General features: G+C 64.2%; 113 protein-coding genes, 2 tRNA genes and 1 other RNA gene (2 of these 116 cut by a window edge). 61 read left to right on the top strand and 55 right to left on the bottom strand.

The genetic code is table 11. The annotated features are described in order from the left end of the window. The 5 genes from V6N07_RS15835 to V6N07_RS15815 form a co-directional block, all read right to left on the bottom strand. A protein-coding gene (locus tag V6N07_RS15835) for a hypothetical protein (protein ID WP_371157535.1) crosses the window boundary here: on the bottom strand, positions 1-655 show its 5' portion. Its footprint begins 185 nt before the window's first position; only the first 655 of its 840 coding nucleotides appear in the window; the start codon lies at positions 653-655; the stop codon falls past the left edge of the window. Positions 656-823: 168 nt separating this feature from the next. After that, a complete protein-coding gene (locus V6N07_RS15830) occupies positions 824-958 on the bottom strand; it encodes a hypothetical protein (protein WP_371157533.1) in 135 nt (44 codons plus the stop codon). Positions 959-1032: 74 nt separating this feature from the next. Continuing rightward, complete coding sequence (locus V6N07_RS15825) at positions 1033-1329, bottom strand: helix-turn-helix transcriptional regulator (protein WP_371157532.1); 297 nt, start codon at positions 1327-1329, stop codon at positions 1033-1035. A 115-nt stretch (positions 1330-1444) separates the two neighbouring features. Continuing rightward, positions 1445-2173, bottom strand: a complete 729-nt coding sequence (locus V6N07_RS15820) for a hypothetical protein (protein ID WP_371157530.1) — start codon at positions 2171-2173, stop codon at positions 1445-1447. 16 nt (positions 2174-2189) lie between these two features. Further along, positions 2190-3371, bottom strand: coding sequence for a tyrosine-type recombinase/integrase (locus tag V6N07_RS15815; protein WP_371157528.1), 1182 nt, complete (start codon positions 3369-3371; stop codon positions 2190-2192). Between the two features lie 324 nt (positions 3372-3695). Between V6N07_RS15815 and V6N07_RS15810 the strand changes: the two genes are divergently transcribed. From V6N07_RS15810 to V6N07_RS15785, 6 genes are all read left to right on the top strand, one after another. Beyond that, positions 3696-5048, top strand: a complete 1353-nt coding sequence (locus V6N07_RS15810) for a tyrosine-type recombinase/integrase (protein ID WP_371157526.1) — start codon at positions 3696-3698, stop codon at positions 5046-5048. 1 nt (position 5049) lies between these two features. Next, positions 5050-5736: a hypothetical protein gene (locus V6N07_RS15805; RefSeq protein WP_371157524.1), complete on the top strand. Its 687-nt coding sequence runs from the start codon at positions 5050-5052 to the stop codon at positions 5734-5736. A gap of 49 nt (positions 5737-5785) precedes the next feature. After that, complete coding sequence (locus tag V6N07_RS15800; protein WP_371157522.1) at positions 5786-5959, top strand: hypothetical protein; 174 nt, start codon at positions 5786-5788, stop codon at positions 5957-5959. Positions 5960-6243: 284 nt separating this feature from the next. Beyond that, entirely contained in the window at positions 6244-6924 is a 681-nt protein-coding gene (locus tag V6N07_RS15795) for a recombinase family protein (protein WP_371157520.1), read from the top strand. 187 nt (positions 6925-7111) lie between these two features. After that, complete coding sequence (locus V6N07_RS15790) at positions 7112-8059, top strand: hypothetical protein (protein WP_371157518.1); 948 nt, start codon at positions 7112-7114, stop codon at positions 8057-8059. A 163-nt stretch (positions 8060-8222) separates the two neighbouring features. After that, on the top strand, positions 8223-8426 hold the full coding sequence (locus V6N07_RS15785) for a hypothetical protein (RefSeq protein ID WP_371157516.1): 204 nt from the start codon (positions 8223-8225) through the stop codon (positions 8424-8426). A 75-nt stretch (positions 8427-8501) separates the two neighbouring features. Here the strand turns inward: V6N07_RS15785 and V6N07_RS15780 are convergent, their stop codons facing one another. Further along, positions 8502-10082, bottom strand: a complete 1581-nt coding sequence (locus tag V6N07_RS15780) for a DUF5677 domain-containing protein (protein WP_371157514.1) — start codon at positions 10080-10082, stop codon at positions 8502-8504. A gap of 437 nt (positions 10083-10519) precedes the next feature. Here V6N07_RS15780 and V6N07_RS15775 point away from each other — a divergent pair, with 437 nt between their 5' ends. The 8 genes from V6N07_RS15775 (at position 10520) to V6N07_RS15740 (ending at position 16738) form a co-directional block, all read left to right on the top strand. Continuing rightward, entirely contained in the window at positions 10520-11143 is a 624-nt protein-coding gene (locus V6N07_RS15775) for a hypothetical protein (protein ID WP_371157512.1), read from the top strand. Further along, positions 11140-11799 carry an ABC transporter ATP-binding protein gene (locus tag V6N07_RS15770; protein WP_371157510.1) on the top strand — a complete coding sequence of 220 codons (660 nt, stop codon included), beginning with the start codon at positions 11140-11142 and terminating at the stop codon, positions 11797-11799. The genes V6N07_RS15775 and V6N07_RS15770 overlap by 4 nt, the downstream gene beginning before the upstream one ends. Beyond that, positions 11796-12953, top strand: a complete 1158-nt coding sequence (locus V6N07_RS15765; protein WP_371157508.1) for an ABC transporter permease — start codon at positions 11796-11798, stop codon at positions 12951-12953. Before V6N07_RS15770 ends, V6N07_RS15765 begins: the two co-directional genes overlap by 4 nt. 10 nt (positions 12954-12963) lie before the next feature. Beyond that, on the top strand, positions 12964-13722 hold the full coding sequence (locus tag V6N07_RS15760) for a DUF4198 domain-containing protein (RefSeq protein WP_371157506.1): 759 nt from the start codon (positions 12964-12966) through the stop codon (positions 13720-13722). Continuing rightward, the gene (locus V6N07_RS15755; protein ID WP_371157504.1) at positions 13719-14063 is read left to right on the top strand and encodes a hypothetical protein; all 345 of its coding nucleotides are present in this window, start codon (positions 13719-13721) and stop codon (positions 14061-14063) included. The genes V6N07_RS15760 and V6N07_RS15755 overlap by 4 nt, the downstream gene beginning before the upstream one ends. After that, positions 14063-14941 carry a metal ABC transporter substrate-binding protein gene (locus V6N07_RS15750; protein ID WP_371157502.1) on the top strand — a complete coding sequence of 293 codons (879 nt, stop codon included), beginning with the start codon at positions 14063-14065 and terminating at the stop codon, positions 14939-14941. Before V6N07_RS15755 ends, V6N07_RS15750 begins: the two co-directional genes overlap by 1 nt. A gap of 198 nt (positions 14942-15139) precedes the next feature. Further along, the gene (locus V6N07_RS15745; protein ID WP_371157500.1) at positions 15140-15514 is read left to right on the top strand and encodes a response regulator; all 375 of its coding nucleotides are present in this window, start codon (positions 15140-15142) and stop codon (positions 15512-15514) included. Positions 15515-15688: 174 nt separating this feature from the next. Then, on the top strand, positions 15689-16738 hold the full coding sequence (locus V6N07_RS15740; protein ID WP_371157498.1) for an NAD(P)-dependent alcohol dehydrogenase: 1050 nt from the start codon (positions 15689-15691) through the stop codon (positions 16736-16738). A 100-nt stretch (positions 16739-16838) separates the two neighbouring features. On the opposite strand, the gene V6N07_RS15735 is transcribed toward V6N07_RS15740, so the two are convergent. From V6N07_RS15735 to V6N07_RS15725, 3 genes are all read right to left on the bottom strand, one after another. Beyond that, on the bottom strand, positions 16839-17408 hold the full coding sequence (locus V6N07_RS15735) for a L,D-transpeptidase (protein WP_371157496.1): 570 nt from the start codon (positions 17406-17408) through the stop codon (positions 16839-16841). A gap of 204 nt (positions 17409-17612) precedes the next feature. Continuing rightward, entirely contained in the window at positions 17613-18710 is a 1098-nt protein-coding gene (gene ychF / locus V6N07_RS15730) for a redox-regulated ATPase YchF (RefSeq protein WP_371157494.1), read from the bottom strand. A gap of 83 nt (positions 18711-18793) precedes the next feature. After that, positions 18794-18979, bottom strand: a complete 186-nt coding sequence (locus tag V6N07_RS15725; protein WP_371157493.1) for a hypothetical protein — start codon at positions 18977-18979, stop codon at positions 18794-18796. Positions 18980-19203: 224 nt separating this feature from the next. On the opposite strand from V6N07_RS15725, the gene trpA reads away from it, so the two are divergent. After that, positions 19204-19995 carry a tryptophan synthase subunit alpha gene (gene trpA / locus V6N07_RS15720; protein WP_371157491.1) on the top strand — a complete coding sequence of 264 codons (792 nt, stop codon included), beginning with the start codon at positions 19204-19206 and terminating at the stop codon, positions 19993-19995. 8 nt (positions 19996-20003) lie between these two features. Then, a complete protein-coding gene (locus V6N07_RS15715; RefSeq protein WP_371157489.1) occupies positions 20004-20558 on the top strand; it encodes a hypothetical protein in 555 nt (184 codons plus the stop codon). A 12-nt stretch (positions 20559-20570) separates the two neighbouring features. On the opposite strand, the gene V6N07_RS15710 is transcribed toward V6N07_RS15715, so the two are convergent. Both V6N07_RS15710 and V6N07_RS15705 read right to left on the bottom strand, forming a co-directional pair. Next, on the bottom strand, positions 20571-20927 hold the full coding sequence (locus V6N07_RS15710) for a hypothetical protein (protein WP_371157488.1): 357 nt from the start codon (positions 20925-20927) through the stop codon (positions 20571-20573). A gap of 3 nt (positions 20928-20930) precedes the next feature. Then, positions 20931-21620 (bottom strand): DUF599 domain-containing protein, encoded by a 690-nt coding sequence (locus V6N07_RS15705; RefSeq protein ID WP_371157486.1) that lies wholly within the window; start codon positions 21618-21620, stop codon positions 20931-20933. A 103-nt stretch (positions 21621-21723) separates the two neighbouring features. Between V6N07_RS15705 and V6N07_RS15700 the strand changes: the two genes are divergently transcribed. From V6N07_RS15700 to V6N07_RS15670, 7 genes are all read left to right on the top strand, one after another. Continuing rightward, entirely contained in the window at positions 21724-23157 is a 1434-nt protein-coding gene (locus V6N07_RS15700) for an FAD-linked oxidase C-terminal domain-containing protein (protein WP_371157484.1), read from the top strand. 51 nt (positions 23158-23208) lie between these two features. Then, a complete protein-coding gene (locus V6N07_RS15695; RefSeq protein ID WP_371157611.1) occupies positions 23209-24294 on the top strand; it encodes an FAD-binding protein in 1086 nt (361 codons plus the stop codon). Continuing rightward, the gene (locus tag V6N07_RS15690) at positions 24294-24647 is read left to right on the top strand and encodes a hypothetical protein (protein ID WP_371157482.1); all 354 of its coding nucleotides are present in this window, start codon (positions 24294-24296) and stop codon (positions 24645-24647) included. Before V6N07_RS15695 ends, V6N07_RS15690 begins: the two co-directional genes overlap by 1 nt. After that, complete coding sequence (gene glcF / locus V6N07_RS15685) at positions 24647-26053, top strand: glycolate oxidase subunit GlcF (RefSeq protein WP_371157480.1); 1407 nt, start codon at positions 24647-24649, stop codon at positions 26051-26053. The genes V6N07_RS15690 and glcF overlap by 1 nt, the downstream gene beginning before the upstream one ends. Before the next feature lie 179 nt (positions 26054-26232). Beyond that, positions 26233-27036, top strand: a complete 804-nt coding sequence (locus V6N07_RS15680) for a serine protease (protein WP_371157479.1) — start codon at positions 26233-26235, stop codon at positions 27034-27036. 80 nt (positions 27037-27116) lie between these two features. Continuing rightward, a complete protein-coding gene (locus V6N07_RS15675; protein ID WP_371157477.1) occupies positions 27117-27689 on the top strand; it encodes a hypothetical protein in 573 nt (190 codons plus the stop codon). 38 nt (positions 27690-27727) lie between these two features. Further along, positions 27728-27810 (top strand) — tRNA-Leu (locus V6N07_RS15670). 102 nt (positions 27811-27912) lie between these two features. Here the strand turns inward: V6N07_RS15670 and V6N07_RS15665 are convergent. The 5 genes from V6N07_RS15665 to V6N07_RS15645 form a co-directional block, all read right to left on the bottom strand. Then, entirely contained in the window at positions 27913-28725 is an 813-nt protein-coding gene (locus V6N07_RS15665) for a lytic transglycosylase domain-containing protein (RefSeq protein ID WP_371157475.1), read from the bottom strand. A gap of 66 nt (positions 28726-28791) precedes the next feature. Continuing rightward, the gene (locus tag V6N07_RS15660) at positions 28792-30249 is read right to left on the bottom strand and encodes a cobyric acid synthase (RefSeq protein WP_371157473.1); all 1458 of its coding nucleotides are present in this window, start codon (positions 30247-30249) and stop codon (positions 28792-28794) included. A gap of 4 nt (positions 30250-30253) precedes the next feature. After that, a complete protein-coding gene (locus V6N07_RS15655) occupies positions 30254-31027 on the bottom strand; it encodes a lysophospholipid acyltransferase family protein (protein WP_371157471.1) in 774 nt (257 codons plus the stop codon). Positions 31028-31036: 9 nt separating this feature from the next. Next, entirely contained in the window at positions 31037-31924 is an 888-nt protein-coding gene (locus V6N07_RS15650) for a cell division protein FtsX (protein ID WP_371157609.1), read from the bottom strand. A 17-nt stretch (positions 31925-31941) separates the two neighbouring features. Further along, positions 31942-32619 (bottom strand): cell division ATP-binding protein FtsE, encoded by a 678-nt coding sequence (locus tag V6N07_RS15645; protein WP_371157469.1) that lies wholly within the window; start codon positions 32617-32619, stop codon positions 31942-31944. A 195-nt stretch (positions 32620-32814) separates the two neighbouring features. On the opposite strand from V6N07_RS15645, the gene V6N07_RS15640 reads away from it, so the two are divergent. Continuing rightward, positions 32815-33864 (top strand): zinc-ribbon domain-containing protein, encoded by a 1050-nt coding sequence (locus V6N07_RS15640; protein ID WP_371157467.1) that lies wholly within the window; start codon positions 32815-32817, stop codon positions 33862-33864. Between the two features lie 33 nt (positions 33865-33897). On the opposite strand, the gene V6N07_RS15635 is transcribed toward V6N07_RS15640, so the two are convergent. Genes V6N07_RS15635 through V6N07_RS15625 form a run of 3 tightly spaced genes read right to left on the bottom strand, consistent with a single transcriptional unit; the run spans position 33898 to position 38117 of the window. Continuing rightward, positions 33898-36504 (bottom strand): DUF4175 domain-containing protein, encoded by a 2607-nt coding sequence (locus tag V6N07_RS15635; protein ID WP_371157465.1) that lies wholly within the window; start codon positions 36502-36504, stop codon positions 33898-33900. A 30-nt stretch (positions 36505-36534) separates the two neighbouring features. After that, on the bottom strand, positions 36535-37809 hold the full coding sequence (gene lysA / locus V6N07_RS15630; RefSeq protein ID WP_371157463.1) for a diaminopimelate decarboxylase: 1275 nt from the start codon (positions 37807-37809) through the stop codon (positions 36535-36537). Then, complete coding sequence (locus V6N07_RS15625) at positions 37809-38117, bottom strand: DUF2834 domain-containing protein (RefSeq protein ID WP_371157461.1); 309 nt, start codon at positions 38115-38117, stop codon at positions 37809-37811. The genes lysA and V6N07_RS15625 overlap by 1 nt, the downstream gene beginning before the upstream one ends. A gap of 252 nt (positions 38118-38369) precedes the next feature. Between V6N07_RS15625 and V6N07_RS15620 the strand changes: the two genes are divergently transcribed. The 3 genes from V6N07_RS15620 to V6N07_RS15610 all read left to right on the top strand — a co-directional run bounded on the left by V6N07_RS15620 (position 38370) and on the right by V6N07_RS15610 (position 42654). Beyond that, positions 38370-40016, top strand: coding sequence for an electron transfer flavoprotein-ubiquinone oxidoreductase (locus V6N07_RS15620; RefSeq protein ID WP_371157459.1), 1647 nt, complete (start codon positions 38370-38372; stop codon positions 40014-40016). A 156-nt stretch (positions 40017-40172) separates the two neighbouring features. Further along, positions 40173-41867: a tetratricopeptide repeat protein gene (locus V6N07_RS15615; protein ID WP_371157457.1), complete on the top strand. Its 1695-nt coding sequence runs from the start codon at positions 40173-40175 to the stop codon at positions 41865-41867. Continuing rightward, positions 41842-42654, top strand: coding sequence for a 4-(cytidine 5'-diphospho)-2-C-methyl-D-erythritol kinase (locus V6N07_RS15610; protein WP_371157455.1), 813 nt, complete (start codon positions 41842-41844; stop codon positions 42652-42654). The genes V6N07_RS15615 and V6N07_RS15610 overlap by 26 nt, the downstream gene beginning before the upstream one ends. A gap of 16 nt (positions 42655-42670) precedes the next feature. Here the strand turns inward: V6N07_RS15610 and V6N07_RS15605 are convergent, their stop codons facing one another. Further along, positions 42671-43699, bottom strand: coding sequence for a polyprenyl synthetase family protein (locus V6N07_RS15605; protein ID WP_371157453.1), 1029 nt, complete (start codon positions 43697-43699; stop codon positions 42671-42673). A gap of 21 nt (positions 43700-43720) precedes the next feature. Here V6N07_RS15605 and V6N07_RS15600 point away from each other — a divergent pair, with 21 nt between their 5' ends. The 3 genes from V6N07_RS15600 (at position 43721) to V6N07_RS15590 (ending at position 44942) form a co-directional block, all read left to right on the top strand. Next, a complete protein-coding gene (locus V6N07_RS15600) occupies positions 43721-43936 on the top strand; it encodes a DUF2007 domain-containing protein (protein WP_371157451.1) in 216 nt (71 codons plus the stop codon). After that, entirely contained in the window at positions 43933-44661 is a 729-nt protein-coding gene (locus tag V6N07_RS15595) for a tRNA1(Val) (adenine(37)-N6)-methyltransferase (protein ID WP_371157449.1), read from the top strand. Before V6N07_RS15600 ends, V6N07_RS15595 begins: the two co-directional genes overlap by 4 nt. A 104-nt stretch (positions 44662-44765) precedes the next feature. Further along, positions 44766-44942, top strand: a complete 177-nt coding sequence (locus V6N07_RS15590) for a YdcH family protein (protein WP_371157447.1) — start codon at positions 44766-44768, stop codon at positions 44940-44942. Between the two features lie 52 nt (positions 44943-44994). Here the strand turns inward: V6N07_RS15590 and gcvA are convergent, their stop codons facing one another. Next, positions 44995-45942: a transcriptional regulator GcvA gene (gcvA, locus tag V6N07_RS15585; protein WP_371157445.1), complete on the bottom strand. Its 948-nt coding sequence runs from the start codon at positions 45940-45942 to the stop codon at positions 44995-44997. Positions 45943-46054: 112 nt separating this feature from the next. Here gcvA and V6N07_RS15580 point away from each other — a divergent pair, with 112 nt between their 5' ends. Continuing rightward, the gene (locus V6N07_RS15580) at positions 46055-46192 is read left to right on the top strand and encodes a hypothetical protein (protein WP_371157443.1); all 138 of its coding nucleotides are present in this window, start codon (positions 46055-46057) and stop codon (positions 46190-46192) included. A gap of 96 nt (positions 46193-46288) precedes the next feature. Here the strand turns inward: V6N07_RS15580 and phbB are convergent, their stop codons facing one another. The 5 genes from phbB to V6N07_RS15555 all read right to left on the bottom strand — a co-directional run bounded on the left by phbB (position 46289) and on the right by V6N07_RS15555 (position 50770). After that, the gene (gene phbB, locus V6N07_RS15575) at positions 46289-47011 is read right to left on the bottom strand and encodes an acetoacetyl-CoA reductase (protein ID WP_371157441.1); all 723 of its coding nucleotides are present in this window, start codon (positions 47009-47011) and stop codon (positions 46289-46291) included. Between the two features lie 16 nt (positions 47012-47027). Beyond that, positions 47028-47912 carry a patatin-like phospholipase family protein gene (locus V6N07_RS15570; protein WP_371157439.1) on the bottom strand — a complete coding sequence of 295 codons (885 nt, stop codon included), beginning with the start codon at positions 47910-47912 and terminating at the stop codon, positions 47028-47030. A gap of 28 nt (positions 47913-47940) precedes the next feature. Continuing rightward, on the bottom strand, positions 47941-49116 hold the full coding sequence (locus tag V6N07_RS15565; protein WP_371157437.1) for an acetyl-CoA C-acetyltransferase: 1176 nt from the start codon (positions 49114-49116) through the stop codon (positions 47941-47943). Positions 49117-49303: 187 nt separating this feature from the next. Then, positions 49304-50152: an EAL domain-containing protein gene (locus V6N07_RS15560; RefSeq protein ID WP_371157435.1), complete on the bottom strand. Its 849-nt coding sequence runs from the start codon at positions 50150-50152 to the stop codon at positions 49304-49306. 57 nt (positions 50153-50209) lie between these two features. Continuing rightward, a complete protein-coding gene (locus V6N07_RS15555) occupies positions 50210-50770 on the bottom strand; it encodes a type 1 glutamine amidotransferase domain-containing protein (protein ID WP_371157433.1) in 561 nt (186 codons plus the stop codon). Positions 50771-50844: 74 nt separating this feature from the next. On the opposite strand from V6N07_RS15555, the gene V6N07_RS15550 reads away from it, so the two are divergent. Next, entirely contained in the window at positions 50845-51402 is a 558-nt protein-coding gene (locus tag V6N07_RS15550; RefSeq protein ID WP_371157607.1) for a DNA-3-methyladenine glycosylase I, read from the top strand. A gap of 61 nt (positions 51403-51463) precedes the next feature. On the opposite strand, the gene V6N07_RS15545 is transcribed toward V6N07_RS15550, so the two are convergent. Next, a complete protein-coding gene (locus V6N07_RS15545; protein ID WP_371157431.1) occupies positions 51464-51745 on the bottom strand; it encodes a DUF6476 family protein in 282 nt (93 codons plus the stop codon). Here V6N07_RS15545 and V6N07_RS15540 point away from each other — a divergent pair. The 4 genes from V6N07_RS15540 (at position 51744) to V6N07_RS15525 (ending at position 54596) form a co-directional block, all read left to right on the top strand. After that, on the top strand, positions 51744-52751 hold the full coding sequence (locus V6N07_RS15540) for an RluA family pseudouridine synthase (RefSeq protein WP_371157429.1): 1008 nt from the start codon (positions 51744-51746) through the stop codon (positions 52749-52751). The genes V6N07_RS15545 and V6N07_RS15540 overlap by 2 nt on opposite strands. A gap of 205 nt (positions 52752-52956) precedes the next feature. Then, complete coding sequence (rpoH, locus tag V6N07_RS15535; protein WP_371157427.1) at positions 52957-53850, top strand: RNA polymerase sigma factor RpoH; 894 nt, start codon at positions 52957-52959, stop codon at positions 53848-53850. An 86-nt stretch (positions 53851-53936) separates the two neighbouring features. Then, positions 53937-54311, top strand: a complete 375-nt coding sequence (locus tag V6N07_RS15530) for a DUF1428 domain-containing protein (RefSeq protein ID WP_371157425.1) — start codon at positions 53937-53939, stop codon at positions 54309-54311. A 15-nt stretch (positions 54312-54326) separates the two neighbouring features. Further along, positions 54327-54596, top strand: coding sequence for a DksA/TraR family C4-type zinc finger protein (locus tag V6N07_RS15525; RefSeq protein WP_371157423.1), 270 nt, complete (start codon positions 54327-54329; stop codon positions 54594-54596). Positions 54597-54642: 46 nt separating this feature from the next. Here the strand turns inward: V6N07_RS15525 and V6N07_RS15520 are convergent, their stop codons facing one another. Continuing rightward, positions 54643-56307 (bottom strand): NAD+ synthase, encoded by a 1665-nt coding sequence (locus V6N07_RS15520; RefSeq protein ID WP_371157421.1) that lies wholly within the window; start codon positions 56305-56307, stop codon positions 54643-54645. Positions 56308-56471: 164 nt separating this feature from the next. Here V6N07_RS15520 and V6N07_RS15515 point away from each other — a divergent pair, with 164 nt between their 5' ends. After that, positions 56472-57920, top strand: coding sequence for an MORN repeat-containing protein (locus V6N07_RS15515; RefSeq protein WP_371157419.1), 1449 nt, complete (start codon positions 56472-56474; stop codon positions 57918-57920). A 58-nt stretch (positions 57921-57978) separates the two neighbouring features. Here V6N07_RS15515 and V6N07_RS15510 read toward each other — a convergent pair whose 3' ends face one another. The 3 genes from V6N07_RS15510 to V6N07_RS15500 all read right to left on the bottom strand — a co-directional run bounded on the left by V6N07_RS15510 (position 57979) and on the right by V6N07_RS15500 (position 60857). Beyond that, on the bottom strand, positions 57979-58584 hold the full coding sequence (locus tag V6N07_RS15510) for a hypothetical protein (protein ID WP_371157417.1): 606 nt from the start codon (positions 58582-58584) through the stop codon (positions 57979-57981). Positions 58585-58683: 99 nt separating this feature from the next. Beyond that, positions 58684-60213, bottom strand: a complete 1530-nt coding sequence (locus tag V6N07_RS15505; RefSeq protein WP_371157415.1) for a cryptochrome/photolyase family protein — start codon at positions 60211-60213, stop codon at positions 58684-58686. Then, entirely contained in the window at positions 60207-60857 is a 651-nt protein-coding gene (locus V6N07_RS15500; RefSeq protein ID WP_371157414.1) for an SDR family NAD(P)-dependent oxidoreductase, read from the bottom strand. The genes V6N07_RS15505 and V6N07_RS15500 overlap by 7 nt, the downstream gene beginning before the upstream one ends. A 262-nt stretch (positions 60858-61119) precedes the next feature. On the opposite strand from V6N07_RS15500, the gene V6N07_RS15495 reads away from it, so the two are divergent. After that, positions 61120-62694, top strand: a complete 1575-nt coding sequence (locus V6N07_RS15495) for a 2-isopropylmalate synthase (RefSeq protein WP_371157412.1) — start codon at positions 61120-61122, stop codon at positions 62692-62694. A gap of 39 nt (positions 62695-62733) precedes the next feature. Here V6N07_RS15495 and V6N07_RS15490 read toward each other — a convergent pair whose 3' ends face one another. Beyond that, the gene (locus V6N07_RS15490) at positions 62734-63594 is read right to left on the bottom strand and encodes a metalloregulator ArsR/SmtB family transcription factor (protein WP_371157410.1); all 861 of its coding nucleotides are present in this window, start codon (positions 63592-63594) and stop codon (positions 62734-62736) included. 227 nt (positions 63595-63821) lie between these two features. Between V6N07_RS15490 and V6N07_RS15485 the strand changes: the two genes are divergently transcribed. The 7 genes from V6N07_RS15485 (at position 63822) to V6N07_RS15455 (ending at position 71132) form a co-directional block, all read left to right on the top strand. Further along, a complete protein-coding gene (locus tag V6N07_RS15485) occupies positions 63822-64859 on the top strand; it encodes a rod shape-determining protein (protein ID WP_371157408.1) in 1038 nt (345 codons plus the stop codon). Positions 64860-64895: 36 nt separating this feature from the next. Further along, complete coding sequence (gene mreC, locus V6N07_RS15480; protein WP_371157406.1) at positions 64896-65801, top strand: rod shape-determining protein MreC; 906 nt, start codon at positions 64896-64898, stop codon at positions 65799-65801. A gap of 3 nt (positions 65802-65804) precedes the next feature. Continuing rightward, the gene (locus tag V6N07_RS15475) at positions 65805-66332 is read left to right on the top strand and encodes a rod shape-determining protein MreD (RefSeq protein WP_371157404.1); all 528 of its coding nucleotides are present in this window, start codon (positions 65805-65807) and stop codon (positions 66330-66332) included. 60 nt (positions 66333-66392) lie between these two features. After that, on the top strand, positions 66393-68330 hold the full coding sequence (mrdA, locus tag V6N07_RS15470; protein ID WP_371157402.1) for a penicillin-binding protein 2: 1938 nt from the start codon (positions 66393-66395) through the stop codon (positions 68328-68330). Continuing rightward, positions 68330-69496, top strand: coding sequence for a rod shape-determining protein RodA (gene rodA, locus V6N07_RS15465; RefSeq protein WP_371157400.1), 1167 nt, complete (start codon positions 68330-68332; stop codon positions 69494-69496). Before mrdA ends, rodA begins: the two co-directional genes overlap by 1 nt. Positions 69497-69615: 119 nt before the next feature. Then, positions 69616-70530 carry a ring-cleaving dioxygenase gene (locus V6N07_RS15460; protein WP_371157398.1) on the top strand — a complete coding sequence of 305 codons (915 nt, stop codon included), beginning with the start codon at positions 69616-69618 and terminating at the stop codon, positions 70528-70530. Beyond that, the gene (locus tag V6N07_RS15455) at positions 70527-71132 is read left to right on the top strand and encodes an alpha/beta hydrolase (RefSeq protein WP_371157396.1); all 606 of its coding nucleotides are present in this window, start codon (positions 70527-70529) and stop codon (positions 71130-71132) included. Before V6N07_RS15460 ends, V6N07_RS15455 begins: the two co-directional genes overlap by 4 nt. Before the next feature lie 63 nt (positions 71133-71195). Here the strand turns inward: V6N07_RS15455 and V6N07_RS15450 are convergent, their stop codons facing one another. Continuing rightward, entirely contained in the window at positions 71196-71978 is a 783-nt protein-coding gene (locus V6N07_RS15450) for a Bax inhibitor-1 family protein (RefSeq protein WP_371157394.1), read from the bottom strand. A 249-nt stretch (positions 71979-72227) separates the two neighbouring features. Between V6N07_RS15450 and V6N07_RS15445 the strand changes: the two genes are divergently transcribed. Next, entirely contained in the window at positions 72228-73121 is an 894-nt protein-coding gene (locus V6N07_RS15445; protein ID WP_371157393.1) for a LysR family transcriptional regulator, read from the top strand. Here the strand turns inward: V6N07_RS15445 and V6N07_RS15440 are convergent. Then, complete coding sequence (locus V6N07_RS15440; protein WP_371157391.1) at positions 73078-74037, bottom strand: NADPH:quinone oxidoreductase family protein; 960 nt, start codon at positions 74035-74037, stop codon at positions 73078-73080. The two genes, V6N07_RS15445 and V6N07_RS15440, sit on opposite strands and share 44 nt — an antisense overlap. Before the next feature lie 300 nt (positions 74038-74337). On the opposite strand from V6N07_RS15440, the gene V6N07_RS15435 reads away from it, so the two are divergent. From V6N07_RS15435 to V6N07_RS15425, 3 genes are all read left to right on the top strand, one after another. After that, entirely contained in the window at positions 74338-74697 is a 360-nt protein-coding gene (locus V6N07_RS15435) for a helix-turn-helix domain-containing protein (protein WP_371157389.1), read from the top strand. A 69-nt stretch (positions 74698-74766) separates the two neighbouring features. Next, positions 74767-75552 (top strand): histidinol-phosphatase, encoded by a 786-nt coding sequence (gene hisN / locus V6N07_RS15430; protein ID WP_371157387.1) that lies wholly within the window; start codon positions 74767-74769, stop codon positions 75550-75552. Continuing rightward, the gene (locus V6N07_RS15425; RefSeq protein ID WP_371157385.1) at positions 75545-76867 is read left to right on the top strand and encodes an 8-oxoguanine deaminase; all 1323 of its coding nucleotides are present in this window, start codon (positions 75545-75547) and stop codon (positions 76865-76867) included. The genes hisN and V6N07_RS15425 overlap by 8 nt, the downstream gene beginning before the upstream one ends. Here V6N07_RS15425 and V6N07_RS15420 read toward each other — a convergent pair. Continuing rightward, positions 76864-77481, bottom strand: coding sequence for a thymidine kinase (locus V6N07_RS15420; RefSeq protein ID WP_371157384.1), 618 nt, complete (start codon positions 77479-77481; stop codon positions 76864-76866). The genes V6N07_RS15425 and V6N07_RS15420 overlap by 4 nt on opposite strands. Positions 77482-77793: 312 nt before the next feature. Here V6N07_RS15420 and V6N07_RS15415 point away from each other — a divergent pair, with 312 nt between their 5' ends. Then, entirely contained in the window at positions 77794-78255 is a 462-nt protein-coding gene (locus tag V6N07_RS15415; protein WP_371157382.1) for a hypothetical protein, read from the top strand. Here V6N07_RS15415 and V6N07_RS15410 read toward each other — a convergent pair. The 3 genes from V6N07_RS15410 to carB all read right to left on the bottom strand — a co-directional run bounded on the left by V6N07_RS15410 (position 78252) and on the right by carB (position 83629). After that, positions 78252-79385, bottom strand: a complete 1134-nt coding sequence (locus V6N07_RS15410) for a beta-ketoacyl-ACP synthase III (protein WP_371157380.1) — start codon at positions 79383-79385, stop codon at positions 78252-78254. The two genes, V6N07_RS15415 and V6N07_RS15410, sit on opposite strands and share 4 nt — an antisense overlap. A gap of 102 nt (positions 79386-79487) precedes the next feature. After that, positions 79488-80006 (bottom strand): DUF2726 domain-containing protein, encoded by a 519-nt coding sequence (locus tag V6N07_RS15405; RefSeq protein ID WP_371157378.1) that lies wholly within the window; start codon positions 80004-80006, stop codon positions 79488-79490. A 287-nt stretch (positions 80007-80293) separates the two neighbouring features. Beyond that, positions 80294-83629, bottom strand: coding sequence for a carbamoyl-phosphate synthase large subunit (gene carB / locus V6N07_RS15400; protein WP_371157377.1), 3336 nt, complete (start codon positions 83627-83629; stop codon positions 80294-80296). 240 nt (positions 83630-83869) lie between these two features. Here carB and V6N07_RS15395 point away from each other — a divergent pair, with 240 nt between their 5' ends. From V6N07_RS15395 to V6N07_RS15380, 4 genes are all read left to right on the top strand, one after another. After that, on the top strand, positions 83870-84550 hold the full coding sequence (locus tag V6N07_RS15395; protein ID WP_371157375.1) for an HAD family hydrolase: 681 nt from the start codon (positions 83870-83872) through the stop codon (positions 84548-84550). A gap of 99 nt (positions 84551-84649) precedes the next feature. Continuing rightward, positions 84650-86422, top strand: coding sequence for an aspartate--tRNA ligase (gene aspS / locus V6N07_RS15390; RefSeq protein ID WP_371157373.1), 1773 nt, complete (start codon positions 84650-84652; stop codon positions 86420-86422). A 102-nt stretch (positions 86423-86524) separates the two neighbouring features. Continuing rightward, positions 86525-87880, top strand: coding sequence for a DUF1800 family protein (locus tag V6N07_RS15385; protein ID WP_371157371.1), 1356 nt, complete (start codon positions 86525-86527; stop codon positions 87878-87880). A gap of 4 nt (positions 87881-87884) precedes the next feature. After that, on the top strand, positions 87885-89054 hold the full coding sequence (locus V6N07_RS15380) for a DUF1501 domain-containing protein (protein ID WP_371157369.1): 1170 nt from the start codon (positions 87885-87887) through the stop codon (positions 89052-89054). A gap of 6 nt (positions 89055-89060) precedes the next feature. On the opposite strand, the gene V6N07_RS15375 is transcribed toward V6N07_RS15380, so the two are convergent. The 8 genes from V6N07_RS15375 to gatC all read right to left on the bottom strand — a co-directional run bounded on the left by V6N07_RS15375 (position 89061) and on the right by gatC (position 94084). Continuing rightward, a complete protein-coding gene (locus V6N07_RS15375; protein ID WP_371157367.1) occupies positions 89061-89561 on the bottom strand; it encodes a GNAT family N-acetyltransferase in 501 nt (166 codons plus the stop codon). An 88-nt stretch (positions 89562-89649) separates the two neighbouring features. Next, on the bottom strand, positions 89650-89817 hold the full coding sequence (gene rpmG, locus V6N07_RS15370) for a 50S ribosomal protein L33 (RefSeq protein ID WP_055681578.1): 168 nt from the start codon (positions 89815-89817) through the stop codon (positions 89650-89652). Between the two features lie 94 nt (positions 89818-89911). After that, complete coding sequence (locus V6N07_RS15365; RefSeq protein ID WP_371157365.1) at positions 89912-90322, bottom strand: hypothetical protein; 411 nt, start codon at positions 90320-90322, stop codon at positions 89912-89914. Between the two features lie 95 nt (positions 90323-90417). Then, an RNA gene (gene rnpB / locus V6N07_RS15360) (RNase P RNA component class A) lies at positions 90418-90796 on the bottom strand. Positions 90797-90808: 12 nt separating this feature from the next. Further along, a complete protein-coding gene (locus V6N07_RS15355) occupies positions 90809-91435 on the bottom strand; it encodes an N-acetylmuramoyl-L-alanine amidase (RefSeq protein WP_371157605.1) in 627 nt (208 codons plus the stop codon). Between the two features lie 61 nt (positions 91436-91496). Beyond that, on the bottom strand, positions 91497-92285 hold the full coding sequence (locus V6N07_RS15350; protein ID WP_371157363.1) for a hypothetical protein: 789 nt from the start codon (positions 92283-92285) through the stop codon (positions 91497-91499). A 30-nt stretch (positions 92286-92315) separates the two neighbouring features. After that, positions 92316-93800, bottom strand: coding sequence for an Asp-tRNA(Asn)/Glu-tRNA(Gln) amidotransferase subunit GatA (gene gatA, locus V6N07_RS15345; protein ID WP_371157361.1), 1485 nt, complete (start codon positions 93798-93800; stop codon positions 92316-92318). Further along, positions 93797-94084 (bottom strand): Asp-tRNA(Asn)/Glu-tRNA(Gln) amidotransferase subunit GatC, encoded by a 288-nt coding sequence (gatC, locus tag V6N07_RS15340; RefSeq protein WP_371157359.1) that lies wholly within the window; start codon positions 94082-94084, stop codon positions 93797-93799. The genes gatA and gatC overlap by 4 nt, the downstream gene beginning before the upstream one ends. A 195-nt stretch (positions 94085-94279) precedes the next feature. Between gatC and V6N07_RS15335 the strand changes: the two genes are divergently transcribed. Continuing rightward, positions 94280-94353 (top strand) — tRNA-Gly (locus tag V6N07_RS15335). 15 nt (positions 94354-94368) lie between these two features. Here the strand turns inward: V6N07_RS15335 and V6N07_RS15330 are convergent. Next, complete coding sequence (locus V6N07_RS15330) at positions 94369-94533, bottom strand: hypothetical protein (RefSeq protein ID WP_371157357.1); 165 nt, start codon at positions 94531-94533, stop codon at positions 94369-94371. A gap of 148 nt (positions 94534-94681) precedes the next feature. On the opposite strand from V6N07_RS15330, the gene V6N07_RS15325 reads away from it, so the two are divergent. Then, complete coding sequence (locus tag V6N07_RS15325) at positions 94682-96463, top strand: ABC transporter transmembrane domain-containing protein (RefSeq protein WP_371157356.1); 1782 nt, start codon at positions 94682-94684, stop codon at positions 96461-96463. Between the two features lie 143 nt (positions 96464-96606). Then, positions 96607-98493, top strand: a complete 1887-nt coding sequence (locus tag V6N07_RS15320; RefSeq protein WP_371157354.1) for an acyl-CoA synthetase — start codon at positions 96607-96609, stop codon at positions 98491-98493. A 110-nt stretch (positions 98494-98603) separates the two neighbouring features. Here the strand turns inward: V6N07_RS15320 and V6N07_RS15315 are convergent, their stop codons facing one another. Continuing rightward, positions 98604-98813, bottom strand: a complete 210-nt coding sequence (locus V6N07_RS15315; protein WP_371157352.1) for a cold-shock protein — start codon at positions 98811-98813, stop codon at positions 98604-98606. Between the two features lie 167 nt (positions 98814-98980). Here V6N07_RS15315 and V6N07_RS15310 point away from each other — a divergent pair, with 167 nt between their 5' ends. Further along, entirely contained in the window at positions 98981-99310 is a 330-nt protein-coding gene (locus tag V6N07_RS15310; protein ID WP_371157350.1) for an ArsC/Spx/MgsR family protein, read from the top strand. A gap of 21 nt (positions 99311-99331) precedes the next feature. On the opposite strand, the gene V6N07_RS15305 is transcribed toward V6N07_RS15310, so the two are convergent. Next, entirely contained in the window at positions 99332-102352 is a 3021-nt protein-coding gene (locus V6N07_RS15305) for a hypothetical protein (protein WP_371157348.1), read from the bottom strand. A 159-nt stretch (positions 102353-102511) separates the two neighbouring features. Here V6N07_RS15305 and V6N07_RS15300 point away from each other — a divergent pair, with 159 nt between their 5' ends. Continuing rightward, positions 102512-104206, top strand: a complete 1695-nt coding sequence (locus V6N07_RS15300; RefSeq protein ID WP_371157346.1) for a VWA domain-containing protein — start codon at positions 102512-102514, stop codon at positions 104204-104206. A gap of 42 nt (positions 104207-104248) precedes the next feature. Here the strand turns inward: V6N07_RS15300 and V6N07_RS15295 are convergent, their stop codons facing one another. Further along, entirely contained in the window at positions 104249-105556 is a 1308-nt protein-coding gene (locus V6N07_RS15295) for an O-acetylhomoserine aminocarboxypropyltransferase/cysteine synthase family protein (RefSeq protein ID WP_371157344.1), read from the bottom strand. 199 nt (positions 105557-105755) lie between these two features. Here V6N07_RS15295 and V6N07_RS15290 point away from each other — a divergent pair, with 199 nt between their 5' ends. Next, positions 105756-106133 (top strand): NADH:ubiquinone oxidoreductase subunit NDUFA12, encoded by a 378-nt coding sequence (locus tag V6N07_RS15290; RefSeq protein ID WP_371157342.1) that lies wholly within the window; start codon positions 105756-105758, stop codon positions 106131-106133. Next, positions 106118-106513, top strand: a complete 396-nt coding sequence (locus V6N07_RS15285) for a DUF2155 domain-containing protein (protein WP_371157340.1) — start codon at positions 106118-106120, stop codon at positions 106511-106513. The genes V6N07_RS15290 and V6N07_RS15285 overlap by 16 nt, the downstream gene beginning before the upstream one ends. Before the next feature lie 22 nt (positions 106514-106535). Here V6N07_RS15285 and aat read toward each other — a convergent pair whose 3' ends face one another. The 5 genes from aat to acs all read right to left on the bottom strand — a co-directional run. After that, positions 106536-107195, bottom strand: coding sequence for a leucyl/phenylalanyl-tRNA--protein transferase (gene aat, locus V6N07_RS15280; protein WP_371157337.1), 660 nt, complete (start codon positions 107193-107195; stop codon positions 106536-106538). Between the two features lie 100 nt (positions 107196-107295). After that, positions 107296-108642 (bottom strand): acetyl-CoA carboxylase biotin carboxylase subunit, encoded by a 1347-nt coding sequence (gene accC / locus V6N07_RS15275; RefSeq protein WP_371157335.1) that lies wholly within the window; start codon positions 108640-108642, stop codon positions 107296-107298. 4 nt (positions 108643-108646) lie between these two features. Beyond that, positions 108647-109144 carry an acetyl-CoA carboxylase biotin carboxyl carrier protein gene (gene accB / locus V6N07_RS15270; protein ID WP_371157333.1) on the bottom strand — a complete coding sequence of 166 codons (498 nt, stop codon included), beginning with the start codon at positions 109142-109144 and terminating at the stop codon, positions 108647-108649. A gap of 193 nt (positions 109145-109337) precedes the next feature. Then, positions 109338-109805 (bottom strand): hypothetical protein, encoded by a 468-nt coding sequence (locus V6N07_RS15265; RefSeq protein WP_371157331.1) that lies wholly within the window; start codon positions 109803-109805, stop codon positions 109338-109340. Between the two features lie 114 nt (positions 109806-109919). Beyond that, positions 109920-111458, bottom strand: partial view of an acetate--CoA ligase gene (acs, locus tag V6N07_RS15260; RefSeq protein WP_371157329.1) — the 3' portion only. 420 nt of this gene lie beyond the right edge of the window; 1539 of the gene's 1959 nt are visible here — the last part of the coding sequence; its start codon lies beyond the right edge, outside the window; the stop codon is at positions 109920-109922.

The raw sequence follows: 111458 nt of genomic DNA, 5'->3' as shown, positions 1-111458 counted from the left end.
CCTCGCAGCGTCTGTCGCGCGTTATCAACCGATAGTCAGCCGAGGCCAGAACGGGAACGCTCTGCTCAACACAGCGAACCATCTCCGCCAACGCCCCGGACCACATCGGATGCGTCGGCCAACGCGCTCGGTTGCTGTCAGCGGTCGGAACGCAATAGCGGATATCTTCCATTGCGGCTTGCAGCATCAGCGGCAGCGCGTGGGACAGGTCCGCCCAAGTGCGTACATGCCAACGGTTCGACAAGTAATCCTTGCCCGCGCGGGCCTCTATCCGCCAGACGCGGGAGACGCTCGGGTCATCCATGTTCAGGGACGGAAGGCCGCGCCGCTCAAGAGTCTTGTTCCAGACGACCGGCCACTCTCGCTTGCCTCTCGCCAGGACCTCTTCGCGCTTGTCGTAAAGGATCACCTGCCGCCCTGGCATCTTGCCGATGGTCACGGATGTCAGACGGCCCGACACGCCGTTGGTTTCGATAAGCTCCGCTATGGCCTTCTTGCCGGTTCGGGAATGCATGACGAAGCAATTGTCGTGGGGCACGAAGTCAGGGTCGAGGATATCAACGGCGACATCGACGCGACTGATACTTACAATGATCGGACGACTGTCACCTGAGAATAAACGAGCAAGGCGTTCAACCCTTGTGCGCCAGCCCAACAATCCATGGCAAAGCAGGGCTGCGGACTTTGCGGAAAGCCGTGCGCCCCAGGGAACATGCTTGTTTGGTCGCTTGAGAAACCAAACTTCGCCGTCCGGCCCCGTGTCGAGCCGATAGGCGTATCCGCCGCGCGCGCCAGTCGGATGAACTGTGAAGCGGATGCCTTTCTAGTCTCCACCGACGGGCCCGTCAATATCAGCTGCTTTGCCCTTAAGTTCGGCGAGCAGCGCGTCGAATTCGTCCGCAATGTTGAGCTCGAGTGCGAGGTCGAGACCGTCAAATCCGGAATAAAGGATGATCATTTTCAGGGTCTTTCGTTGGTGTGTGTATATCTAGAGGGGGGTGCTACAAGGACCCCCCTCTCGGCTCCGGGGCGTCAGTCGGGCCGCGCGCCCGCGCAAGCGCGGGCATCACGTCCCGCCTGCCGCCCGTCGCCGCAAACGAGGCGCTGCGCCTCCGTCGTGTGCTTCACCCGCCTGCTAGCGATCCAGCTTTGCACTTCGGCGTAGCGGTAACGGACGGATTGCCCGAGCTTGTAGAAGGCCGGACCTTGGCCAGTGACGCGCCATTTCTGAAGGGTACGCACAGACTGGCACACGAGGTCAGCGACCTGCACCTCTGTCAGCATCTGGTTTGGGTCGATCTGGGGTTCTTGGCCGACGAGGCGCATCATCTCCACTCCGCTAGGTTGCGATGTGGGGACGCTAAGAAACTGCTGACGTCTGGTCTCGCCGAAACGCTGGGAGAGTTTTCGCTATATGAGGGCTACAACTCTCCCAGCTGCGCCGCTAGTCGCGCCATTCTCCGCCGTTGCGAATGCGGATCACGTCTTTCATCTCACGTTCGATATCGGACGGACGGATCGACGGATCGAGAACGCGGTAAGCGTAGAGAGATAGAACGGCAGCTTCCGAAATCGGTTCGCCGCCGTTGTGGAACTGGCGAGTAAAGCGACGGCCCACGTCCTCCTCCCAAACCCGCGCAATCTCACGGAGCCAAAGCGACAAGTCGCGGTTTGGTTTCGGCCCGCGAGGTTCCGACCATCGAACGGCCCCGAATTCTACAATTGTCGAGAGGTCGCGGAGGACTGTCTTCAATTCGTGCAAATCGTAGGAGCAGCGTCGATCGGGATCCGATGGGTCGTATTTCAGTGTCAGGAACACATCAGCTCGCCAGTCATCATCTAAGAAGCTTAGGTTCGCGCTATCTTCATGGCCTTCGTAGTAAGAGTAGCAGCTCTCAAGCCGTCGCCAGCTGTCCAAATCAATGTTCTTTAGCGAGCTGATTGTTGTCGCGAGTGCCGAGAAGAGCTTCCCGAACTCTTTTGTTTCAGCGGCTGATAAGCGGCCCAACGCTAGCCTTTGAAATTCCCAGTTCTTCGCCGCGCGCCGCAAACCGGTGTTCAGCGCGGCGCTTTCTGCGTCTGTCAGGGCCAGCGTCTCCCGAAGCCGCGCGAAATCCGCCTTATCATATGGCTCGAAGTTCTGTACCGCGATTTCCCGTGGGTCAAAGTTCATGACGTCGGTCCCTATTTCACCACGCGCAGGAACCTCTCTGTGCAGAAGCTGTCCCAAGCGTCGCGACGATTGCAGCGGCGTTGGCCTCGGCAGCATCCCGAACCGGATCGTCCGCTAGGTGCGCATAGCGCATCGTCGTCTGCATCTGTGTATGTCCCAGCAATCGGCCCACCATCTGTATCGGCATCCCACCTGATACTGCGATGGAGGCATAGGTATGACGGAGATCGTGAATCCGCACGTCGTCCAATCCAGCGTTCGCGCGGAGTCTCTGCCACGGGTGTTGAAGGTCCGTGACGTGGGTGTCGGTAAACTTGCCTTCGATCACGAAAGGGTTGCCTGCCGTGCGCGGCTTTGCGGCAAGCAGATCACGGGCCGCAGCGGGCAGGGGGATGCAGCGCCGTCCCGTCTTCGTATCTGGTAGCTCCATCCCGCGCTCCGTGATCCACTCCCAACGGAGCGTCTGGATTTCTGACAAGCGGCAGCCCGTCAGCAGGAGGAGCCGGAACGCGGCAACCGCATGGGGACTTTCCAAGCCATCCCGTTCGGCGTTTCGCAGGACGTCCCCGAGCCGCTGGATTTCGTCCTGGCTCAGATACCGCTCTCGCCGGTTCTCCTTATACTTGGGAATATGGCGGCACGGGTTGGTCCCATCATCCCGCAGCCCCCACATTTCGGCCAGGTTGAACATCTTCGACAGGACAGCCAGCATCCGGTTGGCTTGGATCGGCGTCCCGCGAAAACGGTAGTGGAGGTTTGCCACGTCCTTGCGGTGCACATCGCTGACACGGAATGTCCCAAGGACCGGCTTGATCATGCGGCGGATGGAGCTTCGATAGTCGCGGGCGGTCGCAGGCTTGCACCGTTCGGCGACGTGGACTTCAAGGAAACGGTCGCAGAGGTCCGCGACAGTCGGCGCCAGCCGAGACAGGGCGATCTCTTCAATCGGGTCGGCACCCATCGCCGCCTGTCCCAGCATCTCCCGCGCCTTAGCCCGCGCTTGATCCACCGTCAGGACACCGTGCTGCCCTAGCGCATTCCGACGGGTGCGCGCGCCGTGGCGATACTGGACCTGATACGTCCGCATCCCGGTCGGTGCCACTCGGACCCCAAACCCGATCACGACGCTATCCCAAACGAAGTAATCCTTAGCCTTGGGCTTGAGGCTATAAACGAAGCGTTTGGTCAGCTTTGGCATGGCGTGGCCCTCCCGGTTCAGAGCCTCCGGTTTGGAAGCGCATAGGAAGCTCCCGGAAGCAAATCGGGGAGAAACCGGTAGGAGGGAAGCGCAGCGGTCGTCAATATTTCCGAAGCAAATACAGTAATTTAGAGTAGGGCAGGGTAGCCTGGCGAATTGAACGGATCGCGGTTTGTAATCAGTAGGTCCGCGGTTCGAGTCCGTGTGGGGGCACCACAAAAACCACCCTAACGTATTGACCAACAAGGTATATTTGTTAGGGATGTGACCTATTGCATACACGCCTGCATACACAAAGCAGGTTCGAACATGTGGAATGTCACAGTGAAATACGTCACCGCAGACCCAAGAAACGGCAACCTGACCTACCGCAGACGCGTCCCCAAGGCGTTACGGCAACGGGTCGGCAGGTCCGAGTTCATTAAGGTTCTAGGCAAGACAGAGGTAGAAGCGTTGCTGACCTATGGCCCCTACCATCGCCACGTTGAACACCTGATTGCACTATCAAAGGGTGGCGTCACGGGGTTGTCTCCAGCGGAACAGCGCGACCGACTCACAGCGTTGCTTACAGAACGTGGTGCAGACCCTTACAGTGCTGGGCTGGACGATAACGAGCGGACGTGGCGAGGTGAGGCCGCAGAACAGCTTGTGAGCTGCTATCAAGATCACGACACAGGCGACTACCTAAATGTGCCAGAGGAGACCGAGAAGGTCGCTACAGCCCTTCTACAAGGCGTCCCCAACGGCCCGATTGAACCGACCATCACAGATGCTTTCAAATTCTACCTCGAAGAGAAGGGCAAGCACTTGCCCGAACAGCGTAGGGAACAAGAAGCCCGGCTGGCAAGGGCAGAGAAGCGGTTGATTGCAGCAGTTGGGTCCGACAAGCAAATATCACAGATCACCAGAGCGGACGCCCGCCGTTGGAGGGACACTCGTAAAGAAGGCAAAGTGAAGACCAGCACCATCAGGCGCGAGAAAAACGACATCAGCGCGGTCATATCCCTTGCCATCAGCGAACTGGACGCTGGGGGCGACAACCCCTTTCGTCACCTCAAACTGGACAAAGAGATTGGCAACCGTAGCCAGAAGCGCAGCTCACGACCAATAGAAGTTATCGAAGGCGTCTACGGCAGCTTTGAAAAGAAGCTGGACCTCTTGCAGATTTGGACGCTGTTGGACTTTACAGGTGCGCGACCCTCCGAGATCAGGATGCTCAAGGTATCCGAGGTCAAGCTGGACCATCCAGTGCCTCATATCGTCTTGCAGGAGCGCGTTGACCGTACCCTAAAGACTGGTTGGTCGGAACGTACCGTCCCCCTTGTGGGTGACGCCCTGAGGGTTGCCAAGGAAATGATCAGAGGTCGCAATGATCCAGACTCCTACGTCTTTACTCGGTTCATCGAAAGCCGTGGCCTTGATCGGCTATCACAGGCACTTACAAAACGGGTCCGCAAGTTCACCAAAGACCCCAAACATGTCCCCTACAGCCTGCGGCACAACATGAAAGACCGTATGCAGGCCGCAGAGGTGTTTAACGGCACCCAGAAGGCCATTGAAGGCCACGCGCCGGGGGCTGGGCAGGATGCCTCTTACGGTGGGCCTGTGTCCCTTGAACAGAAGCGAGACGGATTGTTGAAAGCACTTTCAGGATATGAGGCAAAGACCCGTGGTTAGAATGAACATTAAAGGATTGAGCAGAGCCGATGCCGCCATCCCCACAGAGTTTGATGGGGTAACATACAGGTCTAAAACGGAAGCTCGGTGGGCGGTATTCTTCAACAGGTTAGGGGTGAAGTTCGCCTATGAGGAAAGGGTTTTCGAGCTGCCGGACGGACGCATCTATACCCCCGACTTTTTTGTGAAGGACTTCAATGCAATCATTGAGGTTAAGCCCAATGACGAGGCGATAGTCCTGGACGAAGCCGACAAAATAGTTGCCGTCCATCACCAGCATAAAACGTTCAAAACTTGGCTGGCAATCGGACCACCGGACAAGACCGAAAGTAACATCATTGACCTTTCGATTGTGGATAGGTGGGAAGGAATGATGGGAGAAAAACTGATGACTTTGGGGCAACTAAAAATTGAAGACTTTTGGAAAGCAGCCGCGATACGTTCCCAAATTTCAGAAGACCGCCGCGACCCATTCGTTTACTGGCTCAGCGGACCTGAGCAAAACCCCTACGGCTACGCAATAGGTGGGCCGGGTAAATCAACTGACCATTTTCGTGCCCCCGTCGTTCATTGGAACGTGCAAGAGGCATACAGGATTGCACAGAAGGCGTTTAAAGGAAAAGCGGCTGGACCAAAGCCTTGGGACGGGGACATCGAAGAAACGACACGACAGTATCTCAGTCAGTGATTTGTGGGCGTCAGGGCGTAGAAAACAACAAACCAACGGGAAACCTCAAATGGAAAACAACATCTTTCAACTTGCCACTATGTTGCATGGGGCCTCTGGTCGATTTCTCAAGAGTTTCGTGGATGATAGCACGTCCGCAGAACAAACGGCAGCACTCTGGAATGACTTGGATACAGTCATGCTGGAACTGCGAAGAGAGGTCGCAAAAGTCGTTGGCGATTGACCTTATTTCTGAGAGTTATTTGGGGTCAGATTTCTGAGAGAGCATATCGCTATATTGCTGACAGCGATTTCCCCCATACGCCCCACTCAGGAGATATCCGCCAAAGGTGCGGAACAGTGAATTGCTAGAAGCGGGGGCATTTGAACGTTAGCAGTCACAAGCAGGCGGGTCGGATCGAACAGAAAGCCGTGGGTATCCGTGTAGGTATACCGTGACGGACACTCAAAAAGATACTCGAAAGGGCGTTCATGCGGGTTGAGCTGAGTCCACGGACATGCACGACGATGGACATTACATTGACGGACACAGGAATAATCATGAACCAAAGCGCAAACAGGACCGTACTGTATGCCCGCGTATCGACAGCCGAACAGAACATAGACCACCAGAAAACACAGGCAGAGGCCGCAGGGTTCACCATTGATGATGTGGTTGCAGACCTAGGAACATCAGGGATCAGCACCACCCTTGCGGAACGCCCAGAGGGGCGCAGGTTGGCCGACATGTTGCGCCGTGGGGATACTCTTGTGGTGCGGTGGGTGGACCGCTTGGGCCTCAACTATCAAGACGTGACGGACACAATCAGGATGTTCATGCGGCAAGGTGTTGTCGTGCGGACAGTTATCAACAACATGACATTTGACGGGGCCACCACAGACCCGATGCAGGAAGCTGTAAGGGACGCGCTGATTGCTTTCATGGTCGCAACGGCACAAGCACAAGCAGAGGCCACCAAAGAAGCCCAGAAGGCTGGCATAGACGCTGCCAAGAGTAACGGTGCCAAGTATCGGGGCGGCAAGCCTAGCTATGATCGCAAGACCTTCCAGCGGGTCGTGGATAGGTTAGCCACAGAAGGAAACGTGTCGGCCATTGCCAGAGGTGAAGGCCTGACCAGACAGACAGTGCTGCGGATACGGGACCGCCAAGCCGATTGTGAAGCCGCTCTAACAAAGTGGGGCATGTGATGCACCGAGGGACCGCAAGAGAGGCCGCTGGAAGGGCGGGAATGATTTGGGGCGTGTATTCCCCTATCTGTTTTAGTTGGCGTCCAATGGCGCTTACAGAGTCTCTCAGGGGCTACGTTTGAAGGTTGCCCTCTAGCCCCCCAGAAACGCCAGACCTACACCCGAACCGCTACTAGAAGGCCAGACCATGAATGAACCAAAGAAGACCTACGAAGAGGCGATGGCGGGGCTTTACCAAGAGTTCGAGAACGGCGCAGACCCCAAGCCCAAGACGCCCCGCAAACTAAAACTAGGCGTGCTTGAGGCGGTCCCAGAGGTGTTTCAGGTTCGCCATGGTTTAGTCAGCATGACCCGCTTTGGGCAACAGGTGGGCGAATTGTTTAAACGCATCCGGCAAGGCAAGGAGCTGGATTTCATGACTGTCTGGTGGTCAGGGGAACGGTGGATCGTGATTGAAGGCCACCACCGACTGACTGCTTACCGCGAACACGCACGCGAAACGAAAACCCCTCAAGGGCAATACAGGGTTGCCGTGGCGGTGTTCAAAGGAACCCCTAAAGAGGCCGAGAAGAAAGCCGGAGACGACAACACCAAAGCCCGCAATCAAATGACCAGTGCCGAGATACAGGAATGGACATGGCGATTGCTGGTGACGGGGACAGAAACAAGCCCCACTGCCCTTGTCGATCTTACATCGGTATCGCGGCAACAGGTCTATCGAATGGTGGATGCTATCAAGACCTTGAAGCAAGGCGGCATGGCCATCGAAGAGATGATGGAACTGGGCTGGTGGCGGTGTCGGACGCGAAGCCAAGAAGTGCCAGCAAACGAGGAAGACCCGAAAGACGGCCTGAGTGAAGCCTTCAAGGCCCGCCGAGAGAAAACCGCAAAGAGGTTCTTTGCTGCTCTCGAAGTGGAGTTTGGCCCAACATGGCTGAAACAGGTTGATGCCTTGGCATACGGACTTGCGACCCAGCACCCCCAGTTTGCAAAGATGCTTCTGGACAGCGAACATCTATGGCCCCTCACACAAGAACTGCAAAGGGAAGCCGCCGAAGAGGATACCGAGAGTGACGCACAGATGGCCGACATTGTGGAGCGCAACAGTAGGATCAAAGACAGCTCAGCGTTTTGACACAGTGTAACATCCATAGGAGTGTAACATGTTACACCCGCATCGACCCCTTGCAGCGGAATTCATTGCGTGATTTACCCTTTAAGCATAGGGCATTGCACACAGGTGCAAAGATTTCACTTATGCAAAGAATCTGTGGAAAAAGCATAGGAAGGAATGACCCATGCACTTTGACATTTACTACCGCAAAAACCTCAAGCGCGAACCTTGGGCATGGATCGACTACACCCGACCCCGCGACTTTTGGGTTAACATCTTTGGTCTTGTGATGCTCTTTGACTGGCGCAAGCGAATGCCATCGGAACCCAGCCCATTTGACGGGACTGTTTTCGGCAAAAACCGTCCGCTTGGAAAATCGGCAAAGTAATCAGCGAGGGCCAGCACTGGGTAGCTTGCTGGTCCGCTCATAAGACGCTTTTGTCACTCCACCGCTTTGACGGGATCACTCCCCAGTTCTTTCATCAGAGTAGAGAGAGTTCAAAGCATCAACGATGTGGTCCAAGGCTCTGTCAGACGTGACGCTGACACCTGAAAACTCATCAAACTTTCTGAAAGTCTTGTCTAAGTATTTAGTCGCCAGATAGAGCCAATGCGGATCGGGCTCAAATTCCGCTAGTGTTCCTATCCAATGCTGACGGTGGCTTGGGTTATTGCAAAATGTCGCGTTGAACTGACCAACGTGCGCCCAACTCGAATGAACCGCATTACTAAATGGCTGATAAACATAGTTGTAAAAATCTAAGCAGCCAGCCTCCTCAGCCATCCTTCGAGTATTCGACCCAGCCCAGTTACCCAAATTGACCTCTATGAACTGATCCATCCTCTGTGCATCAAGCCAAGCCTTTTGCATTTTGACCATTTCAGCCAACTCATCGGCGTCATGCTTATCCGGCTCTTCTTCGATAGCCTTTTCACGGTGTGCAATCTCAAGCTTAACAGCCCCAAGTCCGTGCTCAATAAACTGTTTCGAGCGGGTGGGGGCATCTCCAGAAATCCACGCGAGGGTAATGAAAACATCTCCCATACTACGCAGAATTGTGGGGGCTGTATTCGGCGTCCAAATGGCGGGAGCATTGGCTATTTCCAAGGTTATGACCACCTGCCTTGCAAGCAATGCGCCAATAACTTCGTGTGGTTCAATATCTGCCAAATCCGGCTTCCAAGCATCCAAACGGTCAGACAACTCCTTTTTGGCTTTATTCCTAAGGCCAGTCACCAACTGGTCAAACGGATCATCGGACACATCCTCATACTCGAACCCGTAGCGATTTACGCAACTTCCAATCATTCCGATTTCTCTCCAAAATATATTTAGCCATTCATCATGCGTCGATGGTGCTCCCTCATACCCAAATTGCCCAAAGTTTGCAGGTGCGCCTGCCCTAAAGCCCCCTGCCGCAGACTTAGACGCCTCAGTGTTAGGATAAGCGTCAATCGCTTCTAAATCGGCAATCGTTTTATCCAATAGCTCTCTGGGCATCATAAGCCTCCCTTGAGAGATCGCCGTATATGTCGCCACCGCTGCACTCAGGACAGACTCCCTGCTAAAGCGGTCATAAAGAGCCTTCAACTGACTATTGATATTCGGATGGACCTCCTTTTCTAAAAGAGCTTGATCACCTTCCTCGAACAAGAACGCCAGCGGATGACTTGGACAAACTCTATGAAGTGGATAAAGGGCTCTTTTTATTTTGCTGGCCTCGGAGAAGCTGAGCTGAGCGACAATTTTTTCCTTTTGATCAATGGTCAATTCAAGAAAGGCGGAAAATCGGCAGAAGGAAGGGGTCGCGTCGTCGGGTACAGTTCTCTCGGCAAGATTGCATAACGATGCGACCAGACTTGCGCCTCCCTTTAGCCCATACCTTTGAACCAGTAGGCTAATCCAAATTGCCTCAGGGCTTATGTCCCGCGCCCAACTGAATGGGCTGTAAGTATCACCCATTGCCGCAAGAAAAGGGGGTACGAGCTTTCTTCTTTTGCGGACATGGTTGCCAAGTACCGCCGAACTTTTCTTCTTTTTCATGAACATTCCGCCACGCTAACCTAAATTGAGTTTAGCGTGGGAGAGTGGCGAGTAACACCGTGATCACCGATTGTGTGGTCCCATTCGTTCAAACTGAACGTGCATACACAAATCCCTACACAAACCCGAAAGGACCGTGTAAGAAGCCTTTGAAAACAAGGCGATGTGTGCTGTGGGTAGCCCGTGTGGGGGCACCATTTTTGTTCATTGCCAAGATGAACTCCGGAAAAAGCATGGCGCTCGCCCGTGCGCCGCTTGATTTGTCACGCTCTTCCTTTTGCGCCCTCACCGATCGACAGCGCTGATTGGGGGCGTCTCTGTTTCCTTCCCATGGAGCCGTTCCATTGCGAGGAAGGCGATCAGGCTGGTTGGTGCTATTGTCCGGGGGCGACAAGTCGGCCGTTGTGGCTTCGGAAGGAATCGTTAGGGTCCGGGATATGAAACTGGACGACTCCTCCGTGCCTGCAAATCCGTCACCGAAAACGCCTGTCCTGGCGGTCGCGGCGGCCGTCGCATGCATCATCGGGGTGGTGGGTATCTGGTATCTCAGGCCTGACGCTCCGCAGGTTCTTCCGGCTCCGGGCCTGTCGGCGCCGGTGGATGCCGCAGGGCTGCAGAGCCAGGGGTTTCCCGTCACCGTCGCTGTCCTTTCAGCAGTGTACGAGGCGTTCGCCCTGACGGACGAGGCTGCAATCTACGATGGCCTTGCCACTGTCGCGGCGGGCGGCGCGCTGGAATCGCTGTACCTCGAAAGGGCGGGGGCGCTGGCCACCGGGGGGCTGCCCGATCAGGTCGTGCATGAGCTGAGCCTGACGGAAGGGGCATGGCGACTGGCCGACAACCGCATGACCGCCGATATCCGCTGGGCCGTCCTGGGCGAGGTGGGGCATGCGGAGCATACCCACATGCGGGGCAACGCCTATGGTGCCGAGCTGACGATTGCGCCTGCCGACGGGGCGTGGCGCCTCGTGGAGTTCGAGCTGACGGATGTCGATCGGACCGAGGCGGGCACCCTGACGACATTTGCCGACGACGCGGCATCGGAAAGCGCCCAGGAATGATCGCGGTGCGGGATCTGCGATTTGCCTATTCCGGCGGGTTCTCGCTGGATGTGCCCGTCCTTGATATCGACGGGGGGGAACGGGTCGCCGTCATCGGTCCGTCAGGTTCGGGCAAGACGACGCTTCTGAACCTCGTGTCGGGCATCAAGGTGCCGGAGGCCGGGAGTGTTTCGCTGGACGGGCAGGACATCTCCATCCTGCCGGACCGGTCGCGGCGTCGGGTCAGGGCGGCGACGATCGGGTTCGTCTTTCAGGAATTCGCCCTGGTCGACTATCTGACGGCCGAAGGAAACGTCCTCTATCCCTACCGGATCGGCGCGGGCCTGCGTCTCGACCAGGCGGCCCGGAACCGCGCCCGTGACCTGTTGTCGAGGTTCGGTCTTGGTGAAAAAATGCAGCGGCGTCCAGCGCAGCTCAGCCAGGGGGAACGGCAGCGTGTTGCCATCGCCCGCGCTCTGGTGACGCGGCCCAAGGTCATCCTTGCGGACGAAGCCACGGGCAACCTCGATCCGGCGAACAAGGCCGCGGCCCTCGACCTCCTGTTCGACCAGGCGGCCGAAACCGGGGCGGCCCTGTTGTGCGTGACGCACGATCATGAACTCTTGCCACGGTTCGACCGGGTCATCGATTTTGCAGACCTGAGAACACCCGCATGAATGCCCTCTATCTTGCCTTGGCCAACCTGCGGTTTCACTGGGCTCGCACGCTTATCCTCGTGGTGGCGGCGGCCCTCGTGATGGCCGTGCCTGTTCTGACCCGTGCCCTGCTGGCGCAGGGTGAGGCGTCGCTGACCGCCCGGGCCGAGGCGACGCCGCTTCTGCTCGGCACGCGGGGCAGCCGCCTCGACCTCGTGATGGCGGGGGCCTATTTCACCGATGATCTGCCGGAACCGACCACGATGGCCACGTCCGAGGCGATCTGGGACGGTGGCCTCGGTATTCCGGTCCCGCTGCATACGGCCTTCACGGCGGACGGCAATCGTATCGTGGGGACGACGCTGGACTACTTCGATCTGCGCGACCTTGCGCCGGTAGAGGGCCGGCCCTTCGCCCTTTTGGGCGAGGCTGTCCTGGGGGCCGCAGTGGCGGCGCGGCTTGACGCATCCATAGGCGACACGGTCCTGTCGGACCCTGAAAATCTGTTCGATCTTGATGGAGCCTATCCGCTCGAAATGACGATCGCGGGCATCCTTGGTCCGACCGGCACGCCGGACGATGATGCGATCTTTGTCGACATAAAGACGGCATGGGTCATTCAGGGCATCGGCCACGGCCACGACGACATCATCGCCGAGGGAGAGGACATGGCCGCCGCCGCAGCGCGCGTGGTGCAGTTCGCCCGGATCACCGAAGACAATATCGACAGCTTCCATTTCCACGGCGCCCCGGCGGGATACCCGGTAACCGCCGTCATGGTCGCGCCCTATGACGCACGATCCGCGACGATCCTGCGGGGACGCTATCTCGATGCCGAGGGGCCGGTTCAAGCGGTCGTGCCCGCGGACGTGATCGATGCCCTCGTCGCGCGTCTGCTGCGCATTGCATCACTGATCGACGCGGTGACCGTGGTGGTCGGTGTCGCGGCCGGGCTTGCGCTGGGGCTTGCGCTGTTCCTGTCATGGCGCCTGCGCGCGCCGGAGATGCGCACGGCATTCGCGCTCGGGGCAGGGCGGGGCACGATCGCGCGGCTGGCATTGGCCGAGGTCGCACTCGTTCTTGTCGGCGCGGCATTGCTTGCCCTGCCACTTGTCATTGCCTTGCAATCTCAGGCGCCTACCATTGCATCACGGCTCATCGCCCTTGGTTCCTGAAGGAGTTTTCATGACACGTCTCGCCATCCTTGCCTTGCTCGCTGCAACACCTGCTGCGGCGCACTACGGAATGATCATCCCCTCCGATCCGATGATTTCACAGGAAGATGGCCGGTCAGTCGATCTGACGATCTCCTTTTCGCACCCCTTCGAAGAAGACGGCATGATCCTCGAGCGTCCGCAGGCGTTCAGCGTCACCCATGAGGGCGAGGCGACCGACCTTCTGGGCGATCTGTCCGAGGCGACGGTGATGGACGAGCCGGGTTACACCCTGACATATGGTCTGGATCGTCCCGGCACCCATGTGTTCGCCATGACGCCCGTGCCCTACTGGGAGCCCGCCGAGGACGCCTTCATCCAGCATTTCACCAAGACCTACGTTTCCGCCTATGGCGACGATGAAGGGTGGGATGCGGAACTGGGTCTGCGCACGGAGATCGTGCCCCTGACCAAGCCTTTCGGCCTTTGGGCGGGCAACGTCTTTCAGGGCATCGTGCACCTCGACGGTGCCCCGGTGCCCTTCGCCGAGGTCGAGGTCGAGTTCTACAACAAGGGTCAGCAGACCAGCGCGCCGTCCGACCTTATGATCACCCAGACCGTCAAGGCTGACGGGAACGGTGTCTTTACCTATGCCGCACCCAGTGCGGGCTGGTGGGGGTTTGCCGCCCTGAACACCGCGCCCGAAACGATGGATTATGAAGGCGAAGACAAGGCCGTCGAACTGGGCGCCGTGATCTGGGTGCGTTTCGAGGAGTGGATCACCCGATGATCCGCACCTGCCTTGCAGCCATTCTGACGCTGGCCCTATCGGGGCCGGCGCTTGCCCATCGGGTGAACGTCTTTGCCTCGGTCGAGGCAACGGATGCAGGGGACGTGGTTGTCGTCGAGGCCAAGTTTTCGACGGGCCGCATCCCCACGCTCGGCGAAGTCCGGGTCGAGGATGCGGACGGCAACCTGATCGGAACCCATGCGTTGCAGGACGACGGGACGGCGCGCTTTCCCCTGGACCCGGTTGCGGCATCGGGGGGCATGGCCATTACGGTCACGACGGATGATGACCACGAAGGATACTGGATCCTGACCCCGACCGATATCGCGGGGGGCTCGTGATGCGGTTGCGCACGCTCCTCGTGGCCATCGGCCTGTGCGCCGGGCCCGTATCCGCACAGGATCTGCCCGTGATCGTGGCGGACAGCTATCCGATGGCCTTTCTCGCAGAAACACTGGTCGGCGACGCAGCAGAGGTCCGGCTGGTCGTTCCCGAAGGCCGCGATCCCGCGTCATGGCGACCGACCCTTGCCGATATCGTGGAGATTCAGGCCGCCGACCTTATCGTGCTGAACGGATCGGGCCTGACCGATTGGTCGACACGTGCCGCCCTGCCACGGTCGCGCACGGTGGATACGGGCCGCGGTCTGGAAAGCGATCTGATCGCCACCGACACGATCACCCACAGCCACGGTCAGGAAGGCAGCCATAGCCATGAGGGCGTCGCGCCCAGCACATGGCTCGACCTTGGTCTTGCCATCCGTCAGGCAGAGGTGCTGGCCCGTGCGATGACGCGCGCCTTGCCCAACGCCCCGGTCGCGGACAATCTGACGCGTCTCAGCGATGACCTGCGGGAGTTGGATGCGATGGGCGATGCGCTTGTCGACGGGGCGGCCATCCCGGTGATCACGTCGCATCCCCGCTACGAATACCTCGGTCGCGCCTACGGTCTGCAGGTGACGTCGCTGGACTGGACGGCGGGCGACGTGCCCGATGCGTCGCAATTGGCGACCCTTCGGACCTTTGCCGAAGAGACGGGCGCAGAGGTCCTGATCTGGGAGGTAGCGCCCCCGCCCGAGGCCCGCGCATCCGTCGAGGCCCTTGGCCTTGCCCAAGCCGTCATCCCGCCCATGTCGACGAAGCCGGACACCGGCGATTTTCTGACGGGTCTGCGCGCAGGACTCGCTGATCTGGCCGAGGCCCTCGATACTGTCGATTAGTCGAGGATTGGGGCAGGGGCGTCGTTTGCGCCGGCCGGTTCAAGTCGTAGTCAGCCGCGATTGCAATCCGGGCGAAACAGTCCGGGCAGGCGCGGCCGGCTTTTGTTACCCCAAGGTGTCGGACACGCCGCATGGGCGGCAGGTGCGACGTCTGCTATCCTCTATCCTTGACCGGTATCGCGGATATTTGCAGGCTGGATGAACTTGAAAACGACCCGCGCAATTCTGGTGCTGGAAGACGAAGCCATCATTGCGATGGACATCGCGCTGACGCTGGAAGATGCAGGGTTTGGCCAGATCGTGGTCTGCGGCACGTCGGACGACGCCCATGCCTGCATCGACGCGGGCGCCCCTCGTCTGGCGATTGTCGATCTGAACCTTCAAAAGGGTCAGACCAGCCTGTCCGTGACCGCACGCCTTGCCGATCTGGGCATTCCCTTCATCGTGCTGAGCGGAGAGTCCGAGGTCGAGCGGCATGCATCGGGTATGCCGTCCGTCGTTCCCCGCATTGCCAAGCCGTTCAAGGGTGCAGATCTGATTGCAATGGTGGGCCGCATCCTTGACGGCGCCTGACGCCCGCAAGGCATCACGACGCCCGTGCGTGCCCGGCGCGCGCCGTTTCCCGGGGCCGCCCAATACGCACCGATCGCCCGTGAGCATTTGCCAGCCACTTGTGCGAATGCCCCGTGACGGCGGCGCTTAGATCTGGGAACGTGGGGCAGTCCTGCCTCCAACCTTGGTGTCCCCATGAAAGCACTCGTTCTCGAACATGTCGGAGCGTTGTCCCTGCGCGATATTCCCCTGGACGCGCAGGAGGCGAATCTGGCGCCCGATGACGTGCGCATCAAGATCCATACCGTCGGCATCTGCGGGTCTGACGTGCATTACTATACCCATGGCCGCATAGGCCCGTTCGTCGTGGATGCCCCGATGATCCTCGGGCACGAAGCTGCCGGTACGGTGATCGAGGTCGGATCCGCCGTGACGCATCTGTCGGTCGGTGACCGGGTATGCATGGAACCGGGGATCCCGGACCCGACGTCCAAGGCGACGCGTCTGGGGTTGTACAATGTCGATCCGGCGGTCCGGTTCTGGGCGACGCCCCCGGTCCATGGCGTGCTGCGCCCCACCTGTACCCACCCGGCGGCCTTCACCTTCAAGTTGCCCGACAACGTCAGCTTTGCCGAAGGCGCCATGATAGAACCGCTGGCGGTCGGTGTGCACGCCGCGACCAAGGCGCGTATCCGGCCGGGGGATATTGCGGTGGTTCTGGGGGCTGGCCCCATCGGTCTCGTCACCGCTCTGGCCGCGATCGCAGCCGGCTGCGCCCGCGTCTACGTGACGGATATCGTCGATCAGAAACTGGCAATCGCCGGCGCGCTGCATTCCGCGATCACGCCCGTGAACGTCGCGACCGAGGCCATCGCCAAGCGGGTGTCCGACGATACCGAAGGTTGGGGTGCGGATGTGGTGTTCGAGGCGACCGGATCGCCCCGTGCCGCGCAGGGCATATTCGAGCCGCTGTGCCCCGGTGGCTGTGTCGTCCTCATCGGGGGGCAGTCGGAGCCGATCCTCTATGACGCGGGCGCTGCAATGGTGCGCGAGGCGCGGGTCGAGAACATCTTCCGGTATGCCCACGTATTTCCCCGCTGCCTCGCGATGCTGGCCTCGGGCGCGATAGACGTCAAACCCCTGATCACGCGGACGTTCGATTTCGACCGATCGATCGAGGCGTTCGACCTTGCGGCATCCGCTCCGCCGTCAGAGGTCAAGATACAGATCGTTCTGCCGCAATAGGCGACTCTCTGTTCTCCGGAGTATAAAGAAGAAGGCCGCCCCATTCGAGGGGCGGCCCATCCTGACTTCTGCTGCAAGGCCCCGTGATCGGGGCCCGGGATCAAGCCTGCTTGGCGTGCAGTACGACGCGCGACTTCATCGGCACCCGGTTGTACAGGTCGACGGCCTGATCATTCACGAGGCGAGCGCAGCCATTCGAAACCGCGGACCCGATGGTGCCGGGGGCATTGGTTCCGTGAATGCGCAGATAGGTATCGCCGCGGCCGGGTTCGAACAGGTAAAGCGCCCGCGCGCCGAGGGGGTTGTTCGGACCACCGGGCATGCCATCCTCGTATTGCTTGTAGGCGGCCGGGTCACGTTCGATCATGTCGGGGGTCGGGGTCCAGCTGGGCCATTCCTTCTTGGCGCCCACGAAGAATTCGCCCGCTTCGTACAGACCCGGACGCCCGACGCCGACCATGTAGCGGATCGCGCGCGCACCGGGCAGCGTCCAGTACAACATGAAGCTGTCGGGAATGACGTGGATCTCGTTCGGCGCGATCTCGGGCCGGATACGAACTTCGACGGGCATCATCGACGGGGGCAGGGTTTGCGCGCCGGCTGGCTCCACGGCGGCAAGGCCTATCAAGCTTACGGCGGCACCACCCAAAATCACTTCGCGTCTCTGCATCTCATCGCTCCTTCGCATCACGTCGAACCCGCGGGGTCAGACGCGGTCATGTCGGTTCTAGAACAGGAACGCGTCCGAGTCGCGCAAGGTTTCGCCGGGCCCGCTACACAGTTTCGAGAGGGAACGCGGCGCACCTGCCACGGTTTTGCCACATTCCGCCGGTGGAACGGCACCGGCCTGCCGGGTGGCGCGGCCTTGCGGCGTTCAGGTGTTGAACAGGAAGTGCAGCACATCTCCGTCCTTGACGGTATAGGCTTTGCCTTCCGCGCGCATCTTGCCCGCCTCCTTGGCCGCCTGTTCGCCCCCAAGGGTAACGAAATCATCGTAGGCGATCGTTTCAGCCCGGATGAACCCCTTTTCGAAATCGCCGTGGATCACACCGGCTGCCTTCGGGGCGCTGGTACCCTTGGGAATCGTCCATGCGCGCGCTTCTTTCGGCCCCACGGTGAAATAGGTCTCCAACGACAGAAGCTCGTAGCCCGCGCGGATGAGGCGGTCCAATCCCGGTTCTTCCAGCCCCATCTCGCCCAAAAACTCCGCAGCTTCCTCATCGGACAGCTGGGCGATTTCCTCTTCGATCTGTGCGCTGATGACCACATGCGCGGCGCCCTGTGCGGCCGCCATGGCGGCAACGGCGGCGGAATGGGCGTTTCCATCGGCGGCCGAACCTTCGTCGACGTTGCAGACATACAGGATCGGTTTGGCCGTCAGAAGTTGCAGCAGACCCCAGGCCCGCGCGTCATCCTCGGCCACCTCGACCGTCCGCGCGGGTTGACCGGCCTCCAGCACTTCAAGGGCGGCTTTCAACAGACGCTCCTGCTGGACGGCTTCCTTGTCGCCGCCCCGCACCTTGCGCGACAGACCCTGAAGGCGCTTTTCGATGCTTTCCATGTCGGCGATCATCAATTCCGTCTCGATGATCTCCGCGTCCTCGACCGGGTTCACGCGATCTTCGACATGGGTCACGTCGCCATCGTCGAAGCACCGCAGGACATGGGCGATCGCATCCGTTTCCCGGATGTTGGCAAGAAACTGGTTCCCGAGGCCTTCACCCTTGGAGGCGCCTTTGACCAGACCGGCGATATCCACGAAGGTCATGCGCGTGGCGATGATCTGCTTGGATTTCGCGATTTCCGCCAGACGATCCAGACGGGCATCGGGCACGGCCACGTCGCCGACGTTCGGATCGATGGTGCAGAACGGGAAATTCGCGGCCTGCGCGGCAGCAGTGCGCGTCAACGCATTGAACAGGGTCGACTTGCCGACATTCGGCAGACCCACAATACCCATCTTGAAGCCCATGACGCCCTCCGGTTGAGACCGCGACGCCATACCCGTGCGGCTCCGTCGGGGCAAGGCCGGTCCGACGCGGCATGGCCCGCGCGTCAGCGTTGCTTGTTGCGACGTTCGAAAATGATGAACCACGCCAGCAGGATGAACATCGGATGGGTCAGGCCCCCCGAAAAGATCAGGGCGGGAATCCAGATCAGGAACGTCACGATCCCGAGGATCGGGCGACCGGCAAGGAAGATCGACAGCGGGGGCAGCAGGATGGCGAGCAGATAATTCATATCAGTGAAATGGTATCGCCCCCCCTGTGGTTCCAGAGAGACTGCGCAACAGATCGCATTTTGCGTGTTCCGGGACCGCGGTATGACCTTGTCGCGATATCCGTGCAGCATCTGTGCCCCCGTCGCCCCCGGGCATGCCGATCGCACCGGGAACCGGCGTGCTGATATTGACCTCCCGTGCGATCCGGCGCACTCCCGTGACGCGCAGACATCCGGAGGGGCCCATGACCCGCATCGACGATACTTTCGCCCGCCTCAACGCCGAGGGCCGCCGCGCCTTCGTCTCCTACGTGATGGCGGGGGACCCCGATGCGGCCACGGCGACCGAGATCGTGCTGGGCCTGCCCGGCGCGGGCGTCGACATCATCGAGCTTGGCTTGCCCTTCACCGACCCGATGGCCGATGGCGCGACGATTCAGCTTGCCGGCCAACGCGCCCTTGATGGGGGCATGACGCTGGATGGAACGCTGGATATCGTTCGTGCCCTGCGCGCGGTCGACGATACCACGCCCGTCGTCCTGATGGGCTACTACAACCCGATCTATTCGCGCGGGGTGGACCGTTTTCTGGAGCAGGCGAAGGAAGCCGGGGTCGACGGTCTGATCATCGTGGATCTTCCGCCGGAGGAGGATTCCGAGCTTTGCATCCCGGCCCAGGCCGCTGGTCTGAACTTCATCCGTCTGGCCACGCCCACGACGGATGACAAACGTCTGCCGAAGGTCCTGCAGAACACGTCGGGGTTCGTCTATTACGTCTCGATCACCGGTATCACCGGGACCGGGTCCGCAAGCGCCGGAAAAGTCGGGCCCGAGGTGGCGCGCATCAAGCAGTCGACGGATCTGCCGGTCATCGTCGGCTTCGGGATCAAGACCCCGGAGGCCGCGCAGGAGATCGCGGGCGTGGCCGATGGCTGTGTCGTCGGCTCCGCCATCGTCGAGCGTATCGCCAGCGGTGACAGCGTGGCGGACGTTCTGGCTTACGTCAAATCCCTCGCCGACGGCGCCCACGCGGCCTGAACATGTCGATGAAAGCGCCCCTCTTCCTGCTCATGCTGAGCGTGGCCGGACTTGCGCTTACCTTCGTCAACGCGGATTTTGCCGACTGGCAGTTGGTCGCGGGCGCCTGTGTTCTGGCTTCGGCCCTGCTGCTTCTGCTCGGGGCCTTGCGCGCGCTGCGCCGCAAGGAGGTCATCCTCGATGGTTCCAACGTCATGTACTGGAACAATGGCACGCCCGATCTGCGCAGTGTTCAGGCAGTGGTCGACATGGTGGCCGCGCGGGGTCTGCGTGCCGGTGTGATGTTCGATGCCAATGCCGGCTATCTGCTGAGCAACAGCTACCGCGATGACGCGTGGTTCGCGCAGGCGCTGGGTCTGCCTCAGAACCGCGTGGCCGTCATGCCGAAAGGCACTCCGGCTGATCCCGTGATCCTGACCGCGGCGCGCGACCGGAATGCGCGGATCATCACGGATGACCGGTTTCGCGACTGGGTCGTAGACTTTCCGGAGGTGCGCCAGAAAGGCCACCTGATCCGGGGCGGATTTCGGAACGGAACGCTGTGGCTCGACCCGACGAGCTAGGCGTGCACCGCATCAGGGTGTCAACGTGACCTCGAACGGGGCACCCCACCCATGCACGCTATCATGCGCCTTCACGAATACCGTCGACAGGTCCGCCGGAATGGCCACGCCGCGCAGGGATCTGGTGAAGGGTTGCTCCGTCTCATGCGGATGCAACAGCGCACGGTGGCCGATCTCCGCACCCTTCGCGTCGAATATGGACCAGCCGTCCGCGTAGTGGTCCCACCCGGTGTCACCGTGACGCACCGTGACGGCAAAGGTCCACCCATCGGTGCCCCGGCGCGCCTCGACCTTCTCGACGACGGGCGCATCGGCCAGCAGGGCGGCGGGGAGCAGGGCGAGGGGCAGGGCGAGGATGAAGCGTGTCATCCCTCAATCATCCAACAACACGCTGCGGGATGTCGACGCAAATTCCCGTGACAGGACCGCCCGCGCGGTCAATGCCGTTCCGATCAACAGGCCCCATGGCCCCAACACCCATGCCAGGGCGGCGAAGGCGAAGTAGATCGAGCGCAGGCCGCGATTGAAGTTGAGGGCGGCGCGGATATTGATCTCGGCCGCTTGCGCCGCGCGGGGCAGGGCGCGCGGATCCGCCTTGTCGTTCGGGGTCGCGGCCATGACCACCGCGCAATAGCCGAACAGGCGGTTCGACCAGATGAACTTGAAAACCGCATAGGTCAGCAACAGGGCGACAACAGCCAGTTTCGCCTGCCAGAATGCCGCCGGCTGACCTTCCGCGCCGACGCCCATCACGATGCTGTCCAACCGTTCGGCGTTGCCCGCAAGGGCAAGGACACCGCCGACGGCGATGATCGACGCCGAGGTCATGAAGGTCGTGCCCTGTCGCAGGCTGCTCAGGATCGTGGCGTCGAAGATGCGTGGCTGACGCGTGACCATCTCGGTCATCCATTCCCTCCGGTAGTCCCGCATCAACACCGTGACGGAGGTGCGCGCCTTGGGCGGATGTTCGATCAGCCAACCGCACACTAGCCACGACAGGATCAGCAGGGTCAGGGCGACAAGGTCCAGCCACGCGAAGGAGGAAAGGAGCAGCGAAATCATGCCAGATGCCTAGCAGAGGCGATGAGACTTGCCATTTGGGAAATTGGTTATATTATCTTACCAATATCAACGATACCCGTTCCCGACATCCGAGGTGCCGATCATGGAAATGCCGAAGCCCGATCCATTCGTGCTCGACCGCAAGGCCGAACTGGTGGCACGCCTGCTGACCGTGTTGCCCGAGGATGCGGTGATTCACGATATCGAAGAAACGCGCGCCTATGAATGCGACGCGCTGACGGCCTATCGCTGTCCGCCGCTGGCCGCGGTCCTGCCACGCAGCACCGAAGAGGTCAGCAAGGTCCTGGCCATCTGTCATGACATGAACGTCCCCGTCGTCCCGCGCGGCTCCGGCACATCGCTGGCCGGTGGCGCCCTGCCGACCGCCGATTGCGTGATCCTAGGGGTCGCGCGCCTGACAGAGGTTCTGGAAACCGACTACGACGACCGCATCATCCGCGTGCAGACGGGCCGCACCAACCTGTCGGTCACCGGCGCGGTCGAGGCGGACGGCTTCTTCTACGCCCCCGACCCGTCGTCGCAGCTGGCCTGCGCCATCGCGGGCAACATCGCGATGAACTCTGGCGGGGCGCATTGCCTGAAATACGGCGTCACCACCAACAACCTGCTCGGCGTCACGCTGGTCCAGATGGACGGTACCGTGGTCGAGATCGGCGGCGCGCACATGGACGCTGCGGGCCTCGACCTGCTGGGCGTGATCTGCGGCTCCGAGGGGCAGTTGGGCGTCGTGACCGAGGCGACGCTGCGCATCCTGCCCAAGCCCGAGGGTGCGCGCCCCGTCCTGATCGGTTTCGACAGCCTGGAGGTCGCGGGCGCCTGCGTGGCCGACATCATCAAGGCGGGCGTGTTGCCCGTGGCAATCGAGTTCATGGACCGCATCATCATCCGCATCGTCGAGGATTACGCCCACGCGGGCTATCCCGATTGCGAGGCCCTGCTGATCGTGGAGGTCGAAGGCTCCGACGCCGAGATCGACGAACAGCTGTCCCTGATCGAGCAGATCGCGCGCCGCCACGACCCGGTCGAGTTCCGCCAGTCGCAATCCTCCGACGAGGCGGCCAAGATCTGGCTGGGCCGCAAATCGGCCTTCGGCGCCACGGGCCGGATCAGCGACTACATGTGCCTCGACGGCACGATCCCGGTCAGCGAACTGCCCCGCGTCCTGGCGGGCATCACCGAGCTTTCGAAGAAATATGGCCTCAACGTCGGCAACGTCTTTCACGCGGGCGACGGCAACATGCATCCGCTGATCATGTATGACGCCAACAAGCCGGGCGACCTAGAGCTCTGCGAGGATATGGGCGCCGAGATCCTCAAGCTCTGTGTCGACGTGGGCGGCTGCCTGACCGGCGAACACGGCGTGGGCATCGAAAAGCGCGACCTGATGGGGCATCAGTTCCTGCCCGACGACATGGAGGCGCAGATGCGCCTGAAGGATGTCTTCGACCCCAAGTGGCTGCTGAACCCGGCCAAGGTGTTTCCCCTGTCGGTGACCGAAAACCGCCGCTCCGCCTGAGGTGGGCGGCGTGTCTGGATATTTGCAGGAACAAAGAAGGATGGCCCGGTGCTGAGACCCGAGACCGAAGATCAACTGGCCGACATCCTGCGGGGGGCGAACGGCCCCCTGTCGCTGCGCGGCGGGGCCACGCGGCACGTGCCGGGCGCCGGTGAGGCGCTGACCACGAGCGCCATGACGGGGATCACCCTGTACGAGCCGGGCGCGATGACCATCGTGGCCCGTGCCGGCACGACGATGGCGGAGTTGGAGGCGGCTTTGGCGGAGGAGAACCAGCGTCTGCCGTTCGAGCCGATGGACCACCGCGCCCTGTTGGGCACCGACGGCGTGCCGACCATCGGCGGCGCCGTGGCCATGAACGTCTCGGGCCCGCGCCGCATTACCGTGGGCGCCTGCCGCGACAGCCTGATCGGCGTGCGCTTCGTCGATGGCACCGGAGCCGTGGTCAAGAACGGCGGCCGGGTGATGAAGAACGTCACCGGTTACGATCTGGTCAAACTGCTCGCCGGGTCGCGCGGACGGCTGGGTGTCCTCAGCGAGGTCAGCCTGCGCGTCCTGCCCGCAACGGCGGCGCGGGCCACCATCCGCCTGAGCGGTCTGGGCATCAGCGATGCGGTGGCGGCCATGTCCGCGGCCCTCGGCTCCCCGTTCGAGGTGAACGGCGCGGCGCATGTGGCGAACGGCGATCCGGTGACCCTGCTGCGGATCGAGGGGTTGGAGGCCTCCGTCACCTATCGCGCGGGCGAATTGCGCAAGCTGTTGTCCCGCTTCGGCATCGTCGAGGTCGAAATGGACGGGAGCGACACGGCAGCCTGGGACGCCGTGCGCGATGCCACCATGTTCGCAGGCACCGACGAGGACGTCTGGCGCATCCATTGCCGCCCCAGCCACGCCGCCGATCTGGTCGCCCGACTCGATACCACGCGCGTCATGCTGGACTGGGGCGGTGGGCTGATCTGGGCAGGCCTGCCCGCGGGGACCGACGCGCGCGCCCGGTTGGGCGCTTTCGCGGGCCACGCCACGCGCGTCCGCGGCCCCGGCCCCGGCGCGGAGCAGCCCGAGGCACCGGCCCTTGCCGCCCTGACCGACGGCATCCGCGCCCGGTTCGACCCCCGTGGATTGTTCGAGGTGACTTGATGGGTCTGATCGTCCTCCCATCCCTAATAGCCGTTTCACTGATAGTTTCAGTAATCGTCGCAATGATGCCGAGAGGCGCGCCAGCCTTGGCGGCCGTTCTCATCATTCTCATCTCGGCGGCGTTGATATTCTTCGGTGGGGGGGACGCCGCGCCTTATGAAGCGGCGCGTGTCTTTATGCGCAAGGGAAGTGCGCTCTTTGCAGTTTTTTCAGCGCTGGCGGTAGGCATAGCACAGGCCGTCAGATGGCAGACGAAGAATATGAGCGTTTACGAGTATATCGGAACCGCCATTGCTTGCGGACTTGTTGCGCTCATCGCACCCTGGTTTTTCCTTTATTTGATTGAAATGTAATGCAGACCACCTTCACCCCCGAGCAACTGGCAGATCCGTCGACCGCACGCAGCAACGAGATCCTTCGCTCCTGCGTCCACTGCGGGTTCTGCACCGCCACCTGTCCCACATACCAGGTGCTGGGCGACGAATTGGACAGCCCCCGTGGCCGCATCTACCTGATCAAGGACATGCTGGAGAACGACCGTCCGGCGGACGCCAAGACGGTCAAGCACATCGACCGCTGCCTGTCGTGTCTGGCCTGCATGACGACTTGTCCATCGGGCGTGCACTACATGCACCTCGTCGATCACGCGCGGGAGCATATCGAGAAGACCTACAAGCGCCCGATGATGGACCGGCTGCTGCGCTGGACCCTGTCCAAGGTGCTGCCCTATCCCGGTCGGTTCCGCCTTGCCCTGCTGGGTGCCAAGATGGGGCGGCCCTTCGCCTTCCTGATGCCGGATGCGCGGCTCAAGGCGATGCTGGCGATGGCGCCCAAGGTCATCCCCCCGGTCAGCCGCAACGACGACCCCCAGACCTTTGCCGCAGAAGGGCCGCGCAAGATGCGCGTGGCGCTGATGACGGGCTGCGCGCAGAAGGCGCTGAACACCGACATCAATGACGCGACCATCCGCCTGCTGACGCGCATGGGCGCCGAGGTGGTCGTGGCCGAAGGGATGGGGTGCTGCGGCGCGCTGACCCACCACATGGGCAAGACCGACGAAAGCCATGCCTCCGCCGCCGCCAACATCAACGCCTGGATGCGGGAGGCGCGGAACGGCGGTCTGGACGCTATCGTCATCAACACCTCCGGCTGCGGCACGACGGTCAAGGACTACGGCCACATGTTCCGCAACGACCCGCTGGCCGAGGATGCGGCCAAGGTCAGCGCGCTGGCCAAGGACGTGTCCGAGGTGCTGATGGACCTCATGCCGAAGGACCATCCCTATACCACGCCACCGCGCCCCGCGCGCGACGGCGTCGGCGGTGTGCCGACGGGGCGGGTGCCCGACGACTTGGGCGCGGGGCCGATGCAGGTGGCCTATCACGCGGCCTGTTCGTTGCAGCATGGCCAACAGATCAAGGGCGCGCCCAAGGACCTGCTCAAACGCGCCGGGTTCACCGTGCTGGAGCCGAAGGATCCGCATCTGTGCTGCGGCAGCGCGGGCACCTACAACCTGATGCAACCCGAGATTTCGGGCGAATTGAAGCGTCGCAAGGTCGCCACGCTGGAGGCGCGGGCACCAGATGTCATCTCGGCAGGGAACATCGGTTGCATGATGCAGATCGGCTCCGCAGCCTCTGTGCCCATCGTCCATACGGTCGAACTGCTGGATTGGGCGACCGGCGGGCCCGTGCCGCCTGCCATCGCCACGTTCGAGCCGGGCGTCCCCGCCAAGGCGCAGCCCCCCATGCTGCGCTGATCGGCGGCGCAGGAAACACCGCCTGATCGCGGCGAAAGCGGGGCAATCCTTGTGGATTGGCCCGCAACCGGACGCAATTCCCGCCCCCGCGCCGCGAAAGTTTCCAGAACTGGCAACAATCGCGTCCCCGTCACGCCGCCTTCGCCCCCTAGCAAGGGAGCAACAGAAGGGGTGTTTCGATGTTTCGCACAGTTCTCAAGGTCTTCGCCGTGGCAGCCGTCTGCATGCATGCCATGTCGCCCGCCGCCGCTGACGACAGCCGCCTGCATACGCTGAGCACTGCGGACGACAGCCGGGGCTGGGAAGCCGTCGGACGCCTGAACTTCGGCTTCGACGGGTTCTGCACGGCGGCGCTTGTCACCTCGGACATCGTGATGACGGCTGCGCATTGCCTCTATGACAAGACAACCGGCGAACGGGTTGCCGCCGAGGACATCGAATTTCAGGCCGGTCTTCGGTTTGGCCGAGCCGAAGCCTATCGCGGGATCCGCCGCATCGTGATCCACCCCGATTACGATTTCGGCCGTGATGACCGGCTTGGCCGGGTCGGCGCCGATATCGCCCTGCTGGAGTTGGACCGCCCCGTCCGGTCTGGTCATGTCCGCCCCTTCCGCACGCAGTTCCGCGTCAACGCGGGACAGACGGTTCAGGTCGTAAGTTATGCCAAGGACCGGGCCGACGCGCCGTCCCGGCAGGAAGCCTGTTCCATCCTTGCCCGTGACAACGAGATCCTCGTTCTCAGCTGTTCGGTCGACTACGGCTCCTCCGGTGCGCCGGTGTTCATGAGCTTCAATGGCGAAGCCCGCATCGTCTCGGTCATCTCTGCCAAGGCCGAATGGGAGGGGCGCGAAGTTGCACTTGCGGCCGTGATGGAAGGACAGCTGGATGCCTTGATCGCGGAATTCGCCCGCACCCCCGCCATGGCGCCGGTCGGCAAGACCCTGTCCGTCAGCGATGCGGTATCGACGTCCTCGGGCTACTGATCCGCGGGGGCCGCGACCGGCTGGGCACGGCCTTGATGTTGTGATTTGACGTTCGGGCGTCGGGCGCCACCATTTCGTCCATGACAAGGACCACGCGTGCCATTGCCGCATTCGTTGCGGCCACCCTGACCACCGGCGCCGCGATAGCGCAGTGTCCCGAGGGTCCCGATATCGAGGCCCGGCTGGACATCCTGCTGGATGAGGTCAGGGCCGCCCCCTCCGAACGGGAGGCCCGCCTGATTGGACAGCGGCTCTGGTCCCTCTGGGCGACGGCGCCCGATGCCCATGCACAGGACCTGCTGGACGAAGGAATGGCCCGGCGTGCGGCGTTCGATCTGCGCGGCGCGCTGATCGCGTTCGATGCGCTTGTGGCCTATTGTCCCGACTATGCCGAAGGCTACAACCAGCGGGCCTTCGCGAATTTCATCCGCAGCGATTTCGAGGCGGCGCTGCCGGATCTGGATCGGGCCATCGCGTTGCAGCCACGCCATGTCGCGGCCCTCGCCGGGCGAGGTCTGACCCTGATTTCCCTTGGGCGCGTGGCCGAAGGGCAGGCCGCCATTCGCGATGCGCTCGTCTTCAATCCATGGCTGACGGAACGTCGTTTCCTGACCCTGCCCACGCATGCGGCGCCCGATGGGACGGAGCTGTGACTTGCACTTGGCCTGCGCCTCTGGCTAAGCGGGGGTATGCGGGTGTGGTGGAATGGTAGACACATCAGACTTAAAATCTGAAGGGGCATGCCCCGTGCGGGTTCGAGTCCCGCCGCCCGTACATCGCCACTGACAAGGCGCCGCTGAACGCGCGTTGATGGGCCGCAAGGTCGTTCGGTCAGGCACGGATCGCGCCCGACCTGTCGTGTGGCGTGACGCGGCCTTAGCGGACGCGTTCCGCCGAATAGGCGATCGCGCGCTGATAGTTGCCGCTGTCGTTCCAGGCGGACAGCACGCGAAAGTTCGACGTCCCTTCACCGAACGGCTGCCCCGCGCGCCAGCCGTTCGCGCGCAGCATGTTCGCCGCCGAGGCCAGCGCATCGACCGCATTGTAGGGATCGGCGCGTCCATCACCCGTGGCGTCGACGCCGAAACGCGCCCAGTTGCCGGCAAGGAACTGCATGTGCCCAAGCTCGCCCGATGGGCCGCCCTGTGTCCGGCCATCGATGATCCCGCGATCGGCCATCGACAGGGCGGCAATCGCATGGCTTTCGAAACGGGGGTGGCGCCGGCAATAGGATGCCAGCGTGACCGCACCATCAAGGATCGGCGTGCGACCGGTATAGCCCCCCCAGGATGTCTCCAGCCCCCAGATCGTCGCAAGGATCGAACCGGGCACGCCGTAGGACCGCTCCAGCGCCGCGAAGGTGTTCGCATTCGCATCGACCTTGCGCTGCACCTGCGCGATGAAGGAATCCGCCGTGCCGCCGGACCGTTTGGCAAGGAACGTGGCGGGATTGCCCTGTGACACGCCGGACTGGCTGGCCGGGTTGGATTCGAACCGCCACGTGATGCCGGACAGTTGCGCGCCCTGCAGGGCCTGCAACCCGCGCTGGCCCACGCCTGCGGCCGCCGCATCGCGCGCCAACCCTGCCTTGTAGTTCGGGAACTGGCTCTGACTGGTGATGCATTGCGCGGCAATCGCCGGGGATGCCGCCGCAACGGTCAGGGCAAGGGCAGTGAAAAATCGGCGCATCGGGATCTCCGGCAGGAAAGAAAAAGGTTGGATACGTGTTAGCATGGTCCCCGCAGGGGGCAAACGCTATGCGCGAACGGGGCCGGCGAGCGCATGGAGGGCGTCGAGGTCCAGACATCCTGCAAGATGGTCTGCCAGCGTGTCGAGCGTTGCCTCGACCCCCGCGCCATAGTCGAAGGCTGTGCCCTGCGCGCCAAGACGCGCGAGATAGGCGGCGCGGAAGGCATCACCGTTGAACAGGCCATGCAGATAGCATCCGCGCACACGTCCATCCGCGCTGGCCGCCCCGACGGCATGGCCGTCACGGCTGAGCCAGGCATGGGCCGTGTCCGGACCGGCGGTTTCGCCCAGATGAATCTCGTATCCTCGCACCGGCGTGCCCGATGCGATGTCACGGGCGGCGACACGGGCAAGGTGTTTCGTCGGTGCCATCGTCGTCTCGACGTCGAGGTGCCCCAACCCGGGGACGGTGCGGGCCGGCCCCTCAAGGCCCAAGGGGTCCGCGATGCTGCGGCCCAGCATCTGGTATCCGCCACAGATGCCCAACACATGCCCACCGCGCCGCACATGCGCCGCGAGATCGATATCCCAACCTGCCGCGCGGAATGCCTCCAGATCCGCGATGGTCGTCTTTGATCCGGGAATCAGGACCAGATCGCAGACGGGCAGTGGATCGCCCGCTTTCACGATCTCGACCGACAGGCCGGGATCGTTCGACAAAGGGTCGAGGTCGTCGAAATTCGCGATCCGATTCAATCGCGGCACGGCGATGCGAAAGCCGCCGTCCCGTCGCGCCGACCGGATGTCCAGGATGTCCTCGGCAGGCAGGCGGCTGGCCTGATCGAACCACGGGACGACGCCCAGTGGCGCCCATCCGGTACGGTCCGCGATTTCGGTCATGCCATCGTCGAACAGGGTCACGTCCCCGCGAAACTTGTTCACGAGGAACGCCTTGATCCGTCCCGCGTCCGCGGGCGACAGGACGGCGTGGGTGCCGACAAGCTGTGCGATCACGCCGCCACGGTCGATGTCACCTGCAAGGACGACGGGAACATCCGCCGCCTCGGCAAAGCCCATGTTCGCGATGTCCCCGGCGCGCAGGTTGATCTCGGCCGGGCTTCCGGCGCCTTCGATGATGATCAGGTCCGCCCCGCCGGCAAGGCGTCGATAGCTTTCGATGCAGGCCCCGAGGAGCTGCGGTTTCAACCGGGCGTAGTCGCGGGCGCGGACCGTCGCAAGGCGCTTGCCCTGAACGATGACCTGGCTGCCTGTGTCCGTCTCGGGCTTGAGCAGGACGGGATTCATGTCGATCATCGGTTCGACCCCGCAGGCCATCGCCTGCAGCGCCTGGGCGCGCCCGATCTCGCCCCCGTCGGCGGTGACGGCGGCGTTGTTCGACATGTTCTGCGGCTTGAACGGCCGGACGCGCAAACCCCGTTGCGCAAAGTGGCGGCACAGGCCCGCGACCAGCATCGATTTGCCGACATTCGACCCGGCGCCCTGCACCATGATGGCCCGCGTCATCGCGTCAGCCCTTGATCACGGGGTCCGGCACCTCTGGCAGGGCGGGCTTGGGCGCGGTCTCGGCAATGGGGAAACCCGCCTCGGCCATCAGCCGGTTTGACGCGGTTTCGACCTTTTCGTTCAGCAGGGCCATGAAGGTCGCCCGGTCCAGACCGGGGGGGATTGGGTCAAGGAACTCGACCACGCCAAGGCCCGGTTTGCGCAACAGGCCACGCTTGGGCCAGAAGACGCCGACGTTCGTCGCCACTGGATAGCACGGCTGGCCCAGTTGCTCATAAAGCGCGTAGGTTCCGATCTTGTAGGGGGCGACGACACCCGGCGCGACACGCGTGCCTTGCGGATAGATCAGAAGCTGCCCGCCCGCCCGCTTGCCGGAGCGCACCTCGGACAGCATCATCCTGACGGCCTCGGCCCGCTTGCCCCGATGGACGGGAATACACCCGAGGCGCAGGGCATAGGCCCCCAGAAACGGGGCAAAGCGCAAGATCGCCTTCATGACGAAGAATCCGCGTGGCATGGCGACCCAGATCATCAGGATGTCGAGGAACGACTGGTGTTTTGCCGCCACGAGGGCGGCTTCGGTCGGGGGCGTGCCGCGCACTTCCGTACGCAATCCGGTGAGCACGCGCAGAAGCCACAGCGTGTGTCGCGCATAGATGTCGCAAGCGCGCCGCGCGCCGTCCGGCGACATGATGGCCCAGGGCGCAAAGACGATGCCGATGACGGCCATCCAGACATACATCGTCACGTTGAACACGAGGGATCGGATCAGTTGCATCAGGTGCCCCTATTGGAAACGGACAAGGGCGCGCAGCGCCGCGTGGCGTGTGGCGGCGAACGCCACCCCCGCACAGATGAGCGGGATCAGCAGCGGCAGCAACCAGCCCGCGCCCGAAAAGGCCAGCCCGGTCAGAAACCCGCCCGCCGCTTCCGCCGAGGGCAGGGCGGCGATCGCGATCATCCCGAGGACCGTGCCGCCCGCGGCCCCGGTCAGGGCGCGCAGGGTGAACCGCCGAGTGAAGGCTCGCGCCACGTAGGCATCGCGCGCACCCACAAGGCGCAGAACGCGGATCACCTCGGAATTGGCAGACAGGGCCGCCTGCGCCCCGAGGGTGACCATCGCGCCCAGCGTCGCCGTGATCAGCAGAAGCGCCACCCAGCCCAACAGCCGCAGGCGCCCTGCGGCCTCTACCAGGGGAGCGCGCCACCGGGTGTGATCGTCCAGAACCGCGCCGGGCACCTCAGCGGCCAGACGCAGGCGCAACCCCTGCGCATCCAGATCCTCGCCCACCACTTCGACCAGCCGGGGCAGGGGCAGGCGGTCGAGCGGCAGGTCGGGGCCAAGCCAGGGTTCCAGCAGCGCGGCCTGCTCCGACGCATCCAGCGCAGAGGCGGAGGCAACGCCCGGTGTGGCCTCCAGAATGGCAAGGACGGCATCGGTCTGCGCCTGCCGCTGTTCGGCGGGGGCCGAGATGCGAATTGTCATGGCCTGTGCAAGACTGTCCGACCACCGTTCGGCCAACCGCCCGGTCGCAAGGGTCAGCGCAAGAGCAAAGACCGCAAGGAACGCCATCGCCGCGGAGGTCAGGACCGTCAGCCACACGGTGAACCCCGTGGGCGGGACCACGCGGTCCGCCTGACGATCCCCGATGATCAGAGCCAGAACGGCGCCCATCTGCTCGGCGGCGGCCCTCACAGGTCGGACCCCGCGGCCTGAATGCGGCCCCCCGCGAGGCGCAGGACACGGGCGGACACCTGCGCCTTGGCTGCGCGGATCAGCGCAAGGTCGTGCGTCGCCACGAGGATCGTCTTCCCGAGGCGGTTCAGTTCGGCCAGCAAGGTCAGCAGGCGCTGCGACATTTCCCAGTCGATGTTGCCGGTGGGTTCGTCCGCGATGATGACGTCCGGGTCCATGATGATCGCACGGGCAAGGGCGGCGCGCTGCCGCTCACCACCGGACAGTTCGGGCGGACGGGCGTGGGCGCGGTGTGACAGGCCGACCCATGCGATCAACTGTTCCAGGCTTTCGGCGGCTGCGGCGACGTTGCGTCCGGTGACCGTCAACGGCAGGGCAAGGTTTTCCCGGATCGGCAGGTGGTCGAGAAACCGGCAATCCTGATGCACGACGCCGATGCTCTGCCGCAGGGTCGCGAGGGTATCGCGGCCCATGGACCGGCTATCGCGCCCGAACAGTTCGACAACCCCGGCCGACGGCTTCAGGTCGCCGTAGCACAATTTCAGCAGGGTGGTCTTGCCCGCGCCCGAGGGGCCGGTCAGAAAATGGAACGATCCCGGCGACAGGGTCAGGTCAATGCCCCCGAGGATATCGCCGCCGCCATAGGAATATCCTGCGCCCTTGAGTTCGATCACGGTACCTTGCCTGCTTTTCGGGCGATTGCTCGGGACCTTCTGCCCCAGCCATAGTTTTGACGCAATCCATGCGCGGCAGTCACGTCAGGCCCATTGCGTGCCGTGGTGGCGGCGTCCGGGGGTTGACACTGCGGCAACGATAAGGCGCGTTAGGGGCGACTGTTTTAACTTCTTGCAAGGACACGCCCGGACCCCATGCGCCTGACCTGTCCAAATTGCAGCGCCCAATACGATATCGCCGACGACATGATCCCGGCCGGCGGGCGTGACGTGCAATGCTCGAATTGCGCCACCACCTGGTTCCAGGAAGGCCGTAGCCGACCCGCCGCGTCGGAACCGCGGGCCGAGGTTCGGAGACCTGCGCAGAAGCCGGATACCACAAGGCAGACGCCGGCGGTCGACCGGCAGATGCCCGATGACTGGTCGGAGCCGTCGGCTTCCCCCGACACGGGTGGCGGGGCGGACGCGTCGGCGCCTGTGGCGGAGGACCCTGCGCCCCGCCGTCCCCTGGCGGATCAGAAAACTCTGGATATCCTGAGGCAGGAGCGCGCGCACGAGGCGCGCAAACGTGCGGCAGATCGCCGCCGCAAGACGCCGTCGGCGCCCGATCCGGATGAAATCGATGATTCCGTCGAGGCGTCGCGCGCCGCGGCGGCCGCCGAACGTGCGCGCATGGCCACGGCTGCATCCGTCGCCCGTGCGCGCCAGGCCGTCAGTGCCGCCTCCGACCCCGAGGACGTCGCGCCTATGCCGACGCCGAAGGCCAAGGGGCCGGCACCGGCCGTCGAGGCGCCGCCTGCCGATGACAACGACGACGTCGCGGATGCCATCGCAATGGCGATGCAGGATGCGATCGGGGATGAGGCACCGGACGATTTCGATGACGGGCTGGAACCCGACCCGGCCGCGGGAAATCGTCTGTCCCGCCGGGATCTGTTACCCGACATCGAGGAAATTAACTCCTCCCTCCGCCCCGATGAACGCGCGATGGAAGCGAACGGCGTCACGGAAGACGACGAACCGGAGCCCGTGGCCGCCACCTCCGGCTTCGGCGTGGGGTTCATGATCGTGATGTTCCTCGTGATCGTCGCCGCCGGGATCTATGCGTTCGCGCCGCAGATCGCAGGGTTGATTCCCGGTTCTGCCGAAACGCTCGCAAGCTATGTCGCATGGGTCGACACCAAGCGCATCGCCCTCGAGGCGAGCGTCAACGACCTGACCGCGCGGATCCTGCCGGTTGACTAGGGGCACCCCGGTGCCCCGGCTGGCGCGGGTTTGCTAGAACCGCTCCAGCAAGCGCTTCAGATAGTCCAGTTCGATCTCCGGCCGGTCCCGTTCACCGGACCGGCGGCGGATCTCGTCCATCAGGTCGCGGGCCCGTCGGGCGGCGTCCGGTCCGCCCAGCTGGTTGTCTTCTGTGCCCAGTTGCCCGCCTTCGCCGCTCTGACGTCCAAGCGGATCGCGGCGGAAGCCGTCGCCCTCCTGTGTCGAGGCCTGACCCCGGTTCTGGCCCTCGCCGTTCTGACGTTCTTCGGCCAGGGCGCGGCCAAGTTCCTGCATGCCGTCCCGCAGGGCATCCATGGCCTGCGCCTGATCATCGAGCGCACCGCCGAGGTTGCCGTCCGCGAGGTCTCTTTCCGCCTCGCGCATGGCCTCTTCGGCGCGCCCGAGCGCGTCGCGCGCCGCATCGCCGGCGTCCGTGCCCGCGCCGGGCAGGTTGTTGCGCAACTGTTCAAGGCCGCGGCGCAGTTGTTCCTGCCGTTGCGCGAGGGTTCCGGCGCCGTCCTGCTGGCCACCCTGACCGTCCTCGGCGCCGCCTTGCTGACCGGGGTTTTCCGCCCTCTGGCCGCCGCCGCCCTGTCCGTCCTGCTGGCCTTCGGCCTCGCCTTGGCCTTGGCTGTGGTCGGTGCCACGTCCCTGGCCCTGACCGTTGGGCCCCTGGTTCTGTGCGCTGTCGCCCGCCTGTGCGTTCGGATTGAACTGCTCCTGCAGTTCCCGGAACGCCTCGTCCGACAGGCCCTGCTGCTCGCGCAGCTGGTCGCGCAGATCCTCCATGGCCTGCTGGCCTTCGCCTTGCTGACCCTGGCCACCCTGACCCGGCTGGCCTTGAGTCACCTGCATGTTTTCCATCATCTCCTGCAGCTGGCGCAGCAGTTCCTGTGCCTCGGCGGTGCGGCCCTGACGCATCAGCTCTTCGATACGCTCCATCATCTGATCGAGCATGTCGGGCGTGATTTCCTGGGTTTCGCCCTGCGCCTGCTGCTGTTGCTGGCCTTGCTGTGGCTGCTGCTGGGCCAGTTGCCGGGTGTATTCGTTCATCGCGTCGCGCATTTCCTGCGTCAGTCGCGCGATTTCCTCGGGAGAGGCGCCTTGCCGGATGGCCTCGGACAGGCGGTCCTGTGCCTGGCGCAATTGCTCCAACGCGGAATCCAGTGAATTCTCTTCCAGCCGAATCGCGGCCTGCCAGAGCATTTCAGCCACGTCGTCGCGCGCTTCCAGTGTCAGGGGACCGGCCTCGAGCCGTCGCAGCGCCATCCGCGTGACGAGATAGGCAGAGGTGTTGTGGAACAGCTCGTCGGCCTTCCACGTGATGGCGCGCAGTACCTGTGTCACGCGTTGCTGGTTGGCACGTGCCCAGAACAGGTCGCGGCGCTGTTCCATCAAGGCGGCGGCGACGGTGTCATAGAAGGGGCGGCCGGGCAGCACGATCCTGTGTTCCGTGCTGCCGGTCTGATCCGCGGCATCGGTCACATCGAAGGTCGCGGTCACGGGCATTCCCGCCAGCGGATGCTTGGTCAGGTCTGCGCGGAACACGTCGATGATCTCGGTCCGGCCACCGGCAATCGGCAGGGGCATGTCCAGTGTCAGCGCCTCGCGCGGCTCCGGCTCGACCATCAGGCCGTGACGCCGTTCGGCGGCATCGGCGTCAAGGGCGAGCGTGACGCTGGCCGATACGACACCGTAGTCATCGCCACCCCGCCACGGCAGGGTGACCTGATCGGGATGTTCGAAACCGGGGTCCCCGTCGAGGGCGATATCCGGCGGGGTGTCGGCCATGACCCGAACGCTCCAGAGCGGGGCGTCGTCGAGGCCGTCGATCGACAGGGTGCCCGACTGGGCAACGACGAAATCCTGTATCGGCGCCGAGGGGTCGGTGACATCGCGCCCGGACACCGTTTCGGTCACCGACAGGGCGCCAACCTCACCATACAGGCGCAAGGTCACACGGGATCCTTCGGGCACGTCGACTTCGCCGGGGGCAAGGGCAGACAGGGCGATCGTCGGCAGACCGGTATAGCGCGGCGGCTCCAGCCAACCTTCCCATGCGGGTCCGGTGGCGATCGCAGGTTGCCGCGTGGCGGCAAGCGGCGCCTCGGGCACCCGCAGAACCGTTCCGAACAGCAAGCCGATCGCGGCCAGCAGAACGGCGATATAGCGGATCGCGTAGGGATCGCGGGTCGACACGCGCAGGTCCGGGGCGACGGCGCGGGCATCCGACAGGCGGGCGGCGAGACGCGCGCGGTGCGCCTGCCATACGGCGGCGGAGGCGCTGTCCGAGGCGCCGATAGCCTGATTTTCTGCCAAGGTGGCAAGGGGCCGCCCGGGCAGCGTCGCATCGAGGCGGTCGCGGGCGTCGGACATCGTCGGGCGTCGAAACACGCGCAGGCCAAGGAAGACAGCTACCGAAAGCGCCACGAGTCCGGCGGCCAGCAGGCCCGCGGACCAAATCGGGGGCAGGGCGTCGACCGACCAGATCGCGAGGCTCAGAAACAGGATGGTCCAGACGGGCCAGAAGGCCCGCGTCACACGTTCCGCCCACAGGCCCACATGCGTCAGTCGCAGCTTACGCGTGAGGTGTGCATCCGTCGGTCTGTCGTCGGCCAAGGGTCTCTCCCTGTTGGGTGTGACCCGACCTTATGCGTGGTCCAGCCATTCCGGTATGGTATCGCGGGAAATCATCTCGTCAAAGGTCGGGCGTTGGCGGATCACCGCGTATTGATCACCACGGACCAGAACCTCGGGGATCAACGGGCGGCTGTTGTACTCGCTCGACATGACCGCACCATAGGCGCCGGCGCTGCGAAACGCGATCAGGTCGCCGGCCGCCAGCGGCACCATGTCGCGCCCCTTGGCGAAGGTGTCGCCACTTTCGCAGACCGGGCCGACGATGTCGTAGGGCCGCTGCTCGATCCCGGGTGCGGGTTCGGCTACGGGGACGATGTCATGGTGCGCGCCGTACATCGCGGGGCGGATCAGGTCGTTCATGGCGGCATCCACGATCAGGAAATCGCGGCCTTCGCCTTCCTTGACGAAAATCGTCTCGGTCATCAGGATGCCTGCGTTACCGGCGATCAGGCGACCCGGCTCGATTTCGATCTCGCAGCCCAGATGGCCGACTTCCTCGCGGATGACCTGCCCGTATTCCATCGGAACGGGCGGGGCGAGGTTGGAGCGAGCATAGGGAATGCCAAGCCCGCCCCCGAGGTCCAGACGCGTGATCTCGTGCCCGTCCGCGCGCAGCGCCTCGGTCAGATCGGCAACCTTGCGATAGGCTTGGCGAAAGGGATCGAGATCGACGAGTTGAGAGCCGATATGCACATCGATGCCGACGACCTTCAGGCCGGGCAATCCGGCAATCTCGGCATAGACGCTGCGGGCCTTGGCGATCGGGATGCCGAACTTGTTCTCGGATTTGCCGGTCGCGATCTTTTCGTGTGTCTTGGCGTCGACGTCCGGATTGACGCGGACCGTGACAGGCACCTCGACGCCCATTTCCGTGGCCACGCGTGAGAGCAGCCGCATTTCCGGCTCGCTCTCGATGTTGATCTGGCGCACGCCCCCGGCAAGGACGTGACGCATCTCGGCTTCGGTCTTGCCGACACCGGAAAAGACGATGCGATCCCCCGGCACACCGGCGGCACGGGCGCGGCGATATTCACCTTCGGACACGACATCCATGCCGGCGCCGGCATCCCCCAGCAGTTTCAGGATCGCCACATTGCTTGCCGCCTTGACCGCATAGCAGACGAGGTGCGGCCCCCAGGCGAGGGCCTCGTCGAACAGGCGGTAGTGCCGCAGAAGGGTCGCGGCGGAATAGACGTAGGCCGGGGTGCCGACCGCCCGCGCGATATCCATCAGGGACACGTCTTCGGCGTGCAGAACGCCGTCTTGATACAGGAAGTGGTCCATTACCGGCTCCGAAGCAGAAGGTAGAGGGGCAGGCCCAGCGACACGCCCACGAAATAGGTTGCCGGAATCGCCACCAGCGGCAGCCACCTGCGCCGCGTCACGCATTCCCAGATGATCCAGACCGTCAAGGTGACGGCCGCGACGGTCAGGTCCCAGACGAGGCCGCTGCTGGCATCATTCGTGTGCCAGGCGTCGACCATCGCCCCGATGTTCCAGTCGTTGGCCGAAAGCCACGGCAGGAAGTATCGCATCGGCAGAATGACGCCAAGGATGCACAACACGATCATCACGACGCGGAACGGGGTCATCGGCCTCTCCTTCAGCCCAGGGTCGCGCCCCCTTAGCGGACCAGAGCCTGCCTGCAAAGCGTTGCAGCCGGGGGCCGAGGTAAACGAGCCAAGAAGACGCAGGCCAACGCCCGTGGCGGGGGGCTTCTGACCGGTGCGGTGGCAGGCTGCGCCCCCGCCCCTGTGCCGCGACAAAGCGCTGCGTCACAATTGACCCTCTGTCATCTCGTCCCCATACCGTCTTGGAGCAGCGAAACGAGGAGATTCACCGTCATGGCCGAAACACCGATCCGCGAAAGCATGGAGTATGACGTCGTGATCGTGGGCGCCGGACCTGCCGGCCTGTCCGCCGCGATCCGGCTCAAGCAGCTGGATCCGGAGCGGTCGGTCGTGGTCCTCGAAAAGGGGTCCGAGGTCGGTGCGCATATCCTGTCCGGTGCGGTGCTGGATCCCGTCGGTCTTGATGCGCTGATCCCGGACTGGAAAGAGCGGGGCGCCCCCCTGAACGTGCCCGTCACCTCGGACAGCTTCTATGTTCTCGGCGAGGAGGGGAAGGTGCGGGTGCCGAACTTCGCCATGCCGCCGCTGATGAACAACCACGGGAATTATGTCGTTTCGATGGGCAACGTCTGTCGCTGGATGGCCGAGCAGGCAGAAGAGTTGGGCGTGGAGATCTTTCCTGGCATGGCCTGTTCGGAAATCGTCATGGACCGGTCGGGGGTCAAAGGCGTCGTCGCCGGTGAGTTCGGGCGCAACCCCGACGGCACCGAAGGCCCGGGATACGAGCCGGGCATGGAATTGCATGGCAAATACGTCATGCTGGGCGAAGGCGTGCGGGGCAGCCTGTCCAAGCAGGTGATCTCGCGCTTCGGGCTCGATGATGCGTCTGACGTGCAGAAGTACGGCCTCGGCATGAAGGAGATCTGGGAAATCGACCCGGAGAAGCATCAGCCCGGCAAGGTCGTGCACACGATGGGATGGCCCCTCGGCAGCAACGCAGGCGGCGGCAGCTTCATCTACCACCTCGACAACAATCAGGTCTACGTCGGCTTCGTCGTCCACCTGAACTACAAGAACCCCTATGTCTTTCCCTACATGGAATTCCAGCGGTTCAAGCATCATCCGATGGTTGCGGAACTGCTGGAGGGGGGCAAGCGCGTCGCCTATGGCGCCCGTGCAATCACCGAAGGCGGCTGGCAGAGCCTGCCCAGGACGGCTTTCCCCGGCGGGGTGCTGCTGGGCTGTGCCGCGGGCATGGTCAACGTGCCGCGTATCAAGGGCAATCACAACGCGATGCTGTCGGGCAAGGCCGCCGCCGAGGCCGCGCATGCGGCGATCGAAGCCGGTCGCTCCGGCGATACGCTCGACGAATATGACACCGAGGTCCGCACCGGCGCGATCGGCAAGGACCTGAAGCGCGTGCGGAACGTCAAGCCGCTGTGGTCGAACTACGGCCTTGCGGCGTCGCTGACCATCGGGGGGGCGTCCATGTGGATGAACAACCTGATCGGTTGGTCGCCCTTCACGGCCAAGCACGGCAAGTCCGACGCCGAGGCGACCGAGACGCACTTCGGCCATCAGCCGATCGATTATCCCAAGCCCGATGGCAAGCTGTCCTTCGACAGGCTGACCAATGTTGCCTTCAGCTTTACCAACCACGAGGAAAGCCAGCCTGCGCACCTCAAGCTGAAGGACCCCAAGGTTCCGGTGGACGTGAATCTTGCGCGATACGCCGGGCCGTCGCAGCGGTATTGCCCCGCCGGTGTCTACGAGTTCCTGGGCGAGGGGGCCTCGGCCAAGTTCCAGATCAATTTCCAGAACTGCGTCCATTGCAAGACCTGCGATATCAAGGACCCGGCACAGAACATCGTCTGGACCGTGCCGCAGGGTGGCGACGGGCCGAATTACCCCAACATGTGATGCCTTCGACGGGGCTGCCGGTGTGGCGGCCCCCTCAGATGCCAGACATGTGACCGCGGTGGCCCGCGCATGCGACCTTCGCGGCAGGGCACCCTGTTGCAAGCCGCAGGTAGGCTCAATAGCGTGACGTGACCCTTCGGTTTTGAGGACTTGTCCATGATGCTCCGCTCTTTCCTGCTCGCGTCTGCCATGATGTTGGCGCCGCTCACGGCCCCGGTATCCGCGCAGGGGGTGTCGGGACCCTATCTTGCGGCACGCATCGCGGGCTATGCGAACGATTACGCGGCGGCGGCGGACTACTACGACACCTTGCTGGCGCGCGGCGGGGCCACGCCGCGCATTCTGGAGAACGCGGTCGTCATCTATCTGGCTATCGGGGATGTCACGCGCGCCGCCGAGGCGGCCGAGGCGATGACGGAGGCGGGCTATCCCAGTCAGTTCGCCGACGGCGCGTTGCTTTTGTCGCTCCTGAAGGATGGCGACTACGATCAGGCGATAGACCTGATCGACTCGCGCGGGGTGGCGGGTGCCTTGCTCGACGGTCTGCTGCGCGGCTGGATCGCGGTCGCACAGGGCGATATCGCGGCCGCGACTGCCGCTTTCGATACCCTCGCCGAAACGGAGGGGTTCGGGCCGCTGGCGCATCTGCACCAGGCCTATGCCTTGGCCATGACGGGCGATTTCACCGGTGCGGATGACATCCTGTCGGGCCGCGCCCACGGGCCCATCGGCGTGACCACGCGCGGGATCGAGGCGCATGCGCAGATCCTGCTGCAACTCGATCGGCGCGCCGATGCGATGGACCTGCTGGATCAGGCGAACGAGGCGACGAACAGCCCGGTCCTGCAGGCCATGGCGACGCGGGTTCAGGCGGGCGAGGATATCCCATGGACCTTCATTACCCAGGGTCCGGATGGCATGGCCGAGGCCTATTTCACCCTTGCCGCCATTTTCGCGGGCGAGACGTCTTCGACCTTCACGCTGTTGTCGGCGCGCGCCGCCAATGTTCTGCGGCCCGATCATCTCGATGCCCTCGTCCTGACGGGCGAGCTGTTGGAGGAGCAGGGACAGTATACCCTTGCGAACGAGGTTCTGAACCGGGTTCCGCGCGATCATCCGTCGTTCTTCGGCGCGGAGATCACCCGCGCCGAGGTCTTGCTTGCCTCGGGCAAGGATGATGCCGCGGTCGAAGTTCTGTCCGCCCTGACGAAATCCCATGCCGATCGACAGGCCGTCTGGTCCGCGCTGGGGGATACCCTGCGCCGTCTCGACCGTTTCGAGGAAAGCGCCACGGCATACGAGCGCGCGGTGGACATGATCGAGGACGAGATCGCCCGTGACTGGTACCTCTACTATGTGCGCGGCATCGCCTATGAGCGGACGGACCGCTGGGATCTGGCCGAGGCGGACTTTCGTCGGGCCCTCGAACTCAATCCGGATCAGCCCCAGGTCCTGAACTACCTCGGTTACGGGCTGGTGGAGCAGCGGATCAAGTTCGATGAGGCGCTGGACATGATTCAGCGTGCCGTCGCGGCCCGCCCGGAAGACGGCTATATCACCGACAGCCTTGGTTGGGTCTATTACCGGCTTGGCCGCTATGAGGAGGCTGTGGAACCGATGGAACGCGCCGTCGCGTTGGAGCCATTGGACCCGATCATCAACGATCACCTCGGCGACGTCCTGTGGACCGTCGGTCGCAAGCGCGAGGCGGAGTTTCAGTGGCATCGCGCCCTGTCCCTCGACCCCGAGGAGGAAGACGCCGTCCGCATCCGCCGCAAGCTGTCGGTCGGTCTGGATGTCGTGCTGAAGGACGAGGCCGCCGCCGATGCCGCACAAGCCGCGCAAGAGTGATCACGGCTTGCATGTATTCGCACCCGCCAAGGTCAACCTGACGCTGCATGTGACCGGTCGGCGTGCCGACGGCTATCATCTGCTGGATTCGTTGGTCGCCTTTGCGGACGTTGGTGACGATCTGTACCTTTCGCCGGGCAGGGGGCTGACCGTGACGGGGCCGTTCGCGGCGGGTGTGCCGACAGACGACAGGAACCTCATCCTGCGCGCCTTGTCGCTTGCCGGGGTAGAAAGGTCGGTGCGGCTGGACAAGCACTTGCCGCATCCCGGTGGGATCGGCGGCGGGTCGTCCGATGCGGCGGCGGCCCTGCGGGTGTTGGATGTCGTGCCGCAAACCGCCGACTTGCTGCGGCTTGGGGCCGACCTGCCGGTGTGTCTGCCTGCGATTGCGGCCCGCATGCGCGGCATCGGTGAGGTGGTGGAGCCTGTTCGCTTGTCATCACTGCACGCCGTCCTGCTGCATCCGGGCGTCGCCTGTCCGACCGGCGCTGTCTTTGCCGCGTTGAAGACGACGGACAATCCCGGCCACGACAGCATGCCAACCGAAGATGGCGTGATCGACTGGCTGGCCGCGCAGCGAAATGACCTCGAGCGGCCAGCAATCTCGGTCGCGCCCGAAATCGAGACCGCCTTGGCCGCCCTTCGCGACGCTGGAGCGCGGATCGCGCGCATGTCCGGGTCCGGCGCGACCTGTTTCGGCCTGTTCCCCACGGCTCAGGCCGCCGCCGACGGTGCCCTCGCGTTGGACCGGCCTGGGTGGTGGGTGCGGGCCTGCACCCTGTCCTAGGGCACGGCCCGGCGGGTCAATGGGCCCGTGCGACGACGTAGTCCGCCAGATCCTCCAGCATATCGCGAAGTTCGCTCGGAGGGAGCGTCGCCAATGCCGTTCTGGCCTTGTCACGCCAGGCGAGGGCCTCCAACCGGGTTTCTTCCAACGTTCCGTGACGGGCCAGAATGGCGCGCGCGCGGTCGAGGTCGTCGGCCTGACCCTGTTCGAGCGCCTGTTTCCAGAAGGCCTGTTCGTCGTCGTCCCCCCGCGCGATCGCCCGGATCACGGGCAGGGTCAGCTTGCCTTCCCGGAAGTCGTCGCCGAGGTTCTTGCCGATATCATCCCCGGCACCGCCATAATCCAGCCAGTCATCGACGATCTGAAAGCTGATGCCGAGCGCGTCACCATAGGTGGCGAGGGCGCGGATATGCTCTTCCGGGGCATCGGCCGCGACGCCGCCGACCTCGGCCGCCGCCTGAAACAGGGCAGCCGTCTTGCCGCGCACGACCTGAAGGTAGGTCGCTTCGGTGGTGGCAAGGTTGCGCGCGGCGGTCAGTTGCAGCACTTCGCCCTCTGCGATGGTCGCGGCGGCACCGGACAGGATGTCGAGCATCCGCAGGGAGCCCGTCTCGACCATCAGCTGGAAGGACCGCGCGAAAAGATAGTCACCGACCAGCACGCTGGACTGATTGTCCCACAACAGGTTGGCCGTGGGGCGTCCGCGACGCTGATGGCTTTCGTCGACCACGTCGTCGTGCAGCAGGGTTGCGGTGTGGATGAATTCCACCGTCGCGGCCAGCTTGATGGGATTGTCGCCCACGGCGCCGCACATCTTGGCACAGGCAATCGTCAGAAGGGGGCGCACACGCTTACCGCCCGCATCGACAAGATGCGCGGTGACCTCGGGGATGCGGGGGGCATGTTCGGATGCCATGCGGGCGCGGATCAGGTCGTTCACCGCCTCCATCTCGGGCGCGCAGGCGGCGGCAAGACGGTCGTGCGGCTTGATCGGCGTGGCCTCTGTCATCGTGTCCTGTTCCTGCTGTGTCTCGACAAGGGGCATCGCGCCCCATACCTGTTTCGCATGAGAGAATTGCTGCGCACCAATGACCCTACGGTCATCGCCTTCGCCTCCGCCCTCCTCGACGGCGAGGGTATAGACTGCTTCGTTCTGGACGCCAATATCTCGGTCCTCGAAGGATCGATCGGCATTTTGCCGCGGCGGATGATGGTGGCGGACCGCGACCTGTTCCTTGCGCGCGCCGCCCTTACCGACAACGGGCTTGCCGTATCGGAATGACGACACTGACGCGGGATGCCTTTCTCGGGGGGCGCCTGACGCTCTGGCAGCCGCGGGCCGGGTTCCGCGCCGGATCCGATGCGGTGCTCCTGGCAGCGGCCATCGGCGCACGGGCCGGGCACAGCGTTCTGGATCTTGGATGCGGCGTCGGCGCCGCGATGTATTGCCTGGAATGCCGCGTGCCCGGCCTTGTCCTGACGGGGGTGGAAGCACACGGCCCGACCGCCGAATTGGCCCGACGGAACGGGCAGGCCGAAGTTGTGGAGGGCGATGTCCTCGACCTTCCGGCGGATTTGCGCCAACGCCAGTGGACGCATGTGATCGCGAATCCCCCCTATTTCCCGGCGGGGGCCGGATCGCCCGCCGGGCAGGCAGCGCGCGAGGCCGGCCTGCGCGAAGGGGCCCCCGGTGACCTGTCGCGCTGGGCCGAGGTCGCCTGCAGGCGGGTCGCGCCGAAAGGCAGTGTCACCCTGATCGCGCGGGCGGACCGGCTGTCGGACCTGCTTGCGCCAATGGACAAGGCACTGGGGGGTATCGCGATTCTGCCGATCAGTTCCGGGCCGGATCGCCCGGCCGGTCGGGTCATCGTGCAGGGTCGAAAGGGCGCGCGCGCGGCGCTGCGCCTGCTGCCGCCCCTGGTTCTGCATGCCGACGGCGCCTCCGGCGCGTACCGTCCCGAGGCCGAAGCCGTTCTGCGAAACATGCAGTCGCTGGCCCTCGGCTAGATCAATTGCCGTGCAACATTTCGCCACCCCGGCCCGAAACTTCGTGACAGATGCATGACACTCGTGCTGTCCTGACGGGGTACACAACAGCACAGGAGTTAGCCATGTCGCTCACCTCGCACCTTTCCGAACTGCGAAAGAAGCATGAGACGCTCTCCCGACAAGTTGAAGCGGAACAAAGGAACCCGGGATCCGACAGCATCGCGCTCAGCGAGATGAAGAAACGCAAGCTGGCCATCAAGCAACAGATCGAGCGATTGGGACAAGGGACGACCCACTGACGCCATCTGACCCACGTCGAAAGGCCCGCCCCCGTGCGGGCCTTTTTCACGTCTAAAGGGCGCCTGCATCCAGCATTCGGCGTCCGGCACGGTGATCGTCCATCCGGCCAACCTCGTTCGCAAGCCAGTCAAGGAAGGCACGGGTATTCGGCCGCGTTTCGGCGCCCTTGGGGCACAGGACGCGAAAGACCGCACGCGGCACGAGGGCGAGGTCGAAAGGGGCCACCAGCTGTCCCTTCCGCAGGGACGCTTCGGCCAGCGACACCCGCCCCAGAACGACGCCAGCGCCCGATTGTGCCGCGTCGATCGAGTGGTCCGCCTGGCTGAACCGGGGGCCGTGCAGGTCGGGCGCTTCGATTCCCTCGACCCTGAACCAATCCTGCCATGAGACGGAGTTGCGCAGAAAGGCAATGGAATCGTCGAAGATGATCGGCGCGTCGATCAGGCTGGCCGGTGTCGGATACTTCGCGGCAAGGTCGGGATGCATCATCGGCGTAACCCAGTCCTGAATTTCCAGTGCCTTGTGCAGCGTCGCATCATCCGTCCCGTCAGTCGGGCCAAACCGGATCGCGATATCGATGTCGTCCGTCGCGAAGTCGAGCATTCGCAGGGTCGCGGCAAAGCGCAACTCGATCTCGGGATGGTTCTGGGCAAAATCGAACAGGCGAGGGGCCAGCCATTTGGATGTGAACGCAGGGCCCGCGGTGACCGTCAGCAGGCCATTGTCCAAGGTGCGCTTGGCAGACCGCCATCCTGTCGCCAGTGTCTGGAACCCCTCGGAACTTGGCCCCGACAGGGCAATGCCCGCTTCGGTCAGTTCGACCCTGCGGTTCAGACGGCGAAACAGCGGCGCGCCCAGATGCTCCTCGAGGCTCTTGATCTGAAAGCTCAGCGCGGCGGGGGTGACAGACAGCTCCTGAGCCGCTTCCTGGAACGACAGGTGCCGGGCGGCGGCCTCGAAGGCACGCAAGGCGGTCAGAGGGGGGAGGCGTTCGGACATATCAGTTAGATATTTCTTAAGTGAGGGTTTGGAAAGTCTCGTTTGTGCGAACGTTTGAGGCAGGGCATATAGGTTACAGACAACATAAACTTGATTATAGGGAATAGCCGCCATGTTTGAGACGCATACCACACGCACCTACGACGAAGCCTTTGCACGTGCTCGCAAGGAGCGCGCCGCCGCATTCCGGGCGCTGCTGACTTTCCGCCTGCCAAGCTTTGCAATGGGCCGCGCCGCCCGCCACGCCTGATCGAAAAGCCCGCCGCCTTCGGATGAAGGGGCGGACCAAAACCAGAGGTTCGGGACAGGTCGCAAGGGCGACTTGTCCGCATCTTCGTAGCCGTGATCAGCTGAGATATTGTCCGCCATTGGCGGAGATCGTCGATCCGGTGATGAAGCCCGCGTCGTCGGATGTCAGGAATGCGACACAGCGCGCGATTTCATCCGCCTCACCCAGGCGGCCGACCGGGATACCGCCGACGATCACGTCCATGACCTTTTCGGGGATCGTGCTCATCATGTCGGTGTTGATATAGCCGGGGGCGACGACATTGACGGTAATGCCCGCGCGCGCGCCTTCCTGCGCCAAGGACTTGGTAAAGCCGATATCGGCGGCCTTGGACGCGGCATAGTTGGCCTGCGCGAACTGCCCCTTCTGTCCGTTGATCGAACTGATCGTGACGATGCGCCCGAACTTGCGTTCTCGCATGCCGCCCCAGACATTGTGGGTCATGTTGAAGACGCCGTTCAGGTTGGTGTCGATGACGGCATGCCAGTGATCCGGCGTCATCTTGTGGAACGGAGCGTCCCGCGTGATGCCTGCATTGTTCACGAGGATGTCGACCGGGCCCAGATCGGCTTCGACCTGGGCGATGCCAGCCTTGCATTCCTCGTAATCGGCGACGTTCCACTTGTACGTCTTGATCCCCGTCTCTTCCGTGAAAGCGGCGGCTTTCTCATCGTTGCCGGCATAGGTCGCGGCAACCTTGCACCCCTGTTCCTTCAGTGCCTTGGCGATTGCCGCGCCAATGCCCCGGCTTCCCCCGGTCACGAGTGCTGTTCTGGTCATGTTGTTTCCTCCTCTTTCAGTTCCGGGATATTTTATTGCGCCAAAGCTGTCCATCACTACGACCCTGATCCCATGCGGTTTTCAGCAGATCGGGGTCCGTGAAGTCGAGCTTTGCGCCCGGCAGAATGTCTTTTTCGGGTTGGACGTAGGTGCAGCGGCCGTCGTCATCGTCGGGCAGTCTGTGGAATCTTTTGGTCAGCAGGATCAGCGTCGCCCCCTTGTCCGGGACGGGCAGGGGAGCCTTGTCGACCATGCCGCCATCATAGATGGCTTCGCCATCCCATGTGTCGGGGCGAAACGCGGGCGGCACGGTTGCGGCCATACGGACGAGGTCGCGCAATGAGCCGTCGCGCGCCGCCTGACGCGCGTCGATCAGCCGTTGTTCCATACCGGTGACGGCGGACAGGCGCGGCCGCGGCGTTGGTGAGACAAGCTGTTCCAGCTGATAGATCGTGCCGCCCGCAAGGGCCCGCGCCGTCGGAACGGCCGAGGCGCCGGGGGTCGACACGCTGATCTGAAACGCGGGGCCATCGGCGATATCTGCGCAGACCGCGTCCGTCAGGACGTCGCGCAGGATGGCATCGTAGATGCGTTGGTGTGGCGAGCGACCATGCTCCCCATCCATGTCGTCGAGTGCGAGGTTGTCGTCCTGATGGGCGAGTTCCTGACTGAAGCGGTCATATAGCGCCTGTTCGACCCCCGCGATCCAAGCGGCGGCCGACAAGGCGCCACCGGATGATCCGGTGACACGCTCGGGCTTGAATCGGAATGCGTCGGATGCGGCGGCCATGAAGCCGCCGTGCCAGAAACAGCGCAGGCCCCCGCCGGAAAAGACAAGCTGCGCGTAGGGCGCAACTGGTCGATCCGGCGACGGCGCGTGATTGTCAGGGTCGCGCGTCACGTCGCGCGATCCTTCGCCGAACCACCTGTCAGGGACGTTCCACGCAGAGCGCAACGCCCATTCCGCCGCCGATGCACAGCGTGGCGAGGCCTTTCTTGGCGTCGCGGCGCTTCATCTCGAACAGAAGGGTGTTGAGGACGCGACAGCCCGAGGCGCCGATGGGGTGGCCGATGGCGATCGCGCCGCCGTTGACGTTCACGATCGACGGATCCCAGCCCATGTCCTTGTTCACGGCGCAGGCCTGTGCGGCAAAGGCTTCGTTCGCCTCGACCAGGTCGAGATCGTCGACCGTCCAGCCGGCTTTCTCCAGCGCCTTGCGCGACGCATAGATCGGACCGACGCCCATGATCGACGGATCAAGACCGGCGGTCGCGTAGCTTGCGATGCGGGCCAAGGGCTCGATCCCGCGCTTTTCGGCATCGTCGGCGGACATGAGCAAGGTGGCGGCCGCGCCGTCGTTGAGGCCGGAGGCGTTGGCGGCCGTGACGGAGCCGTCTTTCGTGAACGCGGGGCGCAGTTTCTGCATTGCTTCGATCGATGCGCCGTGGCGGATGTATTCGTCCTGATCGACGACGGTGTCACCGCGGCGGCCCTTGACGGTATAGGCGACGATCTCTTCCGCGAACTTGCCGGCCTTTTGCGCCGCCTCGGCCTTGTTCTGGCTGGCGACGGCGAATTCATCCTGCTGATCGCGGCTGATCTGCCATTTCTCGGCAACGTTCTCGGCGGTCTGGCCCATGTGGTAGTTGTTGAATGCGTCCCACAGGCCATCGCGGATCATGGTGTCGATCAGCTTCATGTCGCCCATCTTCTGACCGGCGCGCATCGCCTGTGCGTGCGGGGACAGGGACATGCTTTCCTGCCCGCCGGCGACGACGACAGAGGCATCGCCCAGCATGATGTGCTGCGCACCAAGTGCCACGGCGCGCAGGCCCGAGCCGCAGACCTGGTTGATGCCCCAGGCCGATGCCTCCTGCGGGAGGCCCGCGTTGATGGCGGCCTGGCGGGCGGGGTTCTGGCCTTGCGCGGCGGTCAGCACCTGACCGAGGATCGTCTCCGACACTTCGGATTTGTCGACACCGGCACGGGCGACGACCTCCTCGATGACGGCGCGGCCCAGCTCATGCGCGGGAACGCCGGCGAAAGAACCGAGGAAGCTGCCGACTGGGGTGCGGGCGGCGGAGGCAATCACCACGTTGGTCATAAGGTGCGTCCTTTCTGCGGCCGGGGGGTGGGGCGTTGGCCCCACTTGGCGATAGACCCCCGGCACGGGGATGTGTGCGAAGGCTTAGCAACTCGGCGTTTGCGGCGCAAATGATCTGCGTCAACAGGGGCGGGCGATCAGGCGGGATGTGGCGACCGGACAGGTCCGCGGACGCAGGGTGTGGAGGCTAGCCCGTCAGACCGATCTGATCGGCTGGCCGGCCTTGGTCGGTGGGGTGGAACCACGTTGGTTTCGTCTCCGGGGCGCCGTAGTAGAAACCCTGCAGGCAATCGATACCGGCATTCACGAGAAACTGTGCCTCTGCCCGTGTTTCGACCTTTTCGGCAATTGTGAACATGTCGAACTGCTGCCCTATGGTGATGAGGGCATTGAGAATACACTGATTGTCCGGGTCGCGGTCGCAGGCCTGCACGAAGCTGCCATCGATCTTGAGGATGTCGAAATAGAACTGCTTGAGGTAGCGGAACGATGTCTGACCCGCGCCGAAGTCATCGAGCGCGAAGGTGATGCCCTGATCCTGAAGCTCTGCCATGAAGGTCTTGACCAGCTCCGGCACCAGCATGGCCGAGGATTCCGTGATTTCGAGGATCAGCCGTTCGCCAAGCGTGTCGTCGCGGGCAAGCCAGCGCTTGAGAACCTGCGTCCACTTCGAGTAGCCGATGGACCGGGCCGACATGTTGATGGACAGGCGCAGATGGGGATGTCTGGCCAGCGCCCCGAAGCCGAGGCGCAGCGCCGCAACGTCGATATCCCGGCCCAGCTGGTCGGTTTCGACGACATCCATGAACTGCGCGGCAGGGATGACCCTGCCCGTATCATCAAGCACACGGATCAGCCCCTCATGAAAGGCGGCCGTGCCGGATGTGGCGGATACGACAGGTTGAAAGGCAAGCGCCACGTTGCCCGCATTCAGCGCCTGCCGCACCATGTCGAGTATCCCGCGATCACGGTCCGACACCGCATAGCTGAGCGGATCATGATCACTGGCATCGTCGAGGGTGGGTCGGCGTGGCATGGCATGTTCCCGGCAATTTCGTCCCGGGACCGTGGCACGCCGACCCTTTCCGTAATGTTAAGCCGCGAGGTCTTCGTGGCGGCCTTCTTCGACTTCCTCGACGATCTTTGCCACGAAGGCATCGAGGTCGTCGGGATTGCGGCTGGTGATGATGGCGTCTTCACAGGCCACCGGCTTGTCCACGACCTTGCCGCCGGCATTCGCCAGATCGGTGCGGACGCTGGGCCACGCGGTCACTTCGCGACCTTCGACGAGGCCCGCGTCGATCAGCAACCATGGCGCATGGCAGACAGCCGCGATGGGCTTGCCCGCATCCGCGAACCGCTTGATCAGGGAAATCACGTCCTCGTTCAGGCGCAGCGTGTCGGGATTGATCTGGCCACCGGGCAGGACAAGCGCGTGGTAGTCCTTGTCCGAGATGTCGGTCAGTGCATGGTCCACGTCAACGGTGCTGTCCCAGTCGGGACCGGTCCAGCCCTTGATCTTCTCGCCGTCCGGGCTGACGACATGAACGGTTGCGCCATGTTCGCGCAGCTTGTCGCGCGGCACTTCCAGTTCAGATTGCTCGAACCCGTTGGTGGCGACGATCAGGATTTTTGCGTCTGCGATCTTGGTCATGATGATGTCCTTTCGATTGCATGTCTGACGGCACAACAGGCAGGGTGGCGTTCAAGTTCCAAAAGGGTGACGCCATGGAAAGATGCAGCTGGGTCGGATCCGATCCGATCTACGAGGCCTATCACGATACAGAGTGGGGGGTGCCGGAACGGGACAGCCGCGCCCTGTGGGAGAAGCTGGTCCTCGACGGGTTTCAGGCGGGGCTCAGCTGGATCACCATTCTGAAGAAGCGCGAGAATTTCCGCGTCGCCTTCGAAGGGTTCGATCCCGAGGTCATCGCGCGCTGGGGTGACGCGGACGTGGAGCGTCTGTTGCGGAACCCCGGCATCATCCGTCACCGTGGCAAGATCGAGGCAACCATCGGCAACGCGCGCGCCTTCCTGGAAATCGGCGATTTCTCGGCGTGGTGCTGGGATTACGTCGATGGCGCGCCGCTGCAGCCGCGGTTCGCAAGCCAGGGCGACGTGCCGACGCAGACGCCCCTGTCACAACGCATGTCAAAAGACCTCAAGGCCGCCGGGTTCAAGTTCTGCGGGCCGACCATCGTTTATGCATGGATGGAGGCCGTGGGCATGGTCAACGATCACACCCTGCAATGCCACCGTCACCATCCGGTTGCCCTGCTGGGCTAGCCATTCCTGCCTGCCGATGCGTTCGTCAGGGCGGCTCCTGTAGGCGACACGGGCACCATGCTCAGTCCAGCGGGATTTCCCGCTGGAACGTGCCGTCCGGCGCAAAGATCAGAAGGCGATCATCGGTCGTCGTCGCCAACCAACGCGTCGGTGTCTCAGTGATCGCATGGATGTCCGTCCCCTCGGGCACGGACAGCATATCGGTCGAGATCGGCGCAGGCGCGCGCAGGCGGGTGACAAGCACCACCACGACCGTTAACAGCCCTCCGATCATCACCACTGTCAAAACCGTGACCAGAATGCGCAGAAACCGCAGGTTGGCCGGTTCGGGAAGCTGTTCCATGTCTTCAGACACGCGCGTCACCTTTGTCATTGCGGCCGATCCGCCGTCGCGTCTCGATAAGGCAATTGCACGGGACGTGCCAGCGGGCGCGCATCTGTCGCGGTCCCGCCTGTCGCGTTTGCTGGAGGAAGGTCGCGTCACGCGGAACGGACTGCCTGTCGCCGCACGTGACAAGGTGGCCGAAGGGGACGAGATCGTCGTGACCGTGCCGGTCGCGGATGACCCCGACACGCGGGCAGAGGACATACCGCTGGACGTGGTGCATGAGGATGCCGACCTGATCGTCATAAACAAGCCTGCGGGGATGGTGGTGCACCCGGCACCGGGGTCGCCCGGTGGCACCCTGGTCAATGCGTTGCTGCATCATTTCGGTGGGGCGTTGTCGGGGGTGGGCGGTGCGCGGCGCCCCGGTATCGTGCACAGGATCGACAAGGACACCTCGGGCCTTCTGGTCGTCGCGAAATCCGACGCGGCCCATCACGGACTGGCCGCCCAGTTCGAGGCGCATTCGGCGCAACGTCGCTATGTCGCCGTCTGTTACGGTGTGCCGGATGGCGGTGATCCACGGCTGCGTGGCACCCGTGGCGTAAGCTGGGAATCAGGCGATATCCTGAAGATCACCACCCGGCTGGATCGGCACCGCACCGACCGGCAGAAACAGGCTGTCACATGGGATGGCGGCCGTCATGCCGTGACGCGGGCGCGCACCCTGCAGGATTTCGGGGCCGCGGCCCTGATCGAATGCTGGCTGGAAACCGGACGAACCCACCAGATCAGGGTGCATATGGCGCATGCGGGACACGCCTTGATCGGCGATCCGACCTACGGCGGGCACCGTCGTCTGCCGCGCGATCATCCGGGGGCCGAGGCCGTGGCCCGGTTCGCACGCCAGGCGCTGCATGCCGAGAGTCTTGGGTTCGTCCATCCGGTCAGCGGCAAGGAGCTGTCGTTCTCGGCCCCGATTCCGGATGACATGCAAGCGCTGCTTGACGCTTTGGCTGGCTGACGCCGGCGCGTAGGATTGTCACGCACTTGTGCGCTTGTGCAGGTTTATCCCGGTTCGCCGTAAGGTTATGTTCGTTTCGGAGCAGCCAAGCCGCGTCGCGCCGTTGGCGATATCATCTCGCCATGGAACGACTTGAAATGACGGACGTTGCGTCCCATCTGGAAACCGACGGGTGTTAATGCCCTTAACATGAGGGAGATTTCCCATGGCCACCTATGCAAATCTGCCAGCCCCCTCTCCCGAGCAGGGGTTGAACCGCTATCTGCAGGAAATTCGCAAGTTCCCGATGCTGGAGCCCGAGCAGGAATACATGCTCGCCAAGCGTTGGGTCGAGGAAGAGGACACCGATGCCGCGCATCAGATGGTGACGTCTCACCTGCGTCTCGCGGCCAAGATCGCCATGGGGTATCGCGGCTACGGCCTGCCGCAGGCGGAGGTCATCTCCGAGGCCAACGTCGGCCTGATGCAGGCCGTCAAGAAGTTCGACCCCGAGAAGGGGTTCCGCCTTGCGACATATGCGATGTGGTGGATCCGGGCGGCGATTCAGGAATACGTCCTTCGGTCGTGGTCGATGGTCAAACTGGGCACGACAAGCGCGCAGAAGAAGCTGTTCTTCAACCTGCGCAAGGCCAAGAACCGCATCGGCGCCTTGGAAGAAGGGGATCTGCGTCCCGAAAACGTGGCCCGCATTGCGACCGACCTAGGCGTGACCGAGGCCGAAGTCACCTCCATGAACCGGCGGATGTCGGGCGGCGACGCCTCGCTGAACGTTCAGGTGGGAACCGACGGCGATTCGTCGACGCAGTGGCAGGACTGGCTTGCCGATGACGACGCCGATCAGGCCGAGGATTTTGCCGAGCGGGATGAATACGACGCGCGCATCGGCCTGATGACGGAGGCTATGGATGTGCTGAACGACCGTGAGAAGGACATCCTGGCCCAGCGTCGTCTGTCGGAAGAGACGGTGACGCTGGAGGATCTGTCCGCCAAGTACAACGTCAGCCGCGAACGGATCCGGCAGATCGAGGTGCGCGCCTTCGAGAAGCTGCAGAAGCGGGTTCGGGAACTGGCCCGCGAAAAGGGCATGGTCCCGGCCTGACGCGTGGTGATTGACGGGTAACCGACGGGCGGCTCGTGCGAGGGCCGCCCTTTTGCTATGATGGGGGCCGCAAAGGAGACCCGATCATGAGCTATTTCGCAGGGTTCGTTGCCGCCGTTCCGGCCGACGCCAAGGACGCCTATATCGCCCACGCGCAGGAATCGTGGGAGGTCATCTTCAAGCCTCTCGGTGCCCTGCGCCTGACAGAGACATGGGGCGACGACGTGCCCGAAGGCGAAATCACGTCCTTTCCCATGGCCGTGAAACGTGCCGAAGGCGAGGTCGTTGTCTTTTCGTGGATCGAATGGCCCGACAAGGCCACGCATGATGCGGCCAACGCCAGGATGTTCGATCAAGATCCGGAGTTTGCGGAGAAGCTGGCCGCCATGGGCGAAATGCCGTTCGACGGCAAACGCATGATTTACGGCGGGTTCGAGGAGGTCCTCGACCTGCAATCCTGAGACGGAGGAAGTGCAATGGCAGGTGGCTGGACACGCGACGGTGCGGTCGCGGAACAGATCGAGGCGTCCATTCAGGACGAGCTTGCGCGCCTGAAAGCCGCGAGGGCCCCGCAGGGCGAAAGCCTGATGCATTGCGCGGACTGCGAAGAGCCGATTTCCGAAGCCCGGCGCAAGGCGGTGCCGGGGGTGAAACTGTGCATCGATTGTGCGGCCGAGCGCGATGGACAGCGACGCGCACGGGGTGGAATCAACCGGCGCGGATCGAAGGACTCCCAGTTGAAGTAACATCGCCGCCGTGGACGGTGACGACCGTGCGCGGGGCGTGGCGGGATCAGCTTGGATCGCGCCAGCGGTTGACGATGGGATAACGGCGGTCGAGCCAGAAGGCGCGCTGCGACAGGCGTGCGCCGGGGGCCGATTGGAACCGCTTGTATTCCGACAGGTAGATCAGCTTTTCGATATGCTTGACCGTGTCGCGGTCGTGCCCGGCGTCAACCACTTGTTCGACCGATTCCTCATCGTCCACGAGGCGTTTCAGGATATCGTCCAGCACCGGGTAGGGCGGCAGGCTGTCCTCATCCTTCTGGTCTTCGCGCAACTCGGCCGAGGGCGGCTTGTCGATCACCCGCTGCGGCATGACCTCGCCGGCCGGGCCCTTGAACCAGTCGACGGTGTTGGCATTACGCCAGCGGCAAACCTCGAACAGGTCGGTCTTGTAGAGGTCCTTGACCGGGTTGTAGCCGCCCGACATGTCGCCATAGATCGTGGCATAGCCCACCGCGACCTCGGACTTGTTGCCGGTGGTCAACAGCATCTCGCCGAACTTGTTCGACAGCGCCATGAGCAGCAGGCCGCGCAGGCGGGACTGGATGTTTTCCTCGGTCAGGTCAGCGGTCGTGCCTTCGAACAGGGGCGCCAGGGTTTCGGTGATCGCGCTGCGGCCTGCGGCAATGGGCAGCGTGTCGAGACGGCATCCCAGCCGTTCCGCGACACCGCGCGCGTCCTCCAGCGAATGGTCGGAAGTGTATTCGGACGGCAGCATGACGCAGCGGACGTTGTCGGCGCCCAGCGCATCCACCGCGATGGCCGCCACGATCGCGCTGTCGACCCCGCCCGACAGGCCGAGCAGCGCCTGTTTGAACCCGGCCTTGGCCATGTAGTCGCGCAGGGCCACGACCATCGCGCGGTAATCGGCGCCGGGGCCGGTCGGTTGCGGCACAAGATCCCCCTTGCGCGCGGACCAACCGGTATCGGTCCGGTCGAAATCGACGTGGGTGATCGCGTCCTCGAAAGCGTGCAGGTGGTGCATCAACGCGCCGCCCGCGTTCACCACGAAGGATGCACCGTCGAAGATCTGATCGTCCTGTCCGCCGACGAGGTTGAGATAGGCCAGCGGCAAGCCCGTTTCGACGGTCCGCGCGACCATGTGGGCATATCGGACGTCCTGCTTTCCGCGGAAATACGGGGACCCGTTTGGGACCACCAGAATCTCGGCCCCGGTTTCAGCCAGCGTTTCGGCAACGTCGTCGAACCACGCATCCTCGCAGATCGGGGTGCCGAGGCGGACGCCATTGACGACATAGGGGCCGGAGACATCGCCGCTTTCGAAATAGCGCTTTTCGTCGAAAACCTTGTAGTTCGGCAGGTGGTGCTTGACGACCTCGGCCAGAACCTTGCCGTTCTGGGCCACGACCCAGGCGTTATAGGGTTTCTCCGCGCCCACGGGCCACAGGGGTGCGCCGATGCCGAGGGCGGGCCCGTCCGCACAATCGGCGATGAGGGCGTTCAGGTGCCGCTGTGCGTCGGCCACGAAGGCCGGTTTGCGCACGAGGTCCAGCGGTTGATACCCCGTCAGGAACATTTCCGGCAGCGCGACCATGTCGGCGCCTGCGGCCTTGCCCTCGGCCCAGGCGGCGCGTGCCCGGTCCGCGTTGCCCGCGATGTCGCCCATCACGGGGTTCAGCTGTGCCATGGTCAGGCGAAAGGTATCGGTCATGGCGCAGGGTCCCCGCAGTTGGTCGCGGGCTGTGACCTAGCGCGCCGGGGGGGCGGGGGGAAGCGCCGATGCGCCGCACCACAGCACATGGGATGTTGCGACCGGGCTGCGCATTGCCTAGCGTCCTCGCGCAAAGTGATTGCAGCGGGCAGGTGGGGACCTCGATGACGCGACTATACGGATTGACGCTAAGTGCAGCCTTGCTGACGACGACTGCGATGGTTGGCGCGCAGGACGTTGTGACCAAGCAATACGAAGGCGGCGGTGTCTACGAGGGGACATTCCGTGACGGGCGCCAGGACGGAACCGGCACCTACACCCTGCCGTCGGGCTACGTCTATACCGGCGAATGGGTGGACGGCGAGATCCGGGGCGAGGGGCGTGCGACATACCCCGACGGCTCTATCTTCGAAGGTACCTTCGCAGAAGGAGAGCCGAACGGGACAGGCCGCATCATCTTTGCCGACGGCAGCACCTACGAGGGCGAATGGGTCGCCGGTCGCATCGAGGGCGAAGGTGTGGCCGACTATGCCGATGGCACCCGGTATACCGGTGGCTTCGTCAACGCGCTGCACGATGGCCAGGGCGTGATGGAGAGCCCCAACGGCTATCGCTACGAAGGGGGGTGGTCTGCCGGCGTCAAGGAAGGCGAAGGGCGGATCACCTATCCCGACGGCTCTACCTACGAAGGGGGCATGGTCGGCAACCTGCGCGAGGGGCAGGGGGTGCTGCGCACGCCCGACGGCCTGATCTATGACGGCGCATGGGAAGCCGGTCAGATCAACGGTGTCGGCACCCTTTCCCAGCCGAACGGCGATGTCTACACCGGCACGCTGGTCGACGGGCAACGGGATGGGCAGGGTCAGGTGACCTATGCGAACGGCGACACCTACGAGGGGGATTTCGTCGCCGATCGCCGCCACGGACAGGGCACGTTCAACGGAACGGACGGCTACGTCTATTCGGGTGAATGGGTCGAGGGACGGATCGAAGGCGTGGGCGAAGTGACCTATCCCGACGGATCCGTCTACGTGGGCACGTTCAAGGATGATCTCGCCGATGGCGAAGGCAAGATCACCTATGTCGACGGGGCAACCTACGAAGGCGGCTGGACGGCCGGTGTGATCGATGGGCAGGGCCGCGCGGAATACCCCAATGGCCTTGTCTACGAAGGCAATTTCGTGAACGCCCAGAACGATGGTTTCGGCGTCATGACGTTCACCGACGGCTACCGCTACGAAGGTGAATGGAAACAGGGCCTGCGCCACGGTCAGGGCACCGCCACCTATGCCGATGGAACGGTCTATGAAGGCGCGTTCGTCGACGGACAGCGGCAGGGGCAGGGCAAGATCGTCATGGCCGACGGATTTACCTACGAAGGCGGCTGGGAGGCTGGCGAAATCGCGGGCGAGGGGGTCGCCACCTATGCCAATGGCGATGTCTACGAAGGATCCTTCGCCGCCGGGCGGCGTCAGGGTCCGGGCACGATGCGCTATGCCACCGGACAGGTCGAGCGTGGCCGTTGGAACGCGGGCGCCTTGGCCGAGAAAGAGCCGGATCCAGCAGAAGGCAACGCCGAAGACGCCGCCCCTGAAACGGGTGACGGCGACTGATCATCCGATCCGCGGTCAGGCCCGTCCCGGGCGATGGCGGGGGGCTTGCCCCCCGCGTTCAATCCTCGGGAAGGTTCGCCGCGATTTCGGCCCACATCGCGGACAGGACCGGCCGCGGTTGGATGTCGATGATCGGCATGTCCGCATCCAGCAGGGCATCCAGCATCAAAAGCTGTTTGTGGCTGTCGACGCGGTTCTCGTGGATCAGCGCGACAAGCGGCTGACCCTGATCGTCGGCAATCAGAAGGTCGACGGTCAGGTTGCAGAGGGGGTCATATTCCTCGTTCGCTTCGGCCGAAACGAGAAACGCATTGAGGGCCACACCTGCATGGATGGTGCAGGTCGGGGCCTCGGCCTCCAACCGGTCCTGCAGCCAGCTGTGAAGCTTGATGTCGCGCGTGGTCATCAGGGGCTTGGTGCGAACCGTGCCTTCGGGGATGTTCTGCGCCACGACGCCACTGCGCCGCTTGGGCGCTTTACCCCCCGCCGCAAGGGATTTGGCCCGTTCGATCGCGCCCTTGGCCGCACCCCATTCGTTCGCCCAGGATCCCGATCCGCGAAGGTCGTCCGCAGGCGCGCCGCGCGGCACGGGCCGCGGATCGTCGGCGTCGCTTCCCCCGGACAGGCGGGAGACGGCTTTGTTGAGAAATCGGTCGAACTGCATTTTGCTTGTCCCTCGGGCATGGGGCGGTTTTTGCCTTTGTGACCCGATGGCGGGGCGGAAATGCGGCAGGGTGGCGGAAAATGCGCGGTCATTTCCGCCCTAGACGCGATCCCCTGCATCGAGCCGTGCAAGGATGGCATCCCCGTCCGCGATGACGGTGGCGCGGCGGTCCGCGTCCATCCGGTCCCATGTCGCATACATCTGTGCCATGCGCGGATTGTTTTCGAACCGGTCGCGGTGACGGTCCATGAAATGCCAGTACAGCAGGTTGAACGGACAGGCCCCGTCGCCTGTCTTCTTGCTGACGGAATAGGCGCATTCCTTGCAGTAGTCGGACATCTTGTTGATGTAATTGCCGCCCGACACATAGGGTTTCGATCCGACCACCCCACCATCGGCCCATTGCGACATGCCGATGACGTTCGGTGCCTCGACCCATTCGTAGGCGTCGGCGTAGACGACAAGATACCATTCATGCACCTGATGTGGGTCCAGACCCGCAAGCAGGGCGAAGTTGCCGGTCACCATCAGGCGCTGGATATGGTGGGCATAGGCCTCGGCCAGCGTCGTGCCGATGGCCTGCGCCATGCAGCGCATGTCGGTGTCGGCGGTCCAGTAGAATTCCGGCAGGTCGCGGGTATGAGCCAGCTCGTTGCGCGTCGTGTAATCAGGCCCTTCGCGGAAATAGATGCCGCGGATGTATTCCCGCCAACCGATGATCTGCCGTATGAACCCTTCGGCCGCGTTGATCGGGACGTGATCGTCCTTCCATGCCTGTTCGGCCGCCTCGCAGACCTCGCGCCAGCCCAGAAGGCCGGCGTTGATGTAGACCGACAGGATCGCATGATACAGAAACGGCTGATCGGCCACCATCGCATCCTGGTAGTCGCCATATAGCGGCAGGCCATGGTCGATGAAGTGATCCAGCGCCGCAAGCGCCCCATCCCGATCCGTCGCGAACCAGAAATCGTCCAGCGCGCCATACCGGTTGCCGAACCGTGTGCGCACCAGTTCGATCACCTCTTCGGTGATCTCGTCGGGGGTGTGCCGCAGGGGGCCGATCGGATTCAAGCCCTTGGCAGGCGGCTTGCGGTTGTCGTGATCGTAATTCCACTTGCCGCCCGCCGGATTGTCGCCATCCATCATCAGGCCCGTCTTGCGGCGCATGTCGCGATAGAACCACTCCATCCGCAATTCCTTGCGGTCCTTTGCCCAAGCCTCGAACTCCGCATGGCTGGCAAGGAACCGGGTGTCCGGGAACAGGTGAACGGGCAGGGGGGCGTCCTCCAGCGCGCTGATCAGGCGAAATTCACCGGGCTCCGTTGCGATGACCTCCTCGGCGCCTGTCGCCTCGGCGGCGCGCAGCAGCTCACCGGGGATCGAATGCGTGTTCTCCGGATCGTCGAGCACCGTATAGCGCACCGTCCAGCCCGCGTCGCGCAAACGGGCCGCGTGCTTGCGCATCGCGGCGAACAGAAAGGCGATCTTGCGCGGGTGGTGGGGCACATAGTCCGTCTCGGCATGAACCTCGGCCATCACGACGGTATCGGTGGCCTGATCGCCCTCGGCCAGCGCGGACAGGTCGTCGGACAGCTGGTCGCCGAGAACGAGGATCAGCCGCCCTACCATTCGATGGCCGTCCCGGCATAGTCGAAGAACCCGCCCGTCTGGGACGGGTCGAGGCCCATCAGTACCTCTACGAGATTTGCGGCTGCCTCTGCGGCGCTGACCTTGGGGGCCTTGTATCCTTCGGTAAAGGCGGTCTCGACAGTGCCCGGATGCAGGGCGACGACGACGGATTGCCTGCGCCGCCGACCGATCTCGATCGCTGCGCCATGGGTGATCTGATTGGCCGCCGCCTTTGCCGCCCGATAGCTGTACCAGCCGCCCATCCGGTTGTCGCCGATGGACCCGACCCGCGCCGTCAGAACCCCCACGCGCGCGGCATCCGACAGATGCGGGGCAAGATGCTTGAGCAGCAGGGCAGGGCCGACGGCGTTCACCGCAAAGGTCTGCGCCATGGCCCGGGCGTCGATCGCGTCGAGCGACTTTTCAGGTTGCGCCCCATCCGGTGCAAGGATGCCGGTCGCGATGATGGCAAGGTCCACCGGGCGGCCGATGCCGGACAGGGCGCGCATGACCGACCCCTCGTCCGTGACGTCCAATCCGTCGTTGCGTCGGCTGAACCGGGTGACGTCGTGCGTTTTGCCAAGGTGGTCGGCCAGGGCCGCCCCGATACCGCCCGAGGCGCCGATGATGACTGCGTGTTCCATACCAGAGGCAGCTAGACGGCGGACCGCGTCCTTCAAGCCCGTTTCGCTCCCCGTGTCCTGCGCGATCGACACGGCGCGGTCCCGCGACGCGACGCGGGATTTTTCCCTTTCTTCCGGGCGCGAAATCCGTATCTATGGCGATATGACGCAAGACCTGATCCTGGACCTTCTTCTTACCCGCTCCTGAGCGTGCCATCTGGCGCGACCGCTCGGGAGGGACGCAGCGCCAGACAAGAAACCAGACAGTATCAGGATCATCGCCATGACTTCCCCCGCTTCCATACCCGACTCCCGCGTTGTCATCTTCGACACGACCCTGCGCGATGGCGAGCAATCGCCCGGCGCCACCATGACCCATGCCGAAAAGCTGGAGATCGCGTCCATGCTGGACGAGATGGGCGTGGACATCATCGAGGCGGGCTTTCCCATCGCCTCCGATGGTGACTTCGCCGCCGTGTCCGAGATCGCCAAGGCTGCGCAATCTGCCACGATCTGCGGTCTGGCCCGTGCGAACCTGCGCGACATAGACCGCTGCTGGGAGGCGGTGAAGCACGCCAGATCGCCGCGCATCCATACGTTCATCGGCACCTCGCCCCTGCACCGTGCCATTCCGAACCTGACCAAGGACGAGATGGCGGAGCGCATCCACGAAACGGTGACCCACGCCCGCAACCTGTGCGACAACGTGCAATGGTCGCCCATGGATGCGACGCGGACGGAGTGGGATTACCTCGCCCGCGTGGTCGAAATCGCGATCAAGGCGGGGGCCAGCACGATCAACATTCCCGACACCGTCGGCTATACCGCGCCCAACGAAAGTGCCGCGTTGATCCGCCGCCTGATTGCCGAGGTTCCGGGCGCGGAGGACGTGATCTTCGCCACCCATTGCCACAACGATCTGGGCATGGCGACGGCCAACTCCCTCGCCGCGGTCGAGGGCGGTGCACGGCAGATCGAGTGCACGATCAACGGTTTGGGTGAGCGGGCGGGCAACACCGCGCTGGAAGAGGTCGTGATGGCGCTGAAGGTGCGTCACGACATCATGCCCTTCACCACCGGCATCGACGCGACCAAGCTGATGGCCATCTCGCGCCGGGTCAGTGCTGTTTCCGGATTCACGGTGCAGCCCAACAAGGCGATCGTCGGCAAGAATGCCTTTGCCCACGAAAGTGGCATCCACCAGGACGGCATGCTCAAGAATGCCGAAACGTTCGAGATCATGCGCCCCGAGGATGTCGGCCTGACCGAGACATCGCTGGTGATGGGCAAGCATTCGGGTCGTGCGGCCCTGCGCTCCAAGCTGGCGGAGCTGGGCTATGAGGTCGAGGGCAACCAGCTGGCCGATGTCTTCGTGCGGTTCAAGGCGCTGGCCGACCGCAAGAAGGAAATCTACGACGACGACCTGATCGCCCTGATGCAGGACGAGGAGCGGCAGGCCGAGGATCGCATCAAGGTCGAAAAGCTGCGGGTCGTCTGTGGCACCGGGGGACAGGCCGAGGCGGAGCTGACGCTGATGATCGACGGCAATGCGCAATCGTCCGAGGCGAATGGCGATGGTCCGGTCGATGCGGCCTTCAACGCGGTCAAGGCCCTGATCGACCACGAGGCGCGCCTGCAGCTGTACCAGGTGTCCGCCGTGACCGAGGGAACGGATGCGCAGGCAACCGTGACCGTCCGGATGGAAGAGGACGGTCGCATCGTGTCCGGTCAGTCGGCCGATACCGACACCGTGGTTGCCAGTGTCCGCGCCTATGTCAACGCGCTGAACCGTCTGCTGGTCCGGCGGGAAAAGGCCGGCACCGATGCGCGGGAGATCAGCTACAAGGACGTTGGCTGACAGCGTGGGCCCGGCGGTGCGATCGCCGGGCCCGTCCCGTCAGGCATCCGCCGCGTCCTGTTGCAAGCCGATCTCGTCGACGGCGGATTGCAGGGCCATGCGATCCAGCTGATCGAACGGCAGGGACGTGAAGGCGACGATGCGATTGCGCAGCGCGCCATACGCCTGCTGAAAGGCGAGGGCCTTTGCGCCATCGGTGCCCGTCATCTTGACCGGATCCGGCGTGCTCCACTGTGAGGTGATCGGAATGCCGCCCCACGGGGCGCAGACCTCGTTGGCGGACCGGTCACAGACCGTGAACACGAAATCCAGCTTGGGCGCATCCTCGCCCCGGAACTCTGCCACGTCCTTGGCGCGCAGGGGGGTGGTGTCGATTCCCTTGTCGTGCAGCAGGGACACGGCACAGGCATTGAGTTCCGACTTCGGATCGAGACCGGCGGAATAGGCGACGAAGCGATCGCCGGCGATTTCGCGCAGGATGCTTTCGGCAAAGATCGACCGGGCAGAATTTCCCGAGCATACGAACAGGACGTTGTATTTTCTGTCTTCCATCAGGGGGCGCTCCAACAGGGTGGGGGTGGTCAGAAGATCGGTCGGCAAGCACAGGTCGACACGCCCGCGGCAGCAGTCGACCAGAAGAGTCCCAAACATTTCGCGCACGGCCGCGAGGTCGATCGCGTAGGACAGCGTCGTCCCGCGTCGGCGCTGCGACAGCAGGCCGACGCGCCGCAGCGCCGCCAGATGCGTCGACAGGGTGCTGGCCGGCAGGCCCAGCACAGTCGCGATTTCCCCCGCCGGCAGGCGATCCGGAAAGCGCGACATCAAAAGGCGGAATACGGCCAGCCGGGCAGGGTGGCCAAGCTGCGTCAGGGTCTGAGACAGGTCGGTAAGTTTTTCCATATTTCTAGAATATAGGAAATATAAATTGAAGCAAGCCATATCGCGGTAGCAGTGTCGTCGGGTTCGCCGGGGTTGGCCCGGGTCGGGGTCGCATAGGGGTCAGGGTCGGCAATGCTCTGCCGACCGTGGGGAAACCTATACTGGCACCCGGGGGTGGAACCCGCTACACCGCGCAAAACCCTCCGGGCGCACGGCTTCGGGGGCCGGTACGGTTTGGGGAATACGACATGTCTATTTTCGGCAGCCTGTTCAGCAGTGACATGGCCATCGACCTCGGCACGGCGAACACACTGGTTTACGTGAAGGGGAAGGGAATCGTCCTCAACGAGCCGTCGGTCGTCGCATACCACATGAAGAACGGCCGCAAGGAAGTTCTGGCGGTGGGTGAGGATGCCAAATTGATGCTGGGCCGGACCCCCGGCAGCATCGAGGCGATCCGACCCATGCGCGAAGGCGTCATCGCCGATTTTGACACCGCCGAAGAGATGATCAAGCACTTCATCCGCAAGGTGCACAAGCGGTCGACCTTTACCAAGCCCAAGATCATCGTCTGCGTGCCGCATGGCGCAACCCCGGTCGAAAAACGGGCGATCCGCCAGTCGGTTCTGGGCGCCGGTGCACGCAAGGCCGGCCTGATCGCGGAACCGATCGCCGCCGCCATCGGGGCGGGTATGCCGATCACGGACCCGACCGGCAGCATGGTCGTCGATATCGGTGGTGGCACGACCGAGGTCGCCGTCCTGTCCCTTGCCGATATCGTCTACGCCCGGTCGATTCGCGTTGGCGGCGATCGCATGGATGAAGCCTTGATCAGCTATCTGCGACGTCACCAGAACCTGCTGGTGGGTGAGGCCACGGCAGAGCGGATCAAGAAGGAGATCGGCACCGCGCGCATGCCCGAGGATGGGCGCGGCGAGGTGATGCGGATCCGTGGTCGCGACCTGCTGAACGGTGTGCCGAAAGAGACGGAGATCAGCCAGGCGCAGGTCGCCGAGGCGCTGGCCGAACCGGTGCAGCAGATCTGCGAAGGCGTGATGACCGCCCTCGAATCGACCCCTCCCGACCTTGCTGCCGACATCGTCGACCGCGGCGTGATGCTGACGGGTGGTGGCGCATTGCTCGGGGAACTGGACCTCGCCCTGCGCGAGCAGACGGGCCTCGCCATTTCCGTTGCGGACGAAAGCCTGAACTGTGTCGCACTCGGTACCGGCAAGGCCCTGGAATACGAGCGGCAGTTGAGCCACGTCATCGATTACGAGAGCTAGACGCGCGGCCCCACGGTGGGGCAGCAAGGATGAACCATGGCGCGCAACCAGTCTTCGGATGAAATCTATCACCGTCCCCTGCGACGTCTGATGATCGTGATCCTCTGCGTCGTCCTGATGGGTCTGACCCTGCTCTGGCGTATCGACAACCCGCGGGCGGAGCGTATCCGCGCGGGCCTCATCGACCGTGTCGTCCCCTCGTTCGAATGGGCGCTGGCGCCGGTGACATGGATGGGGCGCCTGATCGAGGATTTCGAAGGCTACGCAAGGGTCTATGAACAGAATCAGGAATTGCGCCGCGAGTTGCAGCGGATGCAGGTCTTCCGCGAGGCCGCCATTCAGCTGGAACAGGAAAACGCGCGATTGCTGGACCTCAACAAGGTGCGGCTGTCCCCTGATCTGACCTATGTGACCGGCGTGGTCCTGACCGACAGCGGCTCGCCCTTCCGGCGATCGGTCCTGTTGAACATCGGCGCGGATGCACAGGTCCTGGACGGGCAGGCCGCCATGGACGGCCTGGGGCTGGTCGGACGTATTGCCGGTGTGGGGGCGCGGACGGCACGGGTGATCCTGTTGACCGACGGCAACAGCCGCATTCCGGTAACGATCCAGCCTTCCGGCAAGCGGGCAATCCTGGCCGGTGACACGACGGCTGCGCCGGCGCTGGAATTCGTGGAAAACCCCGAGGACGTGCGCGCGGGCGACCGCATCGTCACAAGTGGCGACGGGGGCGTCTTTCCGCCCGATCTGCTGGTCGGGCAGGTGGTGCGCGCGACCGATGGCCGTTTGCGGGTGCGCCTTGCCGCCGACACCGGCCGGCTGGAATTCCTGCGCGTCCTGCGCACGCGCGAACCGGCCAGAATCGACACGACCGGCACGCTGATTACACCGGCATCGGGCCCGGAACAGGGGCCGCCCGCACCGTTGCCCGAAGACGGATAGGCGATGATCAACTCTTCGATCTGGGGATATCGGGCGCTGTTCGCGGGGCTGACCTTCGCGTTCATGTTCTTTGCCCTGTTGCCGTTCGGACGGTCGGACGGGTCGCTGCCCGCACCCGATATCATGCTCGGGCTTGCATTCGTCTGGGTGCTGCGGCGCCCTGACTACGTGCCGGTCTGGCTGTTGGTGCCGCTTCTTCTATTGGCGGATGTTCTGTTGATGCGCCCGCTGGGGCTTTGGACCCTGCTCGTGTTCCTGTCGTCGGAATATCTGCGCCGCCGGGTCGATCACAGCGAGGTGCAGACCTTCGGGGCCGAAATCGCATTGGTCACGATGACGATCATCGGGGTATTCGTTGCAAACCACCTGATACTTCTGCTGCTTCTTGCCGAAACGGCACCGCTTCTGGATCAGGCATTGCACGCGGGGGCGACGATTGTTTTCTATCCGTTGATCACGATATTATCCCAGTGGATCGGGGTGCGCCGTCTCGCCCCCGGAGAGCTCGACTCCCTTGGAACCCGCGCCTGACGATCCCGCCCGTCGTCGTCGTCCGAAGCGCGCGACCCTGTCACAAGACCAGAGGATGCCATGAAACGCACGCCGCAGGAACAATTGCTGTCCAGCCGCCAGGTGACGCGCCGGTCCCTGATCGCGGGCGGCGGCATGGTGGCCTTCGGCGGCCTGCTGGTGGCGCGCATGAACCATCTGCAGGTGGATCAGGCGGATGAATTCCTGCTGCTGGCCGAAGAGAACCGCATCAAGGTGCGCCTGCTGGCACCGGCGCGCGGCATCATCTTCGACCGCAACGGCCGCACCCTTGCGGGCAACGAACAGATCTACCGGGTCTCGATGATCCGCGAGGACGCAGACGACGTCGACCGAGTCATCACCCATCTGCGCGGCCTCGTCCGTCTGGACGAGGAGACGCTGCAGCGCGCGCTGCGCGAGATGGACCGCCGTCCGCATCAGGCGGTCACGTTGGCCGACCGCCTGACCTGGGAAGAATTGTCCACGATCGCGGTGAACGTCCCCGCCTTGCCGGGAGTCACGCCCGAGGTCGGGCTCAGCCGGGTCTATCCGCTGGGGCAGGATTATGCCCATGTCATCGGGTATGTCGGCCGCGTGTCGCAGCGCGATCTGGAGAACGAGGAGGATACCGATCCGCTGCTGCAGACACCGCAGTTCCAGATCGGCAAGATCGGCGCGGAACGGTCATTGGAAGGCGTCCTGCGCGGGCGTGCAGGTTCGCGGCGGGTGGAACAGAATGCCGCTGGCCGCATCATGCGCGAACTGGGGCGCACGCCCGGCAGCTCCGGCAAGGATGTGCAGCTGACGATCGACGCCGCCTTGCAGAACTTCACGCAGGCGCGTCTGGGAGACGAAAGTGCGTCCGCCGTCGTGATGGACGTGCGCACCGGCGATGTCGTCGCCGCCGTATCCTCGCCCAGCTATGATCCGAACCTGTTCGTGTCCGGTATCTCGGTCCCCGATTATGCCGAGTTGCGCGACAACGATCACCGGCCTTTGCACAACAAGATCGTTCAGGGGCTCTATCCGCCCGGGTCGACCTTCAAGATGGTGACCCTGCTGGCCGCGCTGGAGGCCGGGGTTTCGGTCGATGAAACCGTCTATTGCCCCGGACACCTCGATGTCTCGAACCGTCGCTTTCACTGCTGGAAGCGGGGCGGGCATGGGCAGGTCGACGCCAGCAAGAGCCTGCGGGAAAGTTGCGACGTCTACTACTACGAGATGGCCCAGAAGGCCGGGATCGACCGGATCTCTGAGATGGCGCGCCGTCTCGGTCTGGGTGTGGAACACCCCATGGAAATGACCAGCGTGTCCGAAGGGTTGATCCCCGACCGCGAATGGAAGCGGACGCGCCGGGGCGAGGAATGGGTCGTCGGCGACAGTCTCAACGCCTCGATCGGTCAGGGTTTCGTTCTGGCGTCCCCGATGCAGCTTGCGGTGATGACGGCACGGATCGCATCAGGCCTCGATATCTCGCCGCGTCTGGTGCGGTCGGTCGGGGGCGAGGCGCGGCCTTCGGGCGTGAACGGTCCGCTCAAGATTTCGCGCAGCCTTCTCGATGCGGCGCGGCGCGGAATGTACGAGGTCGTCAACGCGCGTGGCGGGACCGCCGGGCGATCGGCGTTCGAACTCGCCGGAATGAAATGGGCCGGCAAGACCGGCACCAGCCAGGTTCGGAACATCACCGCAGCGGAACGCGCGCGTGGCGTATTCCGCAACGAGGATCTGCCGTGGAACCGACGCGATCATGCCCTGTTCGTCGGATACGCGCCCTATGATGATCCCAAGTACTCGATCTCCGTGGTGGTCGAACACGGCGGCGGCGGATCGACGGCGGCCGCACCGATCGCGCGGGATGTCATGCTGTTCGCCCTCGCCGGGGGGCTGCCCCCGATCGATGCCTATCCGCGCAGCCAACGAGGGGAGATCGAACAGATGCTGTCCGACCTGCCCATTAATCGCGGCCTGATGTCCGGGCCCGGCACCTCCGAGGCCTGATGAGCTATCTCGAATACAACGTCGCCCGCGTTCCGCAGGGTCTGCAAAAGGTGTTGGCCTTGAACTGGGCCCTGATCCTTCTGATCGCGGCGACGGCGGGCATCGGTTTCATCGTCCAGTATTCCGTCGCGGGCGGTTCCTGGAGATGGGCAGAGCCGCAGATGCAGCGCTTCATCCTCGGGCTGGCGGTCATGTTCACGACCGCGATGGTGCCGATCTGGTTCTGGCGCAACATTTCCGCCCTGATCTTTGCCATGACGCTGGTGCTTCTGCTTGCGGTCGAATTTGTCGGATCCACCGGGGGCGGGGCACAGCGATGGATCGATCTGGGGTTCATGCGGCTGCAACCGTCCGAACTCATGAAGGTATCGCTGGTCCTGATGCTGGCGGCCTACTACGACTGGTTGCCGCCCAGCAAAGTCAGTCGACCCATCTGGGTCCTCGTCCCCGTGGTGTTGATCCTGCTGCCGGTGTTTCTGGTCCTCAAGCAACCCGACCTTGGAACCTCCATCCTGCTGATCACGGGGGGCGGGGCGATCATGTTCCTTGCCGGGGTGCACTGGGCCTATTTCGCGACGGTCATCGCCGGGGGCGTGGGGCTGGTGACGGCGGTGATCAAGTCGCGGGGCACCGACTGGCAACTGATCAAGGATTATCAGTACCGCCGCATCGACACGTTTCTCGACCCCGAAAGCGACCCGCTGGGCGCCGGATACCACATCACGCAATCGAAGATCGCGCTCGGGTCCGGCGGTTGGACCGGCAAGGGGTTCATGCAGGGCACGCAGGCGCGTCTGAACTTCCTGCCCGAAAAGCATACCGACTTCATCTTCACGACCCTCGCGGAGGAGTTTGGCTTCGTCGGCGGCCTGTCCCTTCTGGTGCTGTATCTGCTCATCATCGGGTTCTGTATCGCCTCCGCCTTGCGGATGAAGGACCGGTTCGCATCGCTGGCGACACTTGGCATCGCGGTCGCGTTCTTTTTGTTCTTTGCGGTGAACATGTCGATGGTGATGGGGCTTGCTCCGGTGGTCGGCGTGCCGCTGCCATTGGTCAGCTATGGGGGATCCGCGATGCTGGTGCTGATGCTGGGCTTCGGCATCGTGCAATCGGCGCATGTACACCGCCCCCGTGCGGCCGGCGAGGGGCGGCTGCTGCGTCGGTGAGGAACCCGCAGGCCTGATGCCTTCTGTCAGCGCACGAACCATTGCTGTGCAGGGATCGGTCTTATGCTCCGGCACGGATGGTCTATCTGATCCTCAAGTCAAACGGAGGAGACAGCCCCATGACCAAGCACATGACCGGTCTGCACCATGTCACGGCCATTTCCGGCCCGCCGCAGGCGAACGTCGATTTCTTCACCAAGTTGATGGATCAGCGGTTGGTGAAGAAGACCGTCAATTTCGACGATCCCGGCACCTATCACCTGTATTACGGCAATCGCACCGCGGACCCCGGCACCATCCTGACGTTCTTTCCCTTCGTCGGTGCCGCCCCCGGCCGCGCAGGCAGCGGGACGGCCTCGGCCTATGGCTATTCCATCGGGGCGTCGGTGCTGGACCACTGGGCCGAGGAGGTGCGCGCCAAGGGCGCGCGGGTGTCCGACCCGGTGGAACGGTTCGGGCAGAGCGTCGTGACCGTCACCGACCCGGATGGCGCAGCGGTCGAACTGATCGCGGAGCCGGGCGATCACGGCCCGGCCGAGGGTGGGTTCCATTCGACGACCCTCTGGCTGGACGACATCGGGCCGACGCAGCGTTTGCTGGTCGATCACATGGGCTATGAAGAGGTCGGGCACGAGGCATCAGGCAAGGGAGAGCGGCTGCGACTGCAGGCCCCCGGCGATGCGCGTGGCACGATCGTCGACCTGTATCGGGAAGATGGCGCAGCGCGGGCACGGCAAGGGGCCGGGTCCATCCACCATGTCGCGTTCCGCGCGCTTGACGACGCCGATCAGCTGGATTGGCGCGACAGGATGATCGCGGCGGGGATGCAGGTCACGCCCGTCATCGATCGGCAGTATTTCAACGCGATCTACTTCCGTGAACCCGGCGGCGTACTGTTCGAGATTGCCACCGACCCGCCGGGCTTTACCCGCGATGAGCCGCTGGAAAGCCTCGGCCAGTCCCTGAAGCTGCCCAAGAAGTACGAAGGGATGCGCAACCGGATCGAACAGGCCCTGCCGAGGATCGACACATGATCCGTGGCCTTGTCCTGATCCACGGGCGGGGCGGGTCGGGCCGCGACATGCGCGGCCTGATCGGACCACTGGGCGCCGAGGGCATGGAGATCGCCACGCCCGAGGCGCCGGGCAACAGCTGGTGGCCGACCAGCTTTCTTGCGCCCGCCGCGCAGATGGCGGGACCTTTGGACGCAGGCCTCGCAGCCGTGGATGAGGCGGCCCGGAGCCTTGGCCTGCCGCGCGATGCCGTCGCCCTCGTCGGGTTCAGTCAGGGGGCCTGCCTTGCGCTGGAATACGCCGCGCGGCGGGGGGCGGGTCTTGGCGCCGTGATTGCCCTGTCAGGTGGTCTTGTCGGGCAAGGGGATGAGGGGGATCCGACGGATGCCCTCTATGGTCACTGCGACAAGGCGTTCGACTACGACGCCGACCTGACCGGCCTGCGCGCCCTGATCACCTGTCATGAGGCGGATCCGCATATCCCGCTGGCCCGTGCGATCACGTCCGAGGCGGTGCTGGACCGATTGGGTGCGACCGCCCGCCTGATCATGCATCCGGGACCGGGGCACCAACCCATGCAGGACGGGATCGTGGCGGCACGGGAGATTCTGCACGCGGCGTGAAACGGCCACCCGGAACGAAAAAGGGCCGCCCGAAGGCGGCCCTTTGCGTGTCTGATGGTCGCGTTATTCGCGGTTCCCGAAGAGCGACAGCAACATCATGAACATGTTGATGAAGTTCAGGTAGAGCGACAGCGCGCCCATGATCGCGGCCTTGCCCAGCCACTCCGTATCGCCATGGGCTGCGTGGGCGACATACTCGGTCTTGATACGCTGCGTGTCGTAGGCGGTGAGGCCCGCGAAGATCAGGACACCGATCGCCGAGATGGCGAAGGCCAGCGCCGAGGAGGCGAGGAAGATGTTGACGACCATCGCGACGATCAGGCCGATCAGGCCCATCATCAGGAAGGTGCCCATCGCCGACAGGTCCTTCTTGGTCGTGTAGCCATAGAGCGACAGTGACGCGAAGGCGATCGAGGTGATCAGGAAGATCTGCGCGATCGATGTGCCGGTGTAGACGAGGAAGATCGAAGAGATCGACAGGCCCATGACGGCAGCGAAGGCATAGAACACCAGCTGCGCGGTGGCGGCCGACATCTTGTTGATCATCGCGGACAGGCCGAAGACGAAGGCCAGCGGAGCCAGCATCACGACCCACTTGAGGGGCGACGCGTAGAGCGCATAGCCAAGCTGCGTCAGATACGTATCCGCGCTGAGCTGTGCGGCAGCGGCGGACGGGTCCGAAGTGACAGCCAAGCCGGAAATGGCCCAGGCGGCGGCAAAGGTGATGAGCATGCCCACGGACATCGTGCCGTAGACCTTGTTCATGTGGGCGCGCAGGCCCTGATCGATCTGCTCGGCGCGGGCGCCGGAGATTGAACCGGTCCGCAGGGCGTCGAATTGTGCCATGGAACTCCTCCAAAGGTGGAACATCGGGCCAGGCGGAATGCCTGACCTCTCTGGTGGGAATATCGGCGTGGCCGGGATGTAATTCAAGCGGGCAATTTCTAAGAAACGACTGAGTCCGATTGATTTTGGCTATGGTTTCACCCCCAGCCACCTATCGCGTCGATTTCACCATCGGTGATGGGGTGATCAGATATTTCAATTTCCGGAATGATCGAGCCCGGGGTACCATGTTCCTGAAAGGAGCATCCGATGGCACGAAATCTCGACCTGACCGCCTTGCGCGCCTTCGCGACCGTCGCCTCCACCGGGGGCGTGACGCGCGCGGCAAGTCTCTTGAACCTGACGCAGTCGGCCGTCTCGATGCAGGTCAAGCGGCTGGAGGAGGCGCTGGACGTGGCCTTGCTGGAACGGACGGGGCGCGGCATGCGCCTGACACCGGATGGTGAAACGGCGCTCGGCTATGCGCGCCGCATGCTGGACCTGAACGACGAGGTTCTCGACCGGATGCGTGATGCCGCCCCGGAGGGAGAGATCCGTCTGGGGGTGCCCCATGATATCGTTCCGCGCTGCATTCCTGCCGTGCTGCGCGCGTTCGCGGCCGAATACCCGCGCGTGCGCATCGTCCTGACTTCCAGCAATACGCTGGATCTGCACGAAAGGTTCGCGGAAGGGACCTGTGACGTCATCCTGACGACAGAAGCCGCCCCGAGGCCGGGCGGAGAGGAGTTGATCCGACTACCGCTGGTCTGGGTCGGCGCAGAAGGCGGGATCACGTGGATGCAACGCCCCCTGCGACTTGCGTTCTGTGGCGCATGCCTGTTCCGGGCGCGCGTGCAGTCGGCGCTGGATGAACAGGACATCGCGTGGGAAATGGCCCTGACGGCGGAAGACAGCAGCGCCATCGACGTCAGCGTATCGGCGGATCTTGCGATCCACGCGCTGATCGAGGGGTTCGAGACGGCGGATCAACAGACCATCCATCATGGGGGTGCCCTGCCGGAGATCGGTGACGTCGGCATTTCGCTCTATGCGTCCACGACGGGTCGGAACATCGCCCGCGACGCATTGCTGGAGATCATCCGAAAGACCTATGGCGGGCTCAGGTCGTCACGACGACCTTCCCCGTCGATTGCCGCGTCCTGAGCAGATCCAGCGCCTCTGGCGCGCGGTCGAGGGGCAAGACGTGGCTGACATGGGGGTCCAGTCGCCCCGCCTCGTACATCGCGAACAGGTCCGCGATGCTTTCGGTCACGACAGAGGGCTGAAAGCCTAGGTAGCCCCCCCAGTAGACACCCATCACGTCGACGTTCTTGACCAGCAGATGGTTCGCCTTGATCTGCGGCACGGTTCCGCTGGCGAAGCCGATGACGAGGATGCGACCGCCCGGATTCGTGGCATGAAAGGCGGCGTCGAACGCGGACCCGCCAACGGCATCGTAGACGACATCGGCTCCGCCAAGGGCACGTATCCGATCGCGCAGGTCGGGCACCTCCGCATCGATCAGATGCGTCGCCCCGTGATCACGGGCGATGGCCAACTTTTCGGGGCCGCGCGCAACGGCCACGACCTCCGCACCGATCCGTGCGCCCAGTTCCACGGCCGTCAGGCCGACACCCCCCGCGGCGCCCAGAACCACGAGGCGTTCGCCTGCGCGCAGCCTTGCCCGATGGGTCAGCGCCACGTGGCTTGTGGAATAGGCGACGATGAAACCGGCCGCGACGTCGGCGGGCATCCCATCCGGCACCGGCACGCAGCGATCGGCGGGAAAGCGGCCGACCTGGGCCAGGCCGCCGGACCCGCCGAACACGGCCACGCGGGTTCCGACCGTGGGCGTGACAACCCCGTCGCCGGTGGCCGTGACCGTGCCGCATACTTCCATCCCCGGCACGAATGGCACCGCGGGCGTGTCCTGATAGGTGCCCTTGATCATCAACAGATCCGCAAAGTTCAGGCCGCAGGCTTCGACCGCGATCTGAACCTGCCCGGCGGCGGGATGCGGGGCCGGCACGTCACGCAGGACCGGGGCGGTCCCCGAGGTTTCGACGATCCAGGCACGCATGTCGGTCTCCTCCCGCGTAAACGCAAAGCGTATTTTCAAACCTATAGGGTGCGCGATCGCAATGCGATAGGCGCGATGATGAAATGGCGTTGAAAGGGTCGGATAGTCATCAGATATCAATGTGTTGCGACATGGCGGGGTAGGGTAGGGGGACTGCGTTCCTGTACCCGCCGCACCCGATACGACTTTCTTGCAAAAGTGCTTATCCATTGGGGGCGATGGCATGGTTGCACGGGTCTTGGCAAAAACAACCTGCAGGCGATCCGCGGAGGTGGGCGCCACGACTTCGGAGGACTGCCCATGACACATCCTGTTGATATCCATGTCGGCAAGCGGATCCGGCACCGCCGGTGGCTTGTCCAGATGACGCAGAAGGATCTTGCGGACCGGGTAGGCATCAAGTTCCAGCAGATCCAGAAATACGAGACAGCGGCAAACCGCGTGTCGGCCTCGCGCCTATGGGAGATTGCGCAGGCATTGGAGGTGCCGGTCGGCTTTTTCTTCGAAGGTGTCGGCGACGCATCGGATGACATCGCCTCCTTCGACGTTCTGTCCGACCGGGAAACCGCCGATCTGGTCCGCAGCTATCACCGCATGCCGGAGCAGCAGCGCCGCCGCCTGTTCGATCTGGCGCGGGTGATGTCGGACGACGCGGCATAGAGCCGTCACCTTGACCGGCCCTGCGGGTCCGTGCATCCCGCAGCCAGACTTCGTCCTTTGGGAGCAGACATGCACGAGCCAGACCTGACCGACTTGCGCGTCACTGCCCACCGATTGGCCGAGGCGGCGCGCGAGATAACCCTGAAGCATTTCCGGACCCCGCTGAGCGTGATCTCCAAGCGGGCGGATTTCGATCCCGTGACGGAGGCCGATCGGCAGGCCGAGGCGGCGATGCGCGACATCCTTGCCAAGGTGCGCCCCGACGATGCGATCCTCGGCGAGGAGCAGGGGATCAAGGCAGGGACATCCGGCCTGACATGGGTGCTGGACCCGATCGACGGAACGCGCGGCTATATTTCCGGTACGCCGACGTGGGGCGTCCTGATCGCGGTGCAGGATGCGACCGGACCGATCTACGGCATGATCGATCAGCCGTTCACCGGCGAGCGTTTCGAAGGTGCCGCAGGCCGGGCCACGTGGACGCGCGGGACGGACAGCCATCCGATTGCCGTGCGCGACACGACCGACCTGTCGCAGGCGACCATCCTCACGACCTTTCCCGAGGTCGGCACGGCGAAGGAGGGCGCAGCCTTTCACCGGCTTGCGAACGGTTGTCGTCTGACCCGCTATGGCATGGATTGCTATGGCTATGCGTTGTTGGCGGCGGGGCATGTCGATCTGGTGGTCGAGGCGGGATTGCAGCCCTACGACATCGCCGCGCCGATCGCGGTGATCGAGGCGGCGGGCGGCATGGTGACGGACTGGCAGGGCGGGTCGGCCCACGATGGCGGACAGGTCCTCGCCGCGGCCACCCCGGCATTGCATGCAAAGGCGATGGAGCATCTGAATGGCTGAGATCTGTCTTCGCGGGGGGGCCGTCTGGCAACCGGACGGATCGACCCTTTCGGCAGACATTGCCATGCGCGATGGCGTGATCACCGCCATCGGACCGGATCTGCCGACATCGGGGACGGACGTTTCGGCGCGTGGCTGTCTTGTGACGCCCGGCCTCGTGAATACGCATCACCACCTGTATCAAACGCTGACACGGGCCGTGCCGGCGGGGCAGGACGCCCTGTTGTTCGGGTGGCTGCGCACGCTTTATCCCATCTGGGCGCGGTTCACGCCGGACCACATGCACGTGGCCACGCAACTGGGCCTTGCCGAACTGGCATTGTCGGGCTGCACCACGTCGTCCGATCATCTTTACCTCTATCCGAACGGGGTGCGTCTGGAGGATACGATCCACGCGGCGGCAGAGGTCGGCCTGCGGTTTCACCCGACCCGCGGATCCATGTCCATCGGGCAAAGTGACGGGGGCCTGCCCCCCGATACGCTGGTCGAAAAGGAAGATCGCATCCTCGAAGACAGTATCCGGGTGGTCGACGCCTTCCATGACGCGTCCCCCGGCGCGATGTGCCGTGTCGGCCTCGCACCCTGTTCCCCCTTTTCCGTCAGCCGCGATCTGATGCGCGAGACTGCCGTTCTGGCCCGTGACAAAGGCGTTCGACTGCATACGCACCTTGCCGAAAACGATGAGGACGTCGCCTATTCCCTGTCCACCTTCGGCTGTCGCCCGGGCACCTATGCCGAGGATCTGGGCTGGACCGGTGAGGACGTCTGGCACGCCCATTGCGTCAAACTGGACGCGACCGAGATCGACCTGTTTGCGCGCACGCGAACGGGCGTGGCCCATTGTCCGTGCTCCAATTGCAGGCTTGGGTCCGGTATCGCCCCGCTTCGCGAAATGCTAAATGCCGGGGTGCCGGTGGGGTTGGGGGTGGACGGTTCCGCGTCCAACGACATGGCCAGCCTGATCGGCGAGGCGCGGCAGGCCATGCTGTTGCAACGGGTCACGCGGGGGGCCGATGCGATGTCCGGGGCGGAGGCGATGCGTGTGGCCACCACCGGTGGCGCGGCGGTCCTCGGGCGGGATGATATCGGCGTCATCGCCCCCGGCTATCGTGCCGACCTTGCGGTCTGGGACGTCTCGGGCATCGATGCGGCAGGCAGTTGGGACACAGCCGCCCTTCTGCTGGCCGGTCCGCGCCGGGTACGCGATCTGTTCGTCGAAGGACGTCAGATCGTTCGTGACGGCGCAATCACCACGATCGACCTGCCGCGCCTGATCGCTCGTGCCGAGGCAATGGTGCGGGACCTGATGGCTTAGACAGCGTGCCCTGTTGGCCTTACGCCTCGGGGGGGGCGGTCGCCGATACGTTCGCGGTAGTGACGCCGGCAGAGGCTGATGTATCGGTCGTTGCCGCCCACTTCGACCTGGGCACCGGTGGTCAGTGCCTCGCCATTCGCATCGACGCGGATCACCATCGTTGCCTTGCGACCGCAGTGACAGATCGTTCGGACTTCGCGCATCTCATCGGCCAAAGCCAGAAGGGCGGCGGACCCGGGAAACAGCTCACCCCTGAAATCGACGCGCAGGCCATAGGCCATGACCGGCACATTCAGGTCGTCGACGACGCGCGCCAATTGCCAGACCTGGTCCCGCGACAGCCACTGCGCTTCGTCGATCAGCACGCAGGCCACGGGACCTTCGCCCAGACGGGTCGCGATCATCTGATGCAGATCACTGTCGGTGGCATAGGTGTCCGCCTCTGCCGAGATCCCGATCCGGCTTGCAATGCGGCCCTTGCCCGCGCGGTCATCGAAATTCGCCGTCAGCAGATAGGTCTGCATCCCCCGTTCGATATAGTTGTAGGACGCTTGCAGCAGCAGGGTGCTCTTGCCCGCGTTCATGGTGGAATAATGGAAATAGAGCTTGGCCATGCCCCTGCTCCTGCCCGCGATGGCCGAAAAAGGGAAGCCTTCGCAACGCCCGGGGCAGGGGCCGCTGCGCAAAAGAAGGCCCGACGCCTGCACCAGCAACGTGGGGCGTGGCGAAACCGGAATTGCACCATTTGCGCGCATGGCCGTCCGGGCATTTCAGCCATTCTTCAGATCAACGGCGCAGCCCGGCTCATCCGGTCGCGGATACGGCAAAGCGGGACACGTGCGGTGTGTCACAGGACCGTCATGGGCGATGACGACGATCTTTCCCCAACGACAATCGCGGTGCTAGAGTAAGACAGGGAGAGCCCGATGACCGCCGACATTGCGACCTATCTGAAACGCCATACGGAAGCCTTGGTAAAGGACGTCGGCGTTGCCGCAGCTTGCGAGATCACGGGCAAGTCCAAGGCAACGATCGGCCGCTATTACGCAACGCACGAGGAGCATGCGGAGCGCTTCATGCCGATCGACGCCGTTGCCTTGCTCGAGGCCGAGGCCAGCTATCCCCATGTGACCGTAGCGCTGACCGAACTGCACACGGTCACCCGCAGCAGGGCCGCGGCCGTCGCTGATGCCGCGGGCGGGATCGGCCATGATGTCGCGGTGCTGTCGCAACGCTTTGCGCATCTGATGGGTGCCTACGCCGAGGCGATGGAGACGAGCGCCATCACACCCGGCGAAGCCAAGCAGTTGCTGCAAGAGACGCTGGAGCTTCAGAAGGTCCTTGTCGACATGAAGGTACGCCTTCAGATCGAGGCAGTCGAGGGTTAGCCGCCCTTGCGCGTCACGACGACGGACCCGACGGAATAGCCCGCCCCGAACGAACAGATCAGCCCGCGTTCGCCGGAAATCAGATCCGCGGAATGCTTGGCGAAGGCGATGATGGATCCGGCCGATGACGTGTTCGCATAATCCTGAAGGATGTTGGGCTGTTCTTCCGCGGTGGGTGTCCGCCCGAGGACCTTCCTGCCGATGAAGTCGTTCATCGACTTGTTCGCCTGATGCAGCCACAACCGTTTCAAATCGTCCGCGTTCAGCCCCTCATCGGCAAGGTGATCGGCGATATGGGCCGAAACCATGGGCAGCACTTCCTTGAAGACGCGGCGCCCATTTTGCACGAACTGCATGTCGCGGCGGTCGTCCATCTGATCGCGCGTCCGCCGCAGGAACCCGTCGTTGTTGCGGATGTTGTTCGAGAATTGCGTCGCGCACCGCATGCTGTCCACGGTAAAGCGTGGCCCCGTGGCAAGGTCGTCCCGTTCGAGGACAACGGCGGTGCAGACATCACCAAAGATAAAATGGCAGTCGCGGTCGCGCCATTCGAGATGTGCCGAGCAGATTTCCGGGTTCACCACGATGGCCCGCCGGATGCTGCCCGCGCGGATCATGTCCGCCGCCGCCTGGATCCCGAAAGTCGCGGACGAGCAGGCAACGTTCATGTCGAACGCAAAGCCGCCGGTGCCCAGCAGGGCCTGTATCTCGATCGCGACAGCCGGATAGGCACGTTCATGATTCGAGGCGGCGCAGATCACGGCGTCGATCTGTCCTGCGTCTATGCCAGCCATGGCAAGGGCGTCGGTGCAGGCGTGAACCGCCATCTCGGCCATCTGGCCCGGGTCATCATCGGCACGCGCGGACAGGCGGGGATACATGCGGTCGGGGTCCAGAACCCCCGATTTGTCCAGAACGAAACGCTGTTCTATCCCGCTGGCCGACTTGATGAAATCCGCGCTGGAATGTGGGACGGGCGCATATGTGCCCGCGGCGATCTCATCGGCGTGAAGGGCGTTCTGCCTGTCGGCATAGGCGTTGAAAGCGACGACCAATTCGTCGTTCGTAATGACCTGAGAGGGGGTAAATACCCCGGACCCGGTGATCGCGGCACGAATGTCTTTGGTCATGTCACCTCTCAAATCCCGGCAATGGCTAGGGTTTGTCGGGTCACACGTGTCTGCCGTCGGCCTCCGACCGGGTCAAGCGCCGGGCGGCCAAGTGCCGTGGGGTCAGTTTCGCCGTGACGGCCCCTGATGTGCCATGTCGGTGGCGATCGCGGCAAGTCGGCTTTCGATCGCGTCGCGATCATCATCCCAGCCGCAGACCCCGTGCAGCATCATCAGCGGCAGGCCCGCGCGTTCGAACAGCTTTATCTTCGTCGCGACGCGTTGCCGGGTCGCGCGGTCGGGCATGTCTTCGGTGGCATGATCGAGGGCGAGGACGGGGTGCGCCGCCCGATCGAGAAGAAGGATGTCCACACGCTCGTGGGACAAGGCGCTGCGCGCGCCCGTCGAGTGTCGCGATCTGCGCCCGTCCCGCACGCTGAACACGGAGCCGAGCGCCACGGACGGCGCGATGTGCAGGGCATTCGAGTGGGCGAGTCGCGACAGCCTGACGAACACCCATTCCCGCACCTCGGCACGCTGCGCTTCGGTAAAGGCCGCATCGGCCAAGCGCCCCTTGCGGGGCAGCGGGATGAGGGTGCGAAGCACATCAAGGGGCGACGCGGCTAGGGATAGTTCGGGCATCTCGGCGCAGTCCTTAGTCAAAACCTGTCCTGTCAGGATCGCGGGGGACGGCGGCGGAAATCGGGCGCCTGAGGGTCGGAAGGGGGTCTGGAAGGCCCCGCAGTCCATTCGGTTTTAATCAAAGTTCTGCAGATCCGGGCAGGGCAGGGCCCGCGTCTTCACCCATTGCCACGCCAATAGGGCATACGCCGCGGCCGACAGCCGGGTGGCCAGAGCGGCGTACAGGTCCATCGAAGGGGCAGGAGTCAGGGATGACCCGATCCGCCCCTCCGACGTGTTGCGCGGGTCTACTGAAGGGACCGCACTTCCAGATCACCTTCGACGCGTGCCTGCATCGCGAGGGCCGCGGCATGCGATCCGGCCAACGTGGTGAAATACGGAATACGGTCCATCAAGGCGACATTGCGCATCGACCGGCTGTCTTCGACCGCCTGCGACCCTTCGGTAGTATTCATGACCAGGACAATCTCGCCGTCCTTCATGACGTCGATGACCGTGCGGCCCCCTTCGTGCGCCTTGTTGACATGGCGCGATTCGATGCCGTGACGGGCAAGGTATTCTGCCGTGCCCGACGTGGCGAGGATGCTGAAGCCCATATCCGTCAGAAGGGAGGCCGTCTGGACCAGCTGCTTCGTCTTGTCCTCGGGCTTGATCGACAGGAACACGGTGCCGGATTCGGGCAGGGTCACACCGGCCCCCATCTGTGCCTTGAGGAAGGCACGCGCAAAGCTGCGGTCCCATCCCATGACCTCGCCGGTGGAGCGCATTTCCGGCCCGAGCAGGGTGTCGACGCCGGGGAAGCGCGCGAAAGGCAGCACGGCTTCCTTGACCGAGAACCACGGCGTGTCGGGGTGCGACAGCATCATCGTATCCCCCATCGGCACATGAGCGATTTCGGCATCGGCGGGATAGGGGTCGCGCAAGGGGAAGTTCGACAGCGGTTCACCCGCCATCAGGCGCGACGCGATCGACGCGATGGCGGAATCGACCGCCTTGGCCACGAATGGCACGGTCCGCGAGGCGCGGGGATTGACCTCGATCAGGTAGACTTCTGGCCCGGTGTCGGGGTGATCCTTGACGGCGAATTGAACGTTCATCAGGCCGACGACGCGCAGTGCCTTGGCCAATGCCTCGGTCTGATGGCGAATGGTGTTGATGACGTCCTGCGACAGCGTATGGGGCGGAAGGCAGCAGGCGCTGTCGCCGGAGTGGACGCCCGCCTCCTCGATATGCTGCATGATGCCCGCGACATGCACGTTTTCGCCATCGGACAGGGCGTCGACATCCACCTCGATCGCGCCGGACAGGTAGCTGTCGAGCAGGACGGGCGAGTCGCCGCTGACGACGACGGCGTCACGGATGTAGCGTTCCAGTTGTGCGGTATCGCGGACGATCTCCATCGCGCGCCCGCCCAGGACGTAGGAGGGGCGGATGACCAGCGGATAGCCCAGTTCCTCTGCCCGGATCCGGGCTTCGTCGTCGGAATGGGCGATGGCGTTCTTCGGCTGCTTCAGGCCAAGCTGCGTGACGAGGGCGCTGAAACGCTCCCGGTCCTCGGCAAGGTCGATGGCGTCCGGCGTGGTGCCGAGGATGGGAATACCGGCGTCGTGCAGGGCATTCGCGAGCTTGAGCGGTGTCTGCCCGCCGAACTGGACGATCACACCGTGCAAGGTGCCGTTCGCCTGTTCGATCCGCAGGATCTCCATCACGTGCTCGAATGTCAGCGGCTCGAAATACAGACGGTCCGAAGTATCATAATCCGTGCTCACCGTCTCCGGGTTGCAGTTGATCATGATCGTCTCATAGCCCGCATCCGACAGCGCAAAGCACGCATGACAGCAGCAATAGTCGAACTCGATCCCCTGGCCGATGCGGTTCGGTCCGCCGCCCAGGATGACGACCTTCTTGGCGTCCGTGGGACGGGATTCGCATTCCGCCTCGCCCATGACGGGGGCTTCGTAGGTCGAATACATGTAAGGCGTCTGCGCTTCGAATTCGGCTGCGCAGGTGTCGATACGTTTGAATTGTGCAACCACGCCGAGGTTCTGGCGCGCCCGGCGGACGTTGTCCTCGGTCCGGCCGGTCAGCTTGGCAAGCCGTGCATCGGTAAAGCCGTATTGTTTGAGACGTCTAAGTCCGGCTTCCTCGACCGGCAGGCCGTTGGCCCGAACTTCGGCCTCCAAGTCTATGATTTCACGGATGCGGGCAAGGAACCACGGGTCGAACATCGTGACGGCCCGAATGTCGTCATCGGACAAGCCATGGCGCATGGCCTGCGCGATCACGCGAATGCGGTCCGGGGTCTGTCGGCCAAGGGCGGCCTTGATGGCAGCGGGGTCCTCGGAAAGTTCGATTTCGTCAAACCCGGTCAGCCCGGTTTCCATCGATGCCAAGGCCTTCTGCATGGACTCGTGGAAGGTGCGGCCAATGGCCATGACCTCGCCCACCGACTTCATCGCCGTGGTCAGCAGAGGCTCCGATCCGGGGAACTTCTCGAAGGCGAAGCGCGGGATCTTGGTCACGACATAGTCGATCGTCGGTTCGAAGGATGCAGGGGTGACGCGGGTGATGTCGTTGTCCAGCTCGTCCAGCGTATAGCCTACGGCCAGCTTGGCGGCGATCTTTGCGATGGGGAAGCCCGTTGCCTTGGATGCCAGCGCGGAGGAGCGGGACACCCGGGGGTTCATCTCGATCACGACCATGCGTCCGTCGGCCGGGTTGACGGCCCATTGCACATTCGACCCGCCCGTCTCGACACCGATTTCGCGCAGCACGTTGATGCTGTGCGTGCGCATGACCTGGTATTCCTTGTCGGTCAGCGTCAGGGCAGGGGCGACCGTGATGCTGTCGCCGGTATGAACGCCCATTGGATCGACGTTCTCGATGGCGCAGACGATGATGGCGTTGTCGGCCTTGTCCCGCACGACCTCCATCTCGTATTCCTTCCAACCCAGAAGGCTCTCGTCGATGAGGATCTGCGCCATGGGCGAGGCTTCAAGACCGGACCGGCAGATGCGCTCGAAATCGGCGCGGTTGTAGGCTACGCCCCCCCCCGTCCCGCCAAGGGTGAAAGCAGGGCGGATGATCGCGGGCAGGCCGACATGTTCGAGGGCGTCCATCGCCTCGTCCATCCCGGCGCGGATGTCATAGCGGCCATCGTCCTTCTTCGGGGCGGCGATGATGACGGCCTTGGGGTTCTCGATTCCAAGGCGATCCATCGCCTCGCGGAAAAGCTTGCGATCCTCGGCCATCTCGATCGCCTCGCGGCGCGCACCGATCAATTCGACATTGAACTTCTCGAGGATTCCCATGTCATCGAGGGCGAGCGACGTGTTCAGGCCCGTCTGGCCGCCCATCGTCGGAAGCAGGGCGTCGGGACGCTCCTTCTCGATGATGCGGGCCACGACGTCGGGGGTGATCGGTTCGATGTAGGTCGCGTCGGCCAGCCCCGGATCGGTCATGATCGTCGCGGGGTTGGAATTGACGAGAATGACGCGGTATCCTTCCTCGCGCAGGGCCTTGCAGGCCTGTGCACCGGAGTAATCGAACTCGCACGCCTGCCCGATCACGATTGGGCCTGCACCGATGATCATGATCGACTGGATGTCGGTCCGTTTAGGCATCGTGCTTTCCCCGTATAGAGCCAAATTGTCGTGCGTTTAGGGGCGCGGGCGTGGGGGTGCAACCCCGCCCGCATGTGCGCGCCCCTTTGTTCGACAATTAACACGGAACCGAACGGCTTTCGGCGGCGTTTGCCCGAAATCGGTTTAGGGCACCGTTAATCTTATGGTGCCTAGCCTGAGGGTGCCTTGCACCCGTACCGCAAGGATCTGGTCACGCGCACAACACACGAGGTGGAAAACATGAAGCATTCCGCAATCCTGATGGGGGCCATCGGAACGGTCGCTGAAACGTCCGAACTGCAACGCCGGGCGTTCAACCTCGCCTTCGCGGTCAGCGACCTCGAGTGGGTCTGGGAGCCGCAGGTCTACTACCGGATGCTGCATCAGCCCGGGGGGCGCAACAGGATCGCGCAATACGCCGAGGCGGCGGGCGATAAGGTCGACGCCGATGCCCTGCATCAGTTGAAGGAACAGATCTTTGCCAAGCTGGTCGCCGAACAGGGGCTGCAACCTCGGGACGGTTTGACCGACCTGATCGCGGCGGCGCGGGCCGACTCGGTCCCCGTCGCGTTCTGCACGACGACGTCGGAGCATCAGGTCGACCTGGTGTTGTCCGGGCTGGAACCGGCCATGTCGCGTCGCGATTTCACGTGGATCGGCAACCGCACCGTGGTCGAGAACGGCAAACCGGCGCCCGACATCTATCTTGCTGCCCTGACGGCCCTCGGCGCCAATCCAGAGGATGCCCTCGTGATCGAGGATACGCCCGAGAGCGCGGAAGCCGCCCTGTCCGCCGGATTGCACGTCGTCGGGTTTCCGGGGCGTGCCGCCCGTGACCGCGCATTCCCCGCAGGGGTGAAGGTGGTCGACACCCTCGATCCCGCGATCCTCATGCCCAAGATGGGCATGGCCGCGGAATAGGAGGGGCCTGTCGCGGGGCGCGGGGTTGACTTCGCAGGCGGGTCACGGTCAACCGACGCGACCGATTTTCCCGCTTTTCCGATCCCCGAGGACCCCGCCATGCATGCCTTTCGCACCCACACCTGCGCTGGACTGACCAAGGCCGACGTGGGCGATACCGTCCGTCTGTCCGGCTGGGTGCACCGTATCCGCGACCATGGTGGCGTGTTGTTCATCGACCTGCGCGACCATTACGGCATGACGCAGCTGATCTGCGACCCCGACAGTCCCGTCTTCAACGAGGTCGAAAAGGTCCGGTCCGAGTGGTGCATTCGCATCGATGGAACGGTCAAGGCGCGCGACGAAAGCCTTGTGAACGCCAAGATCCCGACAGGCGAGATCGAGGTCTTCATCCGCGACATCGAAGTCCTCGGCGCCTCCTCGGAGTTGCCTTTGCAGGTTTTCGGCGATCAGGAATATCCCGAGGAAACGCGCCTGCGGTATCGTTTCCTCGACCTGCGGCGCGATGTCATGCAGCGCAACATGATCCTGCGATCCAATGTCGTCCGGTCGATGCGCAACCGGATGTGGGATCAGGGCTTCAACGAATTCCAGACGCCGATCATCACCGCGTCGTCGCCCGAGGGCGCGCGCGACTTCGTGGTGCCGTCCCGCCTGCACCCCGGCAAGGTCTATGCCCTGCCGCAGGCCCCGCAGCAATTCAAGCAGCTGCTGATGGTGTCAGGGTTCGATAAGTACTTTCAGATCGCGCCCTGTTTCCGCGACGAAGATCCCCGTGCCGACCGCTCGCCCACGGACTTCTATCAGCTCGACATGGAGATGAGCTTCGTCTCGCAAGAGGATGTCTTTGCGGCGATTCAGCCCGTGATCGGCGGCATCTTCGAAGAGTTCGGGGGCGGTCGCACCGTGGATGCGGAATGGCCCCTGATCAGCTATGCCGATGCGGCGCTGATGTATGGAACGGACAAGCCGGACCTGCGCAACCCCATCAAGATGCAGATCGTGTCCGAGCATTTTGAAGGCTCGGGCTTTGCGATCTTTGCCAAGCTGCTGGAGCAGGAGGGCACCCAGATCCGTGCCATTCCCGCGCCGACCGGCGGTTCGCGCAAGTTCTGTGACCGGATGAACAAGTTCGCGCAGGAGCAGGGCCTGCCGGGCATGGGCTACATCTTCTGGCGGGATCAGGGCAACGGTCTGGAGGCGGCGGGCCCGCTGGCCAAGAACATCGGCCCCGAACGCACCGAGGCGATCCGCCAGCAACTGGGCCTCGGCGTCGGTGACGCCGCCTTCTTCCTCGGCGGCAAGCCGGGCGATTTCGAAGGTGTCGCGGGGCGCGCCCGGACCGTCATCGGAGATGAACTTGGCCTGACCGACAAGGATCGCTTTGCCTTTGCGTGGATCGTCGATTTCCCGATGTACGAGCGGGATGAAGACGGAAAGCTGGATTTCAGCCACAACCCCTTCTCGATGCCGCAGGGCGGGTTGGAGGCCCTGGACGGCGATCCGGAAGATGTCCTCGGCTATCAATACGACCTTGCCTGCAACGGCTATGAGCTGATCTCCGGCGCCATTCGGAACCACCGTCCGGAAATCATGTTCAAGGCGTTCGAGCTGGCCGGGTATGGCCGTGACGAGGTCGAGAAGCGTTTCGGCGGCATGGTCAAGGCTTTCCAGTACGGCGCACCGCCCCACGGCGGGTGTGCCGCGGGGATCGATCGGATCGTGATGCTGTTGGCGGATGAGGCGAACATCCGCGAAGTCATCCTGTTCCCGATGAACCAGCGTGCCGAGGACCTGATGATGGGCGCGCCGAGCGAGCCTGTGTCCGGCCAGTTGATGGAACTCGGCCTGCGGCCTATCCCCAAGGACTGAACCATCGGCGTCGGCGCAGCGGTCACCGATCGCTGCGCCCGCCCTTAAATCGTCCGAAAGACCTGTTATCCTGTGGCGGAGCTTTGCAAAGGTCCGCCAAAGATGCCCCTGTCCCCAACGCTGGCCGCCGTTCGGTTCGGAACGGGGTTGTCGCCCGCCCATGCCGCACCGCAGGATGCCGGCGCCGTCTTGGCGCGCTTGCAGGGGACTGATGCCATGGCGGCGCGCTATCCTCAGCCAGCTTGGGCAGAAAAGGCCGCCATGGTCCGTCGCTGGGCGGAGGCACGTCGGGCGCGCAACGACGGCAGCGACGCGTCAGCGACGGCTTACCGACAGATCAACCGACAGATGTTTCGCGACTATCACGCCGACCTTGGCCGAATCGTGGCCCGTGGCGCGATGACCGATGATGGCCTGCGCGAACGGTTGCAGTGGTTCTGGTGCGACCATTTCACCGTGACGGATGGTGGCGGCCTGCTGCGCCGATCCGTTGCCGCCTATCACGAAGAGGCGATCCGCCCCCATCTGACGGGCCGGTTCGCCGATCTGTTGCAGGCCGCCGTGATGCATCCCGCCATGCTGATCTATCTGGACCAGGCGCGGTCGGTCGGCCCCAATTCCCCACGGGGGCGTCAGGGGGCGGGTCTGAACGAAAACCTCGCACGCGAGATCCTCGAGCTGCACACCCTAGGTGTCGAAGGTCCCTATGGTCAGAGGGATGTCACCCAACTGGCCGAGCTTTTGACCGGTCTGTCCGTAAGGCATGACGGCACGCCGGTGTTTCGCGGGCTGTTTGTCGAACCGGGGGCGGAGGAGGTGCTGGGCCTTTCCTACGGTGGCGCACGACCGGATGAGGGGGCGATCCGACAGGTATTGTCGGATCTTTCGGTTCACCCGGCGACGGCGCGTCACCTGTGCACCAAGCTGGTGCGGCACTTCGAATCCGATGTGCCGGACGCTGACATGGTCGCGGCGATGACCCGGCGCTGGATCGAGACGGATGGCGACCTGCTGGCGGTCTATGCCGTGATGCTGGACCATCCCGCGGCATCGGATCGCGCGCTGCGCAAGGTTCGACGACCGCTGGAGTTCATCGTGGCCGGGGCACGGGCACTGGGGATGGGCGCCGATCTGCCCGAGGCGGGAAACCGTATCGTGCGCGACTTCGTCCTGACGCCCCTGCAACTGATGGGACAGCGTTGGCAGCGGGCACCGGGGCCCGACGGCTGGCCCGAAGCGGCCGAGGCGTGGATCACGCCGCAGACGCTGGCAGCGCGGATCGAATGGGCCATGTCGGTCGCCGCCTCCCTGCCGGAGCCGCCCGATCCCCGCGCGTTTCTGGAAACCGCCCTCGCGGACCTGGCCGGCCCGCGCAGTCGGTTCGCCGCGGCGGCCGCCGAAAGTCGCGCGGCGGGGGTCGGGTTGATCCTGTCCTCGCCCGAGTTCCAGAGGAGGTAACGGCATGGGCCCGACATTGTCCCGGCGTCGCCTTCTGACCGGAGTGGGGTGTTCGCTTGCCGCCGCCCCGCTGATCACCCCGATGGCCTTCGCCGAGATGCCGTCGGACAATCGCCTCGTGGTGATCATCCTGCGGGGGGCCATGGACGGATTGGACGCCTTGCAACCCTATGGCGACCCTGCGCTGCGCGTCCTGCGGCCCGGTTTCGACATCGGCCCGGCGGCGGGCGCGATCGACCTGACCGGCTTTCACGCGCTGCATCCCGGACTTGGGGCCCTTGCGCCGATGTGGCGACAGGGACAGCTGGGGTTCGCCCAGGCGGTCAGCACCCCCTATCGCGGTCGACGCAGTCATTTCGACGGGCAGGATATTCTCGAGGCGGGAACAGCCGGTGAGGTTCCGGACGCGCAGCATCGGGATGGCTGGCTGAACCGTCTTCTTGGTGCGATGCCGGGGGCCACGGGGCGGACGGCCTTTGCCATCGGGCGCGATGACATGCTGCTGCTGCGCGGGGATGCGCCGCGCGCGACATGGGCACCGGACGCGCGGCTGGACCTTGCGCAGGCGACGCAGGACCTTCTGCTTCATCAGTACCACAACGATCCGCTTTTCCGGGACAACGCGCAGAAGGCGCTGTCGCTGTCGGCCGAAGGACTGGGCGACGATGCGCCGACGCGCGATGCAGACGGCGCGCTGTTCGCCTTTGCCGCCGCCCGCCTGCGCGAGGAATCGCGGATCGCGGCCCTGTCCCTGCCGGGATGGGACAGTCATCGCGGCCAACGGAACCAGGTAACGCGCATGTTCAGGCGTTTGTCCGATGGCATCTTGCGGCTTCAGGCCGACCTCGGGCCGCACTGGGATCGCACGATGGTTGTCGCGATGACGGAATTCGGGCGCACGGCTGCGGAAAATGGCACCCAGGGCACCGATCACGGAACCGGCGGCACCTTGATTCTGGCCGGGGGTGCCCTGAAAGGCGGCCGTGTCTGGGGCGACTGGCCCGGCCTCGCCGAGGCGCAGCTGTTGGACCGTCGCGACCTGATGCCGACGCGGGATGTCCGCGCCTACGCGGCGTGGGCCCTGCGCGGTCTGTTCGGCACGGACGCGGGGCTTTTGTCGCGGGTGGTCTTTCCCGGCCTCGAGATGGGAGAGGACCCGAGGCTGACCGGGTGAATGCGGTCAGACCGCGCGGACCATCCGCACCGATGGAAAGGTGATGTCCGGGCCCATCGCGACATCGAGGTTGGCGAGCCGGTCGAAGCCGAGGCTGGCATAGAACGGCACGGCGGTCAGGGTAGACAGGCAATCCAGACGCGTGACGCCGCATCTGCGGGCGTCCTGAATGATATGCTGCATCAGAGGTCGTGCATGCCCTTGGCGCAGGTGATCGGGGTGTGCGGCCACGTGCCGGATATTGCCGACGCCGGGTTGAACCGTGCCGGTGCGGCCGGGCGCCTGTCGGGTCCAGCCGCCGGCGGCGACTAGGGCGCCGTCTGTCGAGAACAGCAGGTAGAAAGTGCCGGAGGCCAGCAGGGCGGGCTGTGCGCGAACCATCCGGGGCAGGGCAGCGGCCAGAACATCCCGCGCATAGTCCTCGGCCAGCAGCCGCGGATAGGACGCCGCCAGAAGGGTATCGATGGCGGCGGCATCATCCGGAGTGGCAGGACGCAGGAGGGACATGGGGCTACCGGAAGGGCGGGCATGAAAAAGGCCGCGTCAGGATCAAACCCGCGCGGCCCTTCGGATCAGCAAGATCGCAAGCGGTTGCTTACTTGATCTTGCCTTCCTTGTATTCGACGTGCTTGCGGACGACAGGGTCGAACTTCCGCACGACCATCTTCTCGGTCATGGTGCGGGCGTTCTTCTTCGTCACGTAAAAGTGGCCGGTCCCGGCGGAGGAATTCAGCCGGATCTTGATCGTGGTGGGCTTCGCCATCGGGTGTCTCCTGCGTCGGTCGGGGCGCAAAAACGCGCAGCCCCTCTAATCCGGAGTGTGCCTTCTATCTGTTGTCACCGTGCTGTCAAGCGCATCATCCGACGATATCGGAACCTTGCCAATCAACGGTCATCAGAACGGTATCCTGATGCACATTTGGGGCAAAAGTGACCTTCGCAGGATAGGATATCGGCGCGATATACCCCAGATCGAATCGAACCCACGCCGGATTGCCCGTCAGGGCGGCCGCGAAGGCCTGTTCGACCTCTGGCCTGTCTGCGTGTTGCCAAAGGCTGAAGACGGGCAAACCACTCAGGTCCGTCGGCCCCTCAAAGCCCAGATCGAAGGCAAGACGCGTGCTCAACGTCGCTATATGCCCCTCTGCGGTCAAAAGGCCCAGCCTGTCGGGGCTGTGCACGACTTGATCTATGACATCCGGCGGAAGGCCGGGATTGCCTGGAAACATGTGTACATGCGTCTGCGCCGCCGCTGTCTGTGTTGCCATCGTGACCCCCACGCAACAGCAAATGACGCATGTTCCGGTCTGTCAACAAGGACGCCCCGAAACGATCCCGCATCGGCGGATTACGTCGGATCTGTATGTGCGGGGGGCCTGTAAGCCGGATTCTGTTCCCCGGATCGCTCCGGTTCGACGACCATTCCTCTGGAATGCGAATCGCTTCGCACCCTCAAGCTGCCAACCCGGACCCCTGCGGCAAAGTACCGGAGCCCCCGTTGCCGGGGGCGGTGGGTCCCTATTCGGCGTTGCTCCCGGTGGGGCTTGCCATGCGGGGGACGTTGCCGCCCCCCCGGTGCGCTCTTACCGCACCGTTTCACCCTTACCCTGCATGCAGGGCGGTCTTTTCTCTGTGGCGCTGTCCGTCGGGTTGCCCCGCCCGGGCGTTACCCGGCACCGTCACTTTGTGGAGTCCGGACTTTCCTCGTGGGGTTGCCCCCGCGCGGCCGTCCGGCCCCCCGCACGGCGCCGCGCCTAGGACGTGGCCGCGCCCGCGTCAACGGGGAAGCGTCGCGCCATGTCCGCGGCGATGGCACAATCGCGCCCATCCAGCGGACCATCGGCCCAGGGACGGAACCTGAGGCGAAACGCACCGAGCAGCGATTCGGTCGATGCATCCGCCGTCCAGCCAGCCGTTTTCAGGTTCGACAGAAAGGCGTCCGCGTCCGCATTCCCCGCACCGGGGGCGGGCCAGACCGACAGGCCGCGCCGGGCCAATCGCCGCCAGTCGAACCGCGCACCGGGGTCGATCTTGCGGCCGGGCGCGCAGTCGGAATGGCCGATGACCCCCTGCGGCGGGATGCCATGCCGCGCCATGAGGTCGGACAGGAGGGTTTCGAGACTGTCCATCTGTGGCGCGGGAAAGGGCGCGGCGCCCGTGTTCGACAATTCGATCCCGAGAGAGCGGGAGTTGACGTCACAGGTCGCTCCCCAGCGGCCCGCACCCGCATGCCAGGCGCGGCGATCATCGGCGACCAGCTGCGTCACGGTGCCGTCTTCGTCGATGATATAGTGGCAGGAGACTTCGGCCTCGGGCAGGCAAAGCCGCTTGATCGCGGGACCGGCACCGCCCCGCATCGCCGTGTAGTGAATGACGATCAGGTCCGGTGCCACGAAACCGCTGCGCCGGGGGCCGTGGTTCGGGCTGTCGACGCGGTTCACCTTACTGGCGGACCAGATTGCGGAACGTTGCCGGGTCCCACGCACAGGCATTGCCATCGCCGTCCGGATCAAGGTTCAGACGGTCGCGCTCCGGTCCGCCGGCACTCAGGAATTCTTCCTGCGCGACATCGTCGGTGCGATAGCCTTCGCATTTCTGCTCCGACCGGCGGGTGCTGGCCAACGCCGCACGACGATAGGTGCCAGAGGCGCCGACCGGCCGCGCGCGTTCGATCGCATAAGCGATGATGTTCGGGCCGTTGTCGTTGGGGCGTTCCAGTTCGGTGGGCTGAACCAGCTGATACTGCTGCCGCGCGGCGTTCACGCGGGCGGCATCGTCCTGAATGGACCGTTCGGCGGATACGGCGCCGAAATCCTGTTCCCGGCTGAGCGTCGGGTTGTCACGGCTCAGATCGACGGCTGACGGATCGACGGTTGCCGTCGCCGTGGCCGTGGTCAGGGTGGCCGGGTCCGCGATGGTCGGCAAAGGCGCGGGCGTCCCGATGGTTGCCGTGGCGACAGGGGCGGGGGCCGCGGTCGTGGCAGGCGTCGAAGTCGAACCGCCACCAAGGATGGCCCGCGTCTGACTGGCCAGTTCTTCCGCTTCGGTCGCGGGCGGGCGCACCGCCTGAGGTGCGCGCACGCCTGTCGAAAGCTCCGCCTCGCGTCGCTGGGCGTATTGGTCGGGGGTCTCGAACCCCGCCCCCTGTGCGCCGCTGTCGGGCACGGGGGGATCGCAGGCCGCCAAGGTCATGGCGGCCAGAAGGGGCAGCAGGGTCGGAGATGCGCGCATATCAGCCTCTTGGGGTCTTTTACCGGACGCCTACCACCATTTCGACGGTTGCGCCACGAAGCCGGCGCGCGCCTCAAGGCATTGTGCAACGTCCATCAGCGCGCCTTCTTCCCAAGGGCGTCCGATCAGCTGCAGGCCCATGGGCAGGCCTTTGGCATCCTGACCCGTCGGCACCGCGATGCCGGGCAGGCCGGCAAGGTTCACCGTCACGGTGAACACGTCGTTGAGATACATCTGGATCGGGTCCGCATCGGCCATCGCACCCAATTCGAAGGCAGAGGACGGCGTCGCGGGCGTCAGGATCGCGTCGATGCCATCGGCGAAGACAGTCTCGAAGTCGCGCTTGATCAGGGTGCGCACCCGGCGGGCGCGGTTGTAGTAGGCATCGTAGAAGCCCGCCGACAACACGTAGGTGCCGACCATCACGCGGCGCTGCACCTCGTCGCCGAACCCTTCGGCGCGCGTCTTTTCGTACATCTCGGTGATGCCGTCGCCCTGCGACAGCGATGCGCGATGGCCGAAACGGACCCCGTCATAGCGGGCAAGGTTCGATGACGCCTCGGCCGGGGCGATCACGTAGTACGTCGGCAGGGCGTATTTCGTGTGCGGCAGGCTGATGTCGCGGATTTCGGCACCCGCGTCGCGCAGCATGTCGGTGCCCTGCTGCCACAGGGCCTCGATCTCGGCGGGCATCCCGTCCATTCGGTATTCGCGGGGGATGCCGATGACCTTGCCACGGATATCGCCGGTCAGCATGGCCTCGAAATCCGGCACGGGCAGATCGGCGGAGGTGCTGTCACGCGGGTCGTGACCCGACATCGCGCGCAGCATGATGGCCGAATCGCGCACGGTGCGCGTCATAGGTCCGGCCTGGTCGAGGCTACTGGCGAAGGCGACGACGCCCCAGCGGGAGCAGCGGCCATAGGTCGGCTTAATGCCCGTGATGCCGGTGAAGGCCGCCGGTTGTCGGATCGACCCGCCGGTGTCGGTGCCAAGCGCGCCAAGACACAGGCGCGCAGCCACCGCAGCTGCGGACCCGCCCGACGATCCGCCGGGCGTCAGGTTGGCGTCGGAATTGCCGGCCTTCCACGGGTTCACGGCATTGCCATAGACGGAGGTCTCGTTCGACGAGCCCATGGCGAATTCGTCCATGTTCAGCTTGCCCAGCATGACGGCGCCGGATGTGAACAGCTGTTCGGTGATCGTGCTTTCGTATTCCGGCAGGAACCCCTCGAGGATGCGCGACCCGGCCTGCGAGGCGACGCCCTTGGTGCAGAACAGGTCCTTCACCCCGATCGGGATGCCGCACATGTCGGGGGCATCGCCTGCCTTGATGCGCGCGTCGGCGGCACGGGCCTGTTCGCGCGCGACATCGGGCGTATGGTGCACAAAGGCGTTCAGCGCACCGGCGCCTTCGATGGCGGTCAGATGCGCTTCGGTCAGTTCGGCGGCGGTCACCTCGCCTGCGCGCAGGGCATCGCGGGCGGCGGCAATGGTCAGATCGGTCAGGCTCATTCGACTACCTTCGGGACGGCAAAGAACCCTTCGCGGGCATCGGGGGCGTTCTTGAGGACGGCGGCTTGCTGGCTGCCGTCGATGACGGCATCGGCCCGACGTTTCAGACGCTGCGGCGTGACGGAGACCATGGGCTCGACCCCGTCGACATCGACTTCCTGCAGCTGCTCGATAAAGCCGAGGATGGCGTTGAATTCCTGGGCCAGTGGCTCCAGCCGGTCTTCTGGTACGGCAATACGGGCAAGCTTTGCCACTTTGCGCGCGGTTTCCTTGTCGATGGACATGGGGCCTCCGGGGGGATCAACGGTCGCGCCCGTCTAGCGCCCGTGGGGGCGGGGTTCAATATCCGGTCGCGGGGTGCGGGGCCACGGGCCATGAATTTGGATATTTGGGGGAACAAAGAAGCAGCCGGTGATGAAAAACGTGCGCGCGCGCCCCTTGCAATCGGGCAGGATGGGGCAGTAGAAGCAGCGCAGAGCGCGGGCGTTGTGTAGTGGTAAGACCTTAGCCTTCCAAGCTAATGACGCGGGTTCGATTCCCGCCGCCCGCTCCATCCTTCCTCGTCCGGTCACAGTCCGAACGTTCCGCGCAGGATCGGCAACAGAAGTGCCGCGCCGATCCCGACGACGGCCCCGATGGCCGACCGCACCCATAGTTTCAGACGCTGAGGGACCACCGCCGCGAGAACGGTGCAGACAATGCCGTAGAAGATGAGCGGGATGAGGTCGATCATGTGGGACGATCCTGTGCCGGGCCAATCCCCACAGCTTCACCGCCGCAGGACAACGGGTCAATCCCGCGCCATCGTCGCAGGGCCGCCCGCAATCTTGCGCCCCGCGCAGTGCGCCGCTACCTGATTGCCCGAGCAACCGGAGGGCCCGATGGTCGATATCGCCAAGGAAGAGGACCGGGCTGGGTCCAAGAAGATCGGGAGCTTGCGATCCCTCGTCCCGTTCTTCCGTCCCCATATGGCGATGGTCGCGGCGGCGATCGCGGCGCTGATCCTGACGGCCTGCGTGTCCCTGATCCTGCCACTGGCCGTGCGCCGGGTCGTCGACGGCTTTCAGACCGGAACATCGGCCCTGCTGGATCAATACTTCGCGGCTGCCCTTCTGATCGCGGCCCTGTTGGCGGCCGGAACCGGCCTGCGGTATTATCTGGTCACGCGCTTGGGCGAACGGGTTGTGGCGGACATCCGCAAGACCGTGTTCGACCGGATGATCCGCATGTCCCCGAACTTCTATGACAGCATCCTGACCGGGGAAGTTCTGTCGCGGATCACGACGGACACGACGTTGTTGCTGTCGGTGATCGGGTCGTCGGTGTCCATCGCATTGCGCAACATCCTGATCTTCGTGGGCGGCATGGGCCTGATGCTGTGGACGGCGCCGAAATTGTCGGGACTGGTCCTGCTGATCGTGCCCGCCGTGATCGTGCCGATCATCGTTCTGGGGCGTCGATTGCGAAAACTGAGCCGCGAAAATCAGGACTGGATCGCCGAATCCTCCGGCAAGGCGTCGGAATGGTTGCTGAGCGCGCAGACCGTTCAGGCCTATACCTTCGAGACATCGGCAGCCGGGCGCTTTGCCGATGTGACAGAGCAGAGCTTCCAGTCCGCCAAGACGCGCATCCGTGTCCGCGCGATCATGACCTTCATCGTCATTTCGTTGACCTTTGCGGGCATCGTCGGCGTGCTCTGGATCGGTGCGCGCGATGTCCGCGCCGACATCATGAGCATCGGCGAGCTGATCCAGTTCCTGATCTACGCGATCATGGTCGCAGGCTCCGTCGCGGCCCTGTCCGAGATCTGGGGCGAGTTGCAGCGCGCCGCCGGCGCGACCGAGCGTCTGGTGGAATTGCTGGAAGTCGAGGACGACGTTCAGGACCCGGTCACCGCCGCCGATCTGCCGACGGATGAGGCGATCGCTTTCGAGGATGTCACCTTCCGCTATCCTACGCGCCCTTCGATCAAGGCGCTGGATGGCGTGACGCTGACCGTGGCGCCCGGCGAAACCGTGGCCCTTGTCGGCCCGTCCGGCGCTGGCAAGTCGACGATGATCCAGATGCTGCAGCGGTTCTATGACCCTGCGTCCGGGCGCATCACCCTCGGCGGTACGGATCTGCGCGATCTCGACCGGAACGCCTTTCGGCGCAGGATGGCCCTTGTGCCGCAGGATCCGGTGATCTTCGCGGCTTCGGCCCGCGACAACATCCGCTTCGGCAATCCGGATGCAACCGACGCCGAGGTCGAGGAGGCCGCGAAGGCGGCCGCCGCGCACGAGTTCCTGATGGCCCTGCCGGAGGGGTATGACACCTACGTCGGTGAACGGGGCGTGATGCTGTCCGGTGGACAGAAGCAGCGCATCGCAATTGCCCGTGCCATCCTGCGCGACGCGCCGATCCTGCTGCTGGACGAGGCGACGAGCGCGCTTGACGCGGAAAGCGAGCGGGCCGTGCAGGATGCGGTCGCACGCTTGGCCCGTGGTCGCACGACGATCATCGTGGCGCACCGTCTGGCGACGGTGAAACAGGCGGATCGCATCATTGTCATGAAGGACGGTGCCATCGCCGCCGAGGGCACGCACGACGAATTGGTAGCCGAAGGCGGATTGTATGCGCGGCTGGCCAGATTGCAGTTTACGGATGGGCTGGCTGCCGAATAGGAGCCACGCCAAAGGAACGTTTCCCATCGCCTTGGCGTTTCAAACGCCGTAGCGTCGTGGTTGCGCTTGTCATGTGCCGTGGCCATCAAACAGGCGATCCACAACGGGGGGTGTTGTGGCAAGACCAAAAGGGGGAGGGATAAATGGGCGCGTTTGCGACAAAACAGGACATTCTTGACATCGAGGCGCAAGCGCCCTGGGATCAGGCAAAACCTGCCAAGACACTCTATCGTTTGCTGTCGGATACCGCGGCAAGGCACGGGGACCGCCCCGCCATAAGCTATCAGCTGTTCTCCGGTCCGACCGACCCGTCCGAGACGCTGACGTGGTCGCAGGTCAAGGACCGCGTCACCCAGACCGCCAACCTGTTCCGCAGCCTTGGCATCGCGGAAGGCGACACCGTTGCCTATGTCCTGCCCAATTGCACCGAGACGGCGACCGTTCTGTTGGGCGGCGCCGTTGCAGGCATCGTGAACCCGATCAATCCCCTGCTGGACGCCGAACAGATCGCCGCCATCCTGCGCGAAACGAATGCGAAGGTCGTCGTTACCCTGCGCGCCTTTCCCAAGACGGACGTGGCCCAGAAGGTCGCCGCCGCCGTGGCCTTGGCCCCCGCGGTCGAAACCGTGCTCGAGGTGGACCTCCATCGCTATCTGACGGGCGCGAAGAAACTTATCGTTCCGCTGATCCGTCCCAAGAACCCGGTGACCCACAAGGCCCGCGTGCTGTCCCTGATGAAGGAAGTCGCCAAACAGCCGACGACCCTTGGATTTGCGGATGCGGACGGTGATCGGGTGGCCGCCTATTTCCATACCGGTGGAACCACAGGCATGCCGAAGGTGGCGCAGCACACGTACGACGGGATGATCTACAACGGCTGGATCGGACATCGCCTTCTGTTCAGCGAACAGGACGTGGTGATTTGTCCGCTGCCGCTGTTCCACGTCTTCGCCTGCCACGTGATCCTGATGGCCATGGTCGCCTCGGGCGCGCATGTCGTGTTCCCCACGCCACAGGGGTATCGCGGCGACGGCGTCTTCGACAACTTCTGGAAGCTGGTCGAACGCTGGAAGGTGACGTTCATCATCACTGTGCCCACGGCCATGTCCGCCCTGATGCAGCGTCCGGTGAATGCCGACGTCAGTTCGGTCAAGACCGCGTTCTCGGGCTCCTCGCCCCTGCCGATCGAATTGTTCAAGCGGTTCGAACGGGAAACCGGCGTGACCGTTGTCGAAGGCTATGGCCTGACCGAGGCGACCTGCCTCGTCAGCTGCAACCCGGTCGAAGGGCAGAAGAAGATCGGGTCCGTCGGCATTCCGTTCATGCACACCGAGGTGCGCATCCTGATGGACCGCGGCGAAGGGCCGGTCGAATGCGCGACGGACGATGTCGGCGAGATCTGCATCTCGTCGCCCGGCGTGCTGGACGGATCGACCTATACCGAAGAGGACAAGAACCGGGATCTGTTCCACCATGGCTCGTTCCTGCGCACGGGCGACCTTGGCCGGATCGATGCCGACGGCTACCTGTGGATCACCGGGCGCGCCAAGGATCTGATCATTCGTGGCGGTCACAACATCGACCCGGCCGAGATCGAAGAGGCGCTAGCCGGACACCCCGATGTCGCCATGGCGGGTGCGATCGGTCAGCCGGATGCGTTCGCCGGGGAACTGCCCTGTGCCTACGTGGAGCTGGTCGCAGGTGCGACGGTCACACCCGAGGACCTGTCGAAGCATTGCGCGACCCATGTGCACGAACGGGCCGCGCGCCCCAAGCATATCGAGATCCTCGACGAATTGCCGAAGACCGCCGTCGGCAAGGTCTTCAAGCCCGATCTGCGCCGCCGCGCGATCACCCGGATCTATGATGCCGCCCTGTCGGAGGCCGGGTTGAATGCGAGGGTGCAGGAGGTTGTCGAAGACAAGCGCCGCGGCCTAGTCGCGCGTCTGACCCGCACCGGTGAGGTGGAGGAGCGGGACGTCGTCGCGACCCTTGGGAACTACACCCGTCCGTGGGAATGGGCCGAGTAGGCGCAGACCTGCGTCTGATCGACGATCCTTGAAAAACAAAAGACGCCTGATGCAAATCAGGCGTCACAAGGTTCCGCGCCCCGGAAGGCGCGGGAATCATGCGGTGGATCTCAGTCCAGGGCCACAAGGTCGGAGGCAGAGGAACGGCCGTCACGGCCTTCACGCATCTCGAATTCGATTTTCTGATTGTCCCGCAGGCCGGTCAGGCCAGCGCGTTCGACCGCGGAGATATGGACGAAGATGTCCTTGCCGCCGTCGTCGGGGGCGATGAAGCCGTATCCCTTGGTGGTGTTGAACCATTTCACGGTGCCAGTAGCCATGACCGTGTCTCCTTACGTGGGTCGTCCCGCCCGCAACATTGCGACGGAGTGGTGCGGAACGATCAAGGCTTGGATATGCGTTGAATCCCCCTGCACACTTTCCCAGTTATCTTGCCGCCGATAAAGGTCAAGGGGAACGGCAGGTGCAGGCAGAGGAAGGCAAATAAATGGTCATCGTGAACGGTTTGAAGGCATGTGACACATGCAGGAAAGCGCTGCGGGCGTTGTCGGATGCAGGGCAGGAGGCACAGCTTCGCGACTTCCGCGATGTTCCGCCGCAGCAGGCCGAAATCGCACGATGGTTCGCGCAGCTGGGCGATGCGATGGTCAACCGCCGCTCGACCACGTGGCGCAACCTGTCCGAGGAGGAGCGTGCAGGCGAACCTGTCGCCCTGATGCTGGCCCAGCCGACCCTGATCAAACGTCCCGTGATCGAGATCGGGGATACCGTTCACAGTGGCTGGACCGCACAGACGAAAGCGGCCCTCGGCCTCTGATCGTAAACGTTTTGCGCAGGGTCAGGCGCGGGGCAGGCGCAGCACGGTGTTGCGGCCCCCGCGCTGATAGCTCAACTCGCTCTCCCCGATGGCGGTCACCCGTCCACGGTCGAGGCGATCCCCGACTTCGACCTTCACATAGCGCCCGTTCGCCAGTCGGACGAGCGCTCGTCGCGCACCGGCACGCCCATAGACCCCGATCAGGTTGATCTGATTGAGACGCAGGACGTTGGTCTCGGTCGCGGCGCGCGCGACGCTGCCCCCGGCGGAACGGGTCTGTTGCGTGCCCGTATCGACGGTGCGCGCGGCTGGCGTCGCTGCCTGCGGCGCGGCGGTCGAGGCGGCAGAAGCCTGTTCGCGACGGCGCGTCACGATCCGCGCGGCCTCCCGTTCAACGGACCGGGGGCGTGTGCTGGGCCGCTCGGAAGCCGCAAGTGCGAGTTCGGAAACCGGGCCGCTGTCCTGTCGTGCGGCGGCGCTGTCTGCCTCGGCGGCGGCAAGTGATGCGGACGCCGCCTGCTGCGCGGCGAGGACGGCTGCGTTTGCCTCTTCGGCGGCTTCCGCGGCGGCCTGGGCGGCTGCAATGGCGGCGGCGGCTTCGGCGGCTGCGACTTCGATCGACGCGGGGCGCTGGCTGGGACGTGTCTGGGCAAGGGCCGCGATGGCTGGGTCCAGCGGGGCGTCCCCGGTCTCGTCTTCGCTGCCCTCCGATGCGATGACCTCGCGGTCTTCGGGGCGGGCGACAGGGCGCGTGCGCCGCAGGATCGCCTGCGCCTCGGTATCGACCTGCTGGGCGGCCTCCGCCTCGGCGTCTTCCGTGGCGGCCAAATCCGCGTCCTCGACCGCGGTTTCGGGGCGGGGCAGGGGAAGCAACGCGGGACGCCCCAGAACGACCGTATAGCCGCCGGGGGCAACGACACCCTCCGGCGTGGCCGCGACCAGTCCAAGTGCTGCGTCGGGATCGTCGGCAAGGTCCGCTGGGGGCGGATTGATCTGCGCGGCAAGCTGGTCGTTCGGCGGAATGCCGGCGGGCAAGTTCGCGCGATCGCCCGCAACGATCGCCGGGTCCAGGGATGCCGTCTGCACCTCGGGCCGGGTGTCGTCGGTGAGGGGCACGCTGGGCGCGGGGGGTGTCACGAAGCTGCCGGTGGCTTCGAAAGCCTCGGTGAAGACCGCAGGTTCGGTTTCCGCCACGGGGGCAGTGTCGAGGCTGGGCGCAACGGCAAGGTCCGGCGTGATCTCCGGCAGCAGCTGATCTTCGGAGAGGGCGGCGGTCACGGCCGCTTGCGTGGTGGCCTCCGACACGGGCGAAGGCGGGCGGATCAGGTTGGGCACATTCGCAGGCGCCGAACTTGCTGCGTCCGTTTGGGGCGCCGGCAACAGCGCGGCGATATCGACGGTGTCGTCCAAGACATCTGCCGCTGCCGCGTTGTCTGGCGCAGCCTGTGCGATATCGATTGCCGCAGGTGTTGCAGGTGGCAGGACCGGCACCTCTGCCGGCGCGACGTTCGCCTGCTCCGACCCGGCGGCGCCGGGCACGTCCGGTGGCGTCTCCGTCACCTGGTCGGACGGGCCCAAAAGCGCGGATCCCGCGCCAATCAGGACCAGTGCGACGAGAAGACCGAGCGTCAGGATCAAGCCCAGACGGGCAGAGGACGCGGGCTTTGCGGCCTTCTCTCTGGCTATGCCGGGCAGGGCCAATGCCTGCGCCTCGGCTTGGCGTTCGGCCTTTGCGGCATCATCCGGATCGGCCTTGCGAGCGGTCGCCGCCTTGTCCCGGATCCGCATCGCCAAGGCGCCAAGGGCCCCGGCAGGAACCAGCGGACGGCGTTTGTCTGTTGGAACGGTGGGCGGGGTGTCGGTCGCCGCAGCCTCCACGGCGTCCGTTGGCGCCACAAGCGGTGGCGTATCCTTGGGCTTGGCGGTTTTCGGGTTCGGTTTGTCCTGCGCCGACAGTTTCGGGCGATCGGACGCCTTGGCCGAAGGCGTGTCAGCTGTCATGCCGGGTGGCGCGATGACCGGAGCAGCAGCGGCGCGTTTCGGCGGTGTCGGCGTAGGCGTCAGGCGCGGTGCCACCTTAGCCAGGCGTTCCCCGCTTGCCGCGCGCACTTCGGGTACGGGCACGCGCTGTGTCTGGGCGCGGCTGCTGGCGAAAGCAACGCTTGGCACGAGGGGGTCGGACGGCTTGTCTGCCTCTGCCTCTGCCTCTGCCTCTGCCTCTGCCTCTGCCTCTGCCTCTGCCTCTGCCTCTGCCTCGGTTTCGCCAGCGGCAACAAGGTCGGCAAAGCTGCCCTCCGCGACGACTTCCTCCGGGCCTGTGGGGGCGTCATCGGCAGGCGCCTGGTCCGGTTGCTCGGGATCAGATTGGGAAGGGGCCTCGGAGGTTTCTTCCGCGGTGGCCTTTTCCTGCGCGCGACGCGGGCTGCTGAAGGCGGGTTCTGCCATCACAACCGGCGTAGCCGCAGGGATCGGTGCGGGGTCGGCGTCGTCCGGCAACGGGGGCGCCTTGACCGCATCGAAATTGCCCGGCACGTCTATCCGGGCCGATTTGCTGCCCAACAGATCATGGGCCAGACCCGTCTTTCCGAAGTTCGGAATGCCGGGATAGGCCGGGTCCTGCGGATTGGCGACCACGGCGACCGGGCGGAACCCGTATTCGGCGGCAAATGTCTCGGCCTCCAGCAGGGTTTCCAGGGCCACCACGGCCACCTGCAGCCGATCACCGATGACCATGTAATCGAAAGTCAGATCCTCGACCGGGTAGGGCGTCCGACCCTTGAGCAGGGCGCGGATCGTCTCATCCGCCTTGCGGTCGTCACGCTCCAGCGAGGTATAGAGAAGCTGGCTGTCGGGCAGGATCAGAAGCGACGTGAAATCGGGGCCCACGCGGGCTTCGCATCTGTCGCGCAGGCGCGCCAGACGGTCCGGCATGTCGGGCGCATCAAGGCGCACGGTCCCTTCGCGCCACCACCCGCCATCGGGCGCGCGGCTGAGAACGGTGATCCCGTCGAGGGAGAGATCCAGAGCGATTTGCGGAGTCATGGCCAGAGCCTAGCATGGCCGGATGGACGGCGGAAAGTGCATCCGAACACCGATCCGAGCAACCGGCGGCACACTGCCGGGGGGCAAGGGTAAGGGAACAATCCATAGACGAAAGTGACGGAAAAGTCGTAACTTGGCGGCAGAACAGGGAGTATCATCATGACCGCACGCGACATCGTTTTCGTGATCGACACAACGGGCAGCATGGGCGGGCCTTTCAACGCGATCAACGCCGCCCGGGCAGACCTGCTGGACCTGCTGTTCGGGGTCGATACCACCGAGGATGTGCGCGTTGCCATCGTCGGCTACAATGACCCGAACGTGACGACGTTGTTGGAATTCACCGATCAGGAAGATATCGGCGCGCGGCGAGGGGCCGCGGCGGAGGGCCTCGACAGGCTGACAGCAACCGGCGGCGGCGATTTTCCGGAGTATACCTATACCGGTCTTCTGCGTGCGCTGGACGGGACTGTCGGGACGTGGCGGGCGGATGTCGACCGTGACATCATCCTGATCGGCGATGCGACGGCCAAGGACGCCAGCCTGCGGGACGAGGTGCTGACCCTCGCGGCCGATGTCGATCCGGGCGATGGCGTGGTGCCGGTCAGCGTCTCCACGATCGCGGTGGGGGGAAATAGCAGCACGATCGCGGAATTCGAGGGGATCGCCGCGGCCACCGGTGGCGCTGCGCAAGCGCCTTCCAATTCCGGTATCGGGGCGGCCATCGCCAATCTGTTCGGCGAGAGCGTGACCTATGACCTGAGCACCGACGCCCCTGACGAAGGTCTTTCCGAAGGGGCCGCCGGCGACGAAACCGAGGTGACCATCACGGTCACGCGCGACACGACGGAAGGGGCGGCGAGTTTTCAGCTCTCGACCGCTGGCGATGCGGATGCGCAGGATTTCAGCACGCCCCTGTCAGGTGCATTTTCGGATGGGGAGGCGACGGCCACGGTGGTCCTGACAGTCACGGGGGACGACATCCTCGAGGCTGACGAGACGATCAGGCTGACCCTTGAGGCCACGACCGGCTTTCCGTCCTACACGACCCGCGAGGTCGTGTTGACGATCCTGAACGATGATGACGCGCAGCAGATCGGCACGGACATGACCGACGTGCTGAACGGCACCGACTTCAACGACGTGTTGGAGGGACGCGGCGGCCGGGATATCCTCGAAGGCGGGCGCGGCAATGACCGGATCGCGGGGGAAGCGGGCGATGACGTCCTGAGCGGCGGTCGTGGGTACGACACGCTCAATGGGGGTGACGGAGACGATGTCATCACCGGTGGCGATGATTTCGCCGACGTGCGCGATGTCATCTATGGCGCCGGCGGCAAGGATGTCATCGACGGCGGATATGGCAACGATCTGATATATGGCGGTGATGACGGCGACGTCATCATGGGCGGTTTCGGGGCCGACCTGCTGCTCGGGCAAAATGGCGATGATATCGTCACGGGTGGTGCCGGCGGCGATACCCTGCGCGGCGGCAGTGGCGATGACTTCCTCAACGGCGGGTTCGGGAACGACAATCTTCGCGGCGGTGACGGGGCCGACAGGTTCTATCATGACGGCACGGTGGGTCATGGCGCGGACTGGATTGCCGATTACGACGCGGCCGAGGGCGACGAGCTGTTGTTCGGGCAGGCCGGCGCGACGGTGGATGATTTCGTGATCAGCTATGCGGCGACGGCACCCAATGGCGGTGCCCCGGGCGAAGATGACGTGGAAGAGGCCTATGTCACCTATGTCCCCAGTGGCGAGGTGGTCTTCGTCCTCGTCGACGGGGCCGATCTGGACCGTATCGACATGCGTATCGCGGGCGGAGAGGCCTTCGACCTGCTCGCCTGAGGTGTGGCGCGCCGGAGCATTGTCCGGCGCGCCGACTGTCCGTTATTCGGCCGCCATCTGCGGGGCGGCCTTGGCCAGTGCCTGATCCAGATCCGCGATCAGGTCGTCGGCATCCTCGATCCCGATCGAGATGCGCACGACATCCGGGCCAGCCCCTGCGGCGGCCTGCTGTTCGGGCGACAGCTGCCGGTGGGTGGTCGAGGCGGAGTGGATCACGAGGCTGCGCGCATCGCCGAGGTTCGCGACGTGGCTGAAGATCTCGAGGTTGTCGACGAACTTGACGCAGGCGTCGTAGCCCCCCTTGAGCTGAACGGTGAACAGACCGCCCGCGCCCTTGGGGCAGACCTTCTTGGCAAGCTCGTGATAGGGCGACGACGGCAGGCCAGCGTAGGTGACGGCCGCGACCGCCGGGTGCTGTTCCAGCCAGCCTGCGACCTTTTCGGCGTTGGATACGTGGCGGTCCATCCGCAGGGACAGCGTCTCGATCCCGCACAGCGTGTAATGCGCGGCTTGCGGGTTCATGGTCATGCCCAGATCGCGCAACCCGATGGCAATGCCGTGGAAGGTGAAGGCGAGGGCGCCGAACGTCTCGTGGAACTTGAGGCCGTGATATGCGGGCTCAGCCTCGGAGAGGGACGGGAACTTGCCGGAGGCGGACCAGTCGAAATTGCCCGAATCGACGACGCAGCCGCCCGTGACGGTGCCGTTGCCGGTCAGATACTTGGTCGTCGAATGCACGACCAGCGTGGCGCCGTGTTCGATGGGCCGTACGAGGTAGGGTGTCGCGGTCGTGTTGTCGATGATCAGGGGCAGGCCCGCCGCATCGGCAACATCGGCAATTGCCCGGACATCCATGATCCAGCCGCCGGGGTTGGCAATCGCCTCTCCGAAAACTGCACGGGTGTCATCGTCGATGGCATCCGCCACTGCCTGCGGGTCATCGAAATCGACGAACTTGGCCGACCAGCCAAAGCGCTTGATGGTCTGGCTGAACTGCGTGACCGTGCCGCCGTACAGACGGGTGGATGCCACGATGTTGCAGCCCGGCTGCATCAGGGGGAACAGGGCCATCAACTGCGCCGCATGCCCCGAAGAGCAGCAGACCGCCCCCGCGCCACCTTCGAGGGTTGCAATGCGTTCCTGTAGAACGGCGACCGTCGGGTTGGTCAGGCGCGAATAGATGTAGCCGACTTCCTGCAGGTTGAAGAGCGCGGCAGCATGTTCCGCATCGCGAAAGACATAGGCCGTCGTCTGGTAGATCGGCGTCTGGCGGGCACCGGTGGCGGGATCGGGGCGGGCACCTGCATGGATCTGCAGCGTGTCGAAGCCGTATTGGCGTGTCTCGGTCATTGCGTTCTCCCTCGAGTATCGGCGCGCAGCATAACGTTTTCACCAGATGCGAGCCAGTGGCGACGGCTAGGCATGGACCTGAAACAAATTGCACAGGATGATGCATTCGCTTCATCCCCGGCAGCACAGGGCGCCTTGCCACCTTGACCATCCGTGCGGGCGGTGTAGGGAGGGACGACCCTACGCGGAGGATGTCGACATGGCCGGATTGCTCAAACGCCTCGTGACCTGGTGGGACGGACAGTCCATCGGCACACAGCTGTTCACCGCGCGCAATGGCACCAAGGTGGGCGAGGACGCCCAAGGCAACGTGTTCTACCGCAACGACGACGACAGCCGCCGTTGGGTGATCTATTCCGGTCAGAACGACAGCACGCTGATCGGACCGGAATGGTATGGCTGGCTGCACCACACCTATGACAACACGCCCGAAGATGCGCCGCTTGCCCACAAGGCGTGGGAAAAGCCGCATCAGCCGAACCTTACCGGCACCGCCGAGGCTTTCGTGCGCCAAGGCTCCCTGCGCCGTGCGGACGTGAAGCCGGCCGCGGATTACGAGGCATGGAGCCCCGAGTGATCATGCGCCCCGTCCTGCGTCTTGCCGCGCTGGCCCTGCTCTGCGCGACCCTTCCGGCGTCGGCGCAGGCAGTCCGCACCGGTGTGGGGGCAGGGGCGGTCCTGCGCACCCTCGACAAGACCTCGGGCGAGGTGATCGACGTGGAGATGGCGTCGGGGCAGACGATGGCCTACGGGCCGTTGCAGGTGACCCTGCACGAATGCCGGTATCCGTCGAACAACCCGGCGGGCGATGCCTTCGGCCTCGTGCAGATCGTCGATGCCCGGGAGATCAAGGAATTGTTCGCAGGCTGGATGGTCGCGTCCTCTCCGGCGCTGAACGCGTTGGAGCATCGGCGCTACGACGTCTGGGTCCTGCGCTGTCTGTCAAATCAGGACTGACGACAGCAGCTTCGGGGTTGGTTCAGGTTGCAGGCTGAACCGTGCCATGTCGCAGCAGCGCAATCACGTCCTCGGGCGGCGGGACGATCTCGCTCAACCGCGCGCTTCCCTCGATCGCCTGACGCAGGCGCGCATGGTAGGCGTCCCGTGATATCTCGACCGCGCCCATCGAGGCCAGGTGATCCGTCAGGAACTGCGTATCGAACAGCTGAAAGCCATCCAGTCGCAGCATCGCGACGGCATTGGCGAGCGCGATCTTCGATGCATCGGTGCGCCGGGAGAACATCGATTCCCCGAAGAACGCGGCCCCGAGGGTGACGCCATAAAGACCGCCGACCAGCGCCTCGTCGTCCCACACCTCGACGGAATGGGCGAAGCCGAGGCGATGCAATTGATTGTAGAGACGCTGGATCGGACGGTTGATCCAGGTTTCCTCCCGGTCGGCACAGGCGCCGACGACATGGTCGAAGGCTTCGTTCACCGTCACCACGTAGGGGGCCCGACGCAAGGTGCGCGCAAGGCTGCGGGACAGGTGGAAGGCGTCGAGGGGGATGACGCCGCGCAGTTTCGGATCGACCCAGAAAATCTCATCATCGGCGCGGTCTTCGGACATGGGAAAGACGCCGCTGGCATAAGCCATCAGCAGCATCTCAGCCGTCAGTTCGGGGGTGTCACGCGCCATGCGTCAACCTAGCGGCCCAGCCCGTTCAGGGGAAGGGATCTCGGGTCGCCCCCCGTCAGAGGGCGACCCGTCGGGCAAGTTGCCGCCGACAGTCGGCCGGTCAGCCGAGGTTGTTTTCCAACCACTCTTCCAGCCAGTGGATGGTGTAGGTTCCATCCTGGATATCCGGCTCGGCCAGCAGGGCATCGAACAGCGGGATCGTGGTGTCGACGCCGTCGACGATCAATTCCCCAAGGCTGCGATGCAGGCGGGCCAAGGCCTCGGGCCGGTCGCGTCCATGCACGATCAGCTTGCCGATCAGCGAGTCGTAGTAGGGCGGAATGCGGTAGCCATCGTACAGCGCACTGTCCATCCGGACACCCAGACCGCCGGGGGCGTGATACTGGGTGATGGTTCCGGGCGAGGGCGAAAAGCTGGGCAGTTTCTCGGCGTTGATCCGCACCTCTATCGCGTGGCCCGTGATCTTCAGGTCGTCCTGTTCGAACGACATGGGCAGGCCGGCGGCCACGCGGATCTGTTCGCGAACGAGGTCGACGCCGAAAATCGCTTCTGTCACCGGGTGTTCCACCTGCAGGCGGGTGTTCATCTCGATGAAGAAGAACTCGCCGTTCTCGTACAGGAACTCGATCGTGCCCGCACCCGAATAGCCGATCCGCGCAACGGCCTCGGCGCAGGTCGCGCCGATCTCGGCGCGCATCTCGGGTGTGATACAGGGGCCGGGGGCCTCCTCGAACACCTTCTGGTGACGGCGCTGAAGCGAACAGTCGCGCTCGCCCAGATGAACGGCACGACCCTTGCCGTCGCCGAAGACCTGCACCTCGATATGGCGCGGCGTGCCGAGGTATTTCTCGATATAGACCTCGTCGTTGCCGAAGGCGGCCTTGGACTCCGACCGAGCGGTGCGGAAGGCCGTTTCCAGATCCGCAGCCGTCTTGGCCAGCTTCATGCCACGCCCGCCGCCGCCCGCGGTCGCCTTGACGATCACCGGATAACCGCATTCCTCGGACACGGCGCGCGCGGTCTCCATGTCGGGGACGCCCCCGTCGGATCCGGGCACGCAAGGCACACCCAATTCCTTCATGGTGTCCTTGGCCGTGATCTTGTCGCCCATGATGCGGATATGCGCGGCGGACGGGCCGATGAACGTGATGCCGTGATCTTCGAGAACCTGAACGAAGGCAGCGTTCTCGGACAGGAAGCCATAGCCGGGGTGGATAGCGTCCGCCCCGGTGATCTCGCAGGCGGAAATGATCGCCGGAATGTTCAGATAGCTCTGCGTGCCCGGCGCCGGGCCGATGCAGATCGATTCGTCGGCCATGCGCACGTGCATCGCGTCGGCATCGGCCGTCGAATGGACGGCAACGGTGGCGACGCCCATCTCGCGCGCGGCCCGCACGACACGCAGGGCGATCTCGCCCCGGTTCGCGATCAGGATTTTCTTGAACATGGTTCTACCCCAGAATGACCAGCGGGGCACCGAATTCGACGGGGGCACCATCCTCGACAAGGATACGCTTTACCTTGCCTGCACGGGGGCTGGGGATCTGGTTCATGGTTTTCATCGCTTCGACGATCATGAGCGTCTGACCTTCGGCAACGGTGTCGCCGATCTGGATGAAGGGGGCCGCGCCCGGCTCGGCGGACATATAGGCCGTTCCCACCATGGGCGAGGTGACGGCACCGGGGTCCTGTGCCGGATCGGAAACGGGTGCCTCGGCGGCGGGTGCGGCCGCGGCCTGCGGCGCGGACGTCGGGGCAGGGGTGGTGGCGGCGGGTGCAGCGGCATATTGAACCTGCGCAACCGGCGCGGGTTGACGCGAGACGCGGACGTTCAGGCTGTCGTCGTCGCCATATTCGCGCATCACCTCCAACTCCGTCAGGTCATTTGCCCGGAGAAGTTCCGCCAGCGCCTTGATGAAGGCGACGTCGCTTTCGTGGTGTTTGGTCATTCCATCCTCGCGTCGTGTTTTGCCGCACTTACCGCAGGGCGCGGGCGAGGGAAAGAACTTCACACGTCAGCAACGCGTGACCAGTGTGAACCGCCCCGAAGGCGGGCGATGCGCTGGGATGCTGCCTGTCAGGCAACCGCTTTGCACCCTTTGAGCCTTGGCCGTGCAGGGCAGGAACGGCGCCGGCAACTTGCTAGGCCTCCCTGTCCGCAGTGGCCAAACCGACCGTGCGCTCGGTATCCTTCGCGTCCATCTGGCGCAGGGTTTCCAGGTCTCCGGTCAGCTTCGGGATCGCATCTACGGGGACGGGGATGCGGGACATCAACTCTTTCTGGATCAGCCCACGTTCGGCCGCGGCGGCGCGGCGCTCCTCCTCCGTGGTTTCCCGGGCATCCTGCGACGTGTCGGGCGCAGCGCCATTGCGCCCCTCTGCGCCCGGGCGGGTATCCGACGTGGCATTGGTGCCGCGGCTGGCCATCACCGGGGGGATGGCCATGCGCGCAAGGCTCAGTTCCGCAGGTGCCAAGCCGCCCACCGCCGATCCGCCGGATGCGGGGCTGGGTGGCGCGGGGCGATCCGCTGGTGGCGGGGACAGGTTCGGCGCATCGCGCTGGGTCTTCGTGACAGGGCTGAGCGGTTGGATGGTAGATATCAGTGACATGATCTTCTCCGACGTTGCCCCCCGTCATGAAAATACCGTGGCCCGCCCTCGCGCGCCACGGTTTCCGTTCATCTGGATTAACGACTGGTTAGCGGGTTACCCCACCCGAACCGGTCAGCCCCTGTTCATGCGGTTTGCGATCAACTCGTCCACGACCGACGGATCGGCGAGGGTCGACGTGTCGCCCAGCGCGCCGAAATCATCCTCGGCGATCTTGCGCAGGATACGGCGCATGATCTTGCCCGAGCGTGTCTTGGGAAGACCCGGCGCCCATTGGATCAGGTCGGGCTTGGCGATCGGGCCGATTTCCGCACGGACCCAGACCTCCAGCTCCTTGCGCAACGCGTCTGTCGGCTCCTCCCCGCTCATCAGGGTGACATAGGCATAGATGCCCTGGCCCTTCACGGTATGGGGGTAACCGACGACGGCACTCTCGGCGACCTTCGGGTGGGCGACGAGGGCGCTTTCCACCTCCGCCGTGCCCATGCGGTGACCCGAGACGTTGATGACGTCATCCACGCGGCCCGTGATCCAGTAGTAGCCGTCCTCATCCCGGCGACACCCGTCCCCGGTGAAATAGTAGTTCTTGTAGTCGCTGAAATACGTCTTCTCGAAGCGCGCGTGATCGCCCCAGACGGTCCGCATCTGCGCGGGCCAACTGTCCTTGATGCAAAGCACGCCGGAGGCTTCGGTCTCGTGGATCTCGTCCCCGGTCGTCGGTTCCAGAATGACCGGCTGCACGCCGAAGAAGGGCAGGGTCGCGCTGCCGGGCTTTGTGGGGGTCGCGCCGGGCAGGGGGGTCAGCAGGTGACCACCCGTTTCCGTCTGCCACCACGTGTCGACGATCGGGCAACGGCCCCCGCCGATCACGTCGTTGTACCAGTTCCAGGCCTCCGGGTTGATCGGCTCGCCCACGGTTCCGAGGATGCGGATGGAGCTGAGGTCGTAGGGTTTCACGAAGGAGTCGCCTTGACCCATCAGGGCGCGCAGGGCGGTCGGCGCGGTGTAGAACTGGGCGACCTTGTGCTTTTCGCAGACGGCCCAGAACCGGCCCGCGTCAGGGTAGGTCGGCACACCTTCGAACATCAGCGTGGTGCCGCCATTGGCGAGCGGGCCATAGACGATATAACTGTGCCCCGTGACCCAGCCGACGTCGGCGGTGCACCAGAACACTTCGCCGTCCTTGTAGTCGAAGGTGTACTGATGGGTCATCGAGGCATAGACGAGATAGCCGCCGCTGCTGTGCACCACGCCCTTGGGCTGACCGGTCGAGCCGGAGGTGTAGAGGATGAACAGCGGGTCTTCGGCGTTCATCTCTTCCGGGGGGCAGTCGTTGGAAACCTTTGCTTCCTCCTCGTGCAGCCAGTAGTCGTTCTCCGACCGGAAGGCGATCTGCTGGCCGGTCCGCTTGACCACGAGGCATTTGACGTCGTCGGTGTCGTGCAGCAGGGCCTTGTTGACGTTGTCCTTGAGGTTCGTGATCCGGCCACCGCGCGGCGCGCCGTCGGCGGTGATGACGACCTTGGCGTCACAGCCGTTGATCCGTGCGCCAAGGGCGTCGGCCGAAAAGCCGGCGAAGACGATTGAATGGATGGCGCCGATGCGCGCGCAGGCCAGCATCGCATAGGCAGCTTGCGGAATCATCGGCATGTA

It is taken from the genome of Jannaschia sp. 2305UL9-9 (assembly GCF_041403465.1).
GTDB lineage: Bacteria > Pseudomonadota > Alphaproteobacteria > Rhodobacterales > Rhodobacteraceae > Jannaschia.
This window is presented reverse-complemented; position numbering and strand designations above follow the sequence as displayed.

Excerpts from the sequence above, each read along its gene's own strand:
- V6N07_RS15415 (WP_371157382.1), top strand. The coding sequence starts at position 77,794 with ATGACCGCCGACATTGCGACCTATCTGAAACGCCATACGGAAGCCTTG.
- ychF (WP_371157494.1), bottom strand. The coding sequence starts at position 18,710 with ATGGGCTTCAAGATGGGTATTGTGGGTCTGCCGAATGTCGGCAAGTCG.
- V6N07_RS15710 (WP_371157488.1), bottom strand. The coding sequence starts at position 20,927 with ATGACACGCTTCATCCTCGCCCTGCCCCTCGCCCTGCTCCCCGCCGCC.
- V6N07_RS15455 (WP_371157396.1), top strand. The coding sequence starts at position 70,527 with ATGATCCGTGGCCTTGTCCTGATCCACGGGCGGGGCGGGTCGGGCCGC.
- V6N07_RS15665 (WP_371157475.1), bottom strand. The coding sequence starts at position 28,725 with ATGCGCCGATTTTTCACTGCCCTTGCCCTGACCGTTGCGGCGGCATCC.
- V6N07_RS15295 (WP_371157344.1), bottom strand. The coding sequence starts at position 105,556 with ATGACCGAGACACGCCAATACGGCTTCGACACGCTGCAGATCCATGCA.
- V6N07_RS15530 (WP_371157425.1), top strand. The coding sequence starts at position 53,937 with ATGAGCTATTTCGCAGGGTTCGTTGCCGCCGTTCCGGCCGACGCCAAG.
- glcF (WP_371157480.1), top strand. The coding sequence starts at position 24,647 with ATGCAGACCACCTTCACCCCCGAGCAACTGGCAGATCCGTCGACCGCA.
- V6N07_RS15770 (WP_371157510.1), top strand. The coding sequence starts at position 11,140 with ATGATCGCGGTGCGGGATCTGCGATTTGCCTATTCCGGCGGGTTCTCG.
- V6N07_RS15300 (WP_371157346.1), top strand. The coding sequence starts at position 102,512 with ATGACCGCACGCGACATCGTTTTCGTGATCGACACAACGGGCAGCATG.
- V6N07_RS15640 (WP_371157467.1), top strand. The coding sequence starts at position 32,815 with ATGCGCCTGACCTGTCCAAATTGCAGCGCCCAATACGATATCGCCGAC.
- lysA (WP_371157463.1), bottom strand. The coding sequence starts at position 37,809 with ATGGACCACTTCCTGTATCAAGACGGCGTTCTGCACGCCGAAGACGTG.
- V6N07_RS15565 (WP_371157437.1), bottom strand. The coding sequence starts at position 49,116 with ATGACCAACGTGGTGATTGCCTCCGCCGCCCGCACCCCAGTCGGCAGC.
- V6N07_RS15500 (WP_371157414.1), bottom strand. The coding sequence starts at position 60,857 with ATGGAACACGCAGTCATCATCGGCGCCTCGGGCGGTATCGGGGCGGCC.
- V6N07_RS15365 (WP_371157365.1), bottom strand. The coding sequence starts at position 90,322 with ATGGCAACACAGACAGCGGCGGCGCAGACGCATGTACACATGTTTCCA.
- V6N07_RS15590 (WP_371157447.1), top strand. The coding sequence starts at position 44,766 with ATGTCGCTCACCTCGCACCTTTCCGAACTGCGAAAGAAGCATGAGACG.
- V6N07_RS15610 (WP_371157455.1), top strand. The coding sequence starts at position 41,842 with ATGCCGCACAAGCCGCGCAAGAGTGATCACGGCTTGCATGTATTCGCA.
- V6N07_RS15715 (WP_371157489.1), top strand. The coding sequence starts at position 20,004 with ATGAAAGCGCCCCTCTTCCTGCTCATGCTGAGCGTGGCCGGACTTGCG.
- rodA (WP_371157400.1), top strand. The coding sequence starts at position 68,330 with ATGAGCTATCTCGAATACAACGTCGCCCGCGTTCCGCAGGGTCTGCAA.
- V6N07_RS15580 (WP_371157443.1), top strand. The coding sequence starts at position 46,055 with ATGTTTGAGACGCATACCACACGCACCTACGACGAAGCCTTTGCACGT.
- V6N07_RS15785 (WP_371157516.1), top strand. The coding sequence starts at position 8,223 with ATGCACTTTGACATTTACTACCGCAAAAACCTCAAGCGCGAACCTTGG.
- V6N07_RS15285 (WP_371157340.1), top strand. The coding sequence starts at position 106,118 with ATGGAGCCCCGAGTGATCATGCGCCCCGTCCTGCGTCTTGCCGCGCTG.
- V6N07_RS15555 (WP_371157433.1), bottom strand. The coding sequence starts at position 50,770 with ATGACCAAGATCGCAGACGCAAAAATCCTGATCGTCGCCACCAACGGG.
- V6N07_RS15775 (WP_371157512.1), top strand. The coding sequence starts at position 10,520 with ATGAAACTGGACGACTCCTCCGTGCCTGCAAATCCGTCACCGAAAACG.
- gatC (WP_371157359.1), bottom strand. The coding sequence starts at position 94,084 with ATGTCCATCGACAAGGAAACCGCGCGCAAAGTGGCAAAGCTTGCCCGT.
- V6N07_RS15540 (WP_371157429.1), top strand. The coding sequence starts at position 51,744 with ATGTCTTCAGACACGCGCGTCACCTTTGTCATTGCGGCCGATCCGCCG.
- carB (WP_371157377.1), bottom strand. The coding sequence starts at position 83,629 with ATGCCTAAACGGACCGACATCCAGTCGATCATGATCATCGGTGCAGGC.
- V6N07_RS15655 (WP_371157471.1), bottom strand. The coding sequence starts at position 31,027 with ATGCAACTGATCCGATCCCTCGTGTTCAACGTGACGATGTATGTCTGG.
- V6N07_RS15735 (WP_371157496.1), bottom strand. The coding sequence starts at position 17,408 with ATGCAGAGACGCGAAGTGATTTTGGGTGGTGCCGCCGTAAGCTTGATA.
- V6N07_RS15600 (WP_371157451.1), top strand. The coding sequence starts at position 43,721 with ATGAGAGAATTGCTGCGCACCAATGACCCTACGGTCATCGCCTTCGCC.
- V6N07_RS15310 (WP_371157350.1), top strand. The coding sequence starts at position 98,981 with ATGGTCATCGTGAACGGTTTGAAGGCATGTGACACATGCAGGAAAGCG.
- V6N07_RS15545 (WP_371157431.1), bottom strand. The coding sequence starts at position 51,745 with ATGGAACAGCTTCCCGAACCGGCCAACCTGCGGTTTCTGCGCATTCTG.
- V6N07_RS15460 (WP_371157398.1), top strand. The coding sequence starts at position 69,616 with ATGACCAAGCACATGACCGGTCTGCACCATGTCACGGCCATTTCCGGC.
- V6N07_RS15505 (WP_371157415.1), bottom strand. The coding sequence starts at position 60,213 with ATGGTAGGGCGGCTGATCCTCGTTCTCGGCGACCAGCTGTCCGACGAC.
- V6N07_RS15750 (WP_371157502.1), top strand. The coding sequence starts at position 14,063 with ATGCGGTTGCGCACGCTCCTCGTGGCCATCGGCCTGTGCGCCGGGCCC.
- V6N07_RS15675 (WP_371157477.1), top strand. The coding sequence starts at position 27,117 with ATGACAAGGACCACGCGTGCCATTGCCGCATTCGTTGCGGCCACCCTG.
- V6N07_RS15690 (WP_371157482.1), top strand. The coding sequence starts at position 24,294 with ATGGGTCTGATCGTCCTCCCATCCCTAATAGCCGTTTCACTGATAGTT.
- V6N07_RS15520 (WP_371157421.1), bottom strand. The coding sequence starts at position 56,307 with ATGACCGATACCTTTCGCCTGACCATGGCACAGCTGAACCCCGTGATG.
- V6N07_RS15420 (WP_371157384.1), bottom strand. The coding sequence starts at position 77,481 with ATGGCCAAGCTCTATTTCCATTATTCCACCATGAACGCGGGCAAGAGC.
- V6N07_RS15815 (WP_371157528.1), bottom strand. The coding sequence starts at position 3,371 with ATGCCAAAGCTGACCAAACGCTTCGTTTATAGCCTCAAGCCCAAGGCT.
- V6N07_RS15495 (WP_371157412.1), top strand. The coding sequence starts at position 61,120 with ATGACTTCCCCCGCTTCCATACCCGACTCCCGCGTTGTCATCTTCGAC.
- hisN (WP_371157387.1), top strand. The coding sequence starts at position 74,767 with ATGCACGAGCCAGACCTGACCGACTTGCGCGTCACTGCCCACCGATTG.
- V6N07_RS15595 (WP_371157449.1), top strand. The coding sequence starts at position 43,933 with ATGACGACACTGACGCGGGATGCCTTTCTCGGGGGGCGCCTGACGCTC.
- mrdA (WP_371157402.1), top strand. The coding sequence starts at position 66,393 with ATGAAACGCACGCCGCAGGAACAATTGCTGTCCAGCCGCCAGGTGACG.
- accC (WP_371157335.1), bottom strand. The coding sequence starts at position 108,642 with ATGTTCAAGAAAATCCTGATCGCGAACCGGGGCGAGATCGCCCTGCGT.
- V6N07_RS15445 (WP_371157393.1), top strand. The coding sequence starts at position 72,228 with ATGGCACGAAATCTCGACCTGACCGCCTTGCGCGCCTTCGCGACCGTC.
- V6N07_RS15605 (WP_371157453.1), bottom strand. The coding sequence starts at position 43,699 with ATGCCCCTTGTCGAGACACAGCAGGAACAGGACACGATGACAGAGGCC.
- V6N07_RS15320 (WP_371157354.1), top strand. The coding sequence starts at position 96,607 with ATGGGCGCGTTTGCGACAAAACAGGACATTCTTGACATCGAGGCGCAA.
- aspS (WP_371157373.1), top strand. The coding sequence starts at position 84,650 with ATGCATGCCTTTCGCACCCACACCTGCGCTGGACTGACCAAGGCCGAC.
- V6N07_RS15700 (WP_371157484.1), top strand. The coding sequence starts at position 21,724 with ATGGAAATGCCGAAGCCCGATCCATTCGTGCTCGACCGCAAGGCCGAA.
- V6N07_RS15525 (WP_371157423.1), top strand. The coding sequence starts at position 54,327 with ATGGCAGGTGGCTGGACACGCGACGGTGCGGTCGCGGAACAGATCGAG.
- V6N07_RS15560 (WP_371157435.1), bottom strand. The coding sequence starts at position 50,152 with ATGCCACGCCGACCCACCCTCGACGATGCCAGTGATCATGATCCGCTC.
- V6N07_RS15435 (WP_371157389.1), top strand. The coding sequence starts at position 74,338 with ATGACACATCCTGTTGATATCCATGTCGGCAAGCGGATCCGGCACCGC.
- V6N07_RS15490 (WP_371157410.1), bottom strand. The coding sequence starts at position 63,594 with ATGGAAAAACTTACCGACCTGTCTCAGACCCTGACGCAGCTTGGCCAC.
- aat (WP_371157337.1), bottom strand. The coding sequence starts at position 107,195 with ATGGCGCGTGACACCCCCGAACTGACGGCTGAGATGCTGCTGATGGCT.
- accB (WP_371157333.1), bottom strand. The coding sequence starts at position 109,144 with ATGACCAAACACCACGAAAGCGACGTCGCCTTCATCAAGGCGCTGGCG.
- V6N07_RS15510 (WP_371157417.1), bottom strand. The coding sequence starts at position 58,584 with ATGCAGTTCGACCGATTTCTCAACAAAGCCGTCTCCCGCCTGTCCGGG.
- V6N07_RS15745 (WP_371157500.1), top strand. The coding sequence starts at position 15,140 with ATGAACTTGAAAACGACCCGCGCAATTCTGGTGCTGGAAGACGAAGCC.
- V6N07_RS15625 (WP_371157461.1), bottom strand. The coding sequence starts at position 38,117 with ATGACCCCGTTCCGCGTCGTGATGATCGTGTTGTGCATCCTTGGCGTC.
- V6N07_RS15515 (WP_371157419.1), top strand. The coding sequence starts at position 56,472 with ATGACGCGACTATACGGATTGACGCTAAGTGCAGCCTTGCTGACGACG.
- V6N07_RS15780 (WP_371157514.1), bottom strand. The coding sequence starts at position 10,082 with ATGAAAAAGAAGAAAAGTTCGGCGGTACTTGGCAACCATGTCCGCAAA.
- V6N07_RS15805 (WP_371157524.1), top strand. The coding sequence starts at position 5,050 with ATGAACATTAAAGGATTGAGCAGAGCCGATGCCGCCATCCCCACAGAG.
- mreC (WP_371157406.1), top strand. The coding sequence starts at position 64,896 with ATGGCGCGCAACCAGTCTTCGGATGAAATCTATCACCGTCCCCTGCGA.
- rpmG (WP_055681578.1), bottom strand. The coding sequence starts at position 89,817 with ATGGCGAAGCCCACCACGATCAAGATCCGGCTGAATTCCTCCGCCGGG.
- V6N07_RS15475 (WP_371157404.1), top strand. The coding sequence starts at position 65,805 with ATGATCAACTCTTCGATCTGGGGATATCGGGCGCTGTTCGCGGGGCTG.
- V6N07_RS15790 (WP_371157518.1), top strand. The coding sequence starts at position 7,112 with ATGAATGAACCAAAGAAGACCTACGAAGAGGCGATGGCGGGGCTTTAC.
- V6N07_RS15725 (WP_371157493.1), bottom strand. The coding sequence starts at position 18,979 with ATGAATTATCTGCTCGCCATCCTGCTGCCCCCGCTGTCGATCTTCCTT.
- V6N07_RS15820 (WP_371157530.1), bottom strand. The coding sequence starts at position 2,173 with ATGAACTTTGACCCACGGGAAATCGCGGTACAGAACTTCGAGCCATAT.
- phbB (WP_371157441.1), bottom strand. The coding sequence starts at position 47,011 with ATGACCAGAACAGCACTCGTGACCGGGGGAAGCCGGGGCATTGGCGCG.
- V6N07_RS15800 (WP_371157522.1), top strand. The coding sequence starts at position 5,786 with ATGGAAAACAACATCTTTCAACTTGCCACTATGTTGCATGGGGCCTCT.
- V6N07_RS15380 (WP_371157369.1), top strand. The coding sequence starts at position 87,885 with ATGGGCCCGACATTGTCCCGGCGTCGCCTTCTGACCGGAGTGGGGTGT.
- V6N07_RS15680 (WP_371157479.1), top strand. The coding sequence starts at position 26,233 with ATGTTTCGCACAGTTCTCAAGGTCTTCGCCGTGGCAGCCGTCTGCATG.
- gcvA (WP_371157445.1), bottom strand. The coding sequence starts at position 45,942 with ATGTCCGAACGCCTCCCCCCTCTGACCGCCTTGCGTGCCTTCGAGGCC.
- V6N07_RS15375 (WP_371157367.1), bottom strand. The coding sequence starts at position 89,561 with ATGTCCCTCCTGCGTCCTGCCACTCCGGATGATGCCGCCGCCATCGAT.
- V6N07_RS15265 (WP_371157331.1), bottom strand. The coding sequence starts at position 109,805 with ATGTCACTGATATCTACCATCCAACCGCTCAGCCCTGTCACGAAGACC.
- V6N07_RS15825 (WP_371157532.1), bottom strand. The coding sequence starts at position 1,329 with ATGATGCGCCTCGTCGGCCAAGAACCCCAGATCGACCCAAACCAGATG.
- V6N07_RS15350 (WP_371157363.1), bottom strand. The coding sequence starts at position 92,285 with ATGCGCGCATCTCCGACCCTGCTGCCCCTTCTGGCCGCCATGACCTTG.
- V6N07_RS15425 (WP_371157385.1), top strand. The coding sequence starts at position 75,545 with ATGGCTGAGATCTGTCTTCGCGGGGGGGCCGTCTGGCAACCGGACGGA.
- V6N07_RS15290 (WP_371157342.1), top strand. The coding sequence starts at position 105,756 with ATGGCCGGATTGCTCAAACGCCTCGTGACCTGGTGGGACGGACAGTCC.
- V6N07_RS15755 (WP_371157504.1), top strand. The coding sequence starts at position 13,719 with ATGATCCGCACCTGCCTTGCAGCCATTCTGACGCTGGCCCTATCGGGG.
- V6N07_RS15830 (WP_371157533.1), bottom strand. The coding sequence starts at position 958 with ATGATCATCCTTTATTCCGGATTTGACGGTCTCGACCTCGCACTCGAG.
- V6N07_RS15405 (WP_371157378.1), bottom strand. The coding sequence starts at position 80,006 with ATGCCCGAACTATCCCTAGCCGCGTCGCCCCTTGATGTGCTTCGCACC.
- V6N07_RS15550 (WP_371157607.1), top strand. The coding sequence starts at position 50,845 with ATGGAAAGATGCAGCTGGGTCGGATCCGATCCGATCTACGAGGCCTAT.
- V6N07_RS15660 (WP_371157473.1), bottom strand. The coding sequence starts at position 30,249 with ATGACGCGGGCCATCATGGTGCAGGGCGCCGGGTCGAATGTCGGCAAA.
- V6N07_RS15325 (WP_371157356.1), top strand. The coding sequence starts at position 94,682 with ATGGTCGATATCGCCAAGGAAGAGGACCGGGCTGGGTCCAAGAAGATC.
- V6N07_RS15410 (WP_371157380.1), bottom strand. The coding sequence starts at position 79,385 with ATGACCAAAGACATTCGTGCCGCGATCACCGGGTCCGGGGTATTTACC.
- V6N07_RS15305 (WP_371157348.1), bottom strand. The coding sequence starts at position 102,352 with ATGACTCCGCAAATCGCTCTGGATCTCTCCCTCGACGGGATCACCGTT.
- V6N07_RS15450 (WP_371157394.1), bottom strand. The coding sequence starts at position 71,978 with ATGGCACAATTCGACGCCCTGCGGACCGGTTCAATCTCCGGCGCCCGC.
- V6N07_RS15740 (WP_371157498.1), top strand. The coding sequence starts at position 15,689 with ATGAAAGCACTCGTTCTCGAACATGTCGGAGCGTTGTCCCTGCGCGAT.
- V6N07_RS15385 (WP_371157371.1), top strand. The coding sequence starts at position 86,525 with ATGCCCCTGTCCCCAACGCTGGCCGCCGTTCGGTTCGGAACGGGGTTG.
- V6N07_RS15330 (WP_371157357.1), bottom strand. The coding sequence starts at position 94,533 with ATGATCGACCTCATCCCGCTCATCTTCTACGGCATTGTCTGCACCGTT.
- V6N07_RS15650 (WP_371157609.1), bottom strand. The coding sequence starts at position 31,924 with ATGGGCGCCGTTCTGGCTCTGATCATCGGGGATCGTCAGGCGGACCGC.
- V6N07_RS15315 (WP_371157352.1), bottom strand. The coding sequence starts at position 98,813 with ATGGCTACTGGCACCGTGAAATGGTTCAACACCACCAAGGGATACGGC.
- V6N07_RS15620 (WP_371157459.1), top strand. The coding sequence starts at position 38,370 with ATGGCCGAAACACCGATCCGCGAAAGCATGGAGTATGACGTCGTGATC.
- V6N07_RS15765 (WP_371157508.1), top strand. The coding sequence starts at position 11,796 with ATGAATGCCCTCTATCTTGCCTTGGCCAACCTGCGGTTTCACTGGGCT.
- V6N07_RS15760 (WP_371157506.1), top strand. The coding sequence starts at position 12,964 with ATGACACGTCTCGCCATCCTTGCCTTGCTCGCTGCAACACCTGCTGCG.
- V6N07_RS15395 (WP_371157375.1), top strand. The coding sequence starts at position 83,870 with ATGAAGCATTCCGCAATCCTGATGGGGGCCATCGGAACGGTCGCTGAA.
- gatA (WP_371157361.1), bottom strand. The coding sequence starts at position 93,800 with ATGAGCCTGACCGATCTGACCATTGCCGCCGCCCGCGATGCCCTGCGC.
- V6N07_RS15615 (WP_371157457.1), top strand. The coding sequence starts at position 40,173 with ATGATGCTCCGCTCTTTCCTGCTCGCGTCTGCCATGATGTTGGCGCCG.
- V6N07_RS15485 (WP_371157408.1), top strand. The coding sequence starts at position 63,822 with ATGTCTATTTTCGGCAGCCTGTTCAGCAGTGACATGGCCATCGACCTC.
- V6N07_RS15705 (WP_371157486.1), bottom strand. The coding sequence starts at position 21,620 with ATGATTTCGCTGCTCCTTTCCTCCTTCGCGTGGCTGGACCTTGTCGCC.
- rpoH (WP_371157427.1), top strand. The coding sequence starts at position 52,957 with ATGGCCACCTATGCAAATCTGCCAGCCCCCTCTCCCGAGCAGGGGTTG.
- V6N07_RS15440 (WP_371157391.1), bottom strand. The coding sequence starts at position 74,037 with ATGCGTGCCTGGATCGTCGAAACCTCGGGGACCGCCCCGGTCCTGCGT.
- trpA (WP_371157491.1), top strand. The coding sequence starts at position 19,204 with ATGACCCGCATCGACGATACTTTCGCCCGCCTCAACGCCGAGGGCCGC.
- V6N07_RS15795 (WP_371157520.1), top strand. The coding sequence starts at position 6,244 with ATGGACATTACATTGACGGACACAGGAATAATCATGAACCAAAGCGCA.